The organism is Citrobacter sedlakii NBRC 105722 (assembly GCF_000759835.1).
Classification (GTDB): Bacteria; Pseudomonadota; Gammaproteobacteria; order Enterobacterales; family Enterobacteriaceae; genus Citrobacter_A; species Citrobacter_A sedlakii.
Genome location: NZ_BBNB01000001.1, coordinates 677,700 through 793,042 on the forward strand (window position 1 = coordinate 677,700; position 115,343 = coordinate 793,042).

Here is a 115,343-nt window from a genome sequence, read left to right on the forward strand (position 1 = left end):
TATCCGCCTTGTGAGCCCCTTCGCCGAGATTGAGCTCGCTGCCGGCGTTATTGTCGCCCAGCGTCATATTCACATGTCGCCGCTGGATGCGCTGATCCTGCGCGTCGCGCATGGCGACAACGTCTGCGTGGCGATCGAAGGCAGTGAGCGTCGGCTCATTTTCGATAACGTCGCGATTCGCGTGTCGCCCGATATGCGTCTGGAAATGCATATCGATACCGACGAAGCCAACGCCGCCGGGGCCGACAGCCCCAACGCGTTCGCCACGCTGGTTACGCCGCGATGAACGGCGAGCTGTTGCAGCGAATCGTCGAGGAGGTGCTCACCCGCCTGCAGCGTCGTGCCGAAAGCATGCTGACGCTGAGCGTCGCGCAACTGCGGGAAACGCCTTCCCGAACGCTGTTTTCCCGGTATTCCTCTCTGCATGTTTTGCAGGTCGACCTGCCCCTGTTGGAGAAGATTGCCGAAAACGACGCAACGGATAGCGCAGCCGTCATTCTTCACGACGCGCTGGCGTTTGGTCTGCAGGTGCGACTCTCGCTACGCCGGGCGCTATTGCCTGCCCTGCCGGTGAAAAAACTCGCCCGATTACCGCTGACGTTCTGTGACGAGCAAGATGTGCGCATCGTGCTGCATCCGACCCGGCTGGTCAGCTATGCCGATGTCGTCCGCTCCTCCGGTGGCGTATTCGTGCTGCATCGAAAATGTGTTGTCACCGCGCTGGCTCGCGATGCCGCGAGCTCTCGCAACATTCAATTCATTAAGCAGGAGTGAACCATGCATCTGGCTCGCGTAACAGGCGCGGTGGTATCCACGCAAAAATCGCCTTCTCTGGTCGGGAAGAAACTTCTGCTGGTGCGCCGGGTAAGCGCCGACGGCGAACTGCCTGCGAATCCAACGGCGGGAGATGAAGTTGCCGTAGACTCCGTTGGCGCAGGGGTTGGCGAACTGGTGCTGCTGAGCAGCGGTTCCAGCGCCAGACATGTTTTTTCCGGCCCGAACGAGGCCATTGACCTCGCCGTCGTCGGCATTGTCGACACGCTTTCGCGTTAAGGAGACGGCATGGCGATTTATACCCGTACTGGCGACGCAGGCACTACCGCGCTGTTTACCGGGCAACGTGTCAGTAAAACACACCCGCGCGTGGAGGCATACGGCACCTTAGACGAGCTTAACGCCGCGCTCAGCCTGTGCATTTGCGCCAGCCAGAGCGTACAGCACCGCGCCCTGCTGGAGGCAATCCAGCAACAAATATTCTGGTTTAGCGCGGAGCTGGCGAGCGAAAGTGATGTACCGCCTGCGCAGCAGCGCTACATCAGCACGGAAGAAATCGCCGCGCTGGAAGCCGCCATCGACACCGCGATGGGACGTGTCGCGCCGCTGCGCAGTTTTATTTTGCCCGGCCGTAGCGAAGCCGCCAGCCGACTTCACTTCGCGCGCACGCTGGCGCGCCGGGCGGAACGTCGTCTGGTTGAGCTTTCCGCAGCATTCACCGTCAGACACGTGCTGATGCGCTACATCAATCGCCTGTCGGATTGTTTATACGCGCTGGCCCGCGCCGAAGATCACGACGCGCATCAGACAAAAATTATCCAGGAGGTGACGAAGCGCTATCTGGCGTCGGCTCAGCCGCCTGCCCAAAAGGAACATGTTATGTCGCTTTCGTTTGGCGATCTTCATCAGTTAATCCGCGCCGCCGTGGCGCGGGCAGAAGAAATCAACGTCCCGGTGGTGATTAGCATAGTCGATGCCAACGGGACCGAAACCGTGACGTGGCGGATGCCGGATGCATTGCTGGTGAGCAATGAACTGGCGCCGAAAAAGGCCTGGACAGCGGTCGCGATGAAAAGCGCAACGCACGCGCTTGCCGCCGCAGTCCAGCCCGGCGCGCCGCTTTACGGACTGGAAACGCATATGCAGGGAAAAGTGGTCACCTTTGGCGGCGGTTTTCCGCTATGGCGTGACGGAAAACTTATTGGGGGTCTTGGGATCAGCGGTGGCAGCGTTGAACAGGACATGGACATTGCACAGGCTGCAATTGCGGCAATTAACGTGAGAACACATCAATGAATACTTCTGAACTGGAAACCCTCATCCGGACCATTTTGACTGAACAACTGACGCCTGCGAAAACTGACATAAAGGGCAACGGTATTTTTCAGTCCGTGGGTGAAGCCATCGACGCCGCCCACCAGGCCTTTTTACGTTATCAGCAGTCTCCGCTGAAAACGCGCTGCGCCATTATCAGCGCGATACGGGAAGAGCTTACGCCGCATCTTGCGGACCTGGCGGCAGAAAGCGCCGCAGAGACGGGGATGGGTAATAAAGAAGATAAATTCCTTAAAAACAAAGCGGCGCTGGAAAATACGCCGGGGATTGAAGATCTCACCACCACCGCGCTCACTGGCGACGGCGGCATGGTGCTGTTCGAATACTCGCCATTTGGCGTGATCGGTTCCGTCGCCCCAAGCACGAATCCAACCGAAACTATTATCAACAACAGCATCAGTATGCTGGCGGCGGGCAACAGCGTCTACTTCAGCCCACATCCCGGCGCAAAAACTGTATCGTTGAAGCTGATCGCCATGATTGAAGAGATCGTGTTTCGCAGCTGCGGCATTCGCAACCTGGTGGTTACCGTTGCCGAACCGACCTTTGAAGCCACTCAGCAAATGATGGCGCACCCTAAGATCGCCGTCCTGGCGATCACCGGCGGTCCGGGCATTGTGGCAATGGGCATGAAGAGCGGGAAAAAAGTCATCGGCGCCGGTGCGGGCAACCCGCCGTGCATCGTGGATGAAACCGCGGATATTGTTAAAGCCGCGGAAGATACCATCAACGGCGCCTCGTTTGACTACAACCTTCCCTGCATTGCCGAGAAAAGCCTGATCGTGGTTGAGTCGGTCGCTGAACAGCTTATTCAGCAGATGCAGAGCTTTGGCGCGCTGCTGCTCAGTTCGTCAGAGATCGAAAAACTGCGCGCTGTCTGCCTGCCGGAAGGCGTCGCCAATAAAAAACTGGTCGGCAAGAGCCCGTCGGCGATGCTGGAAGCCGCCGGTATCGCCGTTCCGGCTAAAGCGCCGCGACTGCTGACAGGCGTCGTTAGCGCGGATGACAGTTGGGTCACCTGCGAACAATTGATGCCGATGCTGCCGATCGTAAAGGTTAAGGATTTTGACGCCGCATTATCGCTGGCTCTGAAAGTGGAAGAAGGACTGCACCACACCGCCATTATGCACTCGCAAAACGTGTCGCGACTGAATCTCGCCGCGCGGACGCTGCAAACCTCCATTTTCGTGAAAAATGGCCCGTCCTACGCGGGGATTGGCGTCGGTGGCGAAGGGTTCACCACCTTCACGATTGCCACGCCAACCGGCGAAGGCACGACTTCGGCGCGCACTTTCGCTCGTTCTCGTCGGTGCGTACTCACCAATGGCTTCTCAATCCGCTAATGAGGTGGTGATGAAAACCTTTTCGCTGCAAACGCGTTTATACAGCGGGCCGGGAAGCCTGAAGGTGCTCGGTCGATTTACCCATAAGCACATCTGGATTATCTGTGACGGTTTTCTGGCGCGTTCGCCGCTGATTGAAGCTCTGCGCGACGCGATACCGGCGAACAACCGTATTAGCGTGTTCAGTGAGATCACCCCCGATCCCACCATCGCCACCGTGGCGCAGGGCATCGCCCATATGCAGTCGTTGCGTCCAGACATTGTGATTGGTTTCGGCGGCGGCTCGGCGCTGGATGCCGCCAAGGCCATTGTCTGGTTCAGCCGTCAGTTCGACATCGAAATAGAAACCTGCGTGGCGATCCCGACCACCAGCGGCACCGGTTCGGAAGTGACCAGCGCCTGCGTGATCGGCGATCCGGACAAGGGCATTAAGTATCCGCTGTTTGACAATGCGCTCTATCCGGATATGGCGATCCTCGACCCGGTACTGGTGGTCAGCGTACCGCCAGCAATTACCGCCAATACCGGCATGGATGTCCTGACCCACGCGCTGGAAGCCTATGTTTCAACGCGTGCCAACGACTTTACCGATGCGCTGGCCGAAAAAGCGGCGCAGAGCGTTTTCCAGTATCTGCCGGTCGCGGTGCGTAAAGGGGACTGCCTTGCCACGCGCGGCAAAATGCATAACGCCTCAACGCTTGCCGGCATGGCCTTTAGCCAGGCGGGACTGGGCCTTAACCACGCCATCGCACATCAGTTGGGCGGGCAGTTCCACCTGCCGCATGGATTAGCGAATGCGCTCCTGCTTACCGCGGTCATCCGGTTTAACGCCCACGATCCGCGCGCGGCGAAACGCTACGCGCGCTTTGCCAGAGCCTGCCATCTCTGTCCGGACAGCGCCAATGACACCGCCTGCATCAATGCGCTGGCGCAGCACATTGAGCAGTTAAAAAAAGCGTGCGCGATCCCTTCTCTCGCCGATGCGCTGAAAGAAGAGAAACAGAACTGGGCCCGGCGGATCCCGGCAATGGTGCAGGCCGCGCTGGCAGACGTCACGCTGAAAACAAACCCGAAAGCAGCCGATGCCCGCGCCATTCAGGCACTGCTTGAGGAGATGCTATGAACACCGCGCAGATGGCCGAGATGAATGAAGTGGATGCGCATACTGTTCGCGAACGCGTGCGCGCAGCGGGAATCGTTGGCGCAGGCGGCGCGGGCTTTCCAACGCACGTTAAGCTGCAGGCGCAGGTAGAAATTTTCCTGGTGAACGCCGCGGAATGCGAACCGATGCTGAAAGTTGACCAGCAGTTAATAGCGCAGCAGGCGGCTCGTCTGGTGCGCGGGGTGCAGTACGCGATGAAAGCGACGGGCGCGCGGGAAGGAATTATCGCCCTGAAAGAGAAGTACCAGCCTGCTATTGCGGCGCTACGCCCGCTTTTACCTCCGGCGATGCGTTTACACATATTGCCGGACGTTTATCCGGCAGGGGATGAGGTGCTGACCATCTGGATGGCGACGGGTCGACGCGTGCCTCCGGCGGCGCTGCCCGTCAGCGTCGGGGTGGTGGTTAATAACGTTCAGACCGTGTTGAATATTGCCCGTGCGGTAGAACAGCAGTACCCGGTGACGCGCCGCACGCTCACCGTTAACGGCGCAGTGGCCCATCCGCAAACGCTGACCGTCCCCATCGGCATGTCGCTGCGCGACGTACTGGCGCTGGCGGGCGGCGCCACAATTGACGACCCGGGTTTTATTAATGGCGGGCCGATGATGGGCGGCCTGCTGACCTCGCTGGACACGCCGGTAACCAAAACCACTGGCGGCCTGCTGGTTTTGCCGAAAACCCATCCGCTGATTCAGCGTCGTATGCAGGAAGAGCGCACCGTCTTGTCGGTAGCGAGAACCGTGTGCGAACAGTGTCGCTTATGCACCGATCTCTGTCCGAGACACCTCATTGGTCATGAACTGTCTCCACATCTGCTGGTGCGCGCCGTGAATTTTCACCAGGCGGCGACGCCGCAGTTACTGCTCAGCGCCCTGACCTGCTCAGAATGTAACGTCTGCGAAAGCGTGGCCTGTCCGGTTGGCATTTCACCGATGCGCATTAACCGGATGCTCAAGCGCGAACTGCGCGCGCAAAACCAGCGGTATGAAGGTCCGCTTAATCCGGCGGATGAAATGGCGAAGTATCGCCTGGTGCCGGTGAAACGCCTCATCGCCAAACTCGGGCTGACGCCCTGGTATCGGGAAGCGCCGCTACGTGAAGACGAACCGGTCACAGAAAAAACCACGCTTTTGCTGCGTCAGCATATCGGCGCCAGCGCGGTGCCTTGCGTGCAAAAAGGCGAACGCGTAACGCGCGGCCAGTGCGTTGCCGATGTTCCGCAAGGCGCGCCAGGCGCCCGCATTCACGCCAGTATGGACGGTATTGTCTCTGAAATCACAGAGCAGGCCATCATCGTTGTAAGAGGTTAACCATGTCTCAGGCCATAGGTATTTTAGAACTCACCAGCATTGCCAAAGGAATGGAAACCGGCGACGCAATGCTGAAAAGCGCCAGCGTGGATCTGCTGGTCAGCAAAACGATTTGTCCCGGTAAATTTCTGCTGATGCTCGGTGGCGATGTTGGAGCGGTACAGCAGGCTATCGAAACCGGGACATCGCTCGCAGGCGAAATGCTGGTAGACAGCCTGGTGTTGCCAAACATTCATGCCAGCGTGCTGCCTGCCATTAGCGGCCTCAACAGCGTCGATCGTCGTCAGGCTGTCGGCATTGTCGAAACCTGGAGCGTCGCGGCCTGCATCAGCGCCGCCGACCGCGCGGTGAAAGCCTCAAACGTGACGCTGGTTCGCGTCCATATGGCGTTCGGCATCGGCGGTAAATGTTACATGGTGGTGGCGGGCGACGTTTCTGATGTGAACAACGCGGTGACGGTAGCCAGCGAAAGCGCGGGGGAAAAAGGACTGCTGGTTTACCGCTCGGTTATCCCGCGGCCGCATGAAGCCATGTGGCGTCAGATGGTGGAGGGATGATGGAAAGACAGCCGACCACAGAACGCATGATCCAGGAGTACGTGCCGGGTAAACAGGTCACGCTGGCGCATTTGATTGCAAACCCTGGCAAAGATCTGTTTAAAAAGCTGGGATTGCAGGATGGCGTTTCCGCCATCGGGATTCTCACGATAACACCCAGCGAAGCATCCATTATCGCCTGCGATATCGCCACCAAATCCGGGGCGGTGGAGATTGGTTTTCTTGACCGCTTTACCGGGGCAGTCGTGATAACCGGCGACGTTTCAGCGGTTGAATATGCGCTGAAACAGGTGACGCGCACCCTCGGCGAACTGATGCGCTTCACGGCCTGCCCGATCACCCGGACCTGACGTTATGAAACGCATGATGTTAATCGGCCCGAGTCAGTGCGGGAAAACATCCCTCACCCAGGCGTTACGAGGGGAAGCGCTTCAGTACCAGAAAACCCAGGCTATTGTCTGGTCCGCAGAGACCATCGACACGCCCGGGGAATACCTGGAAAACCGCTGTCTGTACAGCGCACTGTTGGCCAGCGCCTGCGAGGCTGACGTCATCGCCCTGGTGCTGAACAGCGATGCGGGATGGTCACCCTTCTCGCCCGGATTTACCGGACCGATGAACCGCCCGGTGATCGGCATTCTTACTAAAGCCGATTTAGCTAACCCGCAGCGCATCACCCGCGTCACGCAGTGGCTGACGCTGGCGGGCGCGCAAGCGGTATTTGTCACCAGTGCCGTAAACAACAGCGGACTTGATGCACTGTTTGCCTTTCTGAATCAAAAGGAACTTTCATGTCTCACAAAATAATGGCGATTAACGCGGGAAGTTCGTCGCTCAAATTCCAGTTGCTGGATATGCCGCAGGGCGACCTGTTGTGTCAGGGATTAATTGAACGCATCGGTATGCCCGATGCCCGGATCACGCTGAAGGCGAAAGAGCAAAAATGGCAGCAGACCGCGCCGGTGGCCGACCACCGCGACGCGGTGACCCTGTTACTGGAAATGTTAATCAGCCACGCCGTGATCCGCAGCATTGAGGATATCGATGGCGTAGGCCATCGCGTGGCGCACGGCGGTGAAGCCTTTAAAGACGCCGTGCGGATCACGGATGATTCCATCGCGGAAATTGAACGACTGGCTGAACTGGCGCCGCTGCACAATCCGGTCAATGTGCTGGGTATTAATGTGTTTCGCCAGTTGCTACCGAACGTACCTGCGGTAGCCGTTTTTGATACCGCCTTTCATCAAACGCTGGACGAATCCGCTTATATTTATCCGCTTCCGTGGCGCTACTATGAAGAGTTTGGTATCCGCCGCTACGGCTTTCACGGGACCAGCCACAAGTATGTCAGCGCCGCGCTGGCTGAGAAACTCGGCGTGCCGCTCAGCGCCCTGCGGGTGGTGTGTTGTCATCTTGGCAACGGCAGCAGCCTCTGCGCCATCAAAGGCGGTAAGTCGGTCAATACGTCGATGGGCTTTACCCCGCAGTCCGGTGTGATGATGGGAACCCGCAGCGGCGATATTGATCCGTCCATTTTGCCCTGGATAGCCCAGCGGGAAGGCAAAACGCCGCAGCAGCTTAACCAGTTGCTGAATAATGAATCCGGTCTGCTTGGCGTTTCCGGCGTATCCCACGATTACCGCGACGTTGAGCAAGCCGCCGACAGCGGAAATCAACGGGCGGCACTGGCGCTCACGTTATTCGCCGAACGTATTCGTGCGACCATCGGCAGCTATATTATGCAGATGGGCGGTCTGGATGCGCTGGTGTTTACCGGCGGTATTGGCGAAAACTCGGCGCGCGCCCGGGCGGCGATTTGTCACAACCTTCACTTCCTCGGTCTGAATATTGATGAGGAGAAAAACCAGCGCAACGCCACATTCATTCAGGCTGAAAATGCGCTGGTAAAGGTCGCGGTCATCAATACCAACGAAGAGTTGATGATAGCGCAGGACGTCATGCGGATTGCCCTCGCCGAAACGTCCACGCTGGCGGTTTCCGCCTGAGGCGCGCCGCGCACATTGCGGTAAATCATGGTAATAGCGCAATCGCCATGACACTATGCGCCGGGGATGACAGAGCAGAAAGGTGAAAATGTGGCTGTTGCGCAATGCCCCGCTTCGTGCGGAGAACTCATTCAGGGCTGGATTATGGGCAGCGAGAAACTGGTCTCCTGCCCTGTTGACTGGTACAGCACCGTTGAAATCAGCGTCGGTTCGCCGCTGGCGGATGAGCGCCCTCTGTCACGGGCCATGGTGAATACCCTGCTTGCGCACTGGCAATACCCGGACGAACTCAGTCAGGACATTCGCATTGATATTCATTCCACGATCCCCATCGCCAAGGGGATGGCAAGCAGTACAGCAGACATCGCCGCCACTGCCGTAGCGACTGCTCGCTATCTGGGGCGCGCACTGGACGAGACCACCCTTGCGCAGCTTTGCGTGTCGCTGGAGCCCACCGACAGTACCGTTTTTCACCAGTTAACCCTGTTTGATCATAACGATGCGTCAGTGCGCATCGGTTGTGAATGCCAACCGGAACTGGACCTCCTTGTACTGGAAAGCCCGCAGACGCTGCGCACGGCGGATTATCACCGTATCCCACGTCAGGCAGGGCTGGACGCTGGCGCGCCAGCGTTGAAAAGAGCCTGGGAGAAGGTTCAGCAAGCCTGCGCGGAGCAAAATCCATACCGGATGGGCGAAGCGGCAACGTTGAGCGCCATCGCCAGCCAGGCGCTGCTGCCGAAGCCCGACTTTGACGCGCTATTGTCGCTCATGGAAGAGTGTGATTTGTATGGCGTGAACGTCGCACACAGCGGCAGCGTAGTCGGGTTGATGCTCGACAGGCATAAACATGACGTCGAATACGTGAAGTGGCTGCTGAAGAAAAAGAGATTAGCTGAACACTGGCCGGAACAGCATTTGCTACGGATGGTGCACGGTGGCGTGACATGTCAGTGAGGACCAGACGATCCTCACTGCGTCAAGACGTTACTCTGCTTTCGCTTCGCCGTTTTTGAGTTCGCCCATCGCTTTCAGCTTTTTAGAAATATCGCGACGCTCTTTAGAGATTTCAGCATTTTTGATGATGTAGTCATCAACGCGATCTTCATAGTCGCTTTTCATGCTGGCGATGATGCCCTGAATGGCTTCAACGCTCATACCTGGCTTGATGTAGTCGCTCAGGTTGTCCAACAGCAGAACGCGTTTCTGGTTGTCACGGATCTTTTTCTCAACGTCCTGGATTTCACGTTGCAGTTTATTTTTGCGACGGAACAGACGGACAAATTCCAGCACGTCCTGGAAAGATGGCTTGGTAGTTTCCATTTTTACACCCCTGATAATGTGAGATTCGGATTCGTTTAAACTATAGGGCTTACATTACTTTTCGTAGCCATAAATGACAATGGCGACGTCCTTGTTTTCATCATACCCTTATTCGTTGCTGAATCGAAGCAGCACCCGGTTCATTCTCCTCATCTGCTGATTATTTGCGCAGCGCCCGGCAGATAAGATGTGAAAGCAGCTCCAGCTGGCGTGCGGTTTCCAGACTCAACCACACATAACCGTGGATCGGCGTTTCCGCTACATTGCGCTCGTCATGCTGGCGGATAAGCGTCCGCAGTTCATTAACGGTATCATTCAGTTTTCCGTATTGGCAAGGATCGGCTGCGGGTTCCCTTCAAACAGCGCGTGGGTGATGGTCAGCAGCGCCTGCTGCGTCATCTGCTGAGTTTCCCGCAACGTGTGGGCGTTGAGCATCACAAAGTGGCTCGCGCGCGTTGCCCACAGGGCGTTGATTTGCAGCTCCAGCATGCAGACCAGATTGCGATTCACGGTCTGAATGGCTTCGAAAATCGATTTCTGAATGCGCGTCTCTTTGCTGGCCGGCGTGATAAGCCCGCGCATTTTCACCACATCGCTCAGTAGCTGTTGCAGGTGCTTCTCCAGCCTCGGACGTTCCAGCAGATTGGGCGACAGCGCCGCCTGATAAACCCGGTTGTATGCTGTCACGCAGTGCGCCAACTGGATACGCCAGTGAATGAAGGCCCGCTGCGGCCAGATGCCGGTAAACAACATCGCCAGAAGCGAGCCGAGAATGACATCGCCGCCGCGCCACAGCGCGGTCTCCATATCCCCGGCTGGCGCGCCAACCACCACGGCAAGCGTAATGCCGATCAACAGCGCCTGATACGGTTTTTTCCCCAGCGCCAGCCAGCCGCAGAGAAACATCGCCGCTGCGCACCATAACAGCATCAGCGGTAAGGAAAACAGCTCAAGACGCAGCGCCACCAGCCCGAGTACCGAACCAAGAATCGTGCCGCCGATTCGCTCGAAGGCGCGGGGAACCACGTTTCCCCAAAAGGAGATCGGCCCCATGATCACCACCAGCGTGATCAAAGGCCAGGTGCCTTCCGGAATGTTAAACAACCGGACGAGGAGAAAGGTCAGGATAAAGGCCAGCGCAATACGGATGCCATGCACGACACGGTAATGGCGATACAGGCGGATTTCGAAGGGACTCAGCGACTTGTCGGCACGCACTCATGCACTCCGTCAGAAAAACAATAAACGGATTGTACCTGCTTTTACACTGAAAATTTCACCGTAGCGGACAGGACATCTCGCTAAGCGTAGTCTCACTTAGCGCCAGTCCGCCAGGTTTTCGCACTTATTTGACGGCAGGTTGTACGGCGATATACATCTCAATGTCCCAGTAGCCGTCTTTGCAGCCATCGTTAAGATAGACTTCAAAGCACGGTTTGCAGGCCATCTCATACGCTTTGTCCTGCAACAAACTATTGAAGAATTGATACCACGGCGTGGCGAAATCCGTGTCCGTTACGCGGGCAACCGCCGTAGCGTACTGCCCGCCCTCGATTTCGCTAAGCGTAACGCCTTCGCTGTTTTCCGGGATAACGAAATCGGCTGGGACGGACACCACCGTACTGCAGCGCAGTTTCTCTGCGGGAACGTCGTCCGGATTGTCAAAATACACGGCGATCCATTCATCCGTTACGATCTGTTTGCCGTCCACCCACATCATCAGTTGCTCAAAGCCCTGCTTCACCGTTTGTTCCCAGGGTCCCACCAGGTGGAAACCCGCTACGGTTCGCTTATCGACTTGTCTGATCTCGTAGTTCATGTTGCCTCCATTGTTACACTGTATTTATATACAGTGTAACGAAGTCGAAATAACAGCCACAAGTTATTTGTGATTATTATGTGAGCAGAGGCGAACTCCTGCCAGTCTCCTGTCAGGCTTTATGGTGGAAGTAGTCGCTCAGTCGCGAGAACAGGCCGCCCTTGTCAACCGCTTCCAGCGTCACCAAAGGCCAGTGGGCAATCAGCTTGTCGCGATCATACAGCTCGATTTCCCCGACCCGCTGATGGGCGGTGAGCGGCGCTTCAAGCTCTGCTTTATCCAACACATATTTCGCTTTGATGTGCGGAATTTCCGCTTTTGGTAAGGCCATCCAGAAATCCTGCTCGGTGCCCAGCGCAATCTTCTCTTTATCGCCATACCAGATCCGCTCAGCGCCTACCTGCTTACCGCTGCGCAGGATCTGCACCGTATCGAAATTCTGCTGTCCCCAATGCAGCAGTTTACGCGCCTGTTCCTCGCGCCCCTTCGGGCTTTCTGCCCCCATAATGACCGCAATAAGACGCCGCTTGCCATCCACCGCGGAAGCAATCAGGTTAAAGCCCGCGCCAGAAGTATGTCCGGTTTTCAGGCCGTCGACGTTCAGCGATTTATCCCACAGCAGACCGTTGCGGTTGTACTGGGTGATGCCGTTCCAGGTCAGGCTTCTCTCGCTGTACATGTGATAAAACTCAGGTTCGCCGTGAATGATTGCCCGTGAAAGCACGGCCAGATCGTACGCGGAGCTGTGCTGTCCCGGCGCATCCAGGCCGTGAACCGTCTCGAAATGGGTGTCCTGCAAATGCAGCTTCCTGACATAGCTGTTCATCATCGCCACGAACTGCGGCTGCCCACCGGCTACATAGTCCGCCAGCGCAACGCAGGCGTCATTACCGGAATCAACAATCAAACCACGGCTGAGATCGCGCACCGAGACGCGTTCACCTTGTTTGAGAAACATCAGCGAGGAGCCGACAAACACCGGGTTATCTTTGGCCCATGCGTCGCGCCCAACCGTAACCATGTCGTCAGGAGAAATGCGCTTGCTGTCGATGGCCCGGTCAACCACGTAGCCGGTCATCAGCTTGGTCAGACTCGCCGGGTTGCGCTGCTGATGTTCATTTCCGGCGGTAAGGATTTGCCCGGTGGTGTAGTCCATCAGCACCCATGAAGCGGCCTCTACCGCAGGTGGCTGCGGCGCGAAGTCGACAGTGCTTGACGCAAGCGCGGTAGAAAGGTGCGTAGCGAGTAACGAAGCGGCAATAAACAGACGGCGTTTCAACAGCATATCCTCAGGTGTGACAAAAGAGCCGTCCTTTTTACGGAAAATCTGATAAACGAACAGGGATTAATTGCAAGAAAATGTGACGTAAGACACGTTTTGCCACTCAGGCGGGGTCCGCATTTTACCTCCCGCCATTTTATTCGCCTCCTGACAACAGCTCTGGCTGATCGCTCCGCCGAATTTTGCTACTCTGTTGCGTTCAGGCAGCGCGCAACTTTCAGCCACGGAATACATTTTTTTATGAATGACGGTCAGCAGCAACCCACCTTTCTCTTTCACGACTACGAAACCTTCGGCACGCATCCGGCGCTCGACAGACCCGCGCAATTTGCCGCTCTTCGCACAGACAGCGAGTTTAACGTTATCGGCGAACCTGAGGTGTTTTACTGCAAGCCTGCAGACGACTATCTGCCGCAGCCAGGGGCCGTGATGGTTACGGGTATTACGCCACAGGAAGCGCGGGAGAAAGGCGAAAACGAGGCGGCGTTTGCCGCCCGCATCCACGCGCTGTTCACCGTGCCAAAAACCTGCATTATTGGCTATAACAACGTGCGCTTCGACGACGAAGTAACGCGTAACGTCCTGTACCGCAATTTCTACGATCCCTACGCCTGGAGCTGGCAGCATGATAATTCGCGCTGGGATTTGCTGGACGTGATGCGCGCCTGTTACGCCCTGCGCCCGGAAGGGATCGTCTGGCCGGAAAACGAGGAAGGGCTTCCCAGCTTTCGCCTGGAACACCTGACAAAAGCGAACGGGATTGAGCACAGCAACGCCCACGACGCCATGGCGGACGTGTATGCGACGATAGCGATGGCGCAGTTAGTGAAGGCGCGGCAGCCGCGATTGTTTGACTACCTCTACACGCACCGCAGCAAGCACAAGCTGGCGGCGCTGATCGACGTGCCGCAGATGAAACCACTGGTGCATGTCTCCGGTATGTTTGGCGCCTGGCGCGGCAACACCAGTTGGGTCGCGCCGCTGGCATGGCATCCCGAGAACCGCAACGCGGTGATTATGGTGGATCTGGCGGGGGATATTTCACCGCTCCTCGAACTCGACAGCGACGCCCTGCGCGAGCGGCTGTACACCGCCAAAGCCGATCTCGGCGATAACGCCGCCGTGCCGGTGAAACTGGTGCACATCAATAAATGTCCGGTGCTGGCGCAGGCGAATACGCTGCGTCCGGAAGATGCCGACCGGTTAGGGATTAATCGTCAGCACAGCCTCGATAACCTGAAAGTGCTGCGCGACAACCCGCAGGTGCGTGACAAAGTGGTGGCTATTTTTGCCGAAGCGGAACCGTTCGCAGTTTCCGATAACGTCGATACCCAGTTGTACAATGGCTTCTTCAGCGATGCCGATCGCGCGGCCATGAAGATTGTGCTGGAAACGGACCCACAAAATTTACCTGCGCTGGACATCACCTTTGTCGACCCGCGTATTGAGAAGCTGCTGTTCAATTACCGCGCGCGCAATTTCCCCGGCACGCTGGATGAAGCGGAGCAGCAACGCTGGCTTGATCATCGTCGCCAGGTCTTTACGCCGGAATTTTTGCAATGCTATGCCGAAGAGTTACAGATGCTGTATCAGGAATATGCGAATGACAGTGAGAAGCAGGCGTTACTGAAGTCGTTGTGGCAGTACGCGCAAGAGATCGTCTGAAGGTTTCCCTCTGCGCGAACGCAGAGGGAAGCATGGGTCACGCTTTCTGTACGGTGATGCTCCAGGCGGCATCGCCAACCTGTTGGTAATCGGTAATAGTATGCCCCTCTTCCGCCGCCCACTGCGGGATGGCTTCGGTGGCTTGGGTGCAGTCAAACTCGATCACCAGTTCGTCGCCGCTCGCCATTTCCGCCAGCGCCGCTTTTGCTTCAATCAGGGGGAACGGGCAAACCTGCGTTACCACGTCCAGTTTTTTAATCGCCATCATTTATCCTTACGTTTAATTCGCCGCAGCGGTCGCCAGTCGGGCTTTACGCTGCGGTCGTACATACACTATCCAGGATGCGGTCCACACTCCAAGGATCATAAAGGCCAGACCAATCCAGCCCTGCCAGGTCATCATCGCCGTCATCACCAGGCCGTTACCGATCGAGCATCCTCCGGCGATGCTGGCGCCAACGCCCATCAGGATCCCGCCAAACCCGCTGCGTAGCGTGGTTGGCGCATCGGCAGCGCGTACGCGAAATTCCCGGCTGGCTTTTGCGGCAATAAACGAGCCAAGAAAGATACCGAGCACCAGGAACACGCCCCAGTTAAGGAATTTGCTGTCGCCTGCCACCAGGAATTGCAAAATATTGGCGGTCGGCGAGGTAATGCCCAGGCCAAACATCCTGCCGGTCGCTTCGCTCAGCGGCCATGCCAGCAGCGCGATCAGGCCGATAAGGACTGCGGTGACAAACGGATGCCAACGCTTTTCAAACAGAATGTGCGCCAACCCGCGACGGCGCGGCGGTAGCGTCGCTACCTTCAGCTTCGGCTTTTTCAGCTCTTTCGCCACCACCCACAGCGTCAGCACCAGCAATAAGGCAATCAGCGGCCAGACGGAAAGGTTGAGCGTGTCGGCAATCGAATTGTGTTCAGTGCTGTAGGTTTTCAGCGTCTGGTTAAGTCCGCTGGCGTGCGGTGAACGCATTACCGCACTCATTACCATATAGGTAAACAGCGCAATCCAGCTGCCGATCAACCCCTCGCCCGCGCGATACCATGTACCGGTGGCGCAACCGCCCGCATAGACAATACCAATGCCAAAAATGTAGCCGCCCACCACGGTGCCGAGCCACGGAAACGTCCCCGCGTCATAGCTGACAACCCCGGTCTGGATCAGCGTAAACACGCCCACGCTCTGAACGCAGATCGCAATCAGCAAGGCATAAAACATACGGTTGTTTTTTGCGATGTACATGTCGCGGAATCCGCCGGTCAGACAGAACCGTCCGCGCTGCATGACAAAACCCAGCAGCGCACCGCAGAACAGTCCGCTTATTATCATTGAAAGCATAAATTAATTAGCCTGAAGAACATTTGTCAGGAAATTATTCATGACGCGGTTGTTCATAACCAATAACCAAATTCTCTAAATTAGAACGAAAGGTTATTAAGCCGGACAGGAAATAAAACGCAGGCATAAAAAAACCGGAGAACAGGTCTCCGGTTTTATTGGATTACACGATTAAGCGATATCTTCGTATTGCGGAACCGGATTGCGGAAGCTTTTGGTCACGCAAGCCAGATACACCAGACCAATGCCGGCCCAGATCAGCCCCAGAACCATCGAGCTTTCTTCCAGGTTGATCCACAGAGCGCCCACGGTCAGCGCGCCGCAGGTCGGCAGAATCAGGTAGTTAAAGTGGTCTTTCAGCGTCTTGTTACGTTTTTCGCGGATCCAGAACTGTGAAATCACTGACAGGTTCACAAAGGTAAACGCCACCAGCGCGCCGAAGTTGATCAGCGCCGTCGCCGTCACCAGGTCAAAATTGATCGCCAGCAGCGCGATGGCGCCGACCAGCAGCACGTTCCATGCCGGGGTACGCCATTTCGGGTGTACGTAGCCAAAGAAGCGCGTCGGGAACACGCCATCACGGCCCATGACGTACATCAGACGAGACACGCCCGCGTGCGCCGCCATACCGGAGGCCAGTACGGTTACGCTGGAGAAGATCAGCACGCCCCACTGGAAGGTTTTACCCGCCACGTACAGCATGATTTCCGGCTGAGACGCATCCGGATCCTTGAAGCGGGAGATATCCGGGAAGTACAGCTGCAGGAAGTAAGAGGCGCCGATGAAGATCAGGCCGCCAATCAGCGCGGTCAGGAAGATCGCCTTCGGGATCACGCGCTCTGCGTCTTTGGTCTCTTCAGACAGCGAAGAGATGCCGTCAAAGCCGAGGAACGAGAAGCACAGGATGGTCGCGCCAGTGATCATCGGCACCACGTGCGCGCCTTCAGACCAGAACGGACGTGAGCTTACCAGCGTACCCGCGCCTTCACCGTGGGAAACACCGTAGATAATCAGGCCGACAATCACCGCCACGATGCCCATCTGCAGGATCACGATCAGGGTATTGAAGTTCGCTACCGTTTTGATGCTACGCAGGTTAGAGATGGTCATAAAGGCCACCAGCGCGACAACAAAGATCCATGAGGGTACTGACGGCACCAGCGCTTCGAAATAGATTTTTGCCAACAGGATGTTGATCATCGGCATGAACAGGTAGTCCAGCAGAGATGACCAACCCACCATAAAGCCAACGGTCGGGCTAATGGATTTCTGGGCATAGGTGTACGCCGAGCCAGCGGACGGGAAACGGCGAACCAGTTTACCGTAGCTCAACGCTGTAAAAAGAATCGCGACCAGCGCAAAGGCATACGCCGTTGCCACGTGACCGTCAGTGAGGCCCGAAACGATACCGAATGTATCGAACAGCGTCATCGGCTGCATATAGGCAAGACCCATCATTACAACCGGAATCAACGTAAGGGTTTTACGTAATTCCACGCGAGAGGTGTTTGGAGTAACGTTATGCGACATGGTCATTCCCCTTTACGGCGAATGCCGTCGCGTAAGCAAAAAATTGCCCCATTTTCTGGATTCCTCAGCGACAACAACTGTCGGTTTTTAGTAAATATCTATCCGGTACGAAGCCCGGCCTCTTGGTATGAATGATTGGTTTGATGCAAAAAAATAACCGACGCGTAGTAAAACGTCGGTTAATGTCATTTTTTGCAAGCGGCGCATTGTGCCTTAAATTGAGGCGAAATGACAAGAGAATGAGAGCCTTGTCATAAAAAATTTTTTCTTAACTGCTTGATTTGCTGGACTCGCCGCTTGTGTAAACACCAGCGATAGCACTATTTGCTAAAATCTCGTCCCGCCACCAGGCGCTGGCCAGCCCGGCGGTGCGCACATTCCAGCCAACCCACACGGGTTCAGACAGTACCTGCGCGTCTACTTTCTTTTCGATGAGCGCGCCGCTTTCAAGGAATCGCTGGGCCAGATAGCGCGGCAGATAACCGCAACCCAGGCCGCTGATTTGCAGCTCCAGTTTGGTTTTAAAATCGAAAACGGTTATCGCATCCTGATCGTCCAGTAGCTGCGTTGCCGTTGAACAGGCGGGATGTGCGCCGTCACCGACCACAATCGCCCGATGGCGTCTGATGGTGCCGCGGCTCAACGGTTCGCTTTCTTCCGAAAGCGGATGATGAGGCGCAACCGCGAAAACGTGTTCCAGATCGCCAAGACGCGTATAGCCAAATTCGCTGGATGACGGCGGTTGATGCATGGCGCCGACAATAATATCCGCCCGTCCCTGAGTCAGCGCATCCCACGAGCCGCCCAGCACCCCGTTAACAAATTTCAGCCGCGTGACGCTGTGATGTTGATAAAATAACTCGATCAGCGGGGCGAGCAGGGAAAACGGAAAAGTGTCGTCTACGCCAATGACAAGCTCATTTTCCCAGCCTTCGTGCAGTTTCACCGCCTGTTTTTCCAGCTCCCGCACGGTATGCAGCACTTCACGCCCTTTTTCCAGCAGCATCTGTCCGGTGCGGGTGAAGCGGGCGCGATGGCCGCTGCGATCGAGAATCTGAATATTCAGGTCGCTTTCGAGGCGGTGAACGGTATAGCTGAGCGCCGACGGCGTTTTATATAACCGCGCCGACGCTGCGGCAAAACTGCCCTCTTTTTCCAGCGCATCAAGAATGATCAGCACGTCCAGCAGTGGTTTCATACACGCCCCCTTGCGATGGATGGCAAAAGACCGCTGGGATATGCATTACTCCATCGGCATCAGCAGCGGGTCGGGATACTGATATTCAAATCCTAGCTCATTGCAGATCCGGCTACCGTCAATAATTTTGCCTTTACCGTTGTCCGGCGAGTCCAGGAATTGCGGCGGCTCGGTGCCCAGCAGTCGCGCCATTTGCGGATAAAACACTTTTCGCGCAGGGTGGACGGGGGCACAGATATTATAGATGTGCCCCCCTTTCGGCGCCTGAAGCAGAAGCGTGATGGCGGCAATGACATCTTCAAGATGGACGAGATTGACGCCGTGTTCGCCATTTGGCGCGGTTTTTCCGGCAAAGAAACGCCCCGGATGCCGCCCGGGTCCGACCAGCCCCGCCAGGCGCAGAATATCCACTGAGGTGCCCGGCAGATGATGCAGCCAGTCCTCCAGCTCCTTCAATACTCGCCCGCTGGCTGTGACCGGATGACGCGGCGTGTTTTCTTTCACCGTGCCCGATGTATCGCCATACACCGAGGTCGAACTGGTAAAGATAATGCGCGGAATGCGCCAGGCCAGCGCGCTGTCCACCAGTTCCTGCATTGCCTGTAAATAGAATTCTTCTCCAGGACCGCTACGACGAGCCGGTAACGTGATCACCAGCGCGTCGACGTCCATCAACGCCTCCAGATCGTCCGCCTCGCAGACCAGCTCGGGCTCCAGACGCAGTGGATACCCTTCAATACCGCTCATTCTGGCCGCTTCCACCCCATCCAGGGTGGTTTTGCTCCCCTTCACCTGCCAGCCTCTGGCCGTCAGCGACATTGCCAGCGGCATGCCCAACCATCCTAAACCGACAATTGCGACCTTTTTCATCCGTTTTCTCCTGACTCCGGCACTATTTATATAAGGCTACGCCTGCGTATTCAGACTGACAATTCATACTATAAATAGGAATGTAAAAAAGCGCTTGCTTTATCACGCCAAAGTGGTTTAGGTTAAAAGACATCAAATGAATAAGCATTCATCGAGAATTTTATGACACGCGTTCAATTTAAACACCACCATCATCACCATCATCCTGACTAGTCTTTCAGGCGATGTGTGCTGGGAGACATTCAGATCTTCCAGTGGTGCATGAACGCATGAGAAAGCCCCCGGAAGATCATCTTCCGGGGGCTTTTTTTTGGCGCGCGTTTCAGACCGGTTCAGACAGGATAAAGAGGAAATAAGAATGTTAGATAACACCCGTTTACGCATAGCTATTCAGAAATCAGGCCGTTTGAGTGATGATTCACGCGAACTGCTGGCACGCTGCGGCATTAAAATTAACTTACACACCCAGCGTCTGATTGCGATGGCCGAGAATATGCCGATCGATATTCTGCGCGTGCGTGACGACGATATCCCGGGTCTGGTGATGGATGGCGTGGTCGATCTTGGCATTATTGGCGAGAACGTGCTGGAAGAGGAACTGCTCAACCGCCGCGCTCAGGGTGAGGATCCGCGTTACTTTACCCTCCGTCGCCTCGACTTTGGCGGCTGCCGCCTTTCCCTGGCGACCCCGGTTGACGAAGCCTGGGACGGCCCGGCCGCTCTCGACGGTAAACGCATCGCCACCTCTTACCCGCACCTGCTGAAGCGTTATCTCGACCAGAAAGGCGTCTCCTTTAAATCCTGTCTGTTAAACGGTTCTGTGGAAGTCGCGCCGCGCGCGGGCCTCGCCGATGCCATTTGCGACCTGGTCTCTACCGGCGCCACGCTGGAAGCTAACGGACTGCGCGAAGTGGAAGTCATTTACCGCTCAAAAGCCTGCCTGATCCAACGCGACGGCGACATGGCCGACGCCAAACAGCAGTTAATCGACAAGCTGCTCACCCGTATTCAGGGCGTGATTCAGGCACGCGAATCAAAATACATCATGATGCACGCGCCAAGCGAACGCCTGGAAGAAGTGATCGCCCTGCTGCCAGGCGCAGAGCGCCCAACGATTCTGCCGCTGGCGGGCGACCAGCAGCGCGTGGCTATGCACATGGTCAGCAGCGAAACGCTGTTCTGGGAAACCATGGAAAAACTGAAAGCGCTTGGCGCCAGTTCGATCCTGGTGCTGCCGATTGAGAAGATGATGGAGTGATGGCCATGAGCTTTAGCACAATCATTGACTGGAACGCATGCAGCGTTGAAGAACAGCGCAACTTACTGATGCGCCCGGCGATCTCCGCGTCGGACAGTATTACCCGCACCGTGAGCGAGATCCTGGATAACGTAAAGGCGCGCGGTGACGCTGCCCTGCGTGAATACAGCGCGAAATTTGATAAAACCGACGTTGGCGCGCTGAACGTGTCCGCTGATGAAATTGCCGCTGCCGGCGCCCGACTGGGCGACGATTTAAAACAGGCGATGGCAGTCGCGGTGAAAAATATTGAGACGTTCCACACAGCACAGCAACTGCAGACCGTGGATGTGGAAACCCAACCCGGCGTACGTTGCCAGCAGGTCACGCGCCCGGTCGCCTCAGTCGGCTTATATATTCCGGGCGGGTCCGCGCCGCTGTTTTCAACCGTACTGATGCTGGCAACGCCGGCGCGCATTGCGGGCTGCAAAAAAGTGGTGCTCTGCTCGCCGCCGCCGATCGCCGACGAAATTCTGTATGCGGCGCAACTGTGTGGGGTGCAGGAAATATTCAACGTCGGCGGCGCGCAGGCCATTGCCGCGCTGGCGTTTGGCAGCGAGTCGGTGCCAAAGGTGGATAAAATTTTCGGTCCGGGTAATGCGTTTGTCACGGAAGCGAAGCGGCAGGTCAGCCAGCGTCTGGATGGCGCGGCGATCGATATGCCTGCCGGTCCGTCTGAAGTGCTGGTGATTGCCGATAGCGGCGCAACGCCGGATTTTGTCGCCTCCGACCTGCTTTCGCAGGCGGAACACGGCCCGGATTCACAGGTGATTTTACTGACCCCGGACGCAGGCATCGCCAGACGCGTTGCCGACGCGGTAGAACGCCAGTTGGCGGAACTGCCGCGCGCGGAAACCGCACGCCAGGCGCTAAGCGCCAGCCGCCTGATTGTCACCCGCGATCTGGCCCAGTGTGTCGAGATTTCGAATCAGTATGGTCCGGAGCACCTTATCGTACAGACACGTAACGCCCGCGATCTGGTGGATGATATCACCAGCGCCGGTTCGGTTTTCCTTGGCGACTGGTCGCCAGAGTCAGCCGGGGATTACGCTTCCGGCACCAATCACGTGCTGCCAACCTACGGTTATACCGCGACCTGTTCCAGCCTTGGACTGGCGGATTTTCAGAAGCGTATGACGGTGCAGGAGCTGTCGAAAGCGGGCTTTTCCGCTCTGGCGTCCACCATCGAAACGCTGGCGGCGGCAGAACGCCTGACCGCTCACAAAAATGCCGTCACCCTGCGCGTCAACGCCCTTAAGGAGCAAGCATGAGCACTGAAAACCGTTTTAGCGTCAGCGAGTTAGCCCGTGATAATGTCCGCAATCTTACGCCGTATCAGTCTGCCCGTCGCTTGGGTGGCAACGGTGATGTCTGGTTAAATGCCAACGAATTCCCGACGGTAGTCGAGTTTCAACTGACGCAGCAAACGCTCAACCGCTATCCGGAATGCCAGCCCAAAGCGGTGATTGAAAACTACGCCCAGTACGCGGGCGTTAAGCCAGAACAGGTGCTGGTTAGCCGCGGGGCGGACGAAGGCATTGAACTGTTAATCCGCGCCTTCTGCGAGCCGGGTAAAGACGCGATCCTCTACTGTCCGCCGACCTACGGCATGTATAGCGTCAGCGCGGAGACAATCGGCGTCGAATGCCGTACCGTACCGTCGCTTGCCGACTGGCAGCTGGATATGCAGGGCATTTCGGACAAGCTCGACGGTGTTAAAGTGGTTTACGTGTGCAGCCCAAATAATCCGACCGGCCAGTTGATCCATCCGCAGGACTTGCGCACGCTGCTGGAACTGACGCGTGGCAAAGCGATTGTCGTCGCCGACGAAGCCTATATTGAGTTTTGCCCGCAGGCGACGCTGGCAGGCTGGCTGTCTGAGTACCCTCACCTTGTCATTCTGCGCACCCTGTCGAAAGCGTTCGCGCTGGCCGGACTGCGCTGCGGCTTTACGCTGGCCAATGAAGAGGTCATCAATCTGCTGTTGAAAGTGATCGCCCCGTACCCGCTTTCAACGCCGGTCGCCGACATTGCCGCTCAGGCGCTTAGTCCGCAGGGAATAAACGCGATGCGCGAGCGCGTGGCGCAGATTCTGCTGGAGCGTCAGTACCTGGTTAATGCCCTGCGCGATATCGCCTGCGTGGAGCAGGTGTTCGATTCGCAAACCAACTATATTCTCGCGCGTTTTACGGCCTCCAGCCGCGTATTTAAATCTTTGTGGGATCAGGGCATTATCTTACGAGACCAGAACAAACAACCTTCATTAAGCGGCTGTCTGCGCATTACGGTTGGAACACGGGAAGAAAGCCAGCGCGTCATTGACGCTTTACGTGCGGAGCAAGTATGAGCCAGAAGTATCTCTTTATCGATCGTGACGGAACCCTGATCACCGAACCGCCCAGCGATTTCCAGGTGGATCGCTTCGACAAACTGGCCTTTGAGCCAGAGGTGGTGCCGGTCCTGCTGAAGCTGCAAAAAGCGGGCTATACGCTGGTAATGATCACCAACCAGGACGGTCTGGGAACCCAGAGTTTCCCTCAGGCCGACTTCGAGGGTCCACATAACCTGATGATGCAGATTTTCACCTCGCAGGGCGTGCAGTTTGACGAGGTGCTGATTTGTCCGCACCTGCCTGCCGACGCGTGCGACTGCCGGAAGCCGAAAACCCGGCTGGTTGAGCGTTATCTTGCCAGTCAGGCAATGGACAGCGCCAACAGCTATGTTATCGGCGACCGGGAAACCGATCTTCAGCTTGCCGACAACATGGGCATTCGCGGCTTACGCTACAACCGGGAGACCCTGAACTGGGCCATGATCGGTGAGCAGTTAACGAAACGCGACCGTTACGCCCACGTGGAACGTAAGACCAAAGAGACGCAGATTGATGTGAAGGTGTGGCTGGATCGTGAAGGCGACAGCAAAATCAACACCGGCGTCGGCTTTTTCGACCACATGCTGGACCAGATCGCCACCCACGGTGGTTTTCGCATGGAGATAACGGTCAAGGGCGATCTCTATATTGACGATCACCACACCGTTGAAGACACCGGCCTGGCGTTGGGCGAAGCATTAAAGCTGGCGCTCGGCGACAAGCGCGGGATCTGCCGTTTTGGTTTTGTCCTGCCGATGGATGAATGCCTGGCACGCTGCGCACTGGATATTTCCGGGCGTCCGCACCTGGAATATAAAGCCGAATTCGCTTATCAGCGCGTGGGGGATCTGAGCACCGAGATGATTGAACACTTCTTCCGCTCGCTCTCTTACACCATGGGCGTGACGTTGCACCTGAAAACCAAGGGCAAAAACGACCATCATCGTGTGGAAAGCCTGTTTAAAGCCTTTGGCCGCACGCTGCGCCAGGCTATCCGCGTGGAAGGTGACACTCTCCCCTCCTCCAAAGGAGTGTTGTGATGAACGTAGTGATTCTGGATACCGGCTGCGCCAACCTCCATTCGGTGAAATCCGCCGTGGCGCGGCATGGATACAACCCGCAGGTCAGCCGCGACCCGGACGTGGTGCTGATGGCGGACAAACTCTTTTTGCCCGGCGTCGGCACCGCCCAGGCGGCGATGGACCAGCTGCGCGAGCGCGAACTTATCGAGCTGATCAAAGCCTGTACGCAACCGGTGCTGGGCATATGCCTGGGGATGCAAATTCTGGGACGTCGCAGCGACGAGACGCAGGGCGTGGATCTGCTGGGAATTATTGAGCAGGACGTGCCGAAAATGACCGATTTCGGGCTGCCGCTGCCGCATATGGGTTGGAATAGGGTCTATCCGCAGGCCGGAAACCGGCTGTTCCAGGGGATTGAGGACGGCGCGTACTTTTACTTCGTGCACAGCTATGCCATGCCGGTGAACCCGTGGACTATCGCACAGTGCAATTACGGCGAACCGTTTACCGCCGCGGTGCAAAAAGACAACTTCTACGGCGTACAATTTCACCCTGAGCGTTCGGGTGCTGCGGGCGCGCAGTTACTGAAAAACTTCCTGGAGATGTGATGATTATTCCGGCATTAGATTTAATCGACGGCACCGTGGTGCGTCTCCACCAGGGCGACTACGCAAAACAGCGCGACTATGGCAACGATCCGTTACCGCGTTTGCAGGATTACGCGGCGCAGGGCGCGGAGGTACTGCACCTGGTTGACTTAACCGGGGCGAAAGATCCGGCAAAACGCCAGATCCCGCTGATCAAAACGCTGGTGACGGGCGTTAACGTTCCCGTCCAGGTTGGCGGCGGTGTGCGTAGCGAAGAAGACGTTGCCGCCCTGCTGGCCGCGGGGGTTGCCCGCGTAGTGGTCGGCTCAACGGCAGTGAAGTCACCGGAGGTGGTGAAAGACTGGTTTGAACGCTTTGGCGCGGACGCGCTGGTGCTGGCGCTCGACGTGCGTATTGATGACGCAGGCAATAAGCAGGTGGCGGTCAGCGGCTGGCAGGAAGATTCCGGCGTTTCGCTGGAAGAGCTGGTTGAAACTTATCTGCCCGTCGGCCTGAAGCATGTGCTGTGCACCGATATTTCTCGTGACGGCACGCTGGCAGGGTCTAACGTCTCGTTATACCGTGAAGTGTGCGCAAAATATCCGCAGGTGGCGTTTCAGTCCTCTGGCGGAATTGGCGGCATTGAAGACGTGGCCGCCCTGCGCGGCACCGGTGTCAGCGGCGTGATTGTTGGACGCGCGCTGCTGGAAGGGAAATTTACCGTGAAGGAGGCTATCCAATGCTGGCAAAACGCATAATCCCGTGCCTCGACGTTCGTGATGGCCAGGTGGTGAAAGGCGTGCAGTTCCGCAATCATGAAATCATCGGCGATATTGTACCGCTGGCGAAGCGTTATGCGGACGAAGGCGCCGACGAACTGGTGTTCTATGATATCACAGCCTCCAGCGACGGACGCGTTGTCGACAAGAGCTGGGTGACGCGCGTCGCGGAAGTGATCGACATTCCTTTTTGCGTGGCGGGTGGAATTAAATCGGCGGAAGACGCCGCGCAGATCCTCTCCTTTGGCGCAGACAAAATATCCATCAACTCCCCTGCGCTGGCGGATCCGACGCTGATTACCCGCCTGGCGGATCGTTTTGGCGTACAGTGCATCGTGGTCGGCATTGATACCTGGTACGACGCTGAAACCGGTAAATATCACGTGAATCAGTATACCGGCGATGAAAGCCGTACCCGCGTTACCCAGTGGGAAACGCTGGATTGGGTGCAGGAGGTGCAAAGACGCGGCGCCGGTGAAATCGTCCTGAATATGATGAACCAGGACGGTGTACGTAACGGCTACGACCTTGAGCAGCTGAAAAAAGTGCGCGACGTCTGTCATGTCCCGCTGATTGCCTCCGGCGGCGCCGGCACCATGGAGCACTTCCTTGAGGCCTTCCGTGACGCGGACGTCGACGGGGCGCTGGCCGCCTCCGTCTTTCACAAACAAATTATCAATATTGGTGAGTTAAAAACGTACCTGGCAACACAGGGCGTGGAGATCAGGATATGTTAACAGAGCAACAGCGCCGCGAGCTGGACTGGGAAAAAACCAACGGACTTATGCCGGTGGTCGTACAGCACGCGGTATCCGGCGAAGTGTTGATGCTGGGCTATATGAACCCGGAAGCGCTGGATAAAACCCTTGAGACCGGCAACGTGACCTTTTATTCACGCACGAAACAGCGGCTGTGGACCAAAGGTGAAACCTCCGGCCACTTTCTGAAGGTGGTGAGCATCGCGCCTGACTGCGACAACGATACCCTGTTGGCGCTGGTTAACCCGATTGGTCCAACCTGCCATAAAGGCACCAGCAGTTGCTTTGGCGAAGCAAGCCACCAGTGGCTGTTCCTGTATCAACTTGAACAGCTCTTAGCCGGGCGTAAAACTGCCGATCCGGCCAGTTCCTACACGGCAAAACTGTACGCCAGCGGCACTAAGCGTATTGCGCAGAAAGTCGGCGAAGAAGGCGTTGAAACGGCACTTGCCGCCACGGTGCATGACCGCGATGAATTGACCAACGAGGCTTCTGATCTGATGTACCACCTGCTGGTGCTGTTGCAGGATCAGGAACTGGACCTGACGACGGTGATCGAAAACCTGCGTAAGCGTCATCAGTAATCTTAATATGTAAAAATACCGGGCGCAAAGCCCGGTTTTGTATTTACTGGCCTGAGAAGTTGCCCTCCTCCGGCAAAATCACGTTTACTGCGCTTTCGGCTTATAGTTACGCAGCGCGTTCCGTCCAAGCACCACACCCGCGCCAATCATACCGCCCAGCAGCACAGCCAGCACCAGGGTGATGGCTTTTTTCGGGCTGTCGCGACGAATCGGCAGCGTCGGTTTCATCACGTAGCGATAGGCGTGAACACTATCCGGTTCGATTTTCAGCGCTTTCACCGCCAGCAGATTCTGGCGCGTCTGGTAGTAACCATCCGAAAGGGCTAACGGCCGGGTCGCTTCGTTCTGCACCATTGAGGAAAGCGCGTCGCTGCCCAGCATAAACATCGTATCCTGCGAAACCTGATCGGCCTGCTGAACCTGCGGCAATTTGATGTTCGCTTCTTTGGCGACGGACAGCGCCTGGCTTATCTGCGCGATACGCAACGCTTTTTGCTCCTGGGCGACTTTTTCCTGCGCTTCAAGCGATTGTTCAAAGTCTGAAGTGCGGGTAGTGATGCTTTTCGCCAGGTCCGCGTTGACTTCTTTGGAGACTGTTTCATCTACCTGCTGAATATATTCCGCCAGCGTTTTCTGCGCATCTTCCGCAGTCGGCGCCTGATACGACACTTTCAGCGGTAGCGGCTGACCTTTCACAGAGGCGTCAATGGTGAGCTTTTCGGGTTTTTCTTGATTTTCCAGTGTTTCAGATAAAGCAGAAAATGCCGAATTAAAACGACCAATCATGTTTGACTGCAGTTCATTAATCCGTGGGGCGTTGCCGCCGTACAGCACGTTCATCGCATTAGAGTAGGTCGCTAACTGGCCCGCATCAGGTTGGGTGATGATGGCAGTCGACGTCCACTTCTCTTTCGCCACGGCCAGATAACCGACAGCCAGTAAGATAGCGATAATGACACAAGCAAAGATAGTGACTTTACCGCGCCATAACTGCACAACTAAATCAATTAAATCAATCTGTTCCGGTTCGTTATTGCGACCGGTGAGGTTGTTATTTTCCACTTATATCAATACCCTGAATAGGAAAAGACTTATGGTGGTACAGTGTAACGATAAAATGCCGGGATGCTATAAGAAATTTGATAAAAAACGTAATTTTACGAGGCTTTATGAGGGATTCCTTTCCCTGGTTACAAATCCTTTAATCACTGCCAAACAGATCGCGGGTGTAGACTTTTTCTACTACATCCTTTAATTCTTCAGCCATACGGTTAGAGATAATGACATCCGTTCGCTGCTTAAACCGGGTTAAATCGCGTTCTATGCGCGAATTAAAAAAGGTGTCCTCTTTTATCACCGGTTCATAAATGACCACTTCCACCCCTTTCGCTTTAATGCGCTTCATGATCCCCTGGATGGAAGAGGCGCGGAAGTTGTCCGATCCGCTTTTCATGATCAAGCGATAGATGCCCACGACTTTTGGCTTTCTGGCCAAAATAGCGTCGGCGATAAAGTCCTTTCTCGTTCTGTTAGCATCGACAATCGCGGAGATAATATTGTTGGGAACGGACTGGTAGTTCGCCAGGAGCTGCTTGGTATCTTTTGGCAGACAGTAACCCCCATAGCCAAACGACGGGTTGTTATAGTGATTACCAATTCGCGGGTCCAGACATACGCCTTCGATGATCTGACGCGTGTTCAGTCCCAGACTTTCGGCATAGCTATCCAGTTCATTAAAATACGCAACCCGCATGGCCAGATAGGTATTAGCAAAAAGCTTGATCGCTTCCGCTTCCGTGGAGTCGGTGAACAAGGTCGGGATATCTTGCTTAACGGCGCCTTCCTGAAGAAGCGCTGCAAAGCGCTCGGCCCGTTCGGAGCGCTCGCCGATCACGATTCGGGAAGGATGCAGGTTGTCATAAAGCGCCTTCCCTTCTCGCAGGAATTCCGGTGAGAAAATGATATTTTGGGTGTTGAACTTCTTGCTCATCGAGGCGGTAAAGCCTACCGGAACGGTAGATTTTATAACCATTACCGCATCGGGATTGATTTCAAGAACATCCTGAATGACAGATTCAACGCTGGTGGTATTGAAGTAGTTCGTTTTAGGATCGTAATCTGTCGGCGTGGCGATGATAACGTAATCCGCGTTTTTATAGGCTTCATTTTTATCTAATGTCGCCTTAAAGTTAATTTTTTCAGACTGCAAAAATTGCTGTATTTCTTTATCGACAATCGGAGATATCCGATCATTTAACATTTCTATCCGGGAAGGAACGATGTCTAACGCAATAACATCATGATGCTGTGCGATAAGCAGACCGTTGGACAGGCCAACATATCCGGTACCGGAAATGGTGATTTTCATTTCATGCTCTCAGAATTAACTTATAATGATGTCATGACTAGTTGTAGCCCTGACGCGTTATTATTGTTTTAGCGTCCGAACGAATAGAGTGTCAACGAAGCCTGGCACAATTAAGATTTTCTTTATCAGACTAAAGCAATAATATTAAGTTAATATGAAGCAACAGAAATAAAGCAATAAGAATTCGGATAAAAAAAACCCGGTTAAAAAACCGGGCTTTGTAAGCTAAAAGGAATTAATCCAACCATTCGGTGTGGAAAACGCCTTCTTTATCAGTACGCTTATAGGTATGTGCGCCAAAGTAGTCACGCTGCGCCTGGATCAGGTTAGCAGGCAGGACTTCCGCACGGTAACTGTCGTAGTAGGCGACTGCCGCAGAGAACGTAGGTACAGGGATACCGTTCTGCACCGCGTAAGCCACGACGTCACGCAGTGCCTGCTGATATTCATCCGCAATGTTTTTGAAGTACGGATCCAGCAACAGGTTGGCGATACCGGCATTTTGCGCGTAGGCATCGGTGATCTTCTGCAGGAACTGCGCACGAATGATGCAACCAGCACGGAAAATCTTCGCGATTTCACCGTAGTTGAGATCCCAGTTGTACTCATCAGACGCAGCGCGCAGTTGTGAAAAGCCCTGAGCATAAGAAACGATTTTACCGAGGTACAGCGCGCGGCGCACTTTCTCGATAAATTCCGCTTTATCCCCTGCCGGCTGCGCTTTCGGCCCCGTTAATACTTTTGAAGCAGCAACGCGCTGCTCTTTTAGCGAAGAGATATAACGCGCAAAGACCGATTCGGTGATCAAGGACAGCGGTTCGCCGAGATCCAGCGAACTCTGGCTGGTCCATTTACCGGTACCTTTGTTGGCCGCTTCATCCAGGATGACATCAACAAGGTATTTACCGTCTTCATCTTTTTTGGTGAAGATGTCTTTGGTGATGTCGATCAGGTAGCTGCTCAGTTCACCGTTGTTCCATTCCGTAAAGGTGCTGGCCAGCTCTTCATTGCTGAGATTCAGACCCCCCTTCAGAAGTGAATAGGCTTCAGCAATCAGTTGCATATCGCCGTATTCAATACCGTTATGGACCATCTTCACATAGTGGCCTGCGCCGTCAGCACCGATATAGGTTACACAAGGTTCGCCATCTTCCGCTACTGCAGCGATTTTCGTCAGAATCGGGGCAACCAGTTCGTACGCTTCTTTCTGGCCGCCAGGCATGATAGATGGCCCTTTCAACGCGCCCTCTTCACCGCCGGAGACACCGGTACCGATAAAGTTAAACCCTTCTGCGGACAGTTCGCGGTTACGGCGAATGGTGTCCTGGAAGAAAGTGTTACCGCCGTCAATGATGATGTCGCCCTTATCAAGATAAGGTTTCAGCGAATCGATGGCTGCATCCGTGCCCGCACCAGCTTTCACCATTAACAGGATGCGACGAGGCGTTTCAAGGGATTCAACGAACTCTTTCACCGTGTAATAAGGCACCAGTTTCTTACCGGGATTTTCGGCAATCACTTCTTCGGTCTTTTCACGGGAGCGGTTGAAAACAGAGACGGTATAACCACGGCTCTCGATGTTGAGCGCCAGGTTGCGCCCCATCACTGCCATACCGACGACGCCGATCTGTTGCTTGGACATTACATACTCCTGTCAGGTGTGGTACTGCGATACATTATCGCAGATCAATATTGGTATCATGTTAACTCAGAATACATAAAAATTGATTATTCTTGCTATTAGCTAAAAATGCTTTCGGCTTATTTAGTCCTTTTTATAACCATTTGGATTCTTTTGCTGCCAATTCCAAGAATCTCGAATCATATCATCCAAGCCTCGCCTCGCTTTCCATCCAAGCTCTTTTTCTGCTTTCGCAGGATCGGACCAACATTCGGCGATATCTCCAGAGCGTCTTTCACTTAAAGTATAAGGTACAGTGCGAGAGGTTACTCGTTCAAAAGCGGTTAAGAGTTCCAGAACTGAATAACCTTTACCCGTTCCGAGATTATAAACTTTATGATTTGGTCCTTCGTTTCTATGATCTAACGCAGCAATATGACCTTCAGCGAGATCCATAACATGTATAAAATCACGGACTCCAGTCCCATCCTTTGTTGGATAATCGCTTCCATATACTGACACTTGCTTATGCTTACCGACAGCAACCTGACAGATATACGGCATAAGATTATTTGGGATGCCATTAGGGTCTTCACCTATATTTCCAGAGGGATGAGCTGCAACTGGATTAAAATAGCGCAAGATTGTCACTCTAAAGTCAGGATATGCACGCGCTATATCCTCAAGTATCTTCTCAACCATGAGCTTCGATGTACCGTAAGGATTTGTAGTTCCTCCAATACGTGAGCTCTCAGTTAAAGGAATTGTTTCTGGTTCACCATATACAGTTGCAGAAGAGCTAAAAATTAAATTATTTACATTTTGTTTAATCATCTCATCTATCAAGCATAAGGTTCCGGATATATTCACCTCATAGTATTTTAGAGGATATGATATTGATTCACCAACTGATTTAAGTCCTGCAAAGTGGATAACATCGGTGATATTATTTTCACTAAATATTCTTTTTAAGAGGTGTTTATCAAGTATTGAGCCCTCATAAAAGGTAGGTTTTACATTAGTGATATCTTTAACTCTTATTAACGCTTCAGGTGAGGAATTATTAAAATCGTCAATGATAACAACGCTTTTACCTTTTTCAAGCAGTCTCACTACAGTATGAGAACCTATATAACCAGCACCACCTGTAACTAAAATACTCATAAACACCGACCTTATTAATTATAAAACAATTGCAATCAAATAAACCACATGATTTTATTAAAATATTTTCAGCATATAAAGCTAATCTTTATATAGAAAAAATTCATCAAATTGATTGCCTTGTGTCCACTATTTCCTTTCACATTGCTATTATTTCTTGATCAGAACGAGGAGAAATTATTTTTTACGTACAAATAAAACCCTCTGAAAGTTGAGAATAAGAAATGCAATTATTTTATTTGAAGTGCTTATATATCGAAGGCATATCATCAAACTTATTTATAATCCTTTCCATACATATACATAATATTATGCATATATTAATAATATGTAGCTATCTTTGACTGCTTATTGGATTGAGTAATTGATTAATATATTCAAAAATTACTTTTGTAAACATTTAGCCAATGATTAACTATAGAGTTTATTGAGAAATGATCAACGACTTTTCTCCTGTTTTCCTTTTCTATCTCATTTATTGATGATATTGGTAAATTACCGACTTCAATGATTTTGTTAGCCAGGGCTTTAGCATCTGAGGTAGGAACGATATAATCAGAATTCGTAAAAGCTTCTTTCACTCCGCCAGCATCTGTACAAACGGCTATTCGCTGACATGACATGGCTTCAATAACAACTAGGCTAAAACCTTCCCAAGCGGAGGATAAAACAAATATATCGCATGCAGAATAATAATCAGAAACATTACTTATACTTCCAAGTAAATTAACACGAGCCTCTAAATTGTGATCTTTAATTATCTTTTCAATTTTCGGTCGAACCTCTCCCTCACCTATTATAATAAGCTTATAGTCATCAGGTAAAAGCATGAAGGCTGATAATAAATTTGGATAATCTTTTGCAGGATTTAATCTTCCCACGCTAAGAATCAACTTATCATTAACATCGATAGACAATATTTTTCTTATGGAAAGACGTTTTTCGATGCTGAAAGAAAATTTTTCAGTATCAACACCATTATAAACAACAATAGATTTAGCTTCAGAAAAAAATTTTTTATCGATGTATTCACGGAGAGCCTCTTTACTAACGTTTGTATTTATGTCACTTAGATAATCAGTAAAGCGGTAACTGAGCATGCGTAATTTTCCACCTTCATATTTACTATGAGCTGTACATATGAGTTTATACGTACAATGTCCAAATAGCTTGGATAATCTCGACATAATATTGGCATGGAACATATGACTATGAACAACATCAGGTTTAAGTATAGAAATTATATTTCGCAGTTTAATCACACCTAATAACAATCCTAATGGATTTTTTTTCATATTAACATTGTAAATAGTGATATTTTCATTATGAGGTAGAACCGTATTTTCCCCAGTAAGGGTAATTATTGAAACGTGATGCTTCGCTTCAGTAAGTCTATCCGCTAATAAACATACCTGCTTTTCTGCACCTCCCAGACCCAAGCCTGTAATTACTAATACAATTTTCATTTTCTAAGCTCGTATAATTTACATTGGAAATAACGGATCAACATTTTCATTTTTCGGATGTAGCTCGTCTCACGCTTAAACTGATCTTTATAATAGATACCAAATCCTTTTGGATTTGCTAATAGTTGAGACTTAAAGTTCAAAGATAATCCATCTTCGAGATACTCACAGAGGTAAACTGCTTTATTTTTATGAAACTTTACTAAGGCATGATCTGTAATTTTATTCCAGATATATAACTCTGGTACAAATTTTTCATTGTGAAAGTGGGGGAATGGATGCTGCATCAATATCTCTTTCTTAAAGCAATATGCAAGATCTCCTTTAAATAGGTGACCAGCATCAGTCGCTGGAAGATAACAGATGCTGTCAGATGCTTCATTAAAAGAAATGCCTATAATGGTTTTATCTAAATAGGCTTTACGAAATGCCACGCCTGATATTTTTTTAAGATCTTTATCCGCTTGATTTAGACTATCTTCGACACAAGAAATAGCGTCATATGTTAAAATATCATCGCTATCAACTATCAGGATATGATTTCCCTCACATAATTGCACACCAGCATTAATAGCTTGTGATTTCCCTGTATTTGTCTGATAAAAATAAAAAATTCTGATTAGATTTTGTTTCTGAAATTCTTTTATTAATTTTTCAGTATCATCTATACTGCCATCATCAATAACAACCCATTCAAATGATTTAGCCGATTGGTTAATTAACGAAGTGTATAATCTCGTTAGCGTATAGGCACGATTGTAAGTAGGTGTTAATACTGAGATCATTGGCTAAAGGTCCTTCTAACTATACATTTTAACAATAGTTTTATTCTGCTATTGTTTAAGCGGAAATCATGCTTCAATAATATTATTATTTGGGAAAACTTGCTTTTTGTGTCACAAAATTTGAAGAAGATTTCAAAATCTTTTTTAATATCATCTGTTAAGAGATGGTAGTAATTTTCATAAAACGCTCTCTTCACTAAAAAATGCTCTTTCGATAGGAGGTAATTGACCTTAGATGTCAACATTGAAATGAATCTATTATTAAATTTTTTTTGCCCAGTCACAGCACCCATATGCTGTCGATATAGCATTAACTTTTTAGGTAAGAAATATACGTGTCCCATCGAATGCGCAACCAGACTAACGACATCATCATGTAAGTGAACATAACCGTGATAATCGGCCACTATACCGACCATTGCTTTATTAAATAAAATCGAACATCCCTGATAACCAGCATTGAAAAATAAAAAATCTTTCAATCGATTGGCGTGGTTATGAGATATACCACTAAAATCGATATGCCCCGTATTGTCATCAAAAGCGTACCCATCAGCATATACTATCGATGGTAACTTACTGGTTCCCATTCCTTTATTGTCAGCATAAGCAATGATACTGCTTAATTTGTTTTCGAGCCAAATATCATCTTGATCGCAAAAAATTGTATAATTTGTATTCGAAAACTTTACTAATGATAGAAAGTTTTTACCCGCACCAAGTCCTGTTATACCATCCTCAATAAGATTAATACGACTATCAATTAACTGCATTCTTTTTATAATATCAAGGGTGTTATCTGATGAACCATCATCATGAATATAAAGTATCCAGTTTTTATATTTCTGTTGCTGCAATGAAAGAATTTGGTTCTCTATAAATGCGCTTCCATTATAAGTTGCCATTAAGATCGTTACTGTTTTATCTTGCATTTGACTGTAAATCTCCATAATAAATACATGCAAATAACCACTTTAATATTACCAGCAAGATTGGTTATTAAAGTTTCAGCGAAAAATGAGGTAAACAGACCAATAGCAAAACTAGCATAAATAAGTAACGCAAGAGGATTACCTTTTTTGGCCAACAAATATATCGTTGAATATATAACTCCATATAAAATCGCGCCGAAAGCTACGCCTAACAAAGAATAATCTTGGTAAAATGGTTGCATAACTGTAAATACATTGGTCGGAACCGGTACGTTCACGTAATCTAAAATCGTTTTAACTGGTTCAGTCGATGATAATCCCGTTTTGTATAAAACTGCGATCAGAAACCTAAAAGTATATTCACCGGCTTCACCATTTGTATTCAGCTCAGATAATTTGCTTAATGCCAAAAGTGGAGAGTAAATATATATACCCAACACAGAACTCACCGTTGTGCTCTCCCCACTGGACATTCTCATAAAATGCATAAAAAGAATAGCGAAAATTATTGCAGGCGCTATAAAAAACAACTTCTTTTTATTTAATCCTACTGTCATTTCACGTATCACTAAGAAAATCAAAATTGGGGTGATTAAAGCAAATTTTCCCATAGTCCCTATACAAAATAAAATCATCCATAGCCATAATGTATACTTGTTCTTTTTGTTTCTTTCAGTAATGCAAACGATTGAAAACATTGCTATCAAAACTGGATAGACAGTTGTCATCAAGGTGAATTTTTCACCTTCATAATCTTCAATAATATTTGCGAGACGTAAGTTGAGGAGAAATGATGCAGGTCCGTTATTCCCAACGTTATATATTTCATACACTGTATAGATAGATAGTGGTATTACTATAATCCAATATCGTCCGCAAACATATTCTCTGTTTTCATAATATAAAGTGCTATTTATTTTTAAGGAGACCAGTTCGCCAGTAATTAAAATAATGTATACAATTGTATACCAAATCATTAACGCATAGAAACTAATTTCGGGAAACTCTATGAACTCATCATAAGCGAACAATCCTGTAGATGTAACAAGAAACCAAGCGAAACAATGTAATGACAGGGGTGATGTAAAATTAGATTTAACTAAATAAAGTGCAACAAAAAGCCCTAGCGTTGATATAATAGCAAGAGTGATAACATATATCATAATAAGTCAGTTCCTACTTTCTTTGAAAGCTATTATAAGTAGATTATTTTGTTACCTATCAAAGCATCTATCGATGAATGACAGCAATATGTAATCCACTGTAACTCTTATGCTCCAGGCATATGCTGCACCAACCACCCCAAAGCTCTTAATAAAATAAAACAGAACTAACAAATACGGTATCAACTCAAGCATGTGTATATAAGCGGTAATTTTTGCATAACCCCGGGATTGTATACTTGCAAAAGGAACCTGTGCTAATGAATTGAAGACAAAGCCAATTAAAAGAATAATTAAAATCGTGGCTGAAGTCCCGGAAAATTCAGGTCCCATCCACAATATCATAAATTTATCACTGACAATACTCCCAACTACAAATATTGGAAAAGTAATTAAAAACAAAATTACCGTGACGAGATTTTTATTTTTTTTCCTATCGTGGACATTCTTTGAAGAACTTAAACGAGGGAAAATGGCCCGCGCAAATGCACCGGGAACAATACCTAATCTTGCGATAATTTCTGAGGGAGCAGTATAAAAAGCAACCATAGCCGCTCCTAGCTGGTTAGAAACAATAAATCGGTCAAAGTATGCCATTAATGGGCTTATGATATTGCTTATAGTTATCCATCCGCCAAACATAAGCATCCGCTTTAATGTTATTTTGCTGAACCTAAAAAGTGACTCAACAAGTATTTCTCTGCACAGAAAAAATGCAAATACCAGACAGATTAATCTTGATATAACAAGACCGGAAATAGCATATTCTATTGTAGGAGAAACTAAAATGAAGCCGACAGGAAGAAGTGAAAGAAGGGAGCCTGTCACAGATTTGTATATGTTTAATACGCCAAATCTTTCCTCACCTTCTAGAATTGCAAGCCATATTTGAGTTATTAAAAATACAGGAATCGAGAGAGAAAGTATCTTCAAAGAATTGACAACACTTAAATGTAAACCAATACTTATTTTTAATAAATTAGTTATAGCATCGCTTGAGGAATATAAGATAAAAGAGGCGATAACGCCCATTACCATAACCAATAATGTTGCTGTAAAGATTATTTTTCTTTTTTCTTCATTATCATTTCGGAATAGCGCTATTTCACGGATAACAGCCCTCGACAATCCCACATCAAAAATACTTGCATACCCAACAATCGCCATTGCAAGGGTAAATATACCAAAGGTTTCTGCTCCTAAGACCCTCCCCAGAATGCCTAATGCTGGTACCGTTATAATCGCTGGAATAATATAACCAGCAACGTTCCAAAGGCTGTTTTTTATAACACTCATTCAAAAAACTCATTTTTTATAATAAACGCCAAATCCGGTGCAACTTCGTCTTTAGGAGAAAGTTTAAAAGTTATATTTAGCGGCCATTTAATATTAATCTGAGGATCGGCATAATTTATTGATCGTTCCGCTTCAGGACTGTAATAATTCGTGGTCTTATAAACAAATTCTGCCCTCTCGCTCAATACCAAGAAACCATGAGCAAATCCCTCAGGTATCCATAACTGTCGTTTATTTTCCGATGATAAATGAACACCAATCCATTTACCGAAGGTCAATGAAGATTTTCGAAGATCGACGGCAACATCAAAAACTTCACCAGCTACACATCGCACAAGTTTACCCTGAGCGTGTGGATTTAGCTGATAATGTAAGCCACGCAATACCCCTTTATGTGATTTCGAATGATTATCCTGTACAAAATTAACACTTCTACCTATCGCATCTTCAAAAGTTCGCTGGTTAAAACTTTCAAAAAAAAATCCACGATTATCACAATAAACAGTAGGCTCTAAAATAATTACATCTGGTAATTCTGTCTTTATAACTTTCATTTTTTAATAACCTTTAATTATTTTGATAAGATATTTCCCATAATCATTTTTATTCAATGGCCCAGCTAGTTTTTTAACCTGCTCTGCGCCAATAAAGCCTTTGCGAAAGGCTATCTCCTCGGGGCAAGAAACTTTCAACCCTTGACGTTCCTCGATTGTCGCAATAAAGTTACTCGCCTCAATCAAACTTTGATGCGTTCCGGTATCCAGCCAGGCATAGCCACGGCCCATCATGGCAACAGATAATCTTCCCTGTTCCATATAAATACGGTTGATATCGGTGATTTCCAGTTCACCACGCGCGGAAGGCTTCAGATTTCTGGCCATCTCAACAACACTGTTATCGTAGAAATAAAGCCCCGTTACCGCATAATTGCTTTTTGGCTCAAGCGGTTTTTCTTCCAGGCTGATAGCAGTACCATTTTTATCAAACTCCACCACGCCATAGCGCTCGGGGTCGTTCACATGATATGCAAAAACAGTCGCCCCGCTTTCTTTATTCACGGCAGCGTCCATCAGTTTCGGAAGATCGTGACCGTAGAAAATATTATCCCCAAGTACTAATGCACAATCATCATTACCAATAAATTCTTCGCCAATGATAAATGCCTGCGCCAGACCGTCAGGGCTTGGCTGCACTTTATACTGAAGATTTAATCCCCACTGACTACCATCGCCAAGCAGTTGCTCAAAGCGTGGCGTGTCCTGTGGAGTGCTGATAATGAGAATATCCCGAATACCCGCTAGCATCAGGGTAGAAAGCGGATAGTAAATCATTGGCTTATCATAAATAGGCAGCAATTGTTTACTCACAGCCATTGTAACCGGGTAAAGACGAGTGCCGGAGCCACCAGCGAGAATAATCCCTTTACGCGTTTTCATATCTTCTTCTCTTAAACACAAAATGCCCACATTCGGGCATTAAAAAATTGTTAAATTGCTGTCGTTGTAAACAACTCATCCAGCATACGTTTGACACCCGTTTCCCATTGCGGGAGGACTAAATCAAAAGTTTTCTGGAATTTATCCGAGTTCAGTCTGGAGTTAGCAGGACGTTTCGCTGGAGTCGGGTATGAGCTGGTTGGGACCGCTTTAAGCTTGGTCAGAGCTAAATTTACTTCCGATTTCTGCGCTTCGGCGAAAACAAAAGAAGCATAGTCATACCAGGTGGTTGTACCACTGGCCACCAGATGATAAAGCCCTGCCACTTCCGGTTTAACCATGGCAACACGAATGGCATGTGCAGTACAATCCGCCAGCAGCTCAGCCCCCGTTGGCGCACCATACTGATCGTTAATAACAGCCATTTCAGCGCGTTCTTTCGCGAGACGTAACATGGTCTTCGCAAAGTTATTGCCCTTACCTGCATAGACCCAACTGGTGCGGAATATCAGATGCCGGGAACAATGCGTCTGTAGTGCCTTTTCACCTGCCAGCTTTGTTTCACCATAGACATTTAGTGGAGCCGTTGCATCTGTCTCGCGCCATGGTGTCTCGCCAGTACCCGGAAAAACATAGTCGGTGGAATAATGCACTACCCAGGCCCCTACCTCTTGCGCAGCTTCCGCTATCGCTTCGACACTCGTTGCGTTCAGTAACTGGGCAAACTCAACCTCTGTTTCTGCTTTATCCACGGCGGTATGCGCTGCTGCATTGACAATGACATCGGGGCGGATGCGGCGAACCGTCTCTGCGACACCTTCAGGATCACTAAAATCGCCACAGTAGTCGGTAGAATGAACATCAAGCGCAATCAGGTTTCCTAATGGTGCGAGTGAACGTTGCAACTCCCAGCCCACCTGCCCTGTCTTACCGAACAAAAGGATGTTCATTACTGACGTTCCCCATAGTTTTGTTCGATCCAGCTCTGATAAGCACCGCTTTTAATGTTCTCAACCCACTGCGCGTTTGCTAAATACCACTGCACAGTTTTACGAATCCCACTCTCAAAGGTTTCCTGCGGTTTCCAGCCCAACTCGCGGCTAATTTTATCAGCATCAATCGCATAGCGGCGATCGTGACCCGGACGATCCGTAACGTAGGTGATTTGATCGCGATACGATCCCTCTTTGGGCACAATCTCATCCAGCAAATCACAGATGATATGGACGACATCGAGATTTTTCTTCTCGTTGTGACCGCCAATATTATAGGTCTCACCAGGCGTTCCCTGGGTGACAACGGTATAGAGCGCGCGGGCGTGATCTTCAACATACAGCCAGTCACGAATCTGATCGCCTTTACCATAAATAGGTAACGGTTTTCCTTCCAGTGCATTGAGGATAACCAACGGGATCAGTTTTTCCGGGAAGTGATATGGACCGTAGTTGTTTGAACAATTGGTCACAATAGTTGGCAAACCATATGTCCGTAACCATGCACGAACAAGATGATCGCTTGACGCTTTTGATGCTGAATACGGACTGCTTGGCGCATACGCTGTTGTTTCAGTAAACAGCGGAAGTTTACTACCCACTTCCACTTCATCCGGGTGCGGTAAGTCCCCATAGACTTCGTCAGTTGAAATGTGGTGAAAACGGAAGGCTGTCTTTTTCTCACTATCAAGCGACGACCAGTATTCGCGTGCCGCTTCCAGAAGCACATAGGTACCGACAATGTTGGTTTCGATAAATGCAGCAGGTCCAGTGATAGACCGATCTACATGACTCTCAGCAGCCAGATGCATCACAGCATCTGGTCGATATTCATTAAAGATACGCTTCATTGCTTCTGAGTCACAAATATCTGCATGTTCAAAAGAATATCGTTCATTATTCGCGATAAAGGTTAGTGACTCAAGGTTTCCAGCATAAGTTAACTTATCTACATTAACAACGCAATCCTGTGTATTATTTATAATATGGCGAATGACGGCAGAACCAATAAAACCGGCCCCGCCAGTAACTAATATTTTCATTTGAGATCCTGGGGATAACACTATGACTATGATAGAATTATTTCTTTATATTGTTCAATGTAATTTCTAAATTCAAATTTTTCTTTTTCAGCTTGCGCTTGAAAAAAATAACTGTCATATTCATTAATGATTTTAAGTAATTTTTCTTCAATATCTTTTTCGGTATTTGTAACCAACAAACCGTTACCATCCACTAACTCCCTACATCCCCCAACATCGCTCATTAGGAGAGGTATACCAGCGTTATGTGCTTCTAATGCTGACATTGGAAGGCCTTCACTATCTGAAATAAGTGAGAAGATATCATAGTTTAAATATTCGTTAAATGAACAGATTTCTCCAAGAAAAGTTATGTTATTATAGTTTTTAAAATCTTCTTTTAGTTTTTCCAAGTATTCCCCTCCCCCCGCGACATCAAGATATATATCAGGATGTTTAGAAATAACCTGAGCTAATAACTCAGGACGCTTCGGATGAGTCAACCTGCCTACGAAAATAACTTTTTTGTTTTTTTCTAAATGTAGTTTCTTAGGTATGCCTGATACGGAGTTGTGTACTGTTTTAATCTTTTCACTTTTGATGCCTATTTTCTCTATAGCATTTTTTTCATCGCTATACGAAACACACCAAATAATGTCTGTTAAATATGAGAGATATTTTTCGACTTTAATAAATATTGGTTTAAGAACGCCACCATTATAAACGCATGACCATCCATGAGATACATATATACATTTAAAACGGTGAAACAGTTTACACATTCTCGAAAAAATACCTGCATTAGCAGAACTAGCTACCATTATCTCTATTTTATTTTTTTTTAGATATTTAAGCAGTTTCAAGTAGCCAAACAAGCTAAATTTATTCTTTAGTTGTGGAAATATAAAGCAAAAATCATAATTGTTTTGATCAGTCAACCATCCTTTTTCCGATGTAATTAAATGCACATTATTACCTTTGCGGACTAAATTCATCATATCGTTCGTCCAGGTCTGTGCCCCACCTATCTCGGATTTCGTCACTATAAAGGCTATGTTGCTCATATGGATTTTTAATTTTTTGTTGATGAGTATTGTATAATAGTTAAATTATCTAAAACATAATTAACAGTGTCTAAGCACGCTACCGCCCCTGGCTTAACAGCTACCAGTGTACTGCGAACTTAACAGGCTTGATGAGCTAAGCGTTGTGCCACCTAGCCATAAAACATAAACACTAATTGTCTTACCTATTGAGGTTAGAAACAAGAAAAAATCTTGTTAAAACATTTCCCCGCGTTCTTGAGCAACTTATTGATAACACGTAGACTTCCCAAAAACTAAAAACGGCTAAAACATTTTCAGTATATTGACAGCAATACTATGAATGTTTAGTGCCGTTTTCAGTTTGATAGCCCAAAAGACCATTGCTTTTTTAAGATTACTCGCTAAGCAACTTCTCAATGCTCTTACGGAACTTCGGTCCTTCTTTCAGGTTACGCAGTCCATATTTCACAAACGCTTGCATGTAGCCCATTTTTTTACCGCAGTCATAGCTGTCGCCGGTCATCAGCATCGCGTCAACCGACTGTTTTTTCGCCAGTTCTGCAATGGCGTCGGTCAACTGGATACGGCCCCAGGCGCCCGGTTCGGTGCGCTCCAGTTCTGCCCAGATATCTGCGGAAAGCACATAACGCCCCACGGCCATCAGATCGGAATCCAGGGTCTGCGGCTGATCCGGTTTCTCAATAAATTCGACGATGCGGCTGACTTTACCTTCGTTATCCAGCGGTTCTTTGGTCTGGATTACGGAGTATTCAGAAAGGTCACCCTTCATACGTTTCGCCAACACCTGGCTGCGGCCGGTTTCATTGAAACGCGCCACCATCGCCGCGAGGTTATAGCGCAACGGATCGGCACTGGCATTATCAATGATGATGTCCGGCAGGACGACGACAAACGGGTTATCGCCGATCACCGGGCGGGCACAAAGAATGGAATGGCCCAACCCCAGCGGCTGCGCCTGACGGACATTCATGATCGTCACGCCCGGGGGGCAAATGGATTGCACTTCCGCCAGCAGTTGGCGTTTCACGCGCTGCTCGAGGAGTGACTCTAATTCATAGGAGGTGTCGAAGTGGTTCTCAACGGCGTTCTTGGACGCATGGGTCACCAGAAGGATTTCTTTGATCCCTGCAGCCACGATCTCGTCAACGATGTATTGAATCATCGGCTTGTCGACAATGGGTAGCATTTCTTTTGGTATGGCCTTTGTTGCCGGTAACATATGCATACCGAGCCCGGCTACTGGTATAACTGCTTTTAAATTCGTCATTCTTTTTCCTACCCTGAAATGGCTGATAAAGTATAGGCCTTAACCACATGATAGCCAGAAACTGGCTCATTTCTCGTCTTTTGTGTTTTAAGTCACACATGCGAGTCAAAAGTGTCTTTTAACACTACACTCCATCAGCGGCAGTTTTACTCAGACTTCTCGGAAAACCCTGACTAAAATGATTACCAAAGCGCTTTCCGAATTATCGCAGGTAGCGACACCATAACGTTATAGTATTACTCAGAAACAAACGTTATGTCGTCTTTCTTGTCATGAACAAATTCATACTTCAGCGTCCGATCCAGTCCTTGCGACAAAGAATAAGGTGCTACAAAACCGGATGAATGCACTTTTGTGGCATCAAATTGCGTAGTCGCGCAGAACTTTTTGACACGTACCGAACTGACAGCAAATTTCTTACCAGAAAGCTTACTCAGCACATCAAAACAGTAGCCGCCCAGCATACCCAGCGGGTATGGCAGATGTACTGAAGGGATTTTTTTACCTAAACTTTGCTCAACCTCAGTAACCAACTGGTTCATGTTGAGATCGGGTTTATCCACATAGTTGTAGACTTCGTAACCAGCTTTAACGTTTTTGAGCTTGTATTTGATGAATTCGACGATGTTACCAACGTAAGCCATAGACTTATAGTTCGTACCAGAACCTACCATCATGAATTTACCCCCAGCTATCTGTTTAAGCAGGTTGTAAACGTTCCCCCGGTTACGTTCGCCGAAAATGACGGTGGGACGAATGATCGTGAGAGAGCGCTCATCAGGCTCTTTTGCATGCCATTCACGAAGCACTTCCTCCGCTTGCCATTTACTTTTCCCATAATGGTTGAAGGGATCATGCGGGTGCGTTTCGTCTGGATTTTTTTTGTTCAATCCATAGACCGCAACGGAACTGGTAAAGATGATGTTTTTTACACCATTTTTTTCCATAGCAGCAAGGACGTTGCGTGTTCCCTGAACATTTACATCATAATAAAGCGACGTTGGACTGACATCGTCACGATGTTCTGCAGCCAGCAGCACTACGGTGTCAAAACCGGCGAGCGCCTGATCAAGCGCATGCTGATCGCGGACATCTCCAATCTGGGTGATTTCTGGATAGAAATGACTCTGCTGCTTATCCAGATTTTTGATGTTAAAGTCAGCTACTGCTGTTTCCAGAAGACGAGTCCCAACAAATCCTGAAGCCCCGATAAGCAAAACGTTATTGTTCATAAATCACTTAATCTGGTTATCAAACAAGAACATAAGATAAAGATGAGAACCTTCCCTGAGTAGTCAATGCTGCCCAGCCCCAGCTTTAACGGTAATCGGGCAATTATAATCTTTTAACACATGAGATCCAGTGAGATTATGGTAGCTTGCGCTACCCCCTCCCCTCCGGCAACCGGAAGTTAATCGCGTCCACATTCACGACCTGATGATTTATCCGGTCAATGTCGACCGAGCTTTGGCCTTTTTCGTTGACCGCCTGAACGTTCGCCAGCGACAGCAGGGTGTCGTTTTTGGCCATAAACTTCCCGCGCACGTCTTTGCGCAGGTCAAAATGCATCTTCAGCGCCGGGCCAACGGTGGATTCCTGCATGACCTTGATATTGCGTAAGAAAAGGTGCTGAGGCTTGTTGTGTAACTCCAGCGTTGCCCGCTTCATGTCGATGTTGGTGAGGGCGACAAAAGAAGTCGCGTTGCCGGATGAAATTTGTATTCCGCGCAGTTTATACGCAAGTTGGGTATTATCCAGGCGGATATTATTCAATTTAAAATTTTGCGGAATCGACAGGTAGTTACCTTTTACCACCCCGTAGCCAATCAACATGCCGGCGCTATTTACCATATCGATATTATCAATGACGAAATTATCACAGCCATAAATAGCCACCGTTGCGTTATCAATCCCGGCCTTTTTACTGAAATCGGGGGTGATATTTTTCGCCTTTACGTTGCGAATGACAAAATGCTTGCCGTTCTCGACGTGTACCAATTGGCGGCAGTCGGAACCGGTGATGTTGGCGACGACAAAATTTTTAACCGTCTGCGTTTCTGGATAGGTGTTGTCGTAAGTGCTGCCCGCCAGGCCAATCCCAATACCCCAGTTGATCTTGCCGTTGGTACAGTTAATACGCTCAATCACATGGTCAGAAATGAGGATGTTGCGGTCATTAATCGCCACATTCCACTCAATGGCGTCTCCCTGTAAGTCGGTGAATGTCCCGTTGGTGATCCTCGCGCCGTCAACCTGATTATGAAAACCCTGACGCAGGATGGCATAGTTCGCCTGGGTCACGGTGATGTTGTCGATGACCAGATTACGCATCACTTGCGGTTTTTTCCCACCGATATAAATTTGCGTCACCAGGCCGAAGCCGCTCATCGCAATATCCCTGATGACACAGTCAGAGCCGCGCACGTCCAGCGTGATATTGTGCAAACTGCCGCCCTTCTCACCGGTGACCTGGCTGCCGTCCTGAAGAACAAAACGCCCACGTCCATTGCCGCGCAACGCCCCTTCCACCCGTAAGGTCTTACCCGGCGGAATAAAAATAGCGGCGTTGATGTTGTCGCAAACCAGACCCGCCGGAACCCGCACGGTTTGTGCGTCGGCAAAGGCCTGCCTGAAGGAAGCGATCCAGTCTTTGGGGTTATAGTCCTGGATGTTGACGGTGTTGCCCGCGGTCACGGCGCGGGCAAAAGGAGAATGGAATACAGGAAGCGCGGCAAGCACGGAGCCTGCCGCCAGGAAGGTGCGTCGGGAGAGCGTCGTTTCTGGCATACAACCTCGTTTTACATCGTTTGCAGCAGGCTGGCTAACTGACGGTTGATCACCTGCTGGTTAAAATCGTGTTCAACTTTTTCACGTGCGTGCTTCACCACTGGCTCAAGCGTTGCGCGATCGATCTGGCTAAACCCGGCAAGCTGCGCCGCCAGCGCCTGCGCATCGTTTTCCGGCACCAGCCAGCCTGACTTTCCGGCTTCGACCAGTTCCGGAATACCGCTGTGGACGGTGGAAACAACGGGGATCCCCACCGCCATCGCCTCCATCAGCGCGACCGGAATGCCTTCCATATCGCCATCCGCGCCGGTAATGGAGGGCAGCAAAAAGAGATCCGCCTCGTCGAGCATCGCCTTCACTTCGTGGCTCGGTTTGAAGCCCGGCATCTCAATCACGTCATCAAGCTGATACTGTTCGATAAGCGTCCGCAAACGCCGTTCCCAGGGCCCCATCCCGAGGATGCGGTAACGAAACGCGACGCCTTGCTCTTTGAGCTGGCGACAGGCTTCTATCGCCACGTGCAGCCCTTTTTTCTCGGTCAGACGCGCCACAGAGATCATCTCCAGCGGCGTGCCGGGCGCTTTCACCGGGCGATGGCTGAAGCGCGCCATGTCCACCCCCATCCGCGAGACGGCGATTTTTTCCGCCGGGCAGCCCATGCTTTTCAGGCGCTTAGCCCACAGGTCGCTAATAGGCAGCATCAGGTCGCCACGCTGAAACAACTGTTGGTATTCAGGGGCGTAGTGATTCAGAACCTCCCGGCTGGAGATATCAATGCCGTGGAAAATGGTCGCAATTTTGCCCTTGATCACCCCCAGTTCACGCAGCTTGGTCGCCGTCACGCCGGCAGGACCAAAATGCGCGATGAACACATCGGCCTGCAAAGGCGTGCTCACCTGCGCGCAAATAGACGACAGGATCAGATTGCGTGATTCGTCGCCATAGCGGGAGAAATTCAGTGATTTCCACGTCGCCGCCCGGTGCAGTCCCGGCAGCGTTTTCAACGCCCGGTAACGCAGTTTCGCCAGCCGACCCTGCGGTTCATCCTGCAGCCAGCGGGTCTTCGCCGCCAGGTTGTATTTTTCCCAGGCGGCATGGGTGTTTTGCGTATCACCTTTTTGCAGGGCGACGATGTCCACATCAAATCCCATATCAATAAACGCCGTGATCTGATTAAGAACAAACGTCTCTGATGAGAGTGGGAATTTCAGCAGAAAAAAGCTGACCTTCATCGCCCCTCCCGAATTCTGTCGAGAACGGATTTAATCATGGCAAACCCCTTGGTTCGTTCCTGCGTGACGGCGTTATCCACTTTTTCACTGAGCGCGGGCAGTTGCGCCAGCGTATCTGCGACCACGCCTTGCAGCGACCCGTTCAGCAGGTGACGAATATCAATCGCCAACTCTGGCAGGCCTAACTGCTGCATAATCCCGGCGGATTTGTGCTCGTAGTTAATCGCGATAGCGGGCGTGCCAAAGTTCATCGAAATGATGGCGGAATGCAGACGGGTGCCGATGGTCAAAACACAGGAAGCAAGGATCTTGCCCAGTTCCACATCGTTCAGTTCATCCATCGCGATATGGAAATGCGCCGATGGCTTCACAAATTTCGCCATCCGGAGCGCCACCATGCGGTCATCGCGGTTATAGCGGTCAATACTGGTACAGGTTGAAAGCACCAGCACCTGATAGCCATCGTCAATCAGTCTGTTCACAACGTCCGCAAAAGCCTGCTCATACGCTTGCTGAGTCGTGCCCAGACGTTTGTCGAAGGGCTCGAGATCGCGCAAGGTGATGGCCACCGTTTTTCTTCGCGCGGTGACATCCAGCCAGTGCTGTACCGCATAACTGGCGACAAAATCATCATGGCGGCGCTCTACCAGCCATGCGGTATCCACGCCTTGTTCCACTTTACGGGTGTCGATTTGGGCAGCGGTCATCAAATCGCGGCTGACCGTTTCACGCAGGATCAGCGCATCAGTGCGCCCAAAAACGTAATGAGCTAACTGATTAAAGTCCGGGTTCTGGAAAGGCCCGACGCTATGGCCGACCATATAAATCGGTTTGTTCGCCATAAACGCGCATAAGGGATACTCAAAATGGGTCAGGCCGTACAGGTCCACGTAGTTAGAGCCGCCAACCTGAATGACCGCGTCATACTGGGCGATAAACCGGGCAAAGTCGGCAAATTCCGGCGCAAGCGCAAAGTTACGCAGCGATCCTTCCTGCGCAACCTTCGCCAGTAAAATTTTGTGCTGAAAGCGACGGCGCAACACTTTTTTGACCCGGCCATTCAGCCCGGTCATCTGCTGCTGTTTCTGGCTTAGTTGATACAGCGGATCGGCAATAATTGGCCGTCCCTGTAACCAGGCGGAACTGACCGGGAAACGGCTCATCACATCCATGTCGACTTCAGGTTCTTGTTGGCGGATGGCATCGAGTAAACCGCGCATAATGGCGCTATCACCACGGTTCCCACAGGTGTGGTTGCCTAATACTAATAATTTCATAAGTTGCCTCTTATCGATTTATTTACCTGTCATCCGACACGTAATAATTTTTTCATTCTTGCACTGCCGAACAGCTGTCTTTTCATTTCCATGACCAGCGCGTTGCGTGAAAAAATAAGCATTAAAATAAAACTCACTATTCCGACCACGACCTGTAAAGTGAAGACACCGGACAGCGGCAAGGCTTTGTCAAATAACTTCCCTGCGCCGTAGGCGGTGATAAATGTGGGCAACGAGAGATAAAACGGCAGCCACAGACTCAGAATGTACTGGCGGTAGCTGGAACCGAGCACCGGCTTAATCATGATGAAATAGCTCAGTACGGTATTCACGATCTGCACCAGCAGGAAGCCCAGCGTTACGCCAATCGCCCCCCCCATCTGCCCGCCGATAATGATTGCCGGAATAAAGAGAAAAGTTTTGAACACATTGAATTTAAAACTGATATCCACCCGCGCTTTTGCCATCAGTAAGGAACCAATCGGGTTACCCACCGAGCGCAGCAGACCGACGATGCACAGCAGTTGCAGCACCGGGATAATACTGTTCCACTTTTCGCCAAACACCAGCGGCACGAAGTTATCCGAAACCACCATCAGCCCGAGCAGCGCCGGAAAGTTAATGATTCCCACAACGGACAGCAGTTTGTAAAAGTTCACGCGCAGCTTTTCCGTGTCGTCCTGAATCTTGGCAAACGCCGGAAACAGCACGCGGGTGATGATCGGGTTAAGCTTCATTGGCGGCACCACCGCCACGTTATAAGCCAGATTGTAGCCACCCGCGACGCTGGCGCCGAGAATACGCGCCAGTACCAGCGTGGAAAGGTTAGTATTGACGTAGTTGACGATGCTGTCCGCCGTCAGCCAGGCGCCAAAGCGCAGGTTTGACGAGACGGACTTCAGGGAAAAATGCAGACCCGGGCGATAAATCTTGCGGCCAAAATAACCGAACAGCAGGGTGCGCACGACACTGTTGACCAGATATCCCAGAATCGCGGTTAACGCCAACGGCCAGAAATGGGCGCTGACCACCGTGAAAGTAAAGCCCGCCAGCACCGCGCTGGTTTCGATCATACCGATCTTGTTGAACTCCAGCTCTTTTTGCATCAGCGCGCGGAACTGCTGCCCATGCGGGATCACGACAAACACCAGCGAAAGGGTTTTAATCAGCGGCGTCAGATCCGGATTATGCAACACGCCTGCGATAACATCGCTCAGCAGATATACCGCCACGCACACCACAATCCCCAGCCCCACGTTCAGCCAGTACAGGGTGGTAAGCTCGAGGTGACTGATCGTTTTGCGCTGGATAATCGAGTTGGCAATACCGAAGTCGCACAGGGTATCCGCCAACGCGATGATGACCAGCGAGACGGTCAGCAGCCCGAACTGATGATTATCGATAATCCGCGCAAGCACGGTCATCTGAATCAGCCCAAGACTGATGATAATGACCGTGGCGATGGCTGACCATTTGGCGCCGCTGATGGTTTTTTCTCGTAAGCTCATCTTAATACGCCGCTTTGTTAACGAAACCTTTGAAAACGGTCAGAAAAACGATTTTGATGTCGAACCAGATGCTCCATTCGCGGATGTATTCCAGGTCGAATTCGACGCGTTTTTCCATTTTCTCCAGCGTGTCGGTTTCGCCGCGCCAGCCGTTGATCTGCGCCCAACCGGTAATGCCTGGCTTTACCTTGTGGCGCAGCATGTAGCCTTCAATCAGTTGTCGATACTGTTCGTTGTGCGCCACCGCATGTGGACGCGGGCCGACAATCGACATCCCGCCGGTCAGCACATTGATAAACTGTGGCAGCTCATCAAGCGAAGTGCGGCGCAGGAAATTACCCACTTTCGTCACGCGCGGATCGTTCTGCGTCGCCTGCGTAACCACCTTGTCGTTTTCCATCACCTTCATTGAACGGAACTTCCACACGTTGATCGGCTTGCCGTCCATACCGTAGCGGGTCTGGCGGAAGATCACCGGACCTGGCGAGGTCAGCTTCACCGCCAGCGCGATACCGCACAGTACCGGTGAAATCAGCAGCAGGATCAGCGAGGCGAGCACAATATCCTCCGCGCGTTTCAGCAGACGGTTAATGCCCGACAGCGGCGTGTCATACAGAGGCACCACCGGCACGCCGCTCACTTCTTCAATGCGCGAATGCAGGATGTTGAAGGTAAAGACGTCCGGGATAAGGATCACCGAACAGGTGGTATCCGCCAGTTCGCGCACCAGCTTTTTCACCTGCGCGCCGTCGCTCATCGACATGGCGATATAGACGTTATGGATGCGTGAGGCTTTGGCATCCTCAATCAATTGTTCAAAATTTCCGGCCCAGTCGGAAGATACACCGCCCGGTTTCGGGTCGTGATAGACGCCGACCACCTCAAAGCCCAGCCACGGTTCGTTGCGAAAACTGTCGAGCAGCGCCTGTCCGGCTGGCAGGTCGCCCGCTACCGCCACCAGGCGTTTGTTATAGCCGCGGTTGCGCAGCCAGCCCGCGCCGTAGCGGATAAACGAACGGCAGATCACAAGGCCAATGCTGCTCAACAGATACCACGCCAGCCAGGTGCCCAGGCGATTATCGAAATCCTGGTTAAACGCCACCAGACCCGCGCAAAAAACGAGGCTCAGCGTCCAGTTTTGCAGCAGGAGCGTCAATTCTGTGGAAATTTTGACGCCGCGCCAGGATCGGTAAAAATCGGTCATGCCGCCCAGCATCTGAAAAACAACCAGCGTAATCAGCGCCACCAACAGGTGCATATACAGGAAGGGCCGTCCACTCACTTCGCAGACCAGCCACAGCCCGCCAAACATGATGGTGATATCTGAAAAGCGTTGCACCATAGAGATTAACGATGCATTGGTTTTCGCTCGTTCGCGCTTTTTTAGATTTGTCATCGTTGTTCCTGTTATTAGCCCCTTACCCGCGACCGGGTAAGGGAAGACCTGACCTTACTGATTCAGCAGCGTCAGCAGAGTGCGCGTTCGCGCTTCCATCAGCGGGATATCACCGCGCGATTCGACGTTCAGGCGTACCACCGGCTCGGTGTTTGACGAACGCAGGTTAAAGCGCCAGTCGGCAAACGACATGCTGATGCCGTCAGTGCGATCCACCGACAGCGCCTCTTTCGCGAAGTGCGCCTCCACGCGGGCGATCGCCGTCGCCGGTTCCGCCAGTTTGCTATTGATCTCCCCGCTCGCCGGGAACGCCGCCATCCGGTCGCGGACCAGCTCGCCCAGCGACTGCCCTTTCAGGCATACCAGCTCCGCCACCAGCAGCCATGGGATCATCCCGCTGTCGCAGTAGGCGAAATCACGGAAGTAGTGGTGGGCGCTCATTTCGCCGCCGTAAATAGCATCTTCCGCACGCATCCGCTCTTTGATAAACGCATGACCGGTTTTCGACATCACCGGCGTGCCGCCTGCGGCCTTCACCACGTCCACGGTATTCCAGGACAGGCGCGGGTCGTGGATGATCTTCGCGCCCGGGTGTTTTTCGAGGAACGCTTCCGCCAGCAGGCCGACGATGTAGTAGCCCTCAATAAACTGCCCTTTTTCGTCGAACAGGAAGCAGCGGTCAAAGTCGCCGTCAAAAGCAATCCCCATATCCGCGCCGTGCTCAATCACCGCATTGCGGGTATCGTCGCGACATTCCGGCAGCAGCGGATTAGGAATACCGTTCGGGAAGTTGCCGTCCGGGGTGTTATGCACCTTGATGAACTCCACCGGTACGCCCCGGGCCTTAAAGCGCGCTTCAATAGCGTCCACCACCGGACCCGCCGCGCCGTTACCCGAGTTGATCACCAGCTTCAGCGGGGTCAGGTTGTTGACGTTGATGTAGCCAAACAGATGATCGATATAGGCGTCGCGCAGGGTGATCTGTTTATAGCTGCCGCGCTTAGCCATATTGACCGGCGGGAAGTCGTTGGCTTCCGCCAGGCGCTGGACGTCGCGCAGGCCGGTGTCGCCGCTGATTGGGCGCGCACCCTCGCGCACCAGCTTCATGCCGTTGTAGTCCATCGGGTTATGGCTGGCAGTGACTTCAATGCCACCGTCAACGCCGAGGTGGAAGGTGGCGAAATAGATCTCTTCGGTGCCGGAAAGGCCGATATCCAGCACATCGACGCCCGCGTCCTGTAACCCCTTCGCCAGCGCCAGCTTCAGCGCCTCACTGGTCAGACGCACGTCGCCGCCGAGTACAATGGTTTTCGGTTTGAGAAATTCGCCGTAGGCGCGGCCAATCCGCCACGCAATATCTTCGTTTAATTCTTCGCCCAGTCTGCCGCGAATATCGTAGGCTTTGAAACAGGTTAATTTTGTCATGTTTTTTTACCCTTCTTCAGGCAACAGTTAGCCCTCTCCCGGAAGGAGAATAATCATTTCGGATACCCATTCTGTTTCGCGTTACAGGAAGCCTGCGCCCCTGCGCCGCGAAAGATGATGGTCAGACGCGGCCGTAGCGATCCTCGAAGCGAACGATGTCGTCCTCTTCCAGATAGGCGCCGGAGCGCACCTCAATTAAGTCGAGCGGAATTTTTCCCGGGTTTTCCAGACAGTGGGTCGCGCCCAGCGGAATATAAACAGACTCGTTTTCACCAAGCAGTTTGATCTCGCCGTTGATGGTGACTTTGGCGGTGCCCGCCACCACCACCCAGTGTTCGGCGCGGTGGTGGTGCATCTGCACCGACAGCCCCTCGCCCGGTTTAACGGTAATGCGTTTCACCTGGTAGCGGTCACCGGCGTCGATAGAGTCGTATTTGCCCCACGGACGGTACACTTCACGGTGAATATGGTGTTCATGACGCCCGTCGGCTTTGATTTGTTCAACCACTTTTTTGACATCCTGCACCGCGTTGCGATCGGCAATCAGCACCGCGTCTTTGGTCTGCACCACCACCAGGTCTTTCACGCCAACGGTCGTCACCAGGCCAGACTCGGCATAGACGTAGCTGTTCTCGGTTTTGTGGCTGATCACATCGCCGTGGTGTACGTTACCTTCGGCGGTATGCGCGCTAATCTCCCATAGCGAGGACCAGGAACCCACGTCGCTCCAGCCCGCGTCCATCGGCATCACTACCGCATCCGCCGTGCGTTCCATTACCGCGTAATCCACCGATTCTTCCGGACAGGCGAGAAACGCCTCTTCATCCACCCGAATGAAGTCCAGATCCGGGTCAACGACGCTCATCGCTTTTTCGCAGGCCGACAGAATATCGGGACGGTATTTTTTCAGTTCTTCCAGATAACGACCGGCGCGGAACAGGAACATACCGCTGTTCCAGTAGTAATCGCCGGTTGCCACATACGCCTGAGCGGTCTCCAGATTCGGTTTTTCGACAAACTGCGCCACCTCAAAGGCCACCGCGTCTTTCTCGCCCGGCACCACCTCGCCGCGACGAATATAGCCATAGCCGGTTTCCGGCAGATCCGGCACGATGCCAAAAGTCACCAGCTTACCCGCCTCAGCGTACGGCATGGCGTTACGTACGGCTTCACGGAAAGCGTCTTCGTTGGCAATCACATGATCGGCCGCCAGCACCAGCATCAGCGGATCGCTGTCCGGACTGTGGCGTTTTGCCGCCAGCGCAGCCAGCGCGATCGCCGGCGCGGTGTTACGACCCGCCGGTTCGAGAATGATGTTTTCCGTGAGTTTATTGAGCTGTCGCAGCTGTTCGGCGACGATAAAACGGTGCTGCTCGTTGCAGATCACCACCGGGCTTTCGCACTCCACGCCGTTCAGACGACAAATGGTCGTTTGCAGCATGGTCAGATCGCCCTTCAGGCATAAAAACTGTTTTGGATAAAGTACGCGGGAAAGCGGCCACAAACGGCTACCGGAGCCACCAGCCATCACAACCGGATAGAGTTTATTTTGCCCCATGATTCATCCCCGAATATCTGTAATAAATTGACGTAACACGTTCTCTTTATCGAGCGTGCGTTCGGCATATTCACGTGCCACCGTGTTGTGTTTTGGCATGGCGAGTGCGGAGGTAATCCCCGCGACCAGCGCCGGGACCGATTCCGGCTCAACGCAAACGGCGATACCCGGCGCGTTGCTGCACAGCTGGCCCAGTTCCGTTTCCGGTTCGGCGGTGATGACCGCGTTGCCGCCGACCGCCAGAATGTTGGTTAACTTGGACGGTAAAACCGCATCCGCCGCGCCGCGCTTTTGCACCACCAGATGGCAATCGCCCATTTTCAGCAGCGCAGGCAGCGCTTCGTAAGGCTGCAACGGATAAAACCTGATGTTATCGAGGCCGCGCTCACGGGCCATTTTTTCCAGTCGCGCTTTGCCGCCGCCCTGCCCGACAATGGCGAACACCAGCGGCTTATCGCGCAACTGAGCCGCGGCTTCGATGACGTTTTCCAGCCCCTGCTTTTCGCCGATATTGCCGGAATAAAGCACGATTTTTTTGTCATCCGGCAGACCAAGCTGATTGCGCAGCGCAAGCACATCCGCGTCATTGACGTTCTGAAAGCGCGCCACTTCCGACCAGTTCGGAAAGAAAATCACTTTTTCCGCCGGGACGCCTTTTTCCTGCGCTTTATTCATCATTGAACGCGAAATGGTGGAAACGTTGTCGACGTTATGCAGGCCGCTGCGCTCAAAGGCGGAGGCCAGCTTTGCCACTTTGCCGCTCTTGCCCTTTCCGGCCAGACCGAGTCCAAGCATCGCGTCCACTTCATAATCCTGAATATGCAGTAAGGTGCGCGCGCCAGACAGCTTCGCCAGTAGGCGCATGCCCGGTGTGCAAAACAGCGTCGGCACCACGCCGATAATGCGATCCGGCTTCCAGCGGCGCTGGGCCATCAGCGGGAAAAAGCTGCTCAGCGCGAAACTGCCGAGATGCAATAATCGTTTCAGCGTCGAGGGCTGCTTCGGCACATACAGCGGGCAACGCCAGACGGTGGCATCGCCCTCTTCCCGGCGGTAGCGCCAGGCGGAATAGCGCTCGCCCACCTTCCACTGCGGGTAGTACGGCGGCGCGGTAATGACCCGCACCTCATGCCCCTGACGCGCCATCCACTCGACCATCTCGCCGGTGTATTTGCCGATGCCGGTCAGCTCCGGCGAGTAGTTGATTCCATACACCAAAATTTTCATAAGCCCGGCACTCCGGACTGACGATCGGCCAGGAAATAGGCACGACTGTTGTCGTGCACGTTGTCGCTGGCAAGCAGCGCCTCTGGCGACAGCCAGCGGTAGTCGTCATGCTGAGAATCAGGCAGAGGCAGGTCTGCCTCTCTCACCTTCAGACGGAACCCCAGCACGATGTAGTGCGTGGTGAAGTCGCTGCCCGAAAAGTTATCGTCATAGAAGTGCTGCCAGACCCCGTAAAACTGGCCCGCTGCCATCGGCAGCCGCAGGCCCAGTTCCGCCAGAGTAAGGCGCGCAAAGGCATCGCTGAGCGTCTCATCCTTCTGCACACGCCCGCCGGGCACGAACCAGAAGCCCTGTGCAGGACGATTCGTTCGTTTTCCCAGCAGGAACTCGCCGCGTTCGTTTTCCACAATCAAATCAATGGAGATCAGCGGCGTGGAACGAACGATCGTGGCAAAATCTTCCTGACGTAAAAACATGCTTACCCCCGGAACCGGTGCTGATTCTCAAGGAACCACTGGTAGGTGCTGGCAAGGCCTGCGTCCAGCGAGATCTCGTGATACCAGCCCAGTTGATGCAGGCGGGTGACGTCGAGCAGTTTGCGCGGCGTGCCGTCCGGTTTGGTGGCGTCGAACACCACGCGGCCCTTGTAGCCCACCACCTGCGCGATCGTCTGCGCCAGCTCGCGGATGGTGCAGTCAATGCCGGTACCGACATTAATGTGCGACAGCATCGGCTGGGTGTTTTCCTGCCAGACTTCGCGATCCAGCTCCATCACGTGAATGCTGGCGGCGGCCATGTCGTCAACGTGGAGGAATTCACGCATCGGCGTACCGCTGCCCCACACCACCACATCCGGCGCGTTTTCCACGGTCGCCTCATGAAAACGACGCAGCAGCGCCGGGATCACATGGGAATTGCTCGGGTGGAAGTTGTCGTGCGGCCCGTACAGGTTGGTCGGCATCACCGAGCGATAGTCGCGGTCATACTGACGGTTGTAGGACTCGCACAGCTTGATCCCGGCAATTTTGGCAATGGCGTAAGGCTCATTGGTTGGCTCAAGCGTTCCCTGCAACAGCTCGCTCTCAGCCATCGGCTGTTTCGCCAGCTTCGGGTAGATGCACGATGACCCGAGGAACAACAGCTTATTCACGTTATTCAGGTGTGCGGCATGGATGATGTTGCTTTCCATCATCATGTTCTCAAAGATGAAATCCGCCGGGTAGGTGTTATTCGCGACAATGCCGCCCACTTTCGCCGCCGCCAGATACACCTGATCGATGCGTTCACTGGCGAAGAAGTCATGAACGGCACGACTGTCCAGCAGGTTCAGTTCCTCGCGGGTACGCACGATCAGTTCCACGTCGCCGCGCTGTTCAAGCTGGCGTTTTATCGAGGAACCGACCATCCCGCGATGGCCGGCAATGAAAATTCGTTGTTTGCTCATTCTCAGGACTCCAGCGCGATGGCAACCTCGTAGCCGTGAGACTTCAGCAGGGAGTGTTTCTTCGCCGCTTCCAGATCTTTCGCGACCATTTCGGAAACCATTTCCTGCAGGGTAATTTCCGGTTTCCAGCCCAGCTTCTCGTGCGCTTTGCTCGGATCGCCCAGCAGGGTTTCCACTTCCGCAGGACGGAAATAACGCGGGTCGACGGCAACAATCACATCGCCTGCCTTCACGCCTGGCGCGTCGTGGCCCGTGACGGAGACGACAATGCCTTTCTCATTTACGCCTTCGCCTTCAAAGCGCAGTTTGATGCCCAGCTGTGCCGCGGCCATCTCAACGAACTGACGCACTGAGTACTGCACGCCGGTGGCGATAACGAAGTCTTCCGGCTGTTCCTGCTGCAGCATCATCCACTGCATCTTGACGTAATCTTTCGCATGGCCCCAGTCACGCAGGGAATCCATGTTGCCGAGGTACAGACATGACTCCAGGCCCTGCGCGATGTTAGCGATCGCGCGGGTAATTTTGCGGGTGACAAAGGTTTCGCCGCGGCGTGGAGATTCGTGGTTGAACAGAATGCCGTTACAGGCGTAAATGCCATAAGACTCGCGGTAGTTAACGGTGATCCAGTAGGCATACAGTTTCGCCACGGCATACGGTGAACGCGGATAGAACGGCGTGGTCTCTTTCTGCGGAATTTCCTGCACCAGACCGTACAGCTCAGAGGTGGACGCCTGATAGAAACGGGTTTTCTTTTCGAGGCCCAGGAAACGAATCGCTTCCAGCAGACGCAGGGTCCCCATGGCGTCAACGTCGGCGGTGTATTCCGGCGACTCGAAGGAGACCGCAACGTGACTCATCGCGCCCAGGTTATACACTTCATCAGGCTGCACTTCCTGCAGGATACGGGTCAGGTTGGAAGAGTCCGTCAGGTCACCGTAATGCAGATGGAATTTGGGGTTGCTGGCGTGCGGATCCTGATAAATATGATCAACACGTTCCGTGTTAAAAGAAGAGGCACGACGCTTAATACCGTGCACTTCATACCCTTTTTCCAGTAGCAGCTCTGCCAGGTAAGAACCATCTTGTCCGGTAACGCCGGTGATGAGAGCGACTTTAGACATGTTTATTTTCCTCTGTACTTATCAAAGTTTTCAAACCCTGCTCATAAGGCTATCTGTCTTGCCATTCTGAACCGGGCTCTTCGTTTCAACGCGTTCGCGTATCACCACTGCGGGATTGCCACGGCAAATCGTATTTGCCGGTAGCGATTTAAAAACGCTGCTGCGGGCGCCAACGACCGTGCCATCGCCAATCGTCACACCGGGCGCAACGAAGACATCGGTTGCCAGCCAGCACTTCTCGCCAATCACAATCGGCGTGGCGGTAATATCAAAATGCGCGCTGGCGTGATCGTGACTGCCGGTACATAAATAACTTTTTTGCGAAACCACCGAGTTTGCGCCGATAATAATCTCGCCGAGGGTGTATAAATTGACCTCATCGCCGACCCAGGCGTAATCTCCTAACGTTAATTTCCACGGATAGGTAATTTTTACCGAAGGTCGAATGACTACGTTTTTTCCGATTTTTGCGCCAAATAAACGGAGCAAAAATGCGCGCCAGCGATAAAGGACCTGCGGAGACCAGGCAAATAATGTCGCCTGTACCGCCCACCACAATTGAACTTTTATGCCACTCGCGCCACGAAAACCTTTCGGCACGGAAAAGCCGCGTAAATCCTGCATATTATTTCCTTATATTTATGATTTGTTATATAAGGCTTTCGTTTTACCCGTCGTGCGCTGGCGTAAATGCCATGACAACTCCGCCCAGAAACCGGGGACACGTAATATGTTACGCTGGACCTTTTTCGCATCTTCGCAGAGTTCAAGATTATTCGTTGTCGACACGCCGCCCATAGAAAATTCAGACACCAGTCCATTTAATTTTTTAAAACGATAACCCGCTTTATACATTCTGGCGGCCAGCGCATAGTCGGATGACACTTTATATTGCAAATCGTAATGCCAGATTTTTAACCCTCTGACCGGGAAAAAGATCGCCTGATGGCTGGCTGGCAGACTGTGATAGATATACCAGCCGGGTTTCGCGCTGCGTTTAATTTTATGACCATTGCCAAAATCCAGCAGCGCATCACCGGTCATCATGGCGTCATCTTTTTGTGTCTTCAGCTGACGCACGAACCGGGCAGCATCCGGATGAAAAATATCACCGGAATTGAGGAACAGCGCAAACGTTCCCTGCGCCATCTCTATGCCTTTATTCATCGCATCATAGATGCCATTATCCGGTTCGCTCACAAAGCGTAAGTCGTACTCGCCATTGAGGTTTTCGAGAAACTCGCGGGTCCCGTCGTTCGAGCCGCCATCCACCACAATCCACTCGAAGCTGATATCATTTGCCTGGGCCAGGTGCGCAAGTGACGCATGGGTTTTGACAATGCCGTCCAGATTGCGAAACGCGACGGTGATAATGCTGAGCAGCATAGGAATAACCTCATCATACTTTTGTAATATTGAGCGCTTTGCGCAAAATAAACGGACAGACAATTAGAAACGCATATTCCGGGCTAAATATTGAACCGGTAAAAAACAGTGACACCGGGGTAAAAAGATAAAGCTGCACCCGAAAATTCTGATTATCACCAAACGCATTAAGCGTCATTTTTACCACTTTCCCCATGTACCACAGAGTCATGAGTACCGCGAACCAGGAAAAATAAATAATCAGCAGATACAAACCATTGTCTATTGTTTTTCCGACATCCGCACCGTTAAAGATTCCGAATGATGCGACATATTCGTAAAGTGAGCCAAATCTGACAACGCCGTCAATATGGGTCAAAGAATAGCCGACCATAACCAGCGGGCCGACGATACGATAATAAGACGATGACCCTTCTGTGCCTAAATCACCGAGGCGCGTGGAGATATAAGGAAATGCGAACATCACCCCCACCAGAAATACGGTTAATGAAATTATCGCCAGCGGCAGTTTTTTCTTAATCGCATCCTTATTCAGATACTGAAATGCCCATTCCAGCAGGTAAAACAAGATAAATGTCATTACCCCTGAAAACGATCCTGATAATACTATCCCTGCCAGAATCATAGCATCGGTTTTAGGTGTTTTGATACCAAACTGTTTGATGCTGAGCCAAATTGAGATTAACGCCAGAGCAAAAAAGGCCGGTTCGAAATAGAGTGCGGTGGTTCGCTTGCCACCAAATTTAATAAAGTTCAGTACATAACTGTTACTGTAAATAAGATATTTCGAAATCGCTTCCATTAAGCTGCTGCCGCCGGTGAGGATAATTTGCGCCATCTCGGCAGCGGCGAGGAGTACCACCAGCCCAACCACCAGATAAAAAAAGCGCAGGATCTTGCGGTGGTTGTGCGGCGAAATGGTCTTAAAGCGAATACTCCAGACCATGCCGATAATGATCACAATGTAAACAAACAGCATGGTGGAAGTGACGTATTTGCTGGCGTCCAGCGACTGGCCGAAAAGGTAGTTAAACGCCGTCAGCCCGGCGCCGATCCCCAATGCAATCATCAGTTTTTTCAGGTTGATGCGTTCCACATAAAGCAGCAGCAAAACCGGCAAAAAGGTGACGATGGTGATGGGAAAACTTTCGCCCAACTGGGCAATTTTGACGTTGACCAGCAGGTAGATCAGCGGCAGCAGCAGATAGCTACAGATTCTGATAGAACGAGACATATTCCTCCAGCATCTGTTGTCCACTGTAAGCCGCCCGGCTGCGCTCGCGAAAGGCGTCGAGCGAAGTGCCAAAGACGGCCTGCGCGATATCGGCTTTGCTTAACTGCGCCAGGCGAAGTACGTCGCTGTCGTCGAAGGTTTTACCGCCGGATTTTTGCAGGACCTCCTGCGCCGCCTCGCTATGGGTGGCGATAACCGGCACGCCAATCGACAATGCTTCGCAGAGAATCAACGGATAGTTATCCACCCGTGAACTGAACACCAGCGCGTCCATCTGGTTCAGTGCGCTCATCAGCTTACGCTTGTCGGTTTCAAATCCGTGATTGACCACGTTCGTTCCGTCAAACGGCGAAAACTTACCGAAGGTATGTAATTCGATCGCCTCGCCCAGCGCCATCATTTCGCGCACCAGCCGCTGGTTGGTTTTACCGTCATAGCGCAGATCGTGGGCCACCACCGCGATTTTCGGTTTTCCTTCCGTCGCGCTGACCGGGGTCAGCTCCGCGAGAATCGCTTCGGTCGCCACGTCGATACCGTTATTGATGATGCGGCAACGCCCTGCCCCGTACAGGCTGTTAAAGGCATCGGCGACGTGCTGGCTTGGTGAGATAAACTGACAGCCGAGCGCCAGCATGTCACGGAAAAGCTGGCGCTTACCGTGCACCAGCGCATGGGCGCGGTCGACTTTCACCGGTGGGTAATTGTTCAGCGTCGGGCATTTCCGGCAGTCCGACTTCCAGCCTTCGCAACCGTCGGTAAAGGCGCAGCGGCCAGTTACGCTCCAGTGGTCGTGCAGCGTCCAGACCAGCGTGACGTCCGGCTTGTGGTTTTTCACCTTTTCGCAAAACGCCACCACCTCGGCCAGATTCAGCCAGTAGCTGTGCAGGACGTGAAAATGCAGCACCAGCGGCCCCGGCGTGCGGGTGACGCTGCGGTATACATTATTGAGATTGCCAAACAGGTCGCGGTTAAACAGACGAAACAGAGCGATATTCGCCACCGACGTCAACCGTGGCGTCTGCTTACTCACATGCGGATAATGATTGTGGCTGACGCTTTTCTTTCCGCCTTTGCCGTAGCCGTACACGAAACGTGAAGCCAGTCCTTTTTGCAGCGCGCGCTGATGCAGATCTAATGCCACCCCAGCCGCACCGCCTTCCGCCAGCCGCACATTAAATTGCAGAATGTTCATTTTATTCCCTTCACTCGTGCCTTCTCGCCTACCACCAGCGCATTGTCCGGCACGGCGTCAAGCACCACGCTCCCGGCGCCAATGGTCACGTTATTACCAATAGTGATATCACCCAGCACAATGACGTTCGCGCCCAGCTCCACCCCGTTGCCAATCACCGGGCAGGCGAGGCTGTCGGCGCCGCGATTGCCAATGGTGACACCATGACGAATCGTAAAATCGTCCCCGGCGACCACGTTCTTATTTATCACCACGGCATAACCGTGATGAATAGTGAAACGTCGGCCAATGGTCGCTGCCGCCTGTATCTCGTAGCCAAACAGGCATTCGGTGATCAGGCGATACAGCACCAGCACCGGCGCGGCCCACAGGTTGTTAAAGACATTTTTTTTGCGCCAGACGGAACAAAAGTGGGCGACGCGATAAGCCAGCACCATGCAGCACGGGCGCAGGCTCCAGCTGTTGGCGCGAATATCTTCCAGCATGCTTAACGCCCTCGCAGTCCGTCAGCCAGCCGTTTGCCGTTACGAACGGACAGCAGCGTGAGCAACGTGCGCCAGGTCATCCGTTTATTGCGGATCTGGTAAAGGGTGAACAGCTGATATTTCTTGCTCGCGCGGTCGAATTTATCTTTGTGCTTGCGATAAAAATGGAAATAGCCGGAGAATTTTTTCGGCGACGAGGTGATCTGCATTTCGCCGTGGTTGATATGCAGGATCTGCGTCGCGTCTTCCACCTTCCACGGTTCGCCGTACTCCACCACCATGCGCAGGAAAATATCGTAATCCTGCGCCGCCTTCAGTTCAGTGTCGAACAGGCACTCTTTAAAACGCCACGCCCAGGTAAACACCTGGTTGCCGATGATGTTGCGCTTGTAGAACAGGCGGCGAGAGTACGGGGACTTCGGGTACAGCGGCAGACTGGCCGGTTGCGAATAGACTTCGCCTTCACAGACATAATCGTTCGCGTAAAGGAACGCATGAGTGACCAACTGATGCTTATGGGCGAGAAACACGCTCAGGCGATTTGGCGTCCATTCATCGTCATCGTCAATACCGGTGATGTACTGCCCGTTCGCCTGTCGGATCGCCTGGTTACGCACCGCGCAGGCGCCGGAATTGACGTCGTTATGGGTATAACGCACCCGTGGATCGTTTAACCCTTCGACGAACTGCTGCAGCTGTTCATAGGCGCTGGAGCAATCATCGACAATGATCATTTCCCAGTGGGTATAGTCCTGGCGCAGCACCGATTTGATGGCCCGAATCGCCAGTTGTTGCCTGTTCCAGGTGGGCATATAGATTGAAATCAGCGGGTTGTCTTTATTCATGCTCGTTCCCCAAAGCGTTTTCGCCGGATGGCGTTTCGCTGCCATCCGGCATTCTCGTTTTTTATTTGGAATCTGACTTATATTCGTACTCGTAATACCCGTAATCCTGGTATCCGGTGGCGCGACGGAAGATAGAGTTGAGGATCACCCCTTTCACCTGAATGCCGTTTTGCCCGAAGCGGCTGAGGCTGGTCTCCACCTCTTTCAGAGTATTCACGGCGTAACGCGCCACCATCAGGGTGGTTCCCGCGTGGCGACCGACAATCGCCGCGTCAGTCACGGCCAGAATCGGCGGCGTATCGATCAGCACCAGGTCATAGTGACTGCTGGCCCACTTGATCAACTCGCCAAAACGTTCACTCATCAGCAGTTCCGACGGATTTGGCGGCACCTGGCCGCGGGGAACGAGATCGAAGTTTGGGATAGAGGTTGGTCTGGCGCAGGCGGAAATATCTCCCTTGCCGACCAGAATATCGGACAGACCGTTCACGTTGTTGGTGCCGAGCAACTCGTGGGTGTACCCCTTGCGCATGTCGCAGTCGATCAACAACACGCGCTTGTTGGTCTGGCTGATGACCGCCGCCAGGTTGGCGCAGACAAAAGTTTTACCGATTGATGGGCTGACCCCGGTCAGCATCAGCACGTTGTTCTGCGCCTGCATCATGGCGAAGTGCAGGCTGGTACGCAGACTACGCACCGCTTCAATCGCCAGATCGGTCGGGTTCCCTACCGCCAGCAACTGGCTCTGCTTGTAACGCTTCACGCCTTTGATGGTTTTCACGTTATCGCGCGCTTTCTGCCATTCCGACAGCGGAATGCTGGCGTAAACGCTGATCCCGTTCTCTTCAAGCACCTGCGGGCTTTCGATACCGCGATTGAACAACGAACGCAGCAGGACGCCGACGATTGACAACATCAGGCCAAGAATAATGCTGCCCAGTATGATCAGCCCCTTCTTCGGCTTCAGTACACCCGGTTGGGCAATCGCCGGGTCAACAATTCGCACGTCGCCGACGGTGCTGGCCTCGTTGATCTGCAGCTCCTGTTGCTTATTCAACAGCTGCATGTAGACCTGCTGACCGGACTCCACGTCACGGGTCAGGCGCACGATCTCCTGCTGCGTTTTCGGCATTGCCGTCACGCGCCCGTTGAGCTTCGCTTTTTCATCCTCCAGCGCCTGGCGTTTTTCCAGCAGCGTGCGGTAAGCCGGGTGCGCTTTGGTGTACAGCTTGGAGATTTCCGCTTCTTTAAAGGTCAGCTCATTCAACTGGGCGTCGATATTGACCATTGAGTCCAGCACCGCTTTTGCTTCCAGCGGCAGGTCAACGGAGTCTTTATCCTGGCGGAAGGCGTTGAGTTTGTTCTCCGCGACGTCCAGACGGCTGCGCACTTCCGGCAGTTGTTTTGCCAGGAATGCCAGGCTTTTCGCTGCCTCTTCCGATTTACGCGCCACGTTCTGTTCAAGGTAGTTGCGGGTAATGCTGTCGAGAATTTCGCGAATTTGTTCGCGATCCTCACCGGTAAACGTCAGGCTTAACACGCCGGTGTCCTTGCCGGTTTCGGTTACCGTCAGGTTGTTTTGCAGGGTGTTGATCATCCCGAGCGTGGAGAATTTATTGACGGTAAATTCGGTGTCCGGGCGGGCATGGATCTCGCTCACCACCATCGTCACGCCGTCTTTGTTCAGGGTTTGACCGATCTGCCCACGGGCGCTAAACCCGCCGTCACTGGTCAGCGCGTAGGACTTATCGTCCAACACGTTCAGCGTGAAAACCTGGTCGTTCATTCCCTTCGGCAAGGTAAAGGTGGTAACTTTCACCGTCTCATTCTGGCGTCCCATCAGCCGTTCCCAGCCTGCGCCAAACAGCGGGAAGGTGTTTTTGCTGACGGAGATATCCAGGTCCAGGTCATCCACCGTTTTGCCTAACACCAGACGCGAGCGAATCAGCTGAATTTCGGCCTCAGAGGCGGGAGGTTTATCGGACAACGCCGAGTTAATATCCTGCACCAGCGAGCTGCCAGCGTTCTGTTCAATCTGCACCAGCGCATCCGCACTGTAGATTGGCGTGGCGAAGAGCGTGTAAATCACTCCGCAAAGTGCGAATAATGCCGTAATCCCCAGCACCCACCAGCGTGCTTCAATGACGGTGCCCACCAGGCGGCCGATATCGATTTCATCGTTGCCCGTTACCGGAGCGGCAGACTGTCTTACTTTTTCTGTCATTATTTTACCTGCTCTGCGTTCAATGCCTGCGCCCACTGGCGGGCAGACCGTTCAAGTAATGCGTACACCGCTTCAAACGCCTCGCGGCTTTTACGATACGGGTCGGGAATGTCGCGCTCATCGTCCCAGTGACCAAACAGCATGACTTTGCCGCGCATTTCCGGCGCCAGCTCATGCAGAGACGCAATGTGTCTTTTCTCCATTGCCAGGATCAGGTCATAGTCCCGGCACAGCCGTCCGGTGATTTGCCGCGCGCAGTGTCCTTCCAACGACAGGCCGTGATCGGCCGCCACGCTAAGGGCAGACGCATCTGCGCCCTTACCCACCAGCGCGCCAAGCCCCGCCGACTCGACGGTCAGCGCCGGGTGGTAGCGCTTCAATAAGCGCTCTGCCGTTGGGGAACGGCAAATGTTCCCCACGCAAACAACTAATATTTTGTTAAACATGACGATTACCAGGCGTGAATGTCGCTGGCCGTATCCGTCATATAACGGACACCGCTGATGGTCGGCAGCAACTGATTGATCAGACGGTTCCAGCGCGCAACCGGTGCGGTGGTGACATACACCACGTCATAAGGCTGCAGACGGAATTCCGTCGCCATGACCAGAGAGGTCGCATCAGACATATCGAGCTGATAAATATTGGCAATCTTGCCGCCCGGACCTTTGCCTTTCAGCGGACGGATCACGAAGATGCCGCTGGCGTTGGAGGTGGTCAGATCGATACCTTCGGCGTTGCCCAGCGCTTCGGTCAGCGTCATGCCGCTGAAGTCCATTTTGAGCGTGCTCTGTTTCTTCACTTCACCCATCACAAACACTTTCAGATCGTCATTGCGCGGAACATAAAGAATGTCGCCCGGATACAGCAGGCGGTTCTGGCTGAGATCGCCGTTTTGCATCAGCGCCTGCAGGGAAATCCGTTGTTCTTTGCCGTTATGGGTCAGCACGACGTTGCGCCAGTCGGCGTCTTCGGTCAGGCCGCCTGCGGCGTTGATCGCATCCAGTACGGTGAGCGGCACGTTGGTGATCGCCTGCTGGCCGGATTTGTTCACCTGGCCGGAGATATAGGCTTTTTGCGAACGGAACGCGGCGATATTAACGTCCACCTGCGGGTCAGCGATGTACTTCGCTAAGCGCCCGGTAATATCACTGCGGATCTCTGCGAGTGTTTTCCCCACCACGCTAACCTTGCCGATATAGGGATAAAACATCGTGCCGTCCGGCTGCACCCAGTTGCCGGTGTCGCTGGAGCTGCGGTACTGCCCCGCTGGCGTTGTCAGCTCAGGGTGGTCCCATACCGTCACGTTCAGAACATCCCCTGCCCCGACGCGGTACTGATAGCTGGCAAGCTCCTGGTCCAGCGACATATTCGGCTGCGCCACGTTTGGCCGCGGACGCAATTGCTCAACCAGTCGCGGGGTGAGTGGATACACATTCACCATCCGGTCGAGATCAAAATCAGCGTCCTGCTGTTTAATCACGTCTTTACCCATCGTAGACATATTGCTGCCCGGAAGTACTGTGCAACCGCTTATCAAGGTTACCGACACCAATAATGGCATCAATTTCATTTTGGATTTCATCATTGATTATTTATCACTTTGGCAGAGTAATTATCCTGTGCAATTTAAATAGCGACTTCGCCGTACACATTTACATTGCAGTTAATTGAAAAGAAATTTAACTGGCATCAGTCCTAAAAAATTTGAATTCATCCGTAAGCTATTGACAGAATAATGCAGACTCGTCATCAGGCGTTCAGGCACGCTACCGCCCTTGGCTTTTTAGCTACCAATACACTGATTAAGTTAGATTTTTGCAAACCTCGTGATTTTTCTCCTGCCACAACAGAGAAATACGTAAGGTAATAAGAATGTCGGCGATTAATGATTTACGATGCCGGTCAATATATTTCTTCACACCTCATTAACGCTGGAAGAATTGTTACAGCTAACGTATTAGCAGGCAAGGCAACAAGCCTGCTATTTTGTCTTTTTAAGATTAATATTAAGTCATATAAAGCGGCATTTTTAGGAATTACTTGATGTTGACAAAATGCATATATTCCACCGACCCTGCGATATATCCGAAATTGTTTTTAATCCAGAATTTATTCCCAACAGAAACATTAAGGTTATTATTACGGGTGGGAAGAAATACAAAAGCAGGATAAATCCCGCTCTGGCATTGCATTTTCCGCCAGCTTTATCCATGATCGAATTGTGACAATTGTCATATAACGAAGGGTTTTACGCTTACTATGGAATGGATTGCCGATCCGTCAATCTGGGCCGGTCTCGTCACGCTGGTGGTGATCGAGCTGGTCCTCGGCATTGATAATTTAGTCTTTATTGCCATCCTCGCCGAAAAACTGCCGCCCGCGCAACGAGACCGCGCGCGCATCACCGGTCTGATTCTGGCGATGCTGATGCGCCTGCTTTTGCTGGCGTCAATCTCCTGGCTGGTCACCCTGACGAAGCCGCTCTTTAGCGTTCAGAGCTTAAGCTTTAGCGCGCGCGACCTGATCATGCTGTTCGGCGGGTTCTTCCTGCTGTTTAAAGCCACAATGGAGCTTAACGAACGGCTGGAAGGGAAAGACAGCGACAACCCCACCCAGCGCAAAGGGGCTAAATTCTGGGGCGTGGTGGCGCAAATCGTGGTGCTGGACGCCATCTTCTCGCTCGACTCGGTCATTACCGCCGTCGGTATGGTGGATCATCTGGCGGTGATGATGGCGGCGGTGATTATCGCGATTACGCTGATGCTGCTCGCCAGCAAATCACTGACCCGTTTTGTCAACAGCCACCCGACCATCGTCATTCTCTGTCTGAGTTTCCTGTTAATGATCGGCTTTAGCCTGGTGGCGGAAGGTTTTGGTTTCCACATTCCGAAGGGCTACCTGTACGCCGCTATCGGCTTCTCGGTGATGATTGAAGCCCTGAACCAGTTGGCTATCTTTAACCGCCGCCGCTTTCTTTCCGCAAACCATACGCTGCGCCAGCGAACGACCGAAGCAGTGATGCGCCTGTTAAGCGGGAAAAAAGAGGACGCCGAACTGGATGCGGAAACAGCCTCGATGCTGGTGGATCATGACGACACGCAAATTTTCAACCCGCAGGAGCGGCGGATGATTGAGCGCGTACTCAACCTGAACCAGCGCACCGTCAGCAGCATTATGACCTCGCGCCATGATATCGAGCATGTCGATCTCTGCGCACCCGAGGCGGATATCCGCGCCCTGCTCGAAAAAAACCAGCATACGCGACTGGTGGTCACCGGCGAAGATGACCAGGAGGATCTGCTTGGCGTGGTGCACGTTATCGATCTGCTCCAGCAGTCGCTGCGCGGAGAGCCGCTCAACCTGCGGGTACTGGTGCGCCAGCCGCTGGTGTTCCCGGAAACGCTCCCGCTGCTGCCGGCGCTGGAGCAGTTCCGCAACGCCCGCACGCATTTTGCCTTTGTGGTTGACGAGTTTGGGTCTGTCGAAGGGATTGTGACGCTGAGCGACGTGATGGAAACCATTGCCGGTAATTTGCCGAACGAAGTGGAAGAGATCGACGCCCGCCATGATATTCAGAAAAATCAGGACGGTTCGTGGACGGCAAACGGTCATATGCCGCTGGACGATCTGGTGCAATATGTTCCCCTGCCGCTCGATGAGAAACGCGAGTATCACACCATCGCCGGCCTGTTGATGGAATATCTGCAGCGCATACCGAAAGAGGGTGAGGAGGTTCAGGTGGGCGACTACTTGCTGAAAACGCTACAGGTAGAAAGTCATCGCGTACAGAAGGTGCAACTGATTCCGTTACGCGCGGACGAAGACGGGGAATACGACGCGTAGTGGCAATCGCCGGACAGCGGCGCTTCGCGCCCTGTCCGGCCTTACAAAAAGGGACTCGCCAGAGGCGGTTACAGCTTATCCAGCAGCTTCCTGACGTCTTTGCCGTCGCGGGTATCTTTGTTCCGCTCCGCCCAGTCGTTGAGACGACGTTTCGCTTCATCCTGGACATGCTTACGCAGCACCTGGTCAACCTGCAGGTTATAATTCAGCGCCTGCCACTTACCGTAAACCCGCAGCGGCACCGGCGTGTTTTTCAGGAAATCGATCAAATTACTTTCCCCTTTCCAGCCGCCGAGCACCCGCACGTTAAACTGCGTGTCGCACGACTCTCCGACCAGATCGAGCGTACCTTTACCGGTCAGGGCCAGCACAGAGGATTCGCCTTCCATGCTGTTCAGCCCCAGCTTACCGTGGTCGAGCGTCAGGTCAGTGACGAAACGATCGAGACGGGTGGCGTTATCGTAATTACGCATCGCCTCAACGTCGCCGCCGCTGCGCTCCACTGCCTGCTGAACCAGCTGCTGAAAGTTCATGCCATCCATCCGCGTATCGCGCATCTCGACGCGCGCCTGGCCTTGCCAGTTATGGCGAAACGCCTGGGCATCAATGTCCGCGCCGGAGAAATCGCCCGTCAGCGACATTTTACCGGTCAGGGCAATGGGATAATGAAACGCTTTCAGAATCGTGCCTATCTCCACATCATTAAGACGCGGCTGGAACACCACGCGCGGAGTGTCAGCGCTGGCATCCAGCGTGCCGGGCAGTGAAATCGTGCCGCCATCAAGCTTGCCCTCGAGCTGCGCGATTTTCAGCACGCCGGCCTGATTCGTCATTCGCGTCGAAACGGCCGAGAAATTCATCCCGCGCCATAATACGCTCTCCGCATTCAGCGCGATCTCCGCGGAAAACCCCTTCAGCCCCTGATAGGCCGGTTCATCGACCCGGCTGGCGATGACCGGTCGGGCCAGAGACGATGACGTCACGCCCTGCTCGCCACCGCCGTTAGCGCCGCTGCTGTTTTCCGACAGCGGAATAATGGAATCCAGATTCAGCTTGCCGAAATTCAGGTTAATGCGCCAGGCCGGTTGCTCCGTCAACGTCACCTGGGCGCTTCCGGTCAGCGTACTGTCGTTCGCGGTCAGGTCAAGCTGGCTGAACGAGAGTAATTTCGCGTCTTCCTGCCACTGCGCCTGAAGCTGTCCTTGTCCCTGAATCCCCTGTTTCGGCAGATCGGCGCCCTGGAGCTGCCAGCTAAGCTGTTGGATCCCGGCTGAGAGGTTATGCGGATAGTCGGACGCATCCACCGTACCGTTTAAGGCCAGATTCAAATCACGCTGATCGCGGTTAATCCGCCCGGAAAACTCAAAAGCGCCGCGATGCTGCGCATCCTGCTCCATTTGCAGGCGGATGTCGCGAACGGTGACCTGCTCATCATTTTCATGCTGGAACACCAGCACGCTGTCGGCTACCCGCAGGCTGGCGATATCAAACGACCAGCCGCGATCTTCCGCGACGTCCGGTAAGTTATTGTCTTTAGGAGGCACCGGCGCGTTTTCATTGCGCGCCGCTTCCGTTTGCGGGGTGAGCTGAATCACCGCGCCTTTGAGCATCACCTGCTTGACGCTCAGCTGATGGCTAAGCAATGGCCACAGCGCAACGTCAAGCCGCATGTTATCGGCGCGCACCAGCGGTTCACTGGCGCCTTTCGCCGTCAACGCCATGCGTCCGGAGAGGATACTGAGCTGAGGCCAGACGTGCCAGCGCAGTGGGCCATCCAGCTGTAGCTGATAGCCGCTACGCGCCGCGACCTGTTGCACCATATAGGTACGGAAGTCGTTCGGGTTGACCAGCATTACTAACGCAGAAAAGCCGGCCACCAGCACGACCAGCAAAATCATCAGCGTCGTCAGAAATCGTCTCATGCTATCCTCAGTGGATCAGACTCAGTCTTTATCAATCCGGCTGGCGACCGCGCCCTGCTGATCGCGATATTTGGCATCTTCGCGACGGTTATAGGGGCGAAGCGCCGGACCGGAAAGCGGTTCAAAGCTCAGCGCGCCGATCAACATGCCGGGGCGCAGCGCCAGCGGCAGTTTACCGGAGTTATAAAATTCCAGCACGATACAGCCGGACCAGCCGGGATCGATACGGTGGGCGGTCACGTGCACCATCAAGCCAAGACGCGCCAGGGAAGAGCGGCCATCCAGCCAACCGACTAAATCCGCAGGTAAAGTCACCGACTCATAGGTCACCGCCAGCGCCAGTTCGCCCGGATGGAGATAAAACGCTTCGCCGTCGGCCAGCGCAATCTCGTCGCTCATTACGCGGTCGAGCGCGGCGCTGACTTCATCTTTTGGCCCACTTAAATCGATAAATGCTGCGGTGTGGCCGCTGAAGGTACGGAATTTATTGCCAAGGCGCACATCCACCGTCGCGCCATTAATACGCTCCACAGGCGGACGCGGGTTGATCGACAAACGGCCTTCATCAAGCCAGGCTTCAATATCTCGGTCACACAGACGCATGGCACTTTCTCCTTTCGTGCAGCAGGACCTTAACGCATTGTGTCGTAAGGGCAAACCAGGTTATCACTGAACGGTACACAATTCGCAGGGCTTATTCAAAGAACTGACTGATTTTCGCTTTCAGAATATCGATGGCGATGCGGTTTTTCCCGCCGCGCGGCACGATAATATCCGCATACTGCTTGGATGGCTCGATAAACTGCAGGAACATCGGACGCACCGTTTTCTGGTATTGCGCCATCACGGAATCCATGGAACGCCCGCGCTCGTTAACGTCGCGCTTGATGCGGCGCATCAGGCAGATATCCAGCGGCGTATCGACAAAAATAGAGAAGTTCATCTCTTCGCGCAAACGGGCGTCGGTGAGCAGCAAAATGCCTTCCAGAATAATGACTTTCTTCGGCTCCACGCGCACGGTTTCTTTCATGCGGGTGTGTTCGACGTAGCTGTAGACCGGCAGTTCAATCGCGCAGCCGCGCTTAAGCGCTTGCAGATGTTGAAACAACAGGCTGTGATCCATCGCGTTGGGATGGTCATAGTTGGTTTTTACGCGTTCTTCCATCGACAGATGGCTTTGATCTTTATAGTAGCTGTCTTCGGGGATCACGCCGATATGTTCGTCACCGACTTGTTCACGTAATTCACGATAAAGAGTACTGGCAATAAGACTTTTGCCAGAAGCCGATGCGCCAGCAATACCGATAATGACGCACTGATGAGACTGATCAGTCATAAATTTAGCGACCTGAATAACCTGTAAGGAAGGGAGACGCCGGAGCGTCAAACGCCGGCAATTATACACAAATTCAGACAAGATGCATCGCGGCGAAACGTCACGCCAGCCCCGTCCCTGCGCCCTGATGACTTCTGGATTGACGGCAAATTATGCGCAGCCGGGATATAAAAGGTAAAAAGTTTGTACTAGCATAAACACAGACTCACACTGACGCGTCCTGGCGTGCTTCGACGTTCCCGGCTATTCGGATAGGGTAATGAGTAAACCAACCCAACATGTTTTAGTTCCCTTGCCGCACCCTCTGCTGCGCTTCGTCAGTTTAGGTCTGGCGGCGTTTGTTTTTACGCTCTTTTCACTGGAATTATCCCAGTTCGGCAATGCGTTAGCGCCTCTGTGGTTTCCTACCTCCATCATGATGGTGGCTTTTTACCGCCATGCCGGTCGCATGTGGCCGGGCATCGCCCTCGCCTGTTCTCTGGGCAGTATTGGCGCCTCGCTGGTGCTGTTTCCCCCGGGCGCGCTCAACTTTACCTATACGGCGATAAACATTATTGAAGCGGCAACAGGCGCGCTGTTGCTGCGCAAGCTCCTGCCTGGGTATAACCCGTTACAGAATCTGAACGACTGGATCCGTCTGGCCTTCGGCAGTGCGGTGATCCCCCCGCTGCTCGGCGGGATGCTGGTCTGGATGTTGTCTCCGCACGATACCCCGCTGCGGGCGTTTCTGTTCTGGGTGCTGTCAGAATCCATCGGCGCGCTGGCGCTGGTGCCATTGGGCTTGCTGTTTAAGCCACACTATCTGCTGCGCCACCGCAACCCTCGCCTGCTGCTGGAAACGCTGCTGACGCTGATCGTCACGCTGGTGCTAAGCTGGCTGGCGATGAAGTTTGTCCCCTGGCCGTTTACCTGCGTCATCGTGTTGCTGATGTGGAGCGCGGTGCGCCTGCCGCGCATGGAAGCTTTTTTAGTCTTTCTCGCCACGGTGATGGTGGTTTCACTGATGCTGGCCGCCGACCCGTCGCTGCTGGTTACCCCGAAGGTGAATCTGCTGACGCATCTGCCGTGGCTGCCGTTTCTGATGATCCTGCTGCCGGCGAATATCATGACCATGGTGATGTATGCGTTTCGCGCGGAACGTAAACACATTACGGAAAGCGAAGAACGCTTCCGTAACGCCATGGAATATTCCGCCATCGGCATGGCGTTGGTCGGTACCGAAGGACAGTGGTTACAGGTCAACAAAGCGTTGTGTCAGTTTCTTGGCTACCCGCAGGACGAACTGCGCACGCTCACGTTTCAGCAACTGACCTGGCCGGAAGATCTGCATAACGATCTGGAGCAGCTCGACATGCTGGTGCGTGGCGACATCAACAGCTATTCGCTGGAGAAGCGCTATTACACCCGCAGCGGTGAAGTGGTGTGGGCGCTGCTGGCGGTTTCTCTCGTTCGTCATACTGACGGCACGCCGCTCTACTTTATTGCTCAGATTGAAGACATTAACGATCTTAAACACACGGAATGGGTAAATAAGCGCCTGAATGAAGCGCTGTTTCAGGAAAAAGAGCGGCTGCACATTACCCTCGACTCCATCGGCGAGGCGGTGATCTGTGTAGACGTCGATATGAAAATCACCTTTATGAACCCGGTCGCTGAAAAAATGAGCGGCTGGCAGCAAGAGAACGCCATCGGCGTACCCTTACTGACAGTGCTGCACATTACCCTGGGCAATAACGGTCCGCTGATGGAAAACATCTACAGCGCGGATATGTCCCGCTCGGCCATCGAACAGGACGTGGTGCTGCACTGTCGCAACGGCGGCAGCTACGATATTCACTACAGCATCACTCCGCTCACGACGCTGGACGGCGGGAACATTGGTTCGGTTCTTGTGATCCAGGATGTCACCGAGTCACGCAAGATGCTGCGCCAACTGAGCTACAGCGCCACGCATGATGCGCTCACACAGCTGACTAATCGCCCCAGCTTTGAGACCCGGCTAAAGCAGTTGCTGCAAACGGTGCGCAGTACCCACCAGCATCATGCGCTGGTATTTATCGATCTCGACCGTTTTAAAGCTGTCAATGACAGCGCCGGTCACGCTGCGGGCGACGCGTTACTGCGCGAACTCGCCCAACTGATGCTCGGTTTGCTTCGTCCTGGCGACGTACTGGCGCGTCTGGGCGGTGATGAGTTTGGCCTGTTGTTGCCGGACTGTCATCTTGAAAGCGCGCGCGTTATCGCCACCCGGCTCATCACCGCGGTTAACGAGTACCCTTTTATGTGGGAAGGCCGTCTGCACCGGGTTGGGGCCAGCGCGGGCATCACCCTCATTGACGACGACAACTGCCAGCCGGTGGAAGTGATGTCACAGGCCGATATCGCCTGTTACGCCTCGAAAAATAGCGGTCGCGGTCAGGTCACCGTCTACGAGCCGCAGCAGGAAATGGCGCAGCACCCGCGCGCCATGATGTCGCTGGATGAACAGTGGCACATGATAAAAGAAAACCATCTGCTGATGTTAGCCCGCGGCGTCGCGTCGCCGCGTATTCCGGAAGCGCGCAGCCTGTGGCTCATCTCACTTCGTCTGTGGACCAGCGAGGGCGAGGTTATGGAAGAACAGGCGTTTCGCGCCGGGCTGGCAGACCCGGCGCTCAATCATGCGTTGGATCGGCGAGTCTTTCATGCCTTTTTCCATCATGCCGCCCCGGCGGTCGCGCACAAAGGACTGAGCATCGCCCTGCCGCTGTCCGTCGCCGGATTAACCAGCGCGACACTGATAGACGAACTGCTGCAACAGCTGGAAAAAAGTCCGCTGCCGGGGCGTCTGCTGCACCTGATTATTCCGGCGGAAGCACTGCTGCTCCACGCGCAAGAAGCCGCGCCCGCCTTGCAGACCCTTCGTCAGGCGGGCTGTCGCATTATCCTCAGCCAGATCGGGCGCGACCTGCAAATCTTTAATCTGCTGGCCCCCAATATGGCCGACTACCTGCTGCTCGACAGCGAGCTTAGCGCCAGCATCCACAGTAACCTGATGGATGAAATGCTGGTATCGATCATCCACGGTCACGCCCAGCGTCTGGGATGCAAAACTATCGCCGGCCCGGTGCAGACGGCGGTAGTCATGGATACGCTGTCGGGTATCGGCATCGACCAGATCTATGGCGACATCATTACGGAAGCCCAGCCGCTGGATCTGCTACTGAATACCAGTTACTTCGCCATCAACTGACGGTTGCCAGCCATCGGTATACCAAATGTGCAACAGGGCGTAGGAGCGCCAGGGTTTCCAGCGCTCCGCGTAGCGCCGGATCTGCGCCGACGTCATGCCCGCAAATCGCTGTTTGATCAGGTAATCATCCGGCAAAAACACGTCTTTCGCCTGCCAGCCTCTGAGTGCGAAATAGTTCGCCGTCCAGCGTCCAATCCCCGGAAACGCCTGTAGCGCTTTCACCCCAGACTCAATATCTTCAGGCGCGCTGGTGGGCAGTATCCCGTCACGCGCGGCCAGCGCGAGGTGAATCAGCGCCTCTGCGCGTTTAAGCGGCATTCCCAGCGCTTTCAGATCCAGCGGATCGGCGCCGGCAAGGATGTCAGGGCCGGGGAAACAGACGTAGCCTGGCGCGTCGGCCAGCGGTTCGCCATAGCGCTGCGCCACTTTTGCAGTGAGCTTTGCCGCCATCGCCACGCTGACTAACTGCCCCAGGATTGCCCGTACACCTTGCTCAAAGGCATCTACCGAACCGGGCAGGCGCAACCCCGGACGCGCCGCGCCCAGATCGCCAAGGGCCCGGATGATTTTCGTCGGCTCGCAGCCGAGATCGAACAACCGCGCCATTTTTTCCAGACAGACATCCGCTACCGGCAGCAGCCCCCCGGTTAAGGTGACCGCCAGCGTATGCGTCCGTTCATCGGGCACCACGGTGACTATCCCCCGATGCTCCCCTACCGCCAGGCTGCGCGTATAGCGCATATCACCGACCCTTTCCACACCGCTCACCGCACGAGCGGCGAGAAAACCCAACATCCAGGACCAGTCATAAGGCGGCAGCCAGTTCAGGAAAAACATCACCCACTCCTTTTTCTGCAAACCCTGAGCATAACCCCTATTCCATTGTTACGCCTTGCTTTCATATTCCAGTTGTCGGCGCGATGACATTTCGCTAAAGTCACGCCCCTTCTTCACTGGCATGGGGATTTATAAGGTGTTTATTGGCTTTGATTACGGTACCGCGAACTGCTCGGTCGCGATCATGCGCGACGGCGCGCCGCAGTTACTGAAAATGGAAAACGACAGCACGCTGTTACCGTCAATGCTCTGCGCGCCCACACGGGAAGCCGTGAGCGAATGGCTGTTCCGCCATCACGCTGTACCAACGCCGGATGAAGAGACGCAGGCGCTGCTGCGCCGGGCGATCCGCTTCAACCGCGACGAAGATATCGAGGTTCACAGCGGCAGCGTCCAGTTCGGCCTGTCTTCGCTGGCGCAATACGTTGACGATCCGGAAGAGGTCTACTTCGTTAAGTCGCCCAAGTCTTTTTTGGGCGCCAACGGACTCAAACCACAGCAGGTTGCGCTGTTTGAAGATTTGGTTTGCGCCATGATGCTGCACATCCGAAATCAGGCGCAACATCAGCTTGCCGACGCGATTACCCAGGCCGTCATCGGTCGCCCGATCAACTTTCAGGGGCTGGGCGGTGACGAAGCCAACCGTCAGGCGCAGGGCATTCTGCAGCGGGCCGCTACCCGCGCCGGATTCCAGGATGTGGTCTTTCAGTACGAGCCGGTCGCGGCAGGGCTGGATTATGAAGCCACCCTGCAGGAAGAAAAACGCGTACTGGTCGTGGACATCGGCGGCGGAACCACCGACTGTTCGCTGCTGCTGATGGGCCCCCAATGGCATCATCGCGCCGACCGTGGTTCCAGCCTGCTCGGACACAGCGGCTGCCGCGTTGGCGGCAACGACCTCGACATCGCGCTGGCGTTCAAAAACCTGATGCCGCTACTCGGCATGGGCGGCGAGACCGAAAAAGGCATTGCCCTGCCGGTGCTGCCGTGGTGGAACGCCGTGGCCATCAACGACGTTCCGGCGCAGAGCGATTTTTACAGCAGTGCCAACGGTCGCCTGTTGGACACGCTGGTACGCGATGCCCGCGAACCGGAAAAAGTGGCGTTGCTGGTGAAAGTCTGGCGTCAGCGGCTGAGCCATCGTCTGGCGCGCCGCGCAGAGGAGTGCAAAATCGCCCTTTCCGACCAGTCAGAATTTACCGCCACACTGCCGTTTATCAGCGATGAACTGGCGACCGCCATCAGCCAGCAGGGGCTTGAAACAGCGCTGGATCAACCGTTAACGCGCATTCTGGAACAGGTGCGACTGGCGCTGGATAACGCTCAGGAGAAACCGGATGTGATCTACCTGACCGGCGGCAGCGCCCGCTCGCCGCTGATTAAAAAAGCGCTGGCGAGGCAATTGCCGGGCATTCCGATTGCCGGCGGCGATGACTTTGGTTCGGTGACCGCCGGACTGGCGCGCTGGGCGGAAGTTGTTTTCCGCTAACCGCCTCGCAGGCTGCAAGCAAACGCATTGACATGAGCGTTGGTGTGGCTTAGTTTCAGGAGTAAGGGTAAGGGAGGGTCGCCCCTCCCCCTGGTGTCTGAGTAAGCCTGGAAGCTCATGACTAAGAATCTCACCAGTATGATGACTGACTTCATCATAACCCTTTCCTTATTCTGGCCCCTTCCTCGGGAGGGGCTTTCCCTTTTCAGCGTCATGCTGAAATCCGTGGCTTACTTCCTTCATCGCCTTGCCGCCACTCTAATGCCATTTTCCGCCAGCGCTTTTTTCGTTATCGATTGTTGCGTAACGTCTCGCAAAGCGCGCCGCCATTAGGATGAATCCGTACCGGGTTTCATAATTCCTCCATTTTTCTCCCTTGATGGCTGTCTAAACTAGTATCATTCCGTGAAACGTTTCAGGATGAGAAACTCATAACGATGAAAGGCAGTAACAAATCCCGCTGGGTGATAGCTCTCGCGGTGGTCGTGGCGGCCATCGCCGCAGTCTGGTTCTGGCAAAACCATAGCGAGCCGCAGAGCGCGGCCCCGGGCGCGACCGGGCAGGCGAAAGCGCCTGCGGGCGCGGGTCGTCGCGGGATGCGCGCCGGTCCGCTGGCGCCCGTACAGGCGGCGACCGCCGTAGAACAGGCGGTGCCGTGTTATCTCAGCGGATTAGGAACGATTACCGCCGCCAATACCGTGACGGTGCGCAGTCGCGTCGACGGGCAGCTACTGGCGCTGCACTTCGAAGAAGGCCAACAGGTCAAAGCGGGCGACCTGCTCGCTGAAATCGACCCCAGCCAGTTTAAAGTCGCGCTGGCACAGGCGCAGGGCCAACTGGCGAAAGATAAAGCGACGCTGGCGAACGCCCGCCGCGATCTGGCCCGTTACCAGCAACTGGTCAAAAGCAACTTAGTTTCTCGCCAGGAGCTGGACGCACAACAGGCGCTGGTCAGTGAAACCGAAGGCACGATTAAAGCCGATGAAGCCAGCGTTGCCAGCGCGCAATTGCAGCTTGACTGGAGCCGCATCACCGCGCCAGTGGACGGTCGCGTGGGGCTGAAACAGGTGGATGTGGGGAACCAGATTTCCAGCGGCGACACCACAGGTATTGTGGTGATCACCCAGACGCATCCGATCGATCTCATTTTTACCCTGCCGGAAAGCGATATCGCCACGGTGATGCAGGCGAAAAAAACCGGTAAGCCGCTGGTGGTGGAAGCCTGGGATCGCACCAACGCGCAGAAGCTGAGCGAAGGCGTGCTGCTGAGCCTCGACAATCAGATTGACCCCACCACCGGCACCATCAAAGTGAAAGCCCGCTTCACGAACCAGGATGACACGCTGTTCCCCAATCAGTTTGTTAACGCGAGAATGCTGGTGGATACCGAACAGAACGCGGTGGTTATACCCACCGCCGCCCTGCAGATGGGCAACGAAGGTCACTTTGTCTGGGTGTTAAATGACGAAAACAAAGTCAGTAAGCATCGGGTACAAACCGGTATTCAGGACAGCCAGAAGGTGGTGATCAGCGCCGGGATTTCCGCTGGCGACCGCGTGGTTACCGACGGTATTGACCGTCTTACCGAAGGGGCGAAAGTGGAGGTGGTGGAAGCGCAAAGCGCCACCGCGCCTGACGCAAAAGCCACCGCGCGCGAATACGCTAAGAAAGGAGCGCGCTCCTGATGCAGGTATTACCTCCAGGCAGCACCGGCGGCCCGTCGCGTCTGTTTATTATGCGTCCTGTCGCCACCACCCTGCTGATGGTGGCGATACTGCTGGCCGGGATCATCGGCTATCGTTTTCTGCCCGTCTCCGCACTGCCGGAGGTGGACTATCCAACCATTCAGGTGGTCACGCTCTATCCCGGCGCCAGTCCGGATGTGATGACCTCCGCTGTCACCGCCCCGTTGGAACGCCAGTTCGGCCAGATGTCCGGCCTCAAGCAAATGTCGTCGCAAAGTTCCGGCGGCGCTTCGGTGGTCACGCTTCAGTTCCAGCTCACCCTGCCGCTGGACGTGGCCGAACAGGAGGTGCAGGCGGCGATTAACGCGGCGACCAACCTGCTGCCAAACGATCTGCCGAACCCACCAGTGTACAGCAAAGTCAACCCGGCGGATCCGCCCATCATGACGCTTGCCGTCACCTCCAGCGCCATGCCGATGACGCAGGTTGAAGATATGGTGGAAACGCGCGTCGCGCAGAAAATTTCCCAGGTATCCGGCGTCGGTCTGGTGACCCTCTCCGGCGGGCAGCGTCCGGCGGTGCGGGTGAAGCTCAACGCCCAGGCGATCGCCGCGTTGGGACTGACCAGCGAAACGGTACGCAACGCCATCACCGGCGCCAACGTTAACTCGGCGAAGGGGAGCCTTGACGGCCCGACTCGTGCGGTGACGCTCTCTGCCAACGACCAGATGCAGTCCGCCGAGGAATACCGTCAACTGATCATCGCCTATCAAAACGGCGCGCCGGTGCGGCTGGGCGATGTCGCTACCGTCGAACAAGGGGCGGAGAATAGCTGGCTCGGCGCCTGGGCCAATAAAGAACAGGCGATTGTGATGAACGTTCAGCGCCAGCCCGGCGCCAATATCATCGCGACCGCCGACAGCATTCAACAGATGCTGCCGCAACTGAAAGAAAGCCTGCCGAAGTCGGTAAACGTGACGGTGCTGTCCGACCGCACCACGAACATTCGCGCTTCGGTCAGCGACACCCAGTTTGAACTGATGCTGGCGATCGCGCTGGTCGTGATGATTATTTATCTTTTCCTGCGTAACGTTCCCGCCACCATTATTCCCGGCGTCGCCGTTCCGCTGTCGCTGGTGGGCACCTTCGCGGTGATGGTGTTTCTGGATTTCTCGATCAATAACCTGACGCTGATGGCGCTGACCATCGCGACCGGTTTTGTGGTCGACGACGCCATCGTGGTGATTGAGAATATTTCGCGTTATATCGAAAAGGGCGAAAAACCGCTGGCCGCCGCACTGAAAGGGGCGGGCGAAATCGGTTTTACCATTATCTCCCTCACCCTCTCGCTGATTGCGGTACTGATTCCGCTGCTGTTTATGGGCGATATCGTTGGACGCCTGTTTCGCGAGTTTGCCGTCACGCTGGCGGTGGCAATACTTATTTCTGCCGTGGTGTCGCTTACCCTGACGCCGATGATGTGCGCCCGAATGCTGAGCCAGGCATCCTTGCGCAAGCAAAATCGCTTTTCCCGGGCCTCGGAACGTCTGTTTGAGCGGGTGATCGCCGGGTATGGCCGCTGGCTGGCGAAAGTGCTTAACCACCCGTGGTTGACGCTCAGCGTGGCGTTAGGCACGCTGCTGTTAAGCGTGGTGCTGTGGGTGGTCATCCCGAAAGGCTTCTTCCCTGTGCAGGATAACGGCATTATTCAGGGCACCCTGCAGGCGCCGCAGTCCAGCTCGTTTGTCAGCATGGCGCAGCGTCAGCGGCAGGTGTCCGACGTGATCCTCAAAGACCCGGCGGTGGAGAGCTTAACGGCGTTTGTTGGCGTCGATGGCACTAACCCGTCGCTGAACAGCGCGCGGCTGCAAATCAACCTGAAGCCGCTCGACGATCGTGACGATCGGGTGCAGAAGGTGATCGCCCGTCTGCAGGAGGCGGTGGCGCGTGTTCCCGGCGTTAACCTCTATCTTCAGCCGACGCAGGATCTGACCATCGACACCCAGGTGAGCCGCACCCAGTATCAGTTTACGCTTCAGGCCACGTCACTGGACGCCCTCAGCGCCTGGGTGCCTAAGTTGATGGACAAACTGCAGCAGTTGCCTCAGCTTTCCGATGTCAGCAGCGACTGGCAGGACAAGGGTCTGGTGGCGTATGTGAAGGTCGATCGCGACAGCGCCAGCCGGTTAGGCATCAGCATGGCGGATGTCGATAACGCCCTGTATAACGCTTTTGGCCAGCGGCTGATTTCAACGATTTATACCCAGGCTAATCAGTACCGCGTGGTCCTGGAGCATAATACCGAAAGCACGCCAGGACTGGCGGCGCTGGACACCATTCGCCTGACCAGCAGCGACGGCGGCATCGTGCCGCTGAGCGCTATCGCCAGCGTTGAACAGCGCTTTGCGCCGCTCTCCATTAACCATCTGGATCAGTTTCCGGTCGCCACCCTGTCGTTTAACGTCCCGGACGGCTATTCGCTGGGCGATGCGGTGCAGGCGATTCTCGACGCGGAAAAAACGCTTAATCTGCCAGTGGACATCACCACCCAGTTCCAGGGAAGCACCCTCGCCTTCCAGGCTGCGCTGGGCAGTACGGTGTGGCTGATTGTCGCGGCGGTGGTGGCGATGTACATCGTGCTCGGCGTGCTGTACGAGAGCTTTATTCATCCGATCACCATCCTGTCCACCCTGCCAACCGCTGGCGTCGGCGCGCTGCTGGCGCTAATGATCGCCGGAAGCGAACTGGATGTAATAGCGATCATCGGCATCATTTTGCTGATCGGCATCGTCAAGAAAAACGCCATCATGATGATCGACTTTGCCCTTGCCGCCGAACGCGAACAGGGCATGGCGCCGCGCGACGCGATTTATCAGGCCTGCCTGCTGCGTTTTCGCCCGATCCTGATGACCACCCTTGCCGCGCTGCTGGGCGCTCTGCCGCTGATGCTCAGCACCGGCGTTGGCGCAGAGCTGCGCCGTCCGCTGGGGATTGGCATGGTCGGCGGTCTGCTGGTGAGCCAGGTGCTGACGTTGTTTACCACGCCGGTTATTTATCTGCTGTTTGATCGGCTGTCGCTGTACGTAAAAAGCCGCTTCCCCCGTCAGGATGAGGAAGCGTAAATGAAATTTTTCGCCCTGTTCATCTATCGCCCGGTGGCGACGATTTTGATTTCCGTCGCCATTACCTTGTGCGGCGTGTTGGGGTTTCGTCTGCTGCCCGTCGCCCCGCTGCCGCAGGTGGATTTTCCCGTGATTATGGTCAGCGCCTCGCTACCGGGCGCGTCGCCGGAAACCATGGCGTCGTCGGTGGCGACGCCGCTGGAGCGATCGCTGGGTCGCATCGCCGGCGTCAGCGAAATGACCTCAAGCAGTTCGCTTGGCAGCACGCGGATCATTCTGCAGTTTAATTTTGATCGCGACATTAACGGTGCGGCGCGCGACGTACAGGCGGCGATCAATGCCGCGCAAAGCCTGCTGCCCAGCGGGATGCCGAGCCGCCCCACCTACCGTAAAGCCAACCCGTCCGATGCGCCGATCATGATCCTGACGCTCACCTCGGACACGTATTCGCAGGGCGAGCTGTATGACTTCGCCTCCACGCAGCTGGCGCAGACTATCGCGCAGATCGACGGCGTCGGGGATGTTGACGTGGGCGGCAGTTCGCTGCCCGCCGTGCGCGTGGGATTAAATCCGCAGGCGCTGTTTAATCAGGGCGTGTCGCTTGACGACGTGCGCACCGCCATCAGCGATGCCAACGTGCGAAAACCGCAGGGCGCGCTGGAGGACGCCAGCCATCGCTGGCAGATCCAGACCAACGACGAACTGAAAACCGCAACAGACTATCAGCCGCTGGTGATCCACTATAACAACGGCGGCGCGGTACGCCTGGGGGACGTCGCAACGGTGACCGACGCGGTGCAGGACGTGCGCAACGCCGGGATGACCAACGCTAAACCGGCTATTTTGCTGATGATCCGCAAGCTGCCGGAAGCCAATATTATCCAGACGGTCGACAGCATTCGGGCAAAGCTGCCGGAGCTACAGTCCACCATTCCGGCGGCAATCGATCTGCAAATCGCCCAGGACCGCTCTCCCACCATCCGCGCCTCACTGGAAGAAGTCGAGCAGACGCTGGTGATTTCCGTCGCGCTGGTGATTCTGGTGGTCTTTTTGTTCCTGCGCTCCGGGCGGGCAACGCTGATCCCCGCCGTGGCGGTACCCGTTTCGCTGATAGGCACCTTCGCCGCGATGTATCTCTGCGGCTTTAGCCTGAACAACCTGTCTCTGATGGCCCTGACGATTGCTACCGGCTTTGTCGTCGATGACGCCATCGTCGTGCTGGAAAATATCTCGCGTCATCTGGAAGCAGGGATGAAACCGTTGCAGGCGGCGCTGCAGGGAACGCGCGAGGTGGGCTTTACCGTCCTCTCGATGAGCCTGTCGCTGGTGGCGGTGTTTTTACCGCTGCTGCTGATGGGCGGCTTACCGGGACGCCTGCTGCGCGAATTTGCCGTCACGCTGTCGGTCGCCATTGGCATTTCGCTGCTGGTGTCCCTGACGCTGACGCCGATGATGTGCGGCTGGATGCTGAAATCCAGCAAACCGCGCGAACAAAAACGGCTGCGCGGCTTTGGCCGGATGCTGGTTGCCCTGCAGCAGGGATACGGCAAATCGCTAAAATGGGTATTGAATCATACCCGCCTGGTGGGCGTGGTGCTGCTCGGCACCATTGCCCTTAACGTCTGGCTGTATATTTCGATTCCGAAAACCTTTTTTCCGGAACAGGATACCGGCGTGCTGATGGGCGGGATCCAGGCCGACCAGAGTATCTCCTTCCAGGCAATGCGCGGGAAACTCCAGGATTTCATGAAGATCATTCGTGACGACCCAGCCGTGGATAATGTTACGGGTTTCACCGGCGGTTCGCGCGTTAACAGCGGGATGATGTTCATTACCCTAAAACCTCGCGGCGAGCGTAATGAAACGGCGCAGCAGGTGATTGACCGCCTGCGCGTGAAGCTGGCAAAAGAGCCGGGAGCAAACCTGTTCCTGATGGCGGTGCAGGATATTCGTGTCGGCGGACGCCAGTCGAACGCCAGCTATCAGTACACGCTGCTGTCGGACGATCTGGCCGCCCTGCGGGAATGGGAGCCGAAGATCCGTAAAGCGCTGGCAGCCCTGCCCCAACTGGCGGATGTCAACTCGGATCAACAGGATAACGGCGCCGAGATGAATCTGGTTTACGATCGCGAAACCATGTCGCGCCTCGGTATCGACGTGCAGGCGGCGAATAGCCTGTTGAACAACGCCTTTGGCCAGCGGCAAATCTCCACCATTTACCAGCCGATGAACCAGTACAAAGTGGTGATGGAAGTCGATCCGCGCTATACCCAGGACATCAGCGCGCTGGAGAAAATGTTCGTGATAAACAGCGATGGCAAGGCAATTCCGCTCTCCTATTTCGCTAAATGGCGACCGGCTAACGCGCCGCTGTCGGTGAATCATCAGGGGCTGTCTGCGGCCTCGACCGTTTCCTTCAACCTGCCGACCGGTTCGTCGCTGTCTGAGGCCAGCGAGGCTATCACCCGCGCGATGACCCAGCTTGGCGTGCCGTCGACCGTACGCGGCAGTTTCGCCGGCACCGCGCAGGTGTTCCAGGAAACCATGAATTCACAGGTGATCCTGATTATCGCCGCCATTGCCACGGTTTATATCGTGCTCGGAATATTGTATGAAAGCTATGTTCACCCGCTCACGATTCTCTCCACCCTGCCTTCAGCGGGCGTTGGGGCATTGCTGGCGCTGGAAATTTTCAACGCCCCGTTCAGCCTGATTGCGCTGATTGGCATCATGCTGTTAATTGGTATTGTAAAGAAAAATGCCATTATGATGGTCGACTTTGCGCTGGAAGCGCAAAGACAGGGTAACCTCAGCCCGCAGGAAGCGATTTTCCAGGCCTGTCTGCTGCGTTTTCGCCCGATAATGATGACCACGCTGGCCGCGTTATTTGGCGCGCTGCCGCTGGTACTTTCCGGCGGCGACGGCTCCGAACTGCGCCAGCCGCTGGGGATCACCATTGTCGGCGGTCTGGTGATGAGCCAGCTGTTAACGCTCTATACCACACCGGTGGTGTATCTCTTTTTCGACCGCCTGCGGCTGCGTTTTTCCCGGAATAAAGGTGACCCGATAACTGACCTATGACAGAACTTCCTAACAGCACCCGCTGGCAACTGTGGATTGTGGCCTTCGGCTTTTTTATGCAGTCGCTGGATACCACCATCGTGAATACCGCGCTTCCCTCGATGGCAACAAGCCTCGGGGAAAGCCCGCTTCACATGCATAGGGTGATTGTGTCATATGTACTGACCGTGGCGGTGATGCTCCCCGCCAGCGGCTGGCTGGCGGATCGGGTGGGCGTGCGGAATATCTTTTTTACGGCGATTACGCTGTTTACGCTGGGCTCGCTGTTCTGCGCGTGGTCCAGCACGCTAAATGAACTGGTGATGGCGCGCGTATTACAGGGCGTGGGCGGCGCAATGATGGTGCCGGTTGGCAGGCTGACGGTGATGAAGATCGTTCCGCGCGCGCAGTACATGGCGGCGATGACTTTCGTCACGCTGCCGGGTCAGGTCGGTCCGCTGCTGGGGCCCGCGCTGGGCGGGATCCTCGTGGAATACGCCTCCTGGCACTGGATCTTTCTGATTAATCTGCCGGTGGGCATCGTCGGCGCCATTGCCACGCTGATGCTGATGCCCAACTACACCCTGCAAACCCGGCGTTTCGACCTGTCGGGTTTTCTGCTGCTGGCCGCCGGCATGGCGCTGCTGACCATTGCGCTGGACGGCAGCAAAGAGACGGGAATGACTCACTTCGCCCTCGGCGCGCTGGTGGTATGCGGCATCGCGCCGATTATGCTGTACCTCAACCATGCCAGAAACAATCCACGCGCCCTGTTCAGCCTGACCCTGTTTCACACGCCGACCTTTTCGCTCGGTTTGCTGGGCAGCTTTGCCGGACGCATCGGCAGCGGTATGCTGCCCTTTATGACCCCGGTCTTTTTGCAGATTGGCCTTGGCTTCTCGCCGTTTCACGCCGGGCTGATGATGATCCCGATGGTCCTTGGCAGCATGGGCATGAAGCGCATTGTGGTGCAGGTGGTTAACCGCTTTGGCTATCGTCGGGTGCTGGTATGCACCACGCTGGGGCTCGCAGGCGTAACGCTGCTGTTTATGTCCGCCGCCCTGCTGGGCTGGTACTACGTGCTGCCGTTTGTCCTGCTGTTGCAGGGGATGATTAACTCGACGCGTTTCTCATCCATGAACACCCTGACGCTGAAAGATCTGCCGGATGAGCTGGCCAGCAGCGGCAACAGTTTATTGTCGATGATTATGCAACTGTCGATGAGTATCGGCGTAACCGTGGCTGGCCTGCTGTTGGGTATGTTCGGACAGCAGCACATCACCGCCGACAGCGGCGCAACCCACACCGTTTTTATATACACCTGGCTTTGCATGGCGGTGATCATCGCTCTGCCCGCCGTTGTCTTTGCCCGTGTCCCCCATGACACGCATAAAAATGTCGTCATTGCGCGGCGCAAAAGGAGAACCAGATGAAGCTCTGGCGGCCCGGCATTACCGGCAAACTGTTTCTGGCGATTTTCGCCACCTGCATCGTACTGCTTATCAGTATGCATTGGGCGGTTCGCGTCAGCTTTGAGCGCGGATTTATCGACTACATCAAGCACGGCAACGAGCAGCGCTTAACCCTGCTGGGCGACGCGCTGGGCGAACAGTATGCGCTGCACGGCAACTGGCGCTTTTTGCGAAATAACGACCGCTTTGTGTTCCAGATCCTGCGCTCGTTCGAGCATGAGAGAGATGACGACAAGCCCGGGCCCGGCATGCCGCCGCACGGCTGGCGCACTCAGTTCTGGGTGGTCGATCAAAACGCCAGAGTCCTGGTCGGCCCACGCGGTCCGGTGCCGCACGACGGCTCACGGCGGCCGATTATCGTCAATGGCGTGGAGGTTGGCGCAGTGATCGCCTCTCCTGTAGAGCGCCTGACCCGCAATACCGACATTAATTTCGACAAGCAGCAGCGGCGTACCAGTTGGCTTATCGTCGCGCTCGCCACGCTACTCGCGGCCCTGGCGACCTTCCTGCTGGCGCGTGGGCTGCTGGCCCCGGTCAAACGCCTGGTTGACGGGACTCACAAGCTGGCGGCGGGCGATTTTACTACCCGGGTGACCGCCACCAGCGCTGACGAGCTGGGCAAACTGGCGCAGGACTTTAACCAACTGGCCAGTACCCTGGAAAAGAACCAGCAGATGCGCCGCGATTTCATGGCCGATATCTCTCATGAACTGCGCACGCCGCTGGCGGTACTGCGCGGAGAACTGGAGGCGATTCAGGACGGCGTTCGCCAGTTCACGCCGGAGTCGGTGGCATCATTACAGGCTGAAGTGGCGACGCTGACCAAGCTGGTGGACGATCTGCACCAGCTTTCCATGTCCGACGAAGGCGCGCTGGCCTATCAAAAAACGTCCGTGGATTTAATCCCGCTGCTGGAAGTGGCGGGAGGCGCGTTCCGGGAACGCTTTGCCAGCCGTGACCTGACGTTACAGCTTTCCCTGCCGGACAGCATCCAGATGTTTGGCGATCGGGATCGTCTGATGCAGCTTTTTAACAACCTGCTGGAAAACAGCCTGCGCTACACCGACAGCGGCGGAAAATTGCACATCAGCGCCGAACAGCGCGACAAACGGGTGCTTCTCGTTTTTGCCGATTCTGCGCCGGGCGTCAGCGATGAGCAGTTACATAAACTGTTTGAGCGCTTTTACCGCGCCGAAGGCTCCCGCAACCGCGCCAGCGGCGGCTCCGGACTGGGGCTGGCGATTTGCGTCAACATTGTTGAAGCGCACAATGGCCGCATCCACGCTGCCCATTCGCCTTTTGGCGGGGTTAGCATTACAGTAGAATTTCCGCTGGAACGCGATATACAGAGAGACGTATGACTGAGTTACCCATTGATGAAAACACACCGCGTATTTTAATCGTGGAAGATGAACCCAAGCTGGGGCAGTTACTGATCGACTATCTGCGCGCCGCGAGCTATGCCCCGACGCTGATTAGCCATGGCGACAAGGTGCTGCCCTATGTGCGCCAGACGCCGCCCGACCTGATCCTGCTGGATCTGATGCTGCCGGGGACTGACGGCCTGACCCTGTGCCGTGAAATACGCCGCTTCTCTGACGTGCCGATTGTGATGGTCACGGCCAAGATTGAAGAGATCGACCGTCTGCTGGGGCTGGAGATTGGCGCGGATGATTACATCTGCAAACCGTACAGCCCGCGAGAAGTCGTCGCCCGCGTGAAGACCATCCTGCGCCGTTGTAAGCCGCAGCGCGAGCTACAACAGATGGACGCCGAAAGCCCGCTGATTGTCGACGAAGGCCGTTTCCAGGCCTCCTGGCGCGGGAAGATGCTCGACCTGACCCCGGCGGAATTTCGTCTGCTTAAAACCCTTTCGCACGAACCGGGAAAAGTGTTTTCCCGCGAACAGTTGCTCAACCGTTTGTATGATGATTATCGCGTCGTCACCGACCGCACCATTGACAGCCATATCAAAAACCTGCGCCGTAAGCTGGAAGCGCTGGACGAAGAACAGTCGTTTATCCGCGCGGTGTACGGCGTAGGCTACCGCTGGGAAGCGGACGCCTGCAGGATGGCCTGATGACGCCACGCTTATCCGGCCTGTTTATCCTCCGTCAGGTCGGATAAGGCGTTTCCCTTTACTTTACCTGCCTTCTCTGCGGCGCTACAATGCCCGCCCTTAACGTGAGGACTCTCCTCCTGCCGCTTCATCAGGTGAAGCGGATCTGACCTGTCATCAGAACGAGAACACTATGTTTAAACCGGAACTCCTTTCCCCGGCGGGAACGCTGAAAAACATGCGTTACGCTTTCGCCTATGGCGCTGACGCCGTGTATGCGGGCCAGCCGCGCTACTCCCTGCGCGTGCGCAACAACGAATTCAACCACGAAAACCTTCAGCTTGGCATCAATGAAGCCCATGCGCTGGGGAAAAAATTCTACGTGGTGGTGAACATCGCGCCGCACAACGCAAAGCTGAAAACCTTTATCCGCGACCTCAAACCGGTGGTGGAAATGGGTCCGGATGCCCTGATCATGTCTGACCCCGGGCTTATCATGCTGGTGCGGGAAAACTTCCCCGATATGCCGATCCATCTCTCCGTACAGGCCAACGCCGTCAACTGGGCAACGGTAAAATTCTGGCATCAGATGGGGTTAACGCGCGTGATCCTTTCCCGCGAACTGTCGCTGGAAGAAATAGAAGAGATCCGCAATCAGGTGCCGGACATGGAGATCGAAATTTTCGTGCACGGCGCGCTGTGCATGGCCTACTCCGGCCGTTGCCTGCTCTCTGGCTACATCAATAAACGTGACCCGAATCAGGGCACCTGCACTAACGCCTGCCGCTGGGAGTACAACGTCCAGGAAGGCAAAGAGGATGTGGTCGGCAATATTGTTCACAAATACGAACCGATTCCGGTGCAAAACGTCGAGCCGACGCTGGGTATTGGCGCGCCTACCGATAAAGTGTTCATGATAGAAGAAGCCCAACGGCCTGGCGAGTACATGACCGCGTTCGAGGATGAGCACGGCACCTATATCATGAACTCAAAAGATCTGCGCGCCATCGCTCACGTTGAGCGCCTGACCCACATGGGCGTGCACTCGCTGAAAATTGAAGGCCGCACCAAATCTTTCTACTATTGCGCCCGCACCGCGCAGGTGTACCGGAAAGCCATTGACGACGCCGCCGCCGGTAAACCGTTCGATCCGCAGTTGCTGGAAACCCTGGAAGGTCTGGCGCACCGTGGCTACACCGAAGGCTTCCTGCGTCGTCATACCCACGACGACTACCAGAACTATGACTATGGTTATTCGGTGTCTGAGCGCCAGCAGTTCGTGGGGGAATTCACCGGCGAGCGTAAAGGTGAGTTAGCCGCCGTTGCGGTGAAGAACAAGTTTTCTGTCGGCGACAGCCTTGAGCTGATGACGCCGCAGGGCAACGTCAACTTTACTCTGGAACAAATGGAAAACGGCAAAGGCGAAGCGATGCCGGTCGCACCGGGCGACGGCTATACCGTATGGATCCCTGTACCGCAGGATCTTACGCTGGATTATGCTCTGCTGATGCGCAATTTTTCCGGTGAATCAACGCGTAATCCGCACGGTAAATAGTTAATCAGGGTTATTTTTTCATGCCAGGATGATTCTTAGAAACCGATCACATACCGCTTCGTTCTTTAAGGGTATTATCCGCCGTGCTGAAAAACATAACCCATAAATGCTAGCTGTACCAGGAACCACCTCCTTAGCCTGCGTAATCTCCCTTACGCAGGCTTATTTTTTTGGGCGGCTGTTTTTTTATTTCCAGACGCCATTCTGCAAAAAGCGGAACCCTTTTTCAGTCAGTTCTGTCCGCGCGGTTTTTCATTCTGCTATACACTTCTTGTGTTCTGATAAAACAATAAGGCAAAAACGAGAATGGCTAATTTTCCCGCCAGTTTACTGATTCTGAACGGCAAGGGGGCCGATAACCCCACGCTTCGTGAAGCGATTGGGCTGCTTCGTGACGAAGGCGTAGAAATTCATGTTCGCGTTACGTGGGAAAAAGGCGATGCGCAGCGCTATGTTAAAGAAGCCCGCCGTCTCGGCGTGGAAACGGTGATTGCCGGCGGCGGCGACGGAACAATTAATGAAGTGGCGACCGCGTTAATTCAGTGCGAAGGCCAGGCCGTTCCGGCGCTGGGTATTCTGCCGCTCGGCACAGCCAACGATTTCGCTACCAGTGTCGGCATACCAGACGCGCTGGATAAAGCGCTGAAGCTGGCCATCGCCGGGAACGCCGTCGCGATTGATATCGCAAAAGTGAACGACAAAACCTGCTTTATCAATATGGCGACCGGCGGATTCGGTACCCGCATTACCACCGAAACGCCGGAAAAGCTGAAGGCCGCGCTGGGGGGCGTGTCGTATATCATCCACGGTCTGATGCGCATGGATACGCTGAAACCTGACCGCTGCGAAATTCGCGGCGAGAACTTTCAGTGGCAGGGTGACGCGCTGGTGATCGGCATTGGCAACGGTCGCCAGGCGGGTGGCGGACAGCAGCTCTGCCCGGACGCGCTGATTAACGATGGTTTACTGCAACTGCGAATCTTTACCGGCGAGGAGATCCTACCCGCGCTGTTTTCCACCCTCAAGCCGCCGGAAGAAAATCCCAATATCGTCGACGGCGCCTCCTCGTGGTTCGAGATACGCGCGCCGCACGACATTACCTTTAACCTGGACGGCGAACCGCTGAGCGGTCAGTCTTTTCATATTAAAACCCTCCCCGCCGCGCTACGCTGCCGTTTACCACCGGACTGTCCGTTGTTGCGTTAATACTTCCTTCTGGTCGTGATGAAAAGGCTGCGACCACGCGCCGCAGCCCTGCTGGTCAGGCGATAGTGACCTTATTGTCGAGGTAGACATCCTGTACAGCGTTGATCAGCTTCACGCCGTCCGCCATCGACTTTTTGAAGGCTTTGCGGCCGAGGATCAGCCCCATACCGCCAGCACGTTTGTTGATGACCGCCGTACGTACCGCGTCGGTCAAATCGGTCTCGCCGCCCGCCGCGCCGCCGGAGTTAATCAGACCCGCACGTCCCATATAGCAGTTCGCCAACTGGTAACGCACCAGATCGATCGGGTTGTCGCTGGTCAGTTTGCTGTAGACGCGATCGTCGGTGTAGCCGAAATTAACCGCTTTATAGCCGCCATTATTTTCCGCCATTTTCTGCTTCACGATATCCGCGCCGATGGTCGCCGCCAGATGGTTAGCCTGCCCGGTGAGATCCGCAGAAACGTGGTAATCGGTCCCCTCTTTCTTAAACGCCGAATTACGCAAATACGCCCACAGCACGGTGACCATCCCCAGCTCATGCGCCCGTTCAAAGGCCGCGGAAATCTCTTCAATTTGCCGACGGGACTGCTCGGAACCGAAGTAGATCGTCGCGCCGACGGCGACCGCCCCCATATTGAACGCCTGCTCGACGCTGGCATACAGGGTCTGATCGTATTCCGTTGGGTAGCTTAACGTTTCGTTGTGGTTCAGCTTCACCAGGAACGGAATACGGTGGGCGTAGCGGCGCGAGACGGAAGCCAACACGCCGTATGTGGATGCCACACAGTTACAGCCGGCTTCAATCGCCAGCTCAACAATATTCTTTGGATCAAAATAGAGCGGGTTGGCGGCAAACGACGCGCCTGCCGAGTGTTCCACGCCCTGGTCAACCGGTAAAATAGACAGATAACCGGTTCCCGCCAGACGTCCGGTATTATACAGCGTCTGCATGTTACGCAGCACCGCAGGCGGACGGTTATTGTCCACCATCACGCGGTCAACGTAGTCATGTCCTGGCAGATAAAGTTGGTCAGAAGGTATGGTCATACAACGATGCTGTAACAGGCTGTCGGCGTCTTTGCCAAGCAACTGCGCAATATCAGTCATAGCTATGCTCCCGTAAGTTCCGAGGGATTCGGAATGTGGATTGTCCTGACCCGCTTTTGCGGGCAGCATTAAGCCTGGTACCGACCGGCCATTTTTTCCATTTTCAGCGCACTTTTCAGCGCTATCTGCTGGCACGATTCACTGACGAAAAAGTGTTATGACGGTCAAGATTTCGCCGCAAAGGTATTTTAAAGGTATTATTTAATGGTACTGTCATGACGTACCTTACCTGTCATGAAGGATTTAATGATGAAAACTACAGTGAAACTGTCATTCATGATGTTCGTTGAGTGGTTTATCTGGGGGGCCTGGTTCGTTCCGCTGTGGCTCTGGTTAAGCAAAAGCGGCTTTACTGCCGGTGAGATTGGCTGGTCTTACGCCTGTACGGCGATAGCGGCGATCCTCTCGCCGATCCTTGTGGGTTCGCTGACCGACCGCTTTTTCTCGGCGCAAAAGGTGCTCGCTGTGCTGATGTTCGCAGGCGCGGCGCTGATGTATTTTGCCGCCCGACAAACGACCTTTGCCGGGTTCTTTCCGTTGCTGCTGGCCTATTCGCTGACCTATATGCCCACTATCGCCCTGACCAACAGTATCGCTTTCGCCAACGTGCCGGACGTGGAACGTGATTTTCCGCGCATCCGCGTAATGGGGACGATTGGCTGGATTGCGTCGGGTCTTGCCTGCGGGTTTCTGCCGCAGATGCTGGGTTATAACGATATCTCGCCGACCAATATTCCGTTGCTGATTACCGCCGCCAGTTCTGCGCTGCTGGGCGCGTTCGCTTTCTTTTTGCCGGACACCCCGCCAAAAAGCACGGGGAAAATGGACTTCCGGGTCATGCTCGGGCTGGACGCGCTGATCCTGCTACGCGACCGCAACTTCCTCGTTTTTTTCTTCTGTTCGTTTTTGTTCGCGATGCCGCTGGCGTTTTATTACATCTTCGCCAACGGGTATCTGACGGAAGTCGGCATGAAAAACGCCACCGGCTGGATGACGCTCGGTCAGTTCTCCGAAATCTTCTTTATGCTGGCGCTGCCGTTTTTTACCAAACGTTTTGGTATTAAGAAGGTATTATTACTTGGTCTTATCACCGCGGCGATCCGGTACGCGTTCTTTATCTACGGCGGCGCAGAAGAATACTTCACCTATGCGTTGCTGTTTCTTGGCATTTTGCTGCACGGCGTCAGTTACGACTTCTACTACGTGACCGCCTATATCTACGTGGATAAAAAAGCGCCAGTGCATATGCGCACCGCGGCCCAGGGACTGATCACCCTGTGTTGTCAGGGCTTCGGCAGCCTGCTGGGCTATCGTCTTGGCGGCGTGATGATGGAAAAAATGTTTGCTTATCAGGAACCGGTTAACGGTCTCACCTTCAACTGGGCGGGAATGTGGACGTTCGGCGCGGTGATGATCGCTGTCATTGCCGTACTGTTTATGATTTTCTTTCGCGAATCAGACAAAGAGATCACCGCTATTGAGGTTCGCGATTCTGCGTTGACACAAGGAGAAGTAAAATGAAAGCAGAGCGTATTCTCGGTGCTCTTTACGGGCAGGCGTTAGGGGATGCGATGGGGATGCCCTCTGAGCTGTGGCCGAGAAGCCGCGTGAAAGCGCACTTCGGTTGGATCGACCGCTTTCTGCCAGGTCCGCAGGAGAACAGCGCGGCCTGTTATTTTAAGCGTGCGGAGTTTACCGATGATACTTCGATGGCGCTCTGTCTGGCAGATGCGCTCCTGGCGCGCGACGGCGACATTGATCCCGACCTGATTGGCCACACGATTCTCGACTGGGCGCAGGGCTTTGACGCTTTCAATAAAAATGTTCTCGGGCCGACGTCGAAGATTGCACTTAACGCCATACGCGACGGTAAACCGGTAGCGGAACTGGAAAACAACGGCGTCACTAACGGCGCGGCGATGCGCGTGTCGCCGTTGGGATGCCTGTTGCCGCCGCGCGATCTCGACGCCTTTATTGATGACGTGGCGCTGGCGTCCAGCCCCACCCACAAGTCGGATCTGGCCATTGCCGGCGCGGTGGTGGTGGCCTGGGCCATTTCCCGGGCGGTAGACGGCGACGCGTGGTCCGACATTGTGGCATCACTGCCCGCCATTGCCCGACACGCTCAGGAAAAACGCATCACCACTTTCAGCGCCTCGCTGGCTGCACGGCTGGAATTGGCGTTAAAAATCGTCCGCCAGGCCGATGGCCCTGAAGCCGCCAGTGAACAGCTGTATCAGGTCGTGGGCGCGGGCACCAGCACGCTGGAGTCGGTCGCCTGCGCCATCGCTATGGTCGAGCTGGCGCAGACCGATCCGAACCGCTGCGCGATACTTTGCGCTAACCTGGGCGGCGATACCGATACCATCGGCGCGATGGCGACCGCCATTTGCGGCGCGCTGCACGGCATTGATGCCATCGATTCCACACTGAAACGAGAGCTGGATACGGTGAACCGCCTCGATTTCACCCGCTATGCTACGGAGCTGGCGCGTCTGCGTCAGCGACGGGAGGGAATATGAACGCTTCACGCCTGTACGGGATGCTTGCGGATCTCGACTCCCGCCAGCCGGTCACGGTAGTCGGCGCTGCGGTCATCGATGTTATCGCCGACGCTTACGCTCTGCCCTGGCGCGGCTGCGACATCGAGCTTAAGCAGCAAAGCGTTAACGTCGGCGGCTGCGCGCTAAACATCGCCGTCGCGCTAAAGCGCCTTGGGATTACGGCGACCAATGCTCTGCCGCTCGGCCAGGGCGTATGGGCGGAGATTATCCGCAACCGGATGGCCAAAGAGGGCTTATACAGCCCGATTGATCATGCTCAGGGTGATAACGGCTGGTGTCTCGCCCTGGTTGAGCCGGACGGTGAACGCACCTTTATGTCTTTTAGCGGCGTAGAAAATGCCTGGAACGCCGACTGGCTGGCTCAGCTCTCGGTGCCGCGAGGTAGCCTGATTTATCTGTCCGGCTATCAACTTGCGTCGCCGTGCGGCGAATTGCTGGCGCACTGGCTTGAAAACCTCACGGACGTGACGCCCGTTATCGATTTTGGTCCGCGGATTGGCGATATCCCCGATGCGCTGATGGCCCGTATTCTGGCCTGTCGTCCGCTGGTGTCGCTTAATCGCCAGGAGGCGGACATCGTCAGCGATCGCTTTACGCTAAGCAAGGAAATCCGGACATTTGGCGCAGAATGGGTCAGGCGTTTCGCTGCGCCACTGGTAGTGCGTCATGACAAAGACGGAGCATGGTATTTCACTGACGATGCCGCTGGCTGCGTCCCCGCCTTCCCGACAACGGTGGTTGATACCATTGGCGCGGGCGACAGTCATGCCGGGGGATTGCTGGCCGGTCTGGCCTCTGGCTGGTCAGTTGCGGACGCGGTGCTGCTTGGTAACGCCGTCGCGTCGTGGGTCGTGGGACACCGGGGCGGCGACTGTGCGCCGTTCCGTGAACAGTTGCTGGTTTCGCTCAAGAGATAAATCATATAGCCGCATCGGGGCAAACCAGTGCGGCTTCTGCCTCATGCAGACGACCGGTCTGCAAAAGCGCTACTCCTCGCAAACAAAGACATATAAATCGCTACGGCAATAGCTAATACTGTACTCAATGGGCCGCTGCTGCTGGTCGAGCGCGACCTGTTTAATGACCAGCACGGGGATTTTAGCATCCAGCTGAATATGCGACTGGAATTCGGCGTCCGGCATTTTTGCGCTCACCCGTGAGCGGGTTCGCTGCGGATGAATATGCTGACTACGGAAATAATCATATAATGATACGCCGATATCATCCGCATCATGAATAAGATGCGCAGGCACCCAGGATTCCTCGATGGATACCGCCTCTTCATCAACATAGCGGATCCGCTTAAGTAAAAAGACGTCGCTTCCGGTTTCGACCGCCAGCTGTTGCGCCACGTCATCCGGGCATTTTACCACCCGCTTGTTGACCCACAGGGTGTCCGGTTTTTTCCCGCGCAGGACCACCTGCTGAGAGAAACCGCGCGCCTCTTTCAGGGAGTACTCAAAAATGTTGTTAATTTGCGTACCGTACCCACGCGCGCGCGTCACCACGCCTTCATCCTCAAGCGCCTGCATCGCCTTGCGCACCGTTATGCGCGAAACGCCGGTCAACTGACTCAGATCGCGCTCGCCGGGCAGAATATTGCCATGCTCCAGCACGCCGCTGCGCACGGCGTTTTTTACCGTTTCGGCGAACTTAATGTACAACGGTGTATTGTCCACCGCTGCGATACGTTCGTTGAGCTGTGCGATAAGCCGGGTATGCGCTTGTTCCATGGACGTTTTTCCTGACAGCAAGTCTTTTGCCAGTATATACGCTACCACCAGGCATGGAAATGATGAACCGGCCCAATCCCCTCCCCAACTTCCAGCGTATCCGCCTGGGCCAGCGCCGCAGAAAGCCAGCTTTTCGCCTCCTGCACCGTTTCGGTCCAGTCGGTATGGCGCGGGCGCAGCGCCGCGAGCGCCGCAGAGAGCGTACAGCCCGTACCGTGGGTATTTTTGGTCATCACCCGCGGCGCGGTAAAACGCTGCTCGCCCGTCGGCGTAAACAGCCAGTCCGGGCTTTGCGTATCGTCCAGATGCCCGCCCTTCATCAGCACCGCGCCACATCCCAGCGCCAGCAACGCACGTCCCTGCTCCAGCATCTCTTTTTCCGTACGGGCATGCGGACATGACAGAAGCGCCGCGGCCTCGGGCAGATTGGGCGTAATCAGCGAAACCTGCGGCAGTAAACGCGTCCGCAGGGTGGCGACAGCCGAAGGCGATAGCAGCGGATCGCCGCTTTTCGCCAGCATAACCGTATCCAGCACCACATTTTTCACCTGATGGCGCCGAAGACGTTCAGCTACCGCTTCCACAATATCGGTTTCGGCGAGCATACCGATTTTGGTGGTATCGATACGCACATCGCTGAACACGGAGTCCAGCTGTGCGGCGACAAAATCAGGCTCAATACGATAAACCGACTGCACGCCACGGGTGTTTTGCGCCACCAGCGCGGTGATGACCGAGCAACCATACGCGCCAAGCGCAGAAAAGGTTTTCAGATCGGCCTGAATGCCCGCGCCGCCGCTGGGGTCCGTCCCGGCGATAGTTAATGCGTTGATCCGTTTCATGCCAGCGCCTCCTGGTCGAGTTGATACAGCGCGTCGAGGAATGCCGGGATAAAACTCCCCGGGCCGCGACAGATTTCGCTGGCACGTTGTCCGGCGCGTTTCATCCACCAGCAGGCGGATGCGACATTTTCTGTCCGACTGCCCGGCAGCGCGCAGACAGCCGCCACTGCTGCCGAGAGCGCGCAGCCGGTGCCCACAACGCGGGCCATTAACGGATCGCCGCCGACGACGATCAGGGTACGTTCGCCATCGGTGACATAATCTATTTCCCCGGTGACCACGACAACGGCCCCCACCCTTAAGGCCAGCCGCTTCGCCGCGGGCAACGCAGCGGCGGCAGCGTCGGTGGTATCCACACCGCGACCGCCGGCTCGCTCACCGGCTAAGGCGAGAATTTCAGAGGCATTGCCGCGAATGGCGGCGGGTTTCAGGTTCAATATGTCCAGGCAGAACTCACGGCGATAGTCGAGCGCTCCCACCGCGACGGGGTCGAGCGTCCACGGCGTATGCGCGCTGTTCGCCCGTTCAACCGCCGCCCGCATCGCTACTGCGCGCGGCTGGGTTAGCGTACCGACGTTGATCAACAGCGCGCTGGCAATGGCGGCAAACTGACACGCTTCGTCAGGTTCAATCACCATGGCGGGGGAAGCGCCGAGCGCCAGCAGCGTATTGGCGGTAAAGCTCTGAACCACATCATTGGTCATGCAGTGGGTTAACGGAGAGTGTTGTCGAAAATGTTGCAGAGTACGCACCGCAAGTGCGGGGCTGAGCAGGTCAGGCTGCATAGTTACGCTCCTGCCCGCGCGAAGAAGGGACACGAGCAGTGTCTGACTTCCCTACGCTGGCATTATCCAGATCAGGTGGTACGGGTATTTCTCAGCCTTCGCGTGGAAGGGCACCCCGAGTCAATGTGCATAAATGCGTTATGCAAGGTTAAAAGGGTAAGGTAAGCCTCTGCGCTTTGCAAGATGGTTTTAAACTGGAGGCAGGAAGGAGAAGAATCACCTTATATCAGATTATTTTCCCCGTCGCCGCCTCCTGTTCTCAAATAACCCACGCTAATTATTTACGCAATCGCCACATTAACGTAATGTCATCATTTTATTTTTTGGCATTTATTTTCCAGGAGGCATTTCATATGATCTGCATCAACGTCATGCGGGCTTATTTAAAACATAGTCTTTATATTCAACAGGCCGATTGCTGACATTAATACAATGTCTCTCTCATTCCGCGCTTGATTCCAAATTCAGTCTGGCCAACGTGTACGTTAATTACCTTGAAAGACTTAAAATTTTTAATTTTGCAGGTCAGTATGTATTTTCTGTTTCTGCTTTGTGGCTTTTTCGCCGGGGCGATGTACGCCCAGCGACTAAGCTTTTGTGTATGGGGTTAAATGTAATGGTGATGATGTGAAAAACGTAACGAGGTTATGTCTGATTCCTGTTGTCGTCGCGCTGGCGGCATGTGCGTCGCCAGCCGACAGCATGGCAAAACACGGTGGGCAAAAAAATGTTAACGATATAGCGCAACATGCACAGGCAGCGAACGCCAGTCATGTTGCCGATCCATTGCGAATGGCAGAATTCAGCGGGCCGGGGATTAACGCCAGTATTAACAACGGATTTACCGTTGCGCATATTAATCACAAAAAAGCGACCGTCAAACGCGTCAATGCCGCTTACTACGAAGTCAGCGGTAACGGATATATCCTCTCCATCTCGCTTAATGATAAAGGGGTTGAAACGGCCTCTTACACTAAAGCGCATAGCCGCGTACACGGTATCCTTCAGGTGGTGCAGAAATAACCATCCCCCCGCCCGGCGCGGGGTTATCCTCGAACGCTTTCCTCCAGTCAGTCTGTTCAGATAAGACATATCTCATGTCGCAATGAGATGCGGCGGAAGTAATCTCTGTTTGTGAAACGCCGGAGAGGAAGGTTACAATTTTTACTCAATTGCCGGGAATCTCACAAAAAGGCGCTTGCCTGACCTGGCTCTGCGGTTGAATCATGTACGACCTTGATGGATAACCCGAAGAGTGGAGTGTGTATGGGTATAAAAAATACTATGTTGCTGGGCGCATTGCTGCTCGCTTCCAGCGCGGTCTGGGCCGCACCTGCTACAACCGTCGCCGCAAAGGGGATTGATCAATATGAGCTCAGCAGCTTCGTGGCTGACTTCACCCATTTTAAACCCGGCGATACGGTTCCCGAGATGTACCGCACCGATGAGTACAACATCAAACAGTGGAAATTACGTAATCTGCCCGCGCCCGATGCCGGAACCCACTGGACCTACATGGGCGGCGCGTATGTGCTGATCAACGACGCTGACGGAAAGATCATTAAAGCCTACGACGGCGAAATTTTTTATCATCGGTGACGCTATACGCACTCTCCTCCAGGAGAGTGCGGCAAGAAGATGCTCAGTTATAAGTCACAATGATTAACGCTTTGGATTGCAAGGCGCCTGCTTTAACTTTTTTGGGATCAATTACGTAGTAGGTGGCAAAAACAGGAATGGATTCTACCACGTTGACGGCGCTGCCTTTGCTAAACGTTTTGAACGTACTGTTTAGTGTGGTCCCTTTATTTATTTTGAGCGGTTGATGACCGGCATCCCTGAGTATAAATCCTACCCCGTTTTCTGTATCGGGGGTCAGTACTGCTTCATTTTCATCCCAGACAAAGTCGCTTCGCAGATTGACGGAAATCTGCCGGGATGCCAACGCCGCGTTACGCACCTGGTTTTTACAGTCTAAGAGAATATCGCCTTGTTGCATAAATTCATTCACTTCTCCTTTAGCACGAAGTTTGCTTACAGGGATCGGATCCAACGAAATAGTTAAATTTTGCGGGGCACAGGTGGTTTCTTTCCGATGATACGTTATTGTTAAATTAGACTTATAAACTCCCTGTCCATTCAGCGAAGCTAAAATTCCGGCTATACACTCACGATTACCCAGACACGCAAGGTACCGTAAACCGATGTATAACCATTCCCCTAAACTTCTTTGATTTGTTGCACCTGACAATACGGCGATATTATCTATTGTGGCAGAGTAACCCCCCTGCGCAGAATACGTCACAGCTTCCGTGGTATTTATTTCAGATAGCGTAATTTTAAAAGGCGAATCGATTACACCATTTTTGTTACGCATACTTATCGAAGCACTGCTTTGCCATTCCACTTTCACTTTCAATTTAACGCTATCATTTGGACCCATGCCTATAATATGTTCAGATGCTTCTAATTTAGAGACGGTATCATTACCAGTACAGTTAGTATCAGTAAAAGTGTTAGCAATAATAACTGTCTCCTCACCGCCCAGCATCAGGCTATCGGAAATAATAGTATAATCTTTGGCATTCGTTATTGTCGCACTGCATGCTGCATAACCAAACTGAGACAATAACGACAACATAAACAAAAATAACAGTCTTTTCATAGCATCACCTGAGTATTAACGACAAATATAAATGTTGTTTTCATCTATCTGCTTATCAAATGTGATCTGACAGAAAAGACCTTGTTGTTTATCTGTAGCGATTTTAACCCACGAGGGGACGGTTTCAGTACGAATGAATATCCGGCTTCCCTGACCTACCAGCCCAACATTATTTCCGTGATGATCTTCAACCTCATACCCAAAGGGTAACGGTTCGCCATTTAGACGCCGGGCCTGAAAATAAAACGGTTTACTTTTTTCCGTATCAAATACCATTAACACGACTGCCCCACGGTAAGGTACAGTGACTTTCCGGTTACCCACCAGGGCGACCTCACTGTCAGTATCAGAGACGTCCAGTGAAATGAAATTTTGCCGATAGGGGGTTAATGCTTCATAGACAGCGTAACCCTTCGCATTGGTGCGTAAATATGATCGTCCCTGCACGGTCGCATCGTTAAGGTGCGGCGCCTTAATAATCGCAATAGTATCATTAAGGCGCGGCGCTAAATGGACGCCGTCGGACCAGGCCACTAGCCCCCCCTGGATATTACCGCCAACCTGATGATAATGACTGGACTGGCTGTAACTGCCTGCGACGGTCGCTAACGGTGTATTCCAGGTTAGCGCTCCGCCAAATGTCGTTTGGTGCTCCTGCCGCTGATTGCTTAGATTCGTGGTGTAATTAAACTGATCGCGTTGGCCAAAGGTACCACTTAAGCTGGCGTTATTCGACGCATAACCTTTTTCGTCAAAGGTGGTGGAATTCGAAAAATGGCTTTCGCGATGCACGCCAGACCCCGCTTCTCCCCACGAAAAAGGGACTGAGAAATAGAGATTAAAACGTTTGTCTTCCCGGTTGTTACTGTCATACGTCTGAGTGGCGGATAAGGTAAAGCTCACGCGTTGCCATGCGGTGCTGTAACTTAACTGGTAGTCCTTTCCACTACCGCTACGTCCCCAATAGTCTCGCCATAACGCGCTGGCGGTAAAATAACCCCAGCCATCCGGCAAAGACTGGTTGATATTGAGCGTGAACGTATTTTTACGCCCAAAATCATTTTTGTAATAGTCTGCAATATCATATATATCATCCTCATCACGTTGATAGTGATCCCGATTATTGGCCCAAATATGATCGTTAAAAGACCGATAGTTACGTGATGAATAACGATAAGCCGCAAGAGAAAAATGGGTAGCCGACTGCGGTAAATATTTATTCCAGGCGACCTGGTAGCTTTGCCCGTCCAATGCATCGCCATTGTCCTGCTTGCTATACGAGAGTGTTCCGTCGACTGAGACCGCACCAATAAATGTATTCCACCCTGACCCAAGGGTGAACGAGCGATAATCGTTGGCAAGTATTGTTCCGCCATATAGCGTCAACAGGTTATTGATCCCGTACTGGTAGGTTCCTTGCAAAAAATCGGTTTGCTCGGATGCTCCCTCAATATCACTTTTCCCGGCGACAAATTCATACTTCGCCACGCCTGGTTGAACCATATTGGTAACCGAAGAATAAGGAACGATATAACGAGAAACGGAACCATTTGTCTCTTTAACGCTCACGTCAAGATCGGCGCCGCCCCCGGCGAGCTGAAGATCCTCAAACATAAAAGGCCCCGGGGGCACTTCTTTTTGATAGACAATAAAGCCGTTTTGCTCAATCGTTACCAATGCATTGCTTTGCGCTACACCACGTACAACCGGAGCGAAATTTTGCTTAGAATGCGGCAACATCTGCATATCCCGCCAGAAGCGTACGCCGCGAAAGCGTACCGTTTCGAACATATCCCCGCTGCTGTACTGCTCGCCAATTCGCATCGTTCCCATCACCGAAGGGAAATCACGCTCCAGATATAAGGTATTGCTTTGCCATTTGCCTTTCGCGTTCTCGTTTTTGGAAAAATTCGCGTTTGAATGTAATTGCCAGCCCAGTAGATTTACCCCACTGACAAAGTTCGCGTACGTATTTTTCTCGCTGCCACCCTTTTTATAATGGCTATAATATTCACTGGCATAGTAAGAGGTATAAAAAGCGTTAATCCCGCGATCCCATGTTTCCGGCGGCGAATACCCAGCTTCATATTCCAGCACAAACGCCTGCGGCACACTAAGATAAAGGTTAAAAGAACCCGTATCATAGAATACGCTACCACCTTGCACCACACTATTGAGAGGAACGCAGTCGTTTCTTAAACTTTCAACTGGAGACGGATATTTGATTCCCAGGCTGGCGATCAGTTCCCGGTGAATGCAGGTATTTTCCGTCTTATCCTGAATGTCAATATTATAAGTACCGCGCCACTCTTTATTGACATAGACATCCATCTCATAGACCCCGGCCATAGGTTTATTACTGTCGATCTGATATCGGGATACTTTTTCGCCTTTTATTCCGCCGAACATAAAATGCGTATCGAATGATTCTTCTTCTGCCCAAGCGGGCGAAATGAGCAATGCTGAAAGTATCGACAGAGTGATGGTGTTAAACTTTTCCATTACCTATCCTTAGATGTTATTTCCATTTTTAATTTATTGCTTTTATTGATTCACTCAAATAATTTCCTGAATCATCGATTAACGTCACGGTAAAGTCATTCGCAATTGACGTGCAAGTTATTGCCTGGGACGTTCCTGGGGCAAGCAGCAGCGTTTGTTTGTTGACTCTATCTTTCGCTTTAATTTCCGGAATGGTAATCCAATTCGCTGAATTATTTTTTAGCTTTATCCCGGTATGCGTACGGATAATCTGCAAGCGAGAAAACGTATTTTTATCAACTCTCCTGATACCTTGTGGTCGGTAAATTAATTTTATTCGGTTTTGCAAAGCAAATTTAATGACATTTTTATCTTTGCTGCTTTCTGAGTTTGGAGGAATATCCAGAACGTTCAGATAGAACATACTCTCACGATCCGACGGTAAATGATGAGCAAGCTGCTTAATTTTCAGCTGCTGACCTGAATTGGTCGCGACCCTGATGACGGGCGGCGTCACCATAAAGGGAACATGTATTTTCTCCGGCGGCAGACTGGTATCGCCATCATCTATCCATGCCTGAATCAGAGCGCTTCGCTTGTCATCATTCATTAATTGCACTGTAATATCTTTATTCTGTGCGGGATAAATAACGCGTGTTCCATAAATATAAATGCCGCTCCACGCTGGCATAGCGGCGCAGACCAGCCATAACGCTATAATTCTTTTCATGGCAGTTAACCTTTTACATGTAAGGCAGGCGGCTAAATTTAGCCGCCCAAAATATTTAGTCGGTCAGGACTGTCATCGTCAGAACGGATTCAACAGGGCCGGGAGTGACACTCGTTGTCACCGCCGCATAGCGGGCAAAAAATTTCATAGTATAAACGCCATTGACAGCATCATCTTTGTTGAGAGGGAAATTACCCGCTTCATCGGGTTTTACCTGGCTCCCATTAAGATAAACCGCGAAACCGGCCCCATTATCGTCGGCGTTATTTCTGGTCACCTTTAACCCATCCACAAACTGTGAAGGGTTAAAACTTATACGCGGATTATTATTATCTGCACATTTAACTTGTAAGCTAACTTCCGGGCTTGTATATCCGCTGTAAACATCACCTGCGTTTAAACCCGTTAATCTGTCGGCACCGACCTGGGACAGTTCAATAGTCGCGTTATTTTCTCCTTCGAAAGTACAGGATGTTCCCACAATTTCGCCTTTGATTTTTAATTCCCCCATATCTTCATTTGCAGCAAACGCCCCTGCACTCATAAAAATACCCGACAGTACTGCAGCAGCAATAATAGAATTGTTCATAGTCTTTTCCCTATTAAAGATATTTCCGTTTATTACAGTGTGTTTCCAACGCAGTGAAATTTACACTCTCAGAAAGTTATCGCAATGTGAACATGTTGTTTTATTGATTTAAAACAATTTACATTGCGCAATATAATTGCAACAAATGAATTAAGCTTAAAGGTATATTTAGAATTAATGAATTAATACGCGTTTAAGAGGCTTTTTATTTTATTGAGGAATATAAAAATACAAATCATTCATTTAAATGATCTGTATTACGTTACAGGCGTAAATATAACGTTATTCAGGGTGAGTAAATAACGCGTTGTTTTTGCAGACAACGCCAAAGGGAAGGCGCGAGGGGAATTTACCTGAAGTGAACCACTCAAATCATTCACCACATCAATATAGCACTGATGCGGTGAACGTTTCCATGTCAGGCGGTATTACACGGCGCGGAAGGCGATTTCTCCAGGGATCACTTCCCCCTGCCAGTACAATTGCGCGGCAACACGTCCCGCCAGCTCACGGTACATTGCGGTAAATTCGCTTTCCGGACGGCTGGTTACCGTTGGGGTACCGCGGTCAAGGTCTTCGCGCAGGCTAATATGCAGCGGCATCTGCCCCAGCAGTTGGGTGTGATATTGCGCAGCCAGCTTCTCCGCGCCGCCAGTACCAAAGATGGGCTCATGGTGGCCGCAGTTGCTGCAAATGTGCATGCTCATATTCTCGACGATACCGAGTACCGGCACCTCGACTTTTTCAAACATGACGATGCCTTTTTTGGCGTCGATCAGCGCGATATCCTGCGGCGTGGTCACCACCACAGCACCGGTTACCGGGATGTTCTGCGCCAGCGTCAGCTGAATGTCACCGGTGCCCGGCGGCATATCCAGTACCAGGTAATCCAGATCCGGCCACAGCGTCTCCTGCAGCATCTGCAACAGCGCTTTGCTGGCCATCGGGCCGCGCCACACCATCGCGTTATCGTCGGTTACCAGATAGCCAATGGAATTGGTTGCCAGGCCATGCGACATAATCGGCGCCATGTGGGTTCCGTCCGGCGACGTCGGGCGCTGATTTTCCGCCCCCAGCATGGTGGGGATCGACGGGCCATAGATATCGGCGTCAAGAATACCGACTTTTGCCCCTTCCGCCGCTAATGCCAGCGCCAGGTTAACCGCGGTAGAAGACTTACCGACCCCGCCCTTCCCGGAACTGACCGCGATGATATTTTTCACCCCGTTCACGCCCGGCTGATTTTTCACCCGCTTCAGGGTGGCGATGTTATGCGACAGTTTCCAGTCAATCGCTTTCGCACCCGTGATACGCAGCAGATCAGCGCTGCATTGCTCTTTTAGCGCCTCAAACGCGCTATGCCAGACGAATGGCATCACCAGCTCAACGTGCAGCGTGTCATCCATCCACGCGACATGGTGCAGCGCTTTCAGGGTCGTCAGATTATGCTTCAAAGTGGGGTGCTGAAAATTCGCCAGCGTCCCGGCGACCATCGCGCGCAGGGTCTCTGGTGATTTGGCCTGGGATTGTGCGTTCATCCCGACTCCTTTTTGTTGTTCTGAAAAGTACAAGTGTAGCGACCTAGTGTACTCCAGCGGTAATGATTAATCATTTATGGTTTGATGCCCTTATTTCTTGGCGTAGTTATTACCTTTCAGGTAACATCAAAACCCCCTTTTAACAGAGAAGAAGTAATACCTACTATGACTCAAGTCGCGAAGAAAATTCTGGTAACGTGCGCGCTGCCGTACGCCAACGGCTCAATCCACCTCGGCCATATGCTGGAGCACATCCAGGCTGATGTCTGGGTCCGTTACCAGCGAATGCGCGGCCACGAGGTCAACTTCATCTGTGCCGACGACGCCCACGGCACGCCGATCATGCTGAAAGCGCAGCAGCTTGGCATTACGCCGGAGCAGATGATTGGCGAGATGAGTCAGGAGCACCAGACCGATTTCGCCGGGTTCAACATTAGCTACGACAACTATCACTCCACGCACAGCGAGGAAAACCGTGAGCTGTCAGAGCTTATCTACACCCGTCTGAAAGAAAACGGCTTCATTAAAAATCGCACCATTTCTCAGCTGTACGATCCGGAAAAAGGCATGTTCCTGCCGGACCGTTTTGTGAAAGGCACCTGCCCGAAATGTAAATCGCCGGACCAATACGGCGACAACTGCGAGGTGTGCGGCGCGACTTACAGCCCGACGGAGCTGATCGAGCCGAAATCCGTGGTTTCCGGCGCGACGCCGGTGATGCGGGACTCTGAACATTTCTTCTTTGATCTGCCGTCGTTCAGCGAAATGCTACAGGCGTGGACCCGCAGCGGCGCGTTGCAGGAGCAGGTCGCGAACAAAATGCAGGAATGGTTCGAATCCGGCCTGCAACAGTGGGATATCTCCCGCGACGCGCCTTACTTCGGCTTTGAAATTCCGAACGCGCCGGGCAAATACTTCTACGTCTGGCTGGATGCGCCAATTGGCTACATGGGGTCGTTCAAGAACCTGTGCGACAAGCGCGGCGACAGCGTAAGCTTCGACGAATACTGGAAAAAAGACTCCAGCGCCGAGCTGTATCACTTTATCGGCAAAGACATTGTTTACTTCCACAGCCTGTTCTGGCCCGCGATGCTGGAAGGCAGTCACTTCCGTAAGCCGACCAACCTGTTTGTACACGGCTACGTGACGGTGAACGGCGCCAAGATGTCCAAGTCTCGCGGAACGTTCATTAAAGCCAGCACCTGGCTGAACCACTTCGACGCCGACAGCCTGCGCTACTACTACACCGCCAAGCTCTCTTCCCGCATCGACGATATTGACCTGAACCTGGAAGACTTCGTGCAGCGCGTCAACGCCGATATCGTTAATAAGGTGGTTAACCTGGCGTCGCGTAACGCGGGTTTTATCAATAAACGTTTCGACGGCGTACTGGCGGCGGAGCTGGCTGACCCTGAGCTGTATAAAACCTTCACCGACGCGGCAGCGGTTATTGGCGACGCGTGGGAAAGCCGCGAATTTGGCAAAGCGATCCGTGAAATCATGGCGCTGGCCGACCTGGCAAACCGTTACGTGGACGAACAGGCGCCGTGGGTTGTAGCTAAACAGGAAGGCCGTGACGCCGACCTGCAGGCGATCTGCTCAATGGGCATCAACCTGTTCCGCGTACTGATGACGTATCTGAAGCCGGTTCTTCCGACCCTGTCCGAACGCGTGGAGGCTTTCCTCAACACCGAACTGACCTGGGATGCTATCCAGCAGCCATTGCTGGGCCATCAGGTAAATACCTTCAAAGCGCTGTATAACCGCATCGACATGAAGCAGGTCGAAGCGCTGGTTGAAGCGTCGAAAGAGGAAGTAAAGGCGGCGACAGCGCCGGTCACCGGTCCGCTGGCGGACGATCCGATTCAGGAAACCATCACTTTTGACGACTTCGCCAAAGTCGATCTGCGCGTGGCGTTGATTGAAAACGCCGAGTTTGTGGAAGGTTCGGACAAGCTGCTGCGCCTGACGCTGGATCTCGGCGGCGAGAAGCGTAACGTCTTCTCCGGTATTCGTTCCGCGTACCCTGACCCGCAGGCGCTGATTGGCCGCCACACGGTGATGGTGGCAAACCTCGCGCCGCGTAAAATGCGCTTCGGCATCTCGGAAGGGATGGTGATGGCCGCAGGCCCGGGCGGGAAAGATATCTTTCTGTTAACCCCTGACGAAGGCGCAAAGCCGGGTCAGCAGGTGAAATAACCAAAAAGCCGGAGATCGTCTCCGGCTTTTTTTTACGCCTTCTTGCCCTGTGGCGGCTTCGCGCTATGTTCCCGGTTCGTCAGCCCGCGTAAAAAATAACGCATAAACTGATCGCCGCACTCGCGGTAGTTCTTATGGTCCGGCGCGCGCATCATCGCGGTAATTTCCGGCATTGATACGCGGAAATTCTGTTCGGTCATGATGGCAAGGATATCGTCCGTTTTCAGTGAAAACGCGATGCGCAATTTCTTCAGCACCGTGTTGTTATTCACGCGGCGTTCGAGCGCTAATTCCGGCGCAGAATCGTCTTTTCCGCGCTTGTCATAAATCAGGCCGTTGAGGAATCCGCTCAGGACAATATCCGGGCAGCGCACAAAACCGTCTTCATCCTCTTTGGTCATCCAGGTATCAAAACCCGCAGAGGTCGATTCCATACCGGCAAGCGCAAGAATGCGTACCATGTCGTTATTATTGGCTTTCAGGGTGTAGCGCAAGCTACGAAGAATATCATTACTAAGCATAGAGCCTTCAACTGTCGATGATGCAATGGCGCGCAGTGTACCAGTTTTACAGGCCAATCGCCTCTTTCAAACTTTTCAGATAGCGCCGGCTCACCGGCACGGTTAATCCGTTGCGTAAAATCAGCTCCGCCTGGCCATTATCTTCCAGCCGAATCTCCTGAAGATGCGCCATGTTCACAAGATATTGCCGGTGGCAGCGCAGCAGCGGCGTACGGCTTTCCAGTGTTCTGAGCGTCAGTTCGGTAAAGCCTTCTTTACCTTCGCTGCTGGTGACAAAAACGCCGCTCATTCGGCTGCTGACGAAAGCGACATCATCCATCTGCAACAGATAAATCCGGCTGTGTCCGCTACAGGGAATAAACTTCAGCGCCTGCTGGTTTTCCGGCAGCACGGAAACGTCCTGTTTGCTGCGCTCCTGGCGCAAGCGGTTGAGGGTTTTCTCCAGACGCGCCTCTTCGATGGGCTTTAACAGATAATCAAAGGCGTGTTCTTCAAAGGCTTTGATGGCGTATTCATCAAAAGCGGTCAGAAAAACGATATATGGACGGTGTTCCGGGTCGAGCATACCGACCATCTCCAGTCCGCTGATGCGCGGCATCTGAATGTCGAGGAACAGCACGTCCGGGCGTAATTTATGCACCGCGCCAATCGCTTCTACCGCATTCGCGCACTCCCCGACAATCTCAATATCGCTCTGTTCCTGTAGCAGGATCCGCAGATTTTCCCGCGCTAGCGGTTCATCATCCACAATCAGCACTTTAATCATGCGTTCTCCTCCAGCGGAAGTCGTAGGGTTATTCGGGTAAAGCGGTCAGGCTCACAGGCCACGCTAATGCCATAGTCATCGCCAAAACGCTCACGCAGGCGTTTGTCCACCAGATTCATTCCCAGGCCGCTGGCATTGGTCGTCGGTTGATACAGCCCGGCGTTATCTTCTATGTCCAGCATCAGGTGTTGTCCCTCCTGACGGGCGGTAATGGACACTTCGCCCGTCTCCAGCAGTTGCGATGTGCCGTGTTTGATGGCGTTTTCCACTATGGGTTGAAGGGTAAACGCCGGAAGTTGCTGGTGAGCCAGCGCCTCCGGCACGTTCAGATTCACCTTTAAGCGCGACTGAAATCGCGCCTTTTCAATTTGCAGATAGGCGTTGACGTGCTCAATTTCATCGGCAAGCGTCACAATTTCTGAGGGTCGCTTCAGGTTTTTGCGAAAGAAGGTGGACAGATACTGCACCAGTTGGCCCGCCTGCTCGCTGTCGCGGCGCACCACCGCTTTAATGGTATTGAGCGCATTGAACAGAAAATGCGGATTCACCTGGGCGTGCAGCAGCTTGATTTCCGACTGTGTCAGCATCGCTTTCTGGCGCTCGTACTGTCCGGCCAGAATCTGGGCGGACAACAGCTGGGCAATCCCCTCCCCGAGCGTCCTGTTGATAGAGCTGAACAAGCGGTTCTTGGCTTCATACAGCTTGATAGTGCCCATCACCCGCTGGTTTTCGCCGCGCAGCGGGATCACCAGCGTTGATCCCAGTTTGCACTGGGGATGCAGCGAACAGCGGTACGGCACTTCGTTACCGTCGGCGTAAACCACCTCGCCGGTTTCAATCGCCCGCAGCGTATAGCTTGATGAGATCGGCTTGCCCGGCAGGTGATGGTCATCGCCAATGCCGGTAAAAGCCAGCAGCTTCTCCCGGTCGGTAATCGCCACCGCGCCGATATCCAGCTCCTGGTACAGCACCTGCGCGACCTTCATGCTGTTCACTTCGTTAAAGCCCTGGCGCAAAATCCCCTCCGTCGAGGCCGCCACCTTCAGGGCGGTAGCGGAAAACGCCGAAGTGTATTTTTCGAACATGGCGCGCTTGTCGAGCAGAATGCGCATGAACAGCGCCGCCCCGACGGTGTTGGTCACCATCATCGGCGCGGCGATATTACTGACCAGCCGGTACGCATCGTCAAAAGGCCGGGCGATCAGCAAAATGATCAGCATCTGCACCAGCTCGGCGACAAAGGTAATCGCGCCTGCGGTCAGCGGATTACAGACTTTGTCGGTCCTCCCCCGCCGCGTCAGAACGCTGTGTACCAGCCCGCCGAGCAAACCTTCGACGATGGTGGAGATCATGCAGCTCAGGGCGGTCATCCCGCCCATGGAGTAGCGATGAAGGCCGCCGGTTAACCCAACCAATCCGCCGACCACCGGCCCACCGAGCAGCCCACCCATCACCGCGCCTATCGCCCGGGTATTGGCGATAGAATCGTCGATATGCAGGCCAAAATAGGTGCCGAGAATGCAAAAGATGGAGAAGGTGACGTAGCACAACAGTTTGTGCGGTAAGCGGACAGTGACCTGCATTAAGGGGATGAACAGACGCGTTTTGCTCATCAGCCATGCGATAACCAAAAACACGCACATCTGCTGAAGCAGCAGCAACACCAGATTAAACTCGTACATACCCGCTGACCACACTTCTATTAAAACCGCGTAACATACATCGACTGCGTTGATCTTTCTTTGAACTGTTGCAAAAAAAGATGAAATCGTGAGTACGATCACTCAATGTCGCCGCCGACTCTCAGATTTTTACCGCTAAATTGATTAAAAAACAGACAAAACTACCTGGTTCGAAAAAGAGCGTCTAAAGTTAAACTGGGACCTCGCGAGCAAGGATTAAAAGATGGCGCTTTACACCATAGGTGAAGTGGCTCTGCTTTGTGATATCAACCCTGTCACGCTTCGCGCGTGGCAGCGGCGTTATGGATTACTGAAACCGCAGCGAACAGACGGCGGACATCGTCTTTTCAACGACTCGGATATCGACCGCATCCGCGAGATCAAACGCTGGATCGACAACGGCGTCCAGGTCAGCAAAGTCAAAGTGCTGTTGAGCAATGACACGTTCGATCGGCAAAACGGCTGGCGCGAACATCAGGAAACGCTCCTGCATTACCTGCAAAACAATAATCTGCACAGCATCAGAGTCTGGCTTAAAGAGCGCGGCCAGGATTATCCGGCGCAAACGCTCACCAGCCATCTGTTTATTCCGCTACGCCGCCGTCTCCAGTGCCCGCAGCCGACGCTTCAGGCGCTGCTGGGCATTCTTGATGGCGTGTTAATTAACTACATTGCGATTTGTCTCGCCTCGGCGAGAAAGAAACAGGGTAAAGACGCGCTGGTGGTAGGCTGGAATATTCACGACACCACCCGATTATGGCTTGAGGGCTGGATCGCCAGCCAGCAGGGTTGGCGCGTTGATGTACTGGCGCACTCCCTGAACCAGCTTCGCCCGGAGCAGTTTGAAGGCCGCACCCTCCTGGTGTGGTGCGGCGAAAACCAGACACCGGCGCAGCAACAGCAACTGGCGACCTGGCGTGCCCAGGGATACGATATTTACCCACTTGGCATTTAATGATTCATTAACAGGAGCGCTTCTCTGTATAATCTCTTGGTTAACATAAGGAGAACATCATGAGCGCAACGAAAATCGGCGTTATCGCCCTCTTTTTACTCATGGCTATCGGCGGTATCGGCGGCGTCATGCTCGCGGGTTATACCTTCATTTTGCGTGCTGGCTAAGCCGCTGAACTAATCGTTCAAACAGGCGGTCAATGACGATCGCCGCCAGCGCGACCAGTAACGCCCCCTGAATGACATAGGCGGTATTAAAGCCGCTCAGGCCGATAATGATCGGCGTGCCCAGCGTACTCGCCCCAACCGTAGAGGCAATGGTCGCCGTGCCAATATTGATGATTACCGAGGTGCGGATCCCCGCCAGAATGACAGGCGCAGCCAGCGGCAGTTCGACCTTTCGCAGCTGCTGGCCGCGGCTCATTCCCATCCCGCTGGCGATTTCCCGTACGCTTGCCGGGACAGACCCCAACCCCGCCAGCGTCGCCTGTAACACCGGCAGCACGCCGTAGAGGATCAGCGCAATAATCGCCGGCTGCTGGCCAAACCCCATCACCGGCACCGCGATTGCCAGCACGGCGACGGGCGGAAAGGTTTGTCCTACTGCGGCAATGGTTTCCACCAGCGGGCGAAACTCCGCCCCGGCAGGTCGCGTGACCGCGATCCCTGCCCCGACGCCAATCAGCACCGCGATCAGGCTCGACACGCCGACCAGCCAGAAGTGGGCCAGCGCCAGCGCGACAAAGCTCTCCTGTTGGTAGACCGGACGCGGCAGTTCAGGAAACAGGCGAGCGAACAGCGCCTCGCTATGCGGCAAGCCTACCAGCATCAGCACAAATACGACGATAAGCCAGAGCAGCGGATCAGTCAGTCGTTTCATCACGCAACGTCTCCGAAAGCAGATCGCGAAAGTGCAGCGTACCGCAGGCAACGCCTTGCTGGTTAACCACCGGTAAGATTTCCCGGTTATGCGCCACAAACAGGGAGAGCGCGTCGCGTAGCGTCATCGTTTCCGTTAACGCATCGCCGTCAGTGTGCTCATCACGCCGCACATAGTCGGCGACGTTACGCAGCGACAGCAGACGTACGCCCAGTTCGCTACGTCCAAAAAACTGGCGAACAAAATCATCGGTAGGCGCGGTCAACATCTGGAGCGGCGTGCCCTGCTGCACCACTTCGCCGCCGTCCATCAGTACCAGATGTTCCGCCAGGCGTAACGCCTCGTCAATATCGTGGGTCACCAGCACAATGGTTCGCCCGAGCAGGCGGTGAATACGGGTCATCTCCTGCTGTAATGCGCCACGGGTAACCGGGTCCAGCGCGCCAAACGGCTCATCCATCAGCAGCACCTGCGGATCGGCGGCCAGCGCGCGCGCTACGCCCACCCGCTGCTGTTGCCCGCCGGACAACTGATGCGGATAGCGTTCCCGCAGCCCCGGCTCCAGCCCCAGCAGCGCCATCAGTTCATCGACCCGATCGTCTCGTGTCTGTCGCGACCACTTGAGCAACTGCGGCACGGTGGCAATGT

The 115,343-nt window shown here is 53.5% G+C and carries 105 protein-coding genes, 1 pseudogene, 1 riboswitch and 1 other annotated feature (2 of these 108 cut by a window edge); of the genes and pseudogenes, 41 read left to right on the forward strand and 65 right to left on the reverse strand.

Annotated elements, in window-relative coordinates; translation table 11 throughout:
• From CSE01S_RS03355 to CSE01S_RS03410, 12 genes are all read left to right on the forward strand, one after another.
• On the forward strand, nt 1-286 hold the 3' end of the coding sequence (locus CSE01S_RS03355; RefSeq protein WP_042284183.1) for a phosphate propanoyltransferase. It extends 347 nt beyond the left edge of the window; 286 of the gene's 633 nt are visible here — the last part of the coding sequence; its start codon lies beyond the left edge, outside the window; its stop codon occupies nt 284-286.
• The gene (gene pduM, locus CSE01S_RS03360; RefSeq protein ID WP_042284185.1) at nt 283-774 is read left to right on the forward strand and encodes a microcompartment protein PduM; all 492 of its coding nucleotides are present in this window, start codon (nt 283-285) and stop codon (nt 772-774) included. The genes CSE01S_RS03355 and pduM overlap by 4 nt, the downstream gene beginning before the upstream one ends.
• Nucleotides 775-777: 3 nt before the next feature.
• Entirely contained in the window at nt 778-1,053 is a 276-nt protein-coding gene (pduN, locus tag CSE01S_RS03365) for a propanediol utilization microcompartment protein PduN (RefSeq protein ID WP_012906340.1), read from the forward strand.
• Nucleotides 1,054-1,062: 9 nt separating this feature from the next.
• Nucleotides 1,063-2,070 (forward strand): two-domain cob(I)yrinic acid a,c-diamide adenosyltransferase PduO, encoded by a 1,008-nt coding sequence (pduO, locus tag CSE01S_RS03370; RefSeq protein WP_042284189.1) that lies wholly within the window; start codon nt 1,063-1,065, stop codon nt 2,068-2,070.
• Nucleotides 2,067-3,452 carry a CoA-acylating propionaldehyde dehydrogenase PduP gene (pduP, locus tag CSE01S_RS03375; protein ID WP_042284193.1) on the forward strand — a complete coding sequence of 462 codons (1,386 nt, stop codon included), beginning with the start codon at nt 2,067-2,069 and terminating at the stop codon, nt 3,450-3,452. Before pduO ends, pduP begins: the two co-directional genes overlap by 4 nt.
• Nucleotides 3,453-3,462: 10 nt before the next feature.
• The gene (locus CSE01S_RS03380) at nt 3,463-4,575 is read left to right on the forward strand and encodes a 1-propanol dehydrogenase PduQ (protein ID WP_042284197.1); all 1,113 of its coding nucleotides are present in this window, start codon (nt 3,463-3,465) and stop codon (nt 4,573-4,575) included.
• Nucleotides 4,572-5,927: a 4Fe-4S dicluster domain-containing protein gene (locus tag CSE01S_RS03385; protein ID WP_042284200.1), complete on the forward strand. Its 1,356-nt coding sequence runs from the start codon at nt 4,572-4,574 to the stop codon at nt 5,925-5,927. Before CSE01S_RS03380 ends, CSE01S_RS03385 begins: the two co-directional genes overlap by 4 nt.
• 2 nt (nt 5,928-5,929) lie before the next feature.
• Entirely contained in the window at nt 5,930-6,484 is a 555-nt protein-coding gene (gene pduT / locus CSE01S_RS03390) for a propanediol utilization microcompartment protein PduT (RefSeq protein WP_042284204.1), read from the forward strand.
• Entirely contained in the window at nt 6,484-6,834 is a 351-nt protein-coding gene (gene pduU / locus CSE01S_RS03395; RefSeq protein ID WP_042284206.1) for a propanediol utilization microcompartment protein PduU, read from the forward strand. Before pduT ends, pduU begins: the two co-directional genes overlap by 1 nt.
• A gap of 4 nt (nt 6,835-6,838) precedes the next feature.
• A complete protein-coding gene (gene pduV, locus CSE01S_RS03400; RefSeq protein WP_042284208.1) occupies nt 6,839-7,291 on the forward strand; it encodes a EutP/PduV family microcompartment system protein in 453 nt (150 codons plus the stop codon).
• The gene (locus CSE01S_RS03405) at nt 7,276-8,490 is read left to right on the forward strand and encodes an acetate/propionate family kinase (protein ID WP_042284211.1); all 1,215 of its coding nucleotides are present in this window, start codon (nt 7,276-7,278) and stop codon (nt 8,488-8,490) included. The genes pduV and CSE01S_RS03405 overlap by 16 nt, the downstream gene beginning before the upstream one ends.
• Nucleotides 8,491-8,580: 90 nt before the next feature.
• Complete coding sequence (locus CSE01S_RS03410) at nt 8,581-9,447, forward strand: GHMP family kinase ATP-binding protein (protein WP_042284753.1); 867 nt, start codon at nt 8,581-8,583, stop codon at nt 9,445-9,447.
• A 30-nt stretch (nt 9,448-9,477) separates the two neighbouring features.
• On the opposite strand, the gene CSE01S_RS03415 is transcribed toward CSE01S_RS03410, so the two are convergent.
• The 4 genes and pseudogenes from CSE01S_RS03415 to dacD all read right to left on the reverse strand — a co-directional run bounded on the left by CSE01S_RS03415 (nt 9,478) and on the right by dacD (nt 12,917).
• Complete coding sequence (locus CSE01S_RS03415; protein WP_032939582.1) at nt 9,478-9,813, reverse strand: DUF496 family protein; 336 nt, start codon at nt 9,811-9,813, stop codon at nt 9,478-9,480.
• Nucleotides 9,814-9,973: 160 nt separating this feature from the next.
• Nucleotides 9,974-11,031 (reverse strand): annotated as a pseudogene (locus CSE01S_RS03420) (FUSC family protein).
• Between the two features lie 127 nt (nt 11,032-11,158).
• On the reverse strand, nt 11,159-11,632 hold the full coding sequence (gene sbmC / locus CSE01S_RS03425; protein ID WP_042284214.1) for a DNA gyrase inhibitor SbmC: 474 nt from the start codon (nt 11,630-11,632) through the stop codon (nt 11,159-11,161).
• A gap of 112 nt (nt 11,633-11,744) precedes the next feature.
• Entirely contained in the window at nt 11,745-12,917 is a 1,173-nt protein-coding gene (gene dacD, locus CSE01S_RS03430) for a serine-type D-Ala-D-Ala carboxypeptidase DacD (protein WP_084588970.1), read from the reverse strand.
• Between the two features lie 237 nt (nt 12,918-13,154).
• Between dacD and sbcB the strand changes: the two genes are divergently transcribed.
• Nucleotides 13,155-14,579, forward strand: a complete 1,425-nt coding sequence (gene sbcB, locus CSE01S_RS03435) for an exodeoxyribonuclease I (RefSeq protein WP_042284217.1) — start codon at nt 13,155-13,157, stop codon at nt 14,577-14,579.
• 37 nt (nt 14,580-14,616) lie between these two features.
• Here the strand turns inward: sbcB and tsuB are convergent, their stop codons facing one another.
• The 6 genes from tsuB to CSE01S_RS03460 form a co-directional block, all read right to left on the reverse strand.
• On the reverse strand, nt 14,617-14,844 hold the full coding sequence (gene tsuB / locus CSE01S_RS03440) for a thiosulfate utilization sulfurtransferase TsuB/YeeD (protein ID WP_042284219.1): 228 nt from the start codon (nt 14,842-14,844) through the stop codon (nt 14,617-14,619).
• 15 nt (nt 14,845-14,859) lie between these two features.
• Nucleotides 14,860-15,918, reverse strand: coding sequence for a thiosulfate utilization transporter TsuA/YeeE (gene tsuA, locus CSE01S_RS03445; RefSeq protein ID WP_042284222.1), 1,059 nt, complete (start codon nt 15,916-15,918; stop codon nt 14,860-14,862).
• Nucleotides 15,919-16,089: 171 nt separating this feature from the next.
• Nucleotides 16,090-17,448, reverse strand: coding sequence for an APC family permease (locus tag CSE01S_RS03450; protein WP_042284225.1), 1,359 nt, complete (start codon nt 17,446-17,448; stop codon nt 16,090-16,092).
• Nucleotides 17,438-17,500 carry a membrane protein YoeI gene (gene yoeI / locus CSE01S_RS23020; protein ID WP_099433339.1) on the reverse strand — a complete coding sequence of 21 codons (63 nt, stop codon included), beginning with the start codon at nt 17,498-17,500 and terminating at the stop codon, nt 17,438-17,440. Before yoeI ends, CSE01S_RS03450 begins: the two co-directional genes overlap by 11 nt.
• Before the next feature lie 216 nt (nt 17,501-17,716).
• Nucleotides 17,717-18,646, reverse strand: a complete 930-nt coding sequence (locus CSE01S_RS03455; RefSeq protein ID WP_042284227.1) for a LysR substrate-binding domain-containing protein — start codon at nt 18,644-18,646, stop codon at nt 17,717-17,719.
• 45 nt (nt 18,647-18,691) lie between these two features.
• Nucleotides 18,692-19,516 (reverse strand): SDR family oxidoreductase, encoded by an 825-nt coding sequence (locus CSE01S_RS03460; protein WP_042284230.1) that lies wholly within the window; start codon nt 19,514-19,516, stop codon nt 18,692-18,694.
• 162 nt (nt 19,517-19,678) lie between these two features.
• Here CSE01S_RS03460 and hisL point away from each other — a divergent pair, with 162 nt between their 5' ends.
• The 9 genes from hisL to hisIE all read left to right on the forward strand — a co-directional run bounded on the left by hisL (nt 19,679) and on the right by hisIE (nt 26,914).
• Nucleotides 19,679-19,729 carry a his operon leader peptide gene (hisL, locus tag CSE01S_RS23025; RefSeq protein ID WP_001364200.1) on the forward strand — a complete coding sequence of 17 codons (51 nt, stop codon included), beginning with the start codon at nt 19,679-19,681 and terminating at the stop codon, nt 19,727-19,729.
• Nucleotides 19,705-19,828, forward strand: a sequence feature (His leader region). Its footprint overlaps the gene before it by 25 nt.
• Nucleotides 19,829-19,874: 46 nt before the next feature.
• Entirely contained in the window at nt 19,875-20,774 is a 900-nt protein-coding gene (hisG, locus tag CSE01S_RS03465; protein WP_042284232.1) for an ATP phosphoribosyltransferase, read from the forward strand.
• A gap of 5 nt (nt 20,775-20,779) precedes the next feature.
• The gene (gene hisD / locus CSE01S_RS03470) at nt 20,780-22,084 is read left to right on the forward strand and encodes a histidinol dehydrogenase (RefSeq protein ID WP_042284756.1); all 1,305 of its coding nucleotides are present in this window, start codon (nt 20,780-20,782) and stop codon (nt 22,082-22,084) included.
• Nucleotides 22,081-23,160, forward strand: coding sequence for a histidinol-phosphate transaminase (gene hisC, locus CSE01S_RS03475; protein ID WP_042284235.1), 1,080 nt, complete (start codon nt 22,081-22,083; stop codon nt 23,158-23,160). Before hisD ends, hisC begins: the two co-directional genes overlap by 4 nt.
• Nucleotides 23,157-24,224 (forward strand): bifunctional histidinol-phosphatase/imidazoleglycerol-phosphate dehydratase HisB, encoded by a 1,068-nt coding sequence (gene hisB, locus CSE01S_RS03480; protein ID WP_042284239.1) that lies wholly within the window; start codon nt 23,157-23,159, stop codon nt 24,222-24,224. Before hisC ends, hisB begins: the two co-directional genes overlap by 4 nt.
• The gene (hisH, locus tag CSE01S_RS03485; RefSeq protein WP_042284243.1) at nt 24,224-24,814 is read left to right on the forward strand and encodes an imidazole glycerol phosphate synthase subunit HisH; all 591 of its coding nucleotides are present in this window, start codon (nt 24,224-24,226) and stop codon (nt 24,812-24,814) included. The genes hisB and hisH overlap by 1 nt, the downstream gene beginning before the upstream one ends.
• Nucleotides 24,814-25,551 carry a 1-(5-phosphoribosyl)-5-[(5-phosphoribosylamino)methylideneamino]imidazole-4-carboxamide isomerase gene (hisA, locus tag CSE01S_RS03490; protein ID WP_042284247.1) on the forward strand — a complete coding sequence of 246 codons (738 nt, stop codon included), beginning with the start codon at nt 24,814-24,816 and terminating at the stop codon, nt 25,549-25,551. The genes hisH and hisA overlap by 1 nt, the downstream gene beginning before the upstream one ends.
• Nucleotides 25,533-26,309, forward strand: coding sequence for an imidazole glycerol phosphate synthase subunit HisF (gene hisF / locus CSE01S_RS03495; RefSeq protein ID WP_042284251.1), 777 nt, complete (start codon nt 25,533-25,535; stop codon nt 26,307-26,309). The genes hisA and hisF overlap by 19 nt, the downstream gene beginning before the upstream one ends.
• Nucleotides 26,303-26,914: a bifunctional phosphoribosyl-AMP cyclohydrolase/phosphoribosyl-ATP diphosphatase HisIE gene (hisIE, locus tag CSE01S_RS03500; RefSeq protein ID WP_042284254.1), complete on the forward strand. Its 612-nt coding sequence runs from the start codon at nt 26,303-26,305 to the stop codon at nt 26,912-26,914. The genes hisF and hisIE overlap by 7 nt, the downstream gene beginning before the upstream one ends.
• An 84-nt stretch (nt 26,915-26,998) precedes the next feature.
• Here hisIE and wzzB read toward each other — a convergent pair whose 3' ends face one another.
• The 36 genes from wzzB to CSE01S_RS03680 form a co-directional block, all read right to left on the reverse strand.
• The gene (wzzB, locus tag CSE01S_RS03505) at nt 26,999-27,976 is read right to left on the reverse strand and encodes an LPS O-antigen chain length determinant protein WzzB (protein WP_042284258.1); all 978 of its coding nucleotides are present in this window, start codon (nt 27,974-27,976) and stop codon (nt 26,999-27,001) included.
• Nucleotides 27,977-28,115: 139 nt separating this feature from the next.
• On the reverse strand, nt 28,116-29,282 hold the full coding sequence (gene ugd / locus CSE01S_RS03510) for a UDP-glucose 6-dehydrogenase (protein WP_042284261.1): 1,167 nt from the start codon (nt 29,280-29,282) through the stop codon (nt 28,116-28,118).
• 235 nt (nt 29,283-29,517) lie between these two features.
• A complete protein-coding gene (gnd, locus tag CSE01S_RS03515; protein ID WP_042284264.1) occupies nt 29,518-30,924 on the reverse strand; it encodes an NADP-dependent phosphogluconate dehydrogenase in 1,407 nt (468 codons plus the stop codon).
• Nucleotides 30,925-31,047: 123 nt separating this feature from the next.
• Complete coding sequence (galE, locus tag CSE01S_RS03520) at nt 31,048-32,067, reverse strand: UDP-glucose 4-epimerase GalE (protein ID WP_042284267.1); 1,020 nt, start codon at nt 32,065-32,067, stop codon at nt 31,048-31,050.
• A gap of 377 nt (nt 32,068-32,444) precedes the next feature.
• Nucleotides 32,445-33,533: a glycosyltransferase gene (locus CSE01S_RS03525; RefSeq protein ID WP_042284269.1), complete on the reverse strand. Its 1,089-nt coding sequence runs from the start codon at nt 33,531-33,533 to the stop codon at nt 32,445-32,447.
• Nucleotides 33,530-34,318, reverse strand: a complete 789-nt coding sequence (locus CSE01S_RS03530; protein ID WP_042284272.1) for a glycosyltransferase family 2 protein — start codon at nt 34,316-34,318, stop codon at nt 33,530-33,532. Before CSE01S_RS03530 ends, CSE01S_RS03525 begins: the two co-directional genes overlap by 4 nt.
• Entirely contained in the window at nt 34,315-35,250 is a 936-nt protein-coding gene (locus CSE01S_RS03535) for a glycosyltransferase (RefSeq protein ID WP_042284273.1), read from the reverse strand. The genes CSE01S_RS03530 and CSE01S_RS03535 overlap by 4 nt, the downstream gene beginning before the upstream one ends.
• A complete protein-coding gene (locus tag CSE01S_RS03540; RefSeq protein ID WP_042284274.1) occupies nt 35,232-36,413 on the reverse strand; it encodes an O-antigen polymerase in 1,182 nt (393 codons plus the stop codon). The genes CSE01S_RS03535 and CSE01S_RS03540 overlap by 19 nt, the downstream gene beginning before the upstream one ends.
• 51 nt (nt 36,414-36,464) lie before the next feature.
• Complete coding sequence (locus tag CSE01S_RS03545; protein ID WP_042284275.1) at nt 36,465-37,709, reverse strand: flippase; 1,245 nt, start codon at nt 37,707-37,709, stop codon at nt 36,465-36,467.
• A complete protein-coding gene (gene rfbC, locus CSE01S_RS03550; RefSeq protein ID WP_042284276.1) occupies nt 37,706-38,263 on the reverse strand; it encodes a dTDP-4-dehydrorhamnose 3,5-epimerase in 558 nt (185 codons plus the stop codon). The genes CSE01S_RS03545 and rfbC overlap by 4 nt, the downstream gene beginning before the upstream one ends.
• A 3-nt stretch (nt 38,264-38,266) precedes the next feature.
• Nucleotides 38,267-39,145, reverse strand: coding sequence for a glucose-1-phosphate thymidylyltransferase RfbA (rfbA, locus tag CSE01S_RS03555; RefSeq protein WP_042284277.1), 879 nt, complete (start codon nt 39,143-39,145; stop codon nt 38,267-38,269).
• Nucleotides 39,146-39,195: 50 nt separating this feature from the next.
• Nucleotides 39,196-40,095 (reverse strand): dTDP-4-dehydrorhamnose reductase, encoded by a 900-nt coding sequence (gene rfbD, locus CSE01S_RS03560; RefSeq protein ID WP_042284278.1) that lies wholly within the window; start codon nt 40,093-40,095, stop codon nt 39,196-39,198.
• Nucleotides 40,095-41,180, reverse strand: a complete 1,086-nt coding sequence (gene rfbB / locus CSE01S_RS03565) for a dTDP-glucose 4,6-dehydratase (RefSeq protein WP_042284280.1) — start codon at nt 41,178-41,180, stop codon at nt 40,095-40,097. Before rfbB ends, rfbD begins: the two co-directional genes overlap by 1 nt.
• 26 nt (nt 41,181-41,206) lie before the next feature.
• Complete coding sequence (locus CSE01S_RS03570) at nt 41,207-42,223, reverse strand: glycosyltransferase (RefSeq protein ID WP_042284283.1); 1,017 nt, start codon at nt 42,221-42,223, stop codon at nt 41,207-41,209.
• Between the two features lie 376 nt (nt 42,224-42,599).
• Entirely contained in the window at nt 42,600-43,493 is an 894-nt protein-coding gene (gene galF / locus CSE01S_RS03575; RefSeq protein ID WP_042284285.1) for a UTP--glucose-1-phosphate uridylyltransferase GalF, read from the reverse strand.
• A 236-nt stretch (nt 43,494-43,729) separates the two neighbouring features.
• Complete coding sequence (locus tag CSE01S_RS03580; protein ID WP_042284288.1) at nt 43,730-44,725, reverse strand: SDR family oxidoreductase; 996 nt, start codon at nt 44,723-44,725, stop codon at nt 43,730-43,732.
• Between the two features lie 151 nt (nt 44,726-44,876).
• Nucleotides 44,877-46,280 (reverse strand): colanic acid biosynthesis protein WcaM, encoded by a 1,404-nt coding sequence (gene wcaM / locus CSE01S_RS03585; protein WP_042284291.1) that lies wholly within the window; start codon nt 46,278-46,280, stop codon nt 44,877-44,879.
• Between the two features lie 11 nt (nt 46,281-46,291).
• Entirely contained in the window at nt 46,292-47,512 is a 1,221-nt protein-coding gene (gene wcaL / locus CSE01S_RS03590) for a colanic acid biosynthesis glycosyltransferase WcaL (RefSeq protein WP_042284293.1), read from the reverse strand.
• Nucleotides 47,509-48,789, reverse strand: coding sequence for a colanic acid biosynthesis pyruvyl transferase WcaK (wcaK, locus tag CSE01S_RS03595; RefSeq protein ID WP_042284295.1), 1,281 nt, complete (start codon nt 48,787-48,789; stop codon nt 47,509-47,511). The genes wcaL and wcaK overlap by 4 nt, the downstream gene beginning before the upstream one ends.
• A 29-nt stretch (nt 48,790-48,818) precedes the next feature.
• Entirely contained in the window at nt 48,819-50,297 is a 1,479-nt protein-coding gene (gene wzxC / locus CSE01S_RS03600; protein ID WP_042284298.1) for a colanic acid undecaprenyl disphosphate flippase WzxC, read from the reverse strand.
• Nucleotide 50,298: 1 nt separating this feature from the next.
• Nucleotides 50,299-51,693 (reverse strand): undecaprenyl-phosphate glucose phosphotransferase, encoded by a 1,395-nt coding sequence (wcaJ, locus tag CSE01S_RS03605; protein WP_042284302.1) that lies wholly within the window; start codon nt 51,691-51,693, stop codon nt 50,299-50,301.
• Nucleotides 51,694-51,747: 54 nt separating this feature from the next.
• Nucleotides 51,748-53,118: a colanic acid biosynthesis phosphomannomutase CpsG gene (gene cpsG, locus CSE01S_RS03610; protein WP_042284305.1), complete on the reverse strand. Its 1,371-nt coding sequence runs from the start codon at nt 53,116-53,118 to the stop codon at nt 51,748-51,750.
• 121 nt (nt 53,119-53,239) lie between these two features.
• Nucleotides 53,240-54,676 carry a mannose-1-phosphate guanyltransferase gene (cpsB, locus tag CSE01S_RS03615; protein ID WP_042284308.1) on the reverse strand — a complete coding sequence of 479 codons (1,437 nt, stop codon included), beginning with the start codon at nt 54,674-54,676 and terminating at the stop codon, nt 53,240-53,242.
• A 3-nt stretch (nt 54,677-54,679) separates the two neighbouring features.
• Nucleotides 54,680-55,903, reverse strand: a complete 1,224-nt coding sequence (gene wcaI, locus CSE01S_RS03620) for a colanic acid biosynthesis fucosyltransferase WcaI (protein ID WP_042284312.1) — start codon at nt 55,901-55,903, stop codon at nt 54,680-54,682.
• Nucleotides 55,900-56,379 (reverse strand): GDP-mannose mannosyl hydrolase, encoded by a 480-nt coding sequence (locus CSE01S_RS03625; RefSeq protein WP_042284315.1) that lies wholly within the window; start codon nt 56,377-56,379, stop codon nt 55,900-55,902. The genes wcaI and CSE01S_RS03625 overlap by 4 nt, the downstream gene beginning before the upstream one ends.
• 2 nt (nt 56,380-56,381) lie before the next feature.
• A complete protein-coding gene (gene fcl / locus CSE01S_RS03630) occupies nt 56,382-57,347 on the reverse strand; it encodes a GDP-L-fucose synthase (protein ID WP_042284317.1) in 966 nt (321 codons plus the stop codon).
• Between the two features lie 2 nt (nt 57,348-57,349).
• Nucleotides 57,350-58,471 (reverse strand): GDP-mannose 4,6-dehydratase, encoded by a 1,122-nt coding sequence (gmd, locus tag CSE01S_RS03635; RefSeq protein WP_042284320.1) that lies wholly within the window; start codon nt 58,469-58,471, stop codon nt 57,350-57,352.
• Between the two features lie 30 nt (nt 58,472-58,501).
• Nucleotides 58,502-59,095 (reverse strand): colanic acid biosynthesis acetyltransferase WcaF, encoded by a 594-nt coding sequence (gene wcaF / locus CSE01S_RS03640; protein WP_042284322.1) that lies wholly within the window; start codon nt 59,093-59,095, stop codon nt 58,502-58,504.
• A gap of 15 nt (nt 59,096-59,110) precedes the next feature.
• Entirely contained in the window at nt 59,111-59,857 is a 747-nt protein-coding gene (gene wcaE, locus CSE01S_RS03645) for a colanic acid biosynthesis glycosyltransferase WcaE (protein ID WP_042284324.1), read from the reverse strand.
• A 13-nt stretch (nt 59,858-59,870) separates the two neighbouring features.
• Nucleotides 59,871-61,091: a colanic acid polymerase WcaD gene (wcaD, locus tag CSE01S_RS03650; RefSeq protein ID WP_042284327.1), complete on the reverse strand. Its 1,221-nt coding sequence runs from the start codon at nt 61,089-61,091 to the stop codon at nt 59,871-59,873.
• Nucleotides 61,066-62,283, reverse strand: coding sequence for a colanic acid biosynthesis glycosyltransferase WcaC (wcaC, locus tag CSE01S_RS03655; RefSeq protein ID WP_042284330.1), 1,218 nt, complete (start codon nt 62,281-62,283; stop codon nt 61,066-61,068). The genes wcaD and wcaC overlap by 26 nt, the downstream gene beginning before the upstream one ends.
• Nucleotides 62,280-62,768 (reverse strand): colanic acid biosynthesis acetyltransferase WcaB, encoded by a 489-nt coding sequence (gene wcaB, locus CSE01S_RS03660; RefSeq protein ID WP_042284332.1) that lies wholly within the window; start codon nt 62,766-62,768, stop codon nt 62,280-62,282. Before wcaB ends, wcaC begins: the two co-directional genes overlap by 4 nt.
• Before the next feature lie 2 nt (nt 62,769-62,770).
• Entirely contained in the window at nt 62,771-63,613 is an 843-nt protein-coding gene (gene wcaA, locus CSE01S_RS03665; protein ID WP_042284758.1) for a colanic acid biosynthesis glycosyltransferase WcaA, read from the reverse strand.
• A 61-nt stretch (nt 63,614-63,674) separates the two neighbouring features.
• A complete protein-coding gene (gene wzc / locus CSE01S_RS03670) occupies nt 63,675-65,837 on the reverse strand; it encodes a tyrosine-protein kinase Wzc (protein ID WP_042284335.1) in 2,163 nt (720 codons plus the stop codon).
• Nucleotides 65,837-66,283: a low molecular weight protein-tyrosine-phosphatase Wzb gene (wzb, locus tag CSE01S_RS03675; protein WP_042284338.1), complete on the reverse strand. Its 447-nt coding sequence runs from the start codon at nt 66,281-66,283 to the stop codon at nt 65,837-65,839. The genes wzc and wzb overlap by 1 nt, the downstream gene beginning before the upstream one ends.
• A 5-nt stretch (nt 66,284-66,288) precedes the next feature.
• The gene (locus CSE01S_RS03680) at nt 66,289-67,425 is read right to left on the reverse strand and encodes a polysaccharide export protein (protein WP_042284340.1); all 1,137 of its coding nucleotides are present in this window, start codon (nt 67,423-67,425) and stop codon (nt 66,289-66,291) included.
• Between the two features lie 674 nt (nt 67,426-68,099).
• Between CSE01S_RS03680 and CSE01S_RS03685 the strand changes: the two genes are divergently transcribed.
• Nucleotides 68,100-69,683: a TerC family protein gene (locus CSE01S_RS03685; protein WP_042284342.1), complete on the forward strand. Its 1,584-nt coding sequence runs from the start codon at nt 68,100-68,102 to the stop codon at nt 69,681-69,683.
• Between the two features lie 68 nt (nt 69,684-69,751).
• Here CSE01S_RS03685 and asmA read toward each other — a convergent pair whose 3' ends face one another.
• The 3 genes from asmA to udk all read right to left on the reverse strand — a co-directional run bounded on the left by asmA (nt 69,752) and on the right by udk (nt 72,941).
• The gene (gene asmA, locus CSE01S_RS03690) at nt 69,752-71,605 is read right to left on the reverse strand and encodes an outer membrane assembly protein AsmA (protein ID WP_042284345.1); all 1,854 of its coding nucleotides are present in this window, start codon (nt 71,603-71,605) and stop codon (nt 69,752-69,754) included.
• A 21-nt stretch (nt 71,606-71,626) separates the two neighbouring features.
• Nucleotides 71,627-72,208 carry a dCTP deaminase gene (dcd, locus tag CSE01S_RS03695; protein WP_042284348.1) on the reverse strand — a complete coding sequence of 194 codons (582 nt, stop codon included), beginning with the start codon at nt 72,206-72,208 and terminating at the stop codon, nt 71,627-71,629.
• A gap of 91 nt (nt 72,209-72,299) precedes the next feature.
• The gene (gene udk, locus CSE01S_RS03700) at nt 72,300-72,941 is read right to left on the reverse strand and encodes a uridine kinase (protein WP_042284352.1); all 642 of its coding nucleotides are present in this window, start codon (nt 72,939-72,941) and stop codon (nt 72,300-72,302) included.
• Between the two features lie 259 nt (nt 72,942-73,200).
• Here udk and CSE01S_RS03705 point away from each other — a divergent pair, with 259 nt between their 5' ends.
• Nucleotides 73,201-76,173 carry a diguanylate cyclase domain-containing protein gene (locus CSE01S_RS03705; RefSeq protein ID WP_042284357.1) on the forward strand — a complete coding sequence of 991 codons (2,973 nt, stop codon included), beginning with the start codon at nt 73,201-73,203 and terminating at the stop codon, nt 76,171-76,173.
• On the opposite strand, the gene alkA is transcribed toward CSE01S_RS03705, so the two are convergent.
• Nucleotides 76,141-77,010: a DNA-3-methyladenine glycosylase 2 gene (gene alkA, locus CSE01S_RS03710; RefSeq protein WP_042284364.1), complete on the reverse strand. Its 870-nt coding sequence runs from the start codon at nt 77,008-77,010 to the stop codon at nt 76,141-76,143. The two genes, CSE01S_RS03705 and alkA, sit on opposite strands and share 33 nt — an antisense overlap.
• Nucleotides 77,011-77,146: 136 nt before the next feature.
• Between alkA and yegD the strand changes: the two genes are divergently transcribed.
• Complete coding sequence (yegD, locus tag CSE01S_RS03715; protein WP_042284760.1) at nt 77,147-78,499, forward strand: molecular chaperone; 1,353 nt, start codon at nt 77,147-77,149, stop codon at nt 78,497-78,499.
• On the opposite strand, the gene CSE01S_RS23495 is transcribed toward yegD, so the two are convergent.
• Nucleotides 78,496-78,714: a type I toxin-antitoxin system Ibs family toxin gene (locus CSE01S_RS23495; protein ID WP_072014942.1), complete on the reverse strand. Its 219-nt coding sequence runs from the start codon at nt 78,712-78,714 to the stop codon at nt 78,496-78,498. The genes yegD and CSE01S_RS23495 overlap by 4 nt on opposite strands.
• Nucleotides 78,715-78,936: 222 nt before the next feature.
• On the opposite strand from CSE01S_RS23495, the gene CSE01S_RS03720 reads away from it, so the two are divergent.
• From CSE01S_RS03720 to yegS, 8 genes are all read left to right on the forward strand, one after another.
• Nucleotides 78,937-80,184, forward strand: coding sequence for an MdtA/MuxA family multidrug efflux RND transporter periplasmic adaptor subunit (locus tag CSE01S_RS03720; RefSeq protein WP_042284366.1), 1,248 nt, complete (start codon nt 78,937-78,939; stop codon nt 80,182-80,184).
• A complete protein-coding gene (locus CSE01S_RS03725; RefSeq protein WP_042284369.1) occupies nt 80,184-83,306 on the forward strand; it encodes an MdtB/MuxB family multidrug efflux RND transporter permease subunit in 3,123 nt (1,040 codons plus the stop codon). Before CSE01S_RS03720 ends, CSE01S_RS03725 begins: the two co-directional genes overlap by 1 nt.
• Entirely contained in the window at nt 83,307-86,387 is a 3,081-nt protein-coding gene (mdtC, locus tag CSE01S_RS03730; RefSeq protein ID WP_042284371.1) for a multidrug efflux RND transporter permease subunit MdtC, read from the forward strand.
• Nucleotides 86,384-87,799, forward strand: coding sequence for an MFS transporter (locus CSE01S_RS03735; protein WP_042284373.1), 1,416 nt, complete (start codon nt 86,384-86,386; stop codon nt 87,797-87,799). Before mdtC ends, CSE01S_RS03735 begins: the two co-directional genes overlap by 4 nt.
• A complete protein-coding gene (gene baeS, locus CSE01S_RS03740; protein ID WP_042284375.1) occupies nt 87,796-89,199 on the forward strand; it encodes an envelope stress sensor histidine kinase BaeS in 1,404 nt (467 codons plus the stop codon). The genes CSE01S_RS03735 and baeS overlap by 4 nt, the downstream gene beginning before the upstream one ends.
• Nucleotides 89,196-89,918 carry an envelope stress response regulator BaeR gene (baeR, locus tag CSE01S_RS03745; RefSeq protein ID WP_042284377.1) on the forward strand — a complete coding sequence of 241 codons (723 nt, stop codon included), beginning with the start codon at nt 89,196-89,198 and terminating at the stop codon, nt 89,916-89,918. Before baeS ends, baeR begins: the two co-directional genes overlap by 4 nt.
• A 172-nt stretch (nt 89,919-90,090) precedes the next feature.
• Entirely contained in the window at nt 90,091-91,452 is a 1,362-nt protein-coding gene (gene trhP / locus CSE01S_RS03750; RefSeq protein ID WP_042284379.1) for a prephenate-dependent tRNA uridine(34) hydroxylase TrhP, read from the forward strand.
• Nucleotides 91,453-91,758: 306 nt separating this feature from the next.
• Nucleotides 91,759-92,658 carry a lipid kinase YegS gene (gene yegS, locus CSE01S_RS03755; RefSeq protein WP_042284381.1) on the forward strand — a complete coding sequence of 300 codons (900 nt, stop codon included), beginning with the start codon at nt 91,759-91,761 and terminating at the stop codon, nt 92,656-92,658.
• 55 nt (nt 92,659-92,713) lie between these two features.
• Here yegS and fbaB read toward each other — a convergent pair whose 3' ends face one another.
• On the reverse strand, nt 92,714-93,766 hold the full coding sequence (gene fbaB, locus CSE01S_RS03760; protein WP_042284383.1) for a class I fructose-bisphosphate aldolase: 1,053 nt from the start codon (nt 93,764-93,766) through the stop codon (nt 92,714-92,716).
• Nucleotides 93,767-94,015: 249 nt separating this feature from the next.
• On the opposite strand from fbaB, the gene CSE01S_RS03765 reads away from it, so the two are divergent.
• The 3 genes from CSE01S_RS03765 to CSE01S_RS03775 are packed head-to-tail and all read left to right on the forward strand — an operon-like array spanning nt 94,016 to nt 97,247.
• Nucleotides 94,016-95,287, forward strand: coding sequence for a nucleoside permease (locus tag CSE01S_RS03765; protein WP_042284385.1), 1,272 nt, complete (start codon nt 94,016-94,018; stop codon nt 95,285-95,287).
• Complete coding sequence (locus CSE01S_RS03770; RefSeq protein ID WP_042284388.1) at nt 95,284-96,288, forward strand: ADP-ribosylglycohydrolase family protein; 1,005 nt, start codon at nt 95,284-95,286, stop codon at nt 96,286-96,288. The genes CSE01S_RS03765 and CSE01S_RS03770 overlap by 4 nt, the downstream gene beginning before the upstream one ends.
• Nucleotides 96,285-97,247 carry a PfkB family carbohydrate kinase gene (locus tag CSE01S_RS03775; RefSeq protein WP_042284392.1) on the forward strand — a complete coding sequence of 321 codons (963 nt, stop codon included), beginning with the start codon at nt 96,285-96,287 and terminating at the stop codon, nt 97,245-97,247. Before CSE01S_RS03770 ends, CSE01S_RS03775 begins: the two co-directional genes overlap by 4 nt.
• A gap of 69 nt (nt 97,248-97,316) precedes the next feature.
• Here CSE01S_RS03775 and CSE01S_RS03780 read toward each other — a convergent pair whose 3' ends face one another.
• The 3 genes from CSE01S_RS03780 to thiM are packed head-to-tail and all read right to left on the reverse strand — an operon-like array spanning nt 97,317 to nt 99,690.
• Nucleotides 97,317-98,063, reverse strand: coding sequence for a GntR family transcriptional regulator (locus CSE01S_RS03780; RefSeq protein ID WP_042284394.1), 747 nt, complete (start codon nt 98,061-98,063; stop codon nt 97,317-97,319).
• A gap of 41 nt (nt 98,064-98,104) precedes the next feature.
• A complete protein-coding gene (thiD, locus tag CSE01S_RS03785; protein ID WP_042284397.1) occupies nt 98,105-98,905 on the reverse strand; it encodes a bifunctional hydroxymethylpyrimidine kinase/phosphomethylpyrimidine kinase in 801 nt (266 codons plus the stop codon).
• Nucleotides 98,902-99,690: a hydroxyethylthiazole kinase gene (thiM, locus tag CSE01S_RS03790; protein WP_042284399.1), complete on the reverse strand. Its 789-nt coding sequence runs from the start codon at nt 99,688-99,690 to the stop codon at nt 98,902-98,904. Before thiM ends, thiD begins: the two co-directional genes overlap by 4 nt.
• Before the next feature lie 31 nt (nt 99,691-99,721).
• A riboswitch (TPP riboswitch) is annotated at nt 99,722-99,818 on the reverse strand.
• A 499-nt stretch (nt 99,819-100,317) separates the two neighbouring features.
• Between thiM and CSE01S_RS03795 the strand changes: the two genes are divergently transcribed.
• Nucleotides 100,318-100,713 (forward strand): hypothetical protein, encoded by a 396-nt coding sequence (locus tag CSE01S_RS03795; protein WP_042284402.1) that lies wholly within the window; start codon nt 100,318-100,320, stop codon nt 100,711-100,713.
• A gap of 243 nt (nt 100,714-100,956) precedes the next feature.
• On the forward strand, nt 100,957-101,289 hold the full coding sequence (gene rcnB, locus CSE01S_RS03800) for a Ni(II)/Co(II) efflux transporter accessory subunit RcnB (RefSeq protein ID WP_042284405.1): 333 nt from the start codon (nt 100,957-100,959) through the stop codon (nt 101,287-101,289).
• Nucleotides 101,290-101,332: 43 nt separating this feature from the next.
• On the opposite strand, the gene CSE01S_RS03805 is transcribed toward rcnB, so the two are convergent.
• The 5 genes from CSE01S_RS03805 to apbC form a co-directional block, all read right to left on the reverse strand.
• Nucleotides 101,333-102,355, reverse strand: a complete 1,023-nt coding sequence (locus tag CSE01S_RS03805) for a fimbrial protein (protein WP_042284407.1) — start codon at nt 102,353-102,355, stop codon at nt 101,333-101,335.
• Between the two features lie 15 nt (nt 102,356-102,370).
• On the reverse strand, nt 102,371-104,857 hold the full coding sequence (locus CSE01S_RS03810) for a fimbrial biogenesis outer membrane usher protein (RefSeq protein WP_042284410.1): 2,487 nt from the start codon (nt 104,855-104,857) through the stop codon (nt 102,371-102,373).
• Nucleotides 104,858-104,885: 28 nt separating this feature from the next.
• Nucleotides 104,886-105,566, reverse strand: coding sequence for a fimbrial assembly chaperone (locus tag CSE01S_RS03815; RefSeq protein WP_042284413.1), 681 nt, complete (start codon nt 105,564-105,566; stop codon nt 104,886-104,888).
• 55 nt (nt 105,567-105,621) lie between these two features.
• On the reverse strand, nt 105,622-106,155 hold the full coding sequence (yehD, locus tag CSE01S_RS03820; RefSeq protein ID WP_042284416.1) for a fimbrial protein YehD: 534 nt from the start codon (nt 106,153-106,155) through the stop codon (nt 105,622-105,624).
• A gap of 428 nt (nt 106,156-106,583) precedes the next feature.
• Nucleotides 106,584-107,693 (reverse strand): iron-sulfur cluster carrier protein ApbC, encoded by a 1,110-nt coding sequence (gene apbC, locus CSE01S_RS03825; protein ID WP_042284419.1) that lies wholly within the window; start codon nt 107,691-107,693, stop codon nt 106,584-106,586.
• A 165-nt stretch (nt 107,694-107,858) separates the two neighbouring features.
• On the opposite strand from apbC, the gene metG reads away from it, so the two are divergent.
• Nucleotides 107,859-109,892, forward strand: coding sequence for a methionine--tRNA ligase (metG, locus tag CSE01S_RS03830; protein ID WP_042284421.1), 2,034 nt, complete (start codon nt 107,859-107,861; stop codon nt 109,890-109,892).
• Nucleotides 109,893-109,924: 32 nt separating this feature from the next.
• Here metG and CSE01S_RS03835 read toward each other — a convergent pair whose 3' ends face one another.
• From CSE01S_RS03835 to CSE01S_RS03845, 3 genes are read right to left on the reverse strand one after another with little or no spacing between them, the layout of a single operon-like run.
• Nucleotides 109,925-110,413, reverse strand: a complete 489-nt coding sequence (locus tag CSE01S_RS03835) for a YehS family protein (RefSeq protein ID WP_042284424.1) — start codon at nt 110,411-110,413, stop codon at nt 109,925-109,927.
• 46 nt (nt 110,414-110,459) lie between these two features.
• A complete protein-coding gene (gene btsR, locus CSE01S_RS03840; protein ID WP_042284427.1) occupies nt 110,460-111,179 on the reverse strand; it encodes a two-component system response regulator BtsR in 720 nt (239 codons plus the stop codon).
• On the reverse strand, nt 111,176-112,861 hold the full coding sequence (locus tag CSE01S_RS03845) for a sensor histidine kinase (protein ID WP_042284432.1): 1,686 nt from the start codon (nt 112,859-112,861) through the stop codon (nt 111,176-111,178). Before CSE01S_RS03845 ends, btsR begins: the two co-directional genes overlap by 4 nt.
• A 223-nt stretch (nt 112,862-113,084) precedes the next feature.
• On the opposite strand from CSE01S_RS03845, the gene mlrA reads away from it, so the two are divergent.
• Together mlrA and CSE01S_RS03855 are read left to right on the forward strand one after the other, a co-directional pair.
• A complete protein-coding gene (gene mlrA, locus CSE01S_RS03850) occupies nt 113,085-113,816 on the forward strand; it encodes an HTH-type transcriptional regulator MlrA (RefSeq protein WP_042284435.1) in 732 nt (243 codons plus the stop codon).
• Between the two features lie 59 nt (nt 113,817-113,875).
• Complete coding sequence (locus CSE01S_RS03855) at nt 113,876-113,983, forward strand: protein YohO (RefSeq protein WP_042284438.1); 108 nt, start codon at nt 113,876-113,878, stop codon at nt 113,981-113,983.
• Here CSE01S_RS03855 and CSE01S_RS03860 read toward each other — a convergent pair.
• On the reverse strand, nt 113,964-114,695 hold the full coding sequence (locus CSE01S_RS03860; RefSeq protein ID WP_042284443.1) for an ABC transporter permease: 732 nt from the start codon (nt 114,693-114,695) through the stop codon (nt 113,964-113,966). The genes CSE01S_RS03855 and CSE01S_RS03860 overlap by 20 nt on opposite strands.
• Nucleotides 114,679-115,343: the 3' portion of an ABC transporter ATP-binding protein gene (locus CSE01S_RS03865; RefSeq protein ID WP_042284447.1), read on the reverse strand. Its footprint extends 283 nt past the window's final position; only the last 665 of its 948 coding nucleotides appear in the window; the start codon falls outside the window, past its right edge; it ends in the stop codon at nt 114,679-114,681. Before CSE01S_RS03865 ends, CSE01S_RS03860 begins: the two co-directional genes overlap by 17 nt.

Coding starts and splice junctions, on each gene's coding strand:
- pduM (WP_042284185.1), top strand. CDS start 283: ATGAACGGCGAGCTGTTGCAGCGAATCGTCGAGGAGGTGCTCACCCGC.
- pduN (WP_012906340.1), top strand. CDS start 778: ATGCATCTGGCTCGCGTAACAGGCGCGGTGGTATCCACGCAAAAATCG.
- pduO (WP_042284189.1), top strand. CDS start 1,063: ATGGCGATTTATACCCGTACTGGCGACGCAGGCACTACCGCGCTGTTT.
- pduP (WP_042284193.1), top strand. CDS start 2,067: ATGAATACTTCTGAACTGGAAACCCTCATCCGGACCATTTTGACTGAA.
- CSE01S_RS03380 (WP_042284197.1), top strand. CDS start 3,463: ATGAAAACCTTTTCGCTGCAAACGCGTTTATACAGCGGGCCGGGAAGC.
- CSE01S_RS03385 (WP_042284200.1), top strand. CDS start 4,572: ATGAACACCGCGCAGATGGCCGAGATGAATGAAGTGGATGCGCATACT.
- pduT (WP_042284204.1), top strand. CDS start 5,930: ATGTCTCAGGCCATAGGTATTTTAGAACTCACCAGCATTGCCAAAGGA.
- pduU (WP_042284206.1), top strand. CDS start 6,484: ATGGAAAGACAGCCGACCACAGAACGCATGATCCAGGAGTACGTGCCG.
- pduV (WP_042284208.1), top strand. CDS start 6,839: ATGAAACGCATGATGTTAATCGGCCCGAGTCAGTGCGGGAAAACATCC.
- CSE01S_RS03405 (WP_042284211.1), top strand. CDS start 7,276: ATGTCTCACAAAATAATGGCGATTAACGCGGGAAGTTCGTCGCTCAAA.
- CSE01S_RS03415 (WP_032939582.1), bottom strand. CDS start 9,813: ATGGAAACTACCAAGCCATCTTTCCAGGACGTGCTGGAATTTGTCCGT.
- sbmC (WP_042284214.1), bottom strand. CDS start 11,632: ATGAACTACGAGATCAGACAAGTCGATAAGCGAACCGTAGCGGGTTTC.
- dacD (WP_084588970.1), bottom strand. CDS start 12,917: ATGCTGTTGAAACGCCGTCTGTTTATTGCCGCTTCGTTACTCGCTACG.
- sbcB (WP_042284217.1), top strand. CDS start 13,155: ATGAATGACGGTCAGCAGCAACCCACCTTTCTCTTTCACGACTACGAA.
- tsuB (WP_042284219.1), bottom strand. CDS start 14,844: ATGGCGATTAAAAAACTGGACGTGGTAACGCAGGTTTGCCCGTTCCCC.
- tsuA (WP_042284222.1), bottom strand. CDS start 15,918: ATGCTTTCAATGATAATAAGCGGACTGTTCTGCGGTGCGCTGCTGGGT.
- CSE01S_RS03450 (WP_042284225.1), bottom strand. CDS start 17,448: ATGTCGCATAACGTTACTCCAAACACCTCTCGCGTGGAATTACGTAAA.
- CSE01S_RS03455 (WP_042284227.1), bottom strand. CDS start 18,646: ATGAAACCACTGCTGGACGTGCTGATCATTCTTGATGCGCTGGAAAAA.
- CSE01S_RS03460 (WP_042284230.1), bottom strand. CDS start 19,516: ATGAAAAAGGTCGCAATTGTCGGTTTAGGATGGTTGGGCATGCCGCTG.
- hisG (WP_042284232.1), top strand. CDS start 19,875: ATGTTAGATAACACCCGTTTACGCATAGCTATTCAGAAATCAGGCCGT.
- hisD (WP_042284756.1), top strand. CDS start 20,780: ATGAGCTTTAGCACAATCATTGACTGGAACGCATGCAGCGTTGAAGAA.
- hisC (WP_042284235.1), top strand. CDS start 22,081: ATGAGCACTGAAAACCGTTTTAGCGTCAGCGAGTTAGCCCGTGATAAT.
- hisB (WP_042284239.1), top strand. CDS start 23,157: ATGAGCCAGAAGTATCTCTTTATCGATCGTGACGGAACCCTGATCACC.
- hisH (WP_042284243.1), top strand. CDS start 24,224: ATGAACGTAGTGATTCTGGATACCGGCTGCGCCAACCTCCATTCGGTG.
- hisA (WP_042284247.1), top strand. CDS start 24,814: ATGATTATTCCGGCATTAGATTTAATCGACGGCACCGTGGTGCGTCTC.
- hisF (WP_042284251.1), top strand. CDS start 25,533: ATGCTGGCAAAACGCATAATCCCGTGCCTCGACGTTCGTGATGGCCAG.
- hisIE (WP_042284254.1), top strand. CDS start 26,303: ATGTTAACAGAGCAACAGCGCCGCGAGCTGGACTGGGAAAAAACCAAC.
- ugd (WP_042284261.1), bottom strand. CDS start 29,282: ATGAAAATCACCATTTCCGGTACCGGATATGTTGGCCTGTCCAACGGT.
- gnd (WP_042284264.1), bottom strand. CDS start 30,924: ATGTCCAAGCAACAGATCGGCGTCGTCGGTATGGCAGTGATGGGGCGC.
- galE (WP_042284267.1), bottom strand. CDS start 32,067: ATGAGTATTTTAGTTACAGGTGGTGCTGGTTATATAGGTTCTCATACT.
- CSE01S_RS03525 (WP_042284269.1), bottom strand. CDS start 33,533: ATGAAAATTGTATTAGTAATTACAGGCTTGGGTCTGGGAGGTGCAGAA.
- CSE01S_RS03530 (WP_042284272.1), bottom strand. CDS start 34,318: ATGATCTCAGTATTAACACCTACTTACAATCGTGCCTATACGCTAACG.
- CSE01S_RS03535 (WP_042284273.1), bottom strand. CDS start 35,250: ATGCAAGATAAAACAGTAACGATCTTAATGGCAACTTATAATGGAAGC.
- CSE01S_RS03540 (WP_042284274.1), bottom strand. CDS start 36,413: ATGATATATGTTATCACTCTTGCTATTATATCAACGCTAGGGCTTTTT.
- CSE01S_RS03545 (WP_042284275.1), bottom strand. CDS start 37,709: ATGAGTGTTATAAAAAACAGCCTTTGGAACGTTGCTGGTTATATTATT.
- rfbC (WP_042284276.1), bottom strand. CDS start 38,263: ATGAAAGTTATAAAGACAGAATTACCAGATGTAATTATTTTAGAGCCT.
- rfbA (WP_042284277.1), bottom strand. CDS start 39,145: ATGAAAACGCGTAAAGGGATTATTCTCGCTGGTGGCTCCGGCACTCGT.
- rfbD (WP_042284278.1), bottom strand. CDS start 40,095: ATGAACATCCTTTTGTTCGGTAAGACAGGGCAGGTGGGCTGGGAGTTG.
- rfbB (WP_042284280.1), bottom strand. CDS start 41,180: ATGAAAATATTAGTTACTGGCGGGGCCGGTTTTATTGGTTCTGCCGTC.
- CSE01S_RS03570 (WP_042284283.1), bottom strand. CDS start 42,223: ATGAGCAACATAGCCTTTATAGTGACGAAATCCGAGATAGGTGGGGCA.
- galF (WP_042284285.1), bottom strand. CDS start 43,493: ATGACGAATTTAAAAGCAGTTATACCAGTAGCCGGGCTCGGTATGCAT.
- CSE01S_RS03580 (WP_042284288.1), bottom strand. CDS start 44,725: ATGAACAATAACGTTTTGCTTATCGGGGCTTCAGGATTTGTTGGGACT.
- wcaM (WP_042284291.1), bottom strand. CDS start 46,280: ATGCCAGAAACGACGCTCTCCCGACGCACCTTCCTGGCGGCAGGCTCC.
- wcaL (WP_042284293.1), bottom strand. CDS start 47,512: ATGAAGGTCAGCTTTTTTCTGCTGAAATTCCCACTCTCATCAGAGACG.
- wcaK (WP_042284295.1), bottom strand. CDS start 48,789: ATGAAATTATTAGTATTAGGCAACCACACCTGTGGGAACCGTGGTGAT.
- wzxC (WP_042284298.1), bottom strand. CDS start 50,297: ATGAGCTTACGAGAAAAAACCATCAGCGGCGCCAAATGGTCAGCCATC.
- wcaJ (WP_042284302.1), bottom strand. CDS start 51,693: ATGACAAATCTAAAAAAGCGCGAACGAGCGAAAACCAATGCATCGTTA.
- cpsG (WP_042284305.1), bottom strand. CDS start 53,118: ATGACAAAATTAACCTGTTTCAAAGCCTACGATATTCGCGGCAGACTG.
- cpsB (WP_042284308.1), bottom strand. CDS start 54,676: ATGGGGCAAAATAAACTCTATCCGGTTGTGATGGCTGGTGGCTCCGGT.
- wcaI (WP_042284312.1), bottom strand. CDS start 55,903: ATGAAAATTTTGGTGTATGGAATCAACTACTCGCCGGAGCTGACCGGC.
- CSE01S_RS03625 (WP_042284315.1), bottom strand. CDS start 56,379: ATGTTTTTACGTCAGGAAGATTTTGCCACGATCGTTCGTTCCACGCCG.
- fcl (WP_042284317.1), bottom strand. CDS start 57,347: ATGAGCAAACAACGAATTTTCATTGCCGGCCATCGCGGGATGGTCGGT.
- gmd (WP_042284320.1), bottom strand. CDS start 58,471: ATGTCTAAAGTCGCTCTCATCACCGGCGTTACCGGACAAGATGGTTCT.
- wcaF (WP_042284322.1), bottom strand. CDS start 59,095: ATGCAGGATTTACGCGGCTTTTCCGTGCCGAAAGGTTTTCGTGGCGCG.
- wcaE (WP_042284324.1), bottom strand. CDS start 59,857: ATGCTGCTCAGCATTATCACCGTCGCGTTTCGCAATCTGGACGGCATT.
- wcaD (WP_042284327.1), bottom strand. CDS start 61,091: ATGTCTCGTTCTATCAGAATCTGTAGCTATCTGCTGCTGCCGCTGATC.
- wcaC (WP_042284330.1), bottom strand. CDS start 62,283: ATGAACATTCTGCAATTTAATGTGCGGCTGGCGGAAGGCGGTGCGGCT.
- wcaB (WP_042284332.1), bottom strand. CDS start 62,768: ATGCTGGAAGATATTCGCGCCAACAGCTGGAGCCTGCGCCCGTGCTGC.
- wcaA (WP_042284758.1), bottom strand. CDS start 63,613: ATGAATAAAGACAACCCGCTGATTTCAATCTATATGCCCACCTGGAAC.
- wzc (WP_042284335.1), bottom strand. CDS start 65,837: ATGACAGAAAAAGTAAGACAGTCTGCCGCTCCGGTAACGGGCAACGAT.
- wzb (WP_042284338.1), bottom strand. CDS start 66,283: ATGTTTAACAAAATATTAGTTGTTTGCGTGGGGAACATTTGCCGTTCC.
- CSE01S_RS03680 (WP_042284340.1), bottom strand. CDS start 67,425: ATGATGAAATCCAAAATGAAATTGATGCCATTATTGGTGTCGGTAACC.
- CSE01S_RS03685 (WP_042284342.1), top strand. CDS start 68,100: ATGGAATGGATTGCCGATCCGTCAATCTGGGCCGGTCTCGTCACGCTG.
- asmA (WP_042284345.1), bottom strand. CDS start 71,605: ATGAGACGATTTCTGACGACGCTGATGATTTTGCTGGTCGTGCTGGTG.
- dcd (WP_042284348.1), bottom strand. CDS start 72,208: ATGCGTCTGTGTGACCGAGATATTGAAGCCTGGCTTGATGAAGGCCGT.
- udk (WP_042284352.1), bottom strand. CDS start 72,941: ATGACTGATCAGTCTCATCAGTGCGTCATTATCGGTATTGCTGGCGCA.
- CSE01S_RS03705 (WP_042284357.1), top strand. CDS start 73,201: ATGAGTAAACCAACCCAACATGTTTTAGTTCCCTTGCCGCACCCTCTG.
- alkA (WP_042284364.1), bottom strand. CDS start 77,010: ATGTTTTTCCTGAACTGGCTGCCGCCTTATGACTGGTCCTGGATGTTG.
- CSE01S_RS23495 (WP_072014942.1), bottom strand. CDS start 78,714: ATGACGCTGAAAAGGGAAAGCCCCTCCCGAGGAAGGGGCCAGAATAAG.
- CSE01S_RS03720 (WP_042284366.1), top strand. CDS start 78,937: ATGAAAGGCAGTAACAAATCCCGCTGGGTGATAGCTCTCGCGGTGGTC.
- CSE01S_RS03725 (WP_042284369.1), top strand. CDS start 80,184: ATGCAGGTATTACCTCCAGGCAGCACCGGCGGCCCGTCGCGTCTGTTT.
- mdtC (WP_042284371.1), top strand. CDS start 83,307: ATGAAATTTTTCGCCCTGTTCATCTATCGCCCGGTGGCGACGATTTTG.
- CSE01S_RS03735 (WP_042284373.1), top strand. CDS start 86,384: ATGACAGAACTTCCTAACAGCACCCGCTGGCAACTGTGGATTGTGGCC.
- baeS (WP_042284375.1), top strand. CDS start 87,796: ATGAAGCTCTGGCGGCCCGGCATTACCGGCAAACTGTTTCTGGCGATT.
- baeR (WP_042284377.1), top strand. CDS start 89,196: ATGACTGAGTTACCCATTGATGAAAACACACCGCGTATTTTAATCGTG.
- trhP (WP_042284379.1), top strand. CDS start 90,091: ATGTTTAAACCGGAACTCCTTTCCCCGGCGGGAACGCTGAAAAACATG.
- yegS (WP_042284381.1), top strand. CDS start 91,759: ATGGCTAATTTTCCCGCCAGTTTACTGATTCTGAACGGCAAGGGGGCC.
- fbaB (WP_042284383.1), bottom strand. CDS start 93,766: ATGACTGATATTGCGCAGTTGCTTGGCAAAGACGCCGACAGCCTGTTA.
- CSE01S_RS03765 (WP_042284385.1), top strand. CDS start 94,016: ATGAAAACTACAGTGAAACTGTCATTCATGATGTTCGTTGAGTGGTTT.
- CSE01S_RS03770 (WP_042284388.1), top strand. CDS start 95,284: ATGAAAGCAGAGCGTATTCTCGGTGCTCTTTACGGGCAGGCGTTAGGG.
- CSE01S_RS03775 (WP_042284392.1), top strand. CDS start 96,285: ATGAACGCTTCACGCCTGTACGGGATGCTTGCGGATCTCGACTCCCGC.
- CSE01S_RS03780 (WP_042284394.1), bottom strand. CDS start 98,063: ATGGAACAAGCGCATACCCGGCTTATCGCACAGCTCAACGAACGTATC.
- thiD (WP_042284397.1), bottom strand. CDS start 98,905: ATGAAACGGATCAACGCATTAACTATCGCCGGGACGGACCCCAGCGGC.
- thiM (WP_042284399.1), bottom strand. CDS start 99,690: ATGCAGCCTGACCTGCTCAGCCCCGCACTTGCGGTGCGTACTCTGCAA.
- rcnB (WP_042284405.1), top strand. CDS start 100,957: ATGGGTATAAAAAATACTATGTTGCTGGGCGCATTGCTGCTCGCTTCC.
- CSE01S_RS03805 (WP_042284407.1), bottom strand. CDS start 102,355: ATGAAAAGACTGTTATTTTTGTTTATGTTGTCGTTATTGTCTCAGTTT.
- CSE01S_RS03810 (WP_042284410.1), bottom strand. CDS start 104,857: ATGGAAAAGTTTAACACCATCACTCTGTCGATACTTTCAGCATTGCTC.
- CSE01S_RS03815 (WP_042284413.1), bottom strand. CDS start 105,566: ATGAAAAGAATTATAGCGTTATGGCTGGTCTGCGCCGCTATGCCAGCG.
- yehD (WP_042284416.1), bottom strand. CDS start 106,155: ATGAACAATTCTATTATTGCTGCTGCAGTACTGTCGGGTATTTTTATG.
- apbC (WP_042284419.1), bottom strand. CDS start 107,693: ATGAACGCACAATCCCAGGCCAAATCACCAGAGACCCTGCGCGCGATG.
- metG (WP_042284421.1), top strand. CDS start 107,859: ATGACTCAAGTCGCGAAGAAAATTCTGGTAACGTGCGCGCTGCCGTAC.
- CSE01S_RS03835 (WP_042284424.1), bottom strand. CDS start 110,413: ATGCTTAGTAATGATATTCTTCGTAGCTTGCGCTACACCCTGAAAGCC.
- btsR (WP_042284427.1), bottom strand. CDS start 111,179: ATGATTAAAGTGCTGATTGTGGATGATGAACCGCTAGCGCGGGAAAAT.
- CSE01S_RS03845 (WP_042284432.1), bottom strand. CDS start 112,861: ATGTACGAGTTTAATCTGGTGTTGCTGCTGCTTCAGCAGATGTGCGTG.
- mlrA (WP_042284435.1), top strand. CDS start 113,085: ATGGCGCTTTACACCATAGGTGAAGTGGCTCTGCTTTGTGATATCAAC.
- CSE01S_RS03855 (WP_042284438.1), top strand. CDS start 113,876: ATGAGCGCAACGAAAATCGGCGTTATCGCCCTCTTTTTACTCATGGCT.
- CSE01S_RS03860 (WP_042284443.1), bottom strand. CDS start 114,695: ATGAAACGACTGACTGATCCGCTGCTCTGGCTTATCGTCGTATTTGTG.